The 115,343-nt window shown below is 37.8% G+C and carries 114 protein-coding genes and 1 pseudogene (2 of these 115 running past the window's edge); 94 read left to right on the top strand and 21 right to left on the bottom strand.

Features of this window, described 5'->3' with window-relative positions:
- The 11 genes and pseudogenes from M2919_RS03305 to M2919_RS03255 all read left to right on the top strand — a co-directional run.
- Positions 1-163 carry the end of a sugar ABC transporter substrate-binding protein gene (locus M2919_RS03305; RefSeq protein WP_248849240.1) on the top strand. It extends 1,091 nt beyond the left edge of the window, so 163 of the gene's 1,254 nt are visible here — the last part of the coding sequence; its start codon lies beyond the left edge, outside the window; its stop codon occupies positions 161-163.
- 22 nt (positions 164-185) lie between these two features.
- Positions 186-1,094, top strand: a complete 909-nt coding sequence (locus M2919_RS03300; protein ID WP_248849238.1) for a carbohydrate ABC transporter permease — start codon at positions 186-188, stop codon at positions 1,092-1,094.
- A 50-nt stretch (positions 1,095-1,144) separates the two neighbouring features.
- Positions 1,145-1,972 (top strand): carbohydrate ABC transporter permease, encoded by an 828-nt coding sequence (locus M2919_RS03295; RefSeq protein ID WP_248849236.1) that lies wholly within the window; start codon positions 1,145-1,147, stop codon positions 1,970-1,972.
- 265 nt (positions 1,973-2,237) lie between these two features.
- Positions 2,238-3,098 carry a sugar phosphate isomerase/epimerase family protein gene (locus tag M2919_RS03290; RefSeq protein WP_248849235.1) on the top strand — a complete coding sequence of 287 codons (861 nt, stop codon included), beginning with the start codon at positions 2,238-2,240 and terminating at the stop codon, positions 3,096-3,098.
- Positions 3,099-3,235: 137 nt separating this feature from the next.
- Positions 3,236-3,592 carry a hypothetical protein gene (locus M2919_RS03285; protein WP_248849233.1) on the top strand — a complete coding sequence of 119 codons (357 nt, stop codon included), beginning with the start codon at positions 3,236-3,238 and terminating at the stop codon, positions 3,590-3,592.
- Positions 3,593-3,600: 8 nt separating this feature from the next.
- Positions 3,601-4,179, top strand: a complete 579-nt coding sequence (locus M2919_RS03280) for a pectate lyase-like adhesive domain-containing protein (protein ID WP_248849232.1) — start codon at positions 3,601-3,603, stop codon at positions 4,177-4,179.
- Positions 4,180-4,203: 24 nt separating this feature from the next.
- Positions 4,204-4,446 carry a hypothetical protein gene (locus M2919_RS03275; RefSeq protein WP_248849230.1) on the top strand — a complete coding sequence of 81 codons (243 nt, stop codon included), beginning with the start codon at positions 4,204-4,206 and terminating at the stop codon, positions 4,444-4,446.
- Positions 4,424-5,824 carry a hypothetical protein gene (locus tag M2919_RS03270; RefSeq protein ID WP_248849229.1) on the top strand — a complete coding sequence of 467 codons (1,401 nt, stop codon included), beginning with the start codon at positions 4,424-4,426 and terminating at the stop codon, positions 5,822-5,824. The genes M2919_RS03275 and M2919_RS03270 overlap by 23 nt, the downstream gene beginning before the upstream one ends.
- 13 nt (positions 5,825-5,837) lie before the next feature.
- Positions 5,838-6,590: a C39 family peptidase gene (locus M2919_RS03265; RefSeq protein ID WP_248849228.1), complete on the top strand. Its 753-nt coding sequence runs from the start codon at positions 5,838-5,840 to the stop codon at positions 6,588-6,590.
- A 114-nt stretch (positions 6,591-6,704) separates the two neighbouring features.
- Positions 6,705-7,325: an NADPH-dependent FMN reductase gene (locus M2919_RS03260; protein WP_248849227.1), complete on the top strand. Its 621-nt coding sequence runs from the start codon at positions 6,705-6,707 to the stop codon at positions 7,323-7,325.
- A gap of 1 nt (position 7,326) precedes the next feature.
- A pseudogene (locus tag M2919_RS03255) lies at positions 7,327-7,872 on the top strand (NADPH-dependent FMN reductase); the annotation flags it as partial.
- Positions 7,873-7,940: 68 nt separating this feature from the next.
- Here the strand turns inward: M2919_RS03255 and M2919_RS03250 are convergent.
- Positions 7,941-8,765: a hypothetical protein gene (locus tag M2919_RS03250; RefSeq protein ID WP_248849226.1), complete on the bottom strand. Its 825-nt coding sequence runs from the start codon at positions 8,763-8,765 to the stop codon at positions 7,941-7,943.
- Positions 8,765-9,076, bottom strand: coding sequence for a PadR family transcriptional regulator (locus tag M2919_RS03245; RefSeq protein ID WP_248849225.1), 312 nt, complete (start codon positions 9,074-9,076; stop codon positions 8,765-8,767). Before M2919_RS03245 ends, M2919_RS03250 begins: the two co-directional genes overlap by 1 nt.
- Positions 9,077-9,325: 249 nt before the next feature.
- Here M2919_RS03245 and M2919_RS03240 point away from each other — a divergent pair, with 249 nt between their 5' ends.
- The 5 genes from M2919_RS03240 to M2919_RS03220 all read left to right on the top strand — a co-directional run bounded on the left by M2919_RS03240 (position 9,326) and on the right by M2919_RS03220 (position 15,200).
- Positions 9,326-10,102, top strand: coding sequence for a histidine phosphatase family protein (locus M2919_RS03240; RefSeq protein ID WP_248849224.1), 777 nt, complete (start codon positions 9,326-9,328; stop codon positions 10,100-10,102).
- Between the two features lie 147 nt (positions 10,103-10,249).
- Positions 10,250-11,113, top strand: coding sequence for a PRD domain-containing protein (locus M2919_RS03235; RefSeq protein ID WP_248849223.1), 864 nt, complete (start codon positions 10,250-10,252; stop codon positions 11,111-11,113).
- A gap of 123 nt (positions 11,114-11,236) precedes the next feature.
- Complete coding sequence (locus M2919_RS03230; protein WP_248849222.1) at positions 11,237-13,117, top strand: beta-glucoside-specific PTS transporter subunit IIABC; 1,881 nt, start codon at positions 11,237-11,239, stop codon at positions 13,115-13,117.
- A 16-nt stretch (positions 13,118-13,133) separates the two neighbouring features.
- A complete protein-coding gene (locus M2919_RS03225; RefSeq protein WP_023605466.1) occupies positions 13,134-14,603 on the top strand; it encodes a glycoside hydrolase family 1 protein in 1,470 nt (489 codons plus the stop codon).
- Between the two features lie 117 nt (positions 14,604-14,720).
- The gene (locus tag M2919_RS03220; protein ID WP_248849221.1) at positions 14,721-15,200 is read left to right on the top strand and encodes a hypothetical protein; all 480 of its coding nucleotides are present in this window, start codon (positions 14,721-14,723) and stop codon (positions 15,198-15,200) included.
- Between the two features lie 125 nt (positions 15,201-15,325).
- On the opposite strand, the gene M2919_RS03215 is transcribed toward M2919_RS03220, so the two are convergent.
- From M2919_RS03215 to M2919_RS03200, 4 genes are all read right to left on the bottom strand, one after another.
- Positions 15,326-15,808 carry a DNA-deoxyinosine glycosylase gene (locus M2919_RS03215; protein ID WP_248849219.1) on the bottom strand — a complete coding sequence of 161 codons (483 nt, stop codon included), beginning with the start codon at positions 15,806-15,808 and terminating at the stop codon, positions 15,326-15,328.
- Between the two features lie 35 nt (positions 15,809-15,843).
- On the bottom strand, positions 15,844-16,461 hold the full coding sequence (locus M2919_RS03210; RefSeq protein WP_248849218.1) for an SdpI family protein: 618 nt from the start codon (positions 16,459-16,461) through the stop codon (positions 15,844-15,846).
- 11 nt (positions 16,462-16,472) lie between these two features.
- Entirely contained in the window at positions 16,473-16,733 is a 261-nt protein-coding gene (locus M2919_RS03205; RefSeq protein ID WP_023605462.1) for an autorepressor SdpR family transcription factor, read from the bottom strand.
- Positions 16,734-16,823: 90 nt separating this feature from the next.
- Entirely contained in the window at positions 16,824-17,276 is a 453-nt protein-coding gene (locus tag M2919_RS03200; RefSeq protein WP_023605461.1) for a hypothetical protein, read from the bottom strand.
- Positions 17,277-17,692: 416 nt separating this feature from the next.
- Between M2919_RS03200 and apf the strand changes: the two genes are divergently transcribed.
- From apf to M2919_RS03160, 8 genes are all read left to right on the top strand, one after another.
- Positions 17,693-18,262, top strand: coding sequence for an aggregation-promoting factor (gene apf, locus M2919_RS03195; RefSeq protein ID WP_248849216.1), 570 nt, complete (start codon positions 17,693-17,695; stop codon positions 18,260-18,262).
- A gap of 113 nt (positions 18,263-18,375) precedes the next feature.
- Complete coding sequence (locus M2919_RS03190) at positions 18,376-19,536, top strand: exonuclease SbcCD subunit D (RefSeq protein ID WP_248849215.1); 1,161 nt, start codon at positions 18,376-18,378, stop codon at positions 19,534-19,536.
- Positions 19,533-22,715 (top strand): SbcC/MukB-like Walker B domain-containing protein, encoded by a 3,183-nt coding sequence (locus tag M2919_RS03185; RefSeq protein ID WP_248849213.1) that lies wholly within the window; start codon positions 19,533-19,535, stop codon positions 22,713-22,715. The genes M2919_RS03190 and M2919_RS03185 overlap by 4 nt, the downstream gene beginning before the upstream one ends.
- Positions 22,716-22,729: 14 nt before the next feature.
- A complete protein-coding gene (locus M2919_RS03180) occupies positions 22,730-23,140 on the top strand; it encodes a hypothetical protein (RefSeq protein ID WP_248849212.1) in 411 nt (136 codons plus the stop codon).
- A gap of 90 nt (positions 23,141-23,230) precedes the next feature.
- Entirely contained in the window at positions 23,231-23,653 is a 423-nt protein-coding gene (locus M2919_RS03175; protein ID WP_420857192.1) for a MarR family winged helix-turn-helix transcriptional regulator, read from the top strand.
- A 53-nt stretch (positions 23,654-23,706) separates the two neighbouring features.
- Positions 23,707-24,672 (top strand): ring-cleaving dioxygenase, encoded by a 966-nt coding sequence (locus tag M2919_RS03170; RefSeq protein WP_420857191.1) that lies wholly within the window; start codon positions 23,707-23,709, stop codon positions 24,670-24,672.
- Positions 24,673-24,799: 127 nt separating this feature from the next.
- Positions 24,800-25,396 (top strand): nitroreductase family protein, encoded by a 597-nt coding sequence (locus M2919_RS03165; protein WP_248849211.1) that lies wholly within the window; start codon positions 24,800-24,802, stop codon positions 25,394-25,396.
- A gap of 98 nt (positions 25,397-25,494) precedes the next feature.
- Positions 25,495-26,049, top strand: a complete 555-nt coding sequence (locus M2919_RS03160) for an NADPH-dependent FMN reductase (protein ID WP_248849209.1) — start codon at positions 25,495-25,497, stop codon at positions 26,047-26,049.
- Between the two features lie 51 nt (positions 26,050-26,100).
- Here M2919_RS03160 and M2919_RS03155 read toward each other — a convergent pair whose 3' ends face one another.
- A complete protein-coding gene (locus M2919_RS03155) occupies positions 26,101-26,658 on the bottom strand; it encodes a VanZ family protein (RefSeq protein ID WP_248849208.1) in 558 nt (185 codons plus the stop codon).
- Positions 26,659-26,795: 137 nt separating this feature from the next.
- Between M2919_RS03155 and M2919_RS03150 the strand changes: the two genes are divergently transcribed.
- Positions 26,796-28,208 (top strand): cryptochrome/photolyase family protein, encoded by a 1,413-nt coding sequence (locus tag M2919_RS03150; protein ID WP_248849206.1) that lies wholly within the window; start codon positions 26,796-26,798, stop codon positions 28,206-28,208.
- 36 nt (positions 28,209-28,244) lie between these two features.
- On the opposite strand, the gene M2919_RS03145 is transcribed toward M2919_RS03150, so the two are convergent.
- Positions 28,245-28,868, bottom strand: a complete 624-nt coding sequence (locus tag M2919_RS03145; RefSeq protein WP_248849205.1) for a PepSY domain-containing protein — start codon at positions 28,866-28,868, stop codon at positions 28,245-28,247.
- An 88-nt stretch (positions 28,869-28,956) separates the two neighbouring features.
- Between M2919_RS03145 and M2919_RS03140 the strand changes: the two genes are divergently transcribed.
- From M2919_RS03140 to M2919_RS03095, 10 genes are all read left to right on the top strand, one after another.
- The gene (locus tag M2919_RS03140) at positions 28,957-29,922 is read left to right on the top strand and encodes an alpha/beta hydrolase (protein ID WP_248849203.1); all 966 of its coding nucleotides are present in this window, start codon (positions 28,957-28,959) and stop codon (positions 29,920-29,922) included.
- A 44-nt stretch (positions 29,923-29,966) separates the two neighbouring features.
- Complete coding sequence (gene yihA, locus M2919_RS03135; RefSeq protein WP_023605448.1) at positions 29,967-30,554, top strand: ribosome biogenesis GTP-binding protein YihA/YsxC; 588 nt, start codon at positions 29,967-29,969, stop codon at positions 30,552-30,554.
- Positions 30,555-30,572: 18 nt separating this feature from the next.
- Entirely contained in the window at positions 30,573-30,869 is a 297-nt protein-coding gene (locus M2919_RS03130; RefSeq protein WP_126761894.1) for a nucleoside triphosphate pyrophosphohydrolase family protein, read from the top strand.
- Positions 30,870-30,989: 120 nt separating this feature from the next.
- The gene (locus M2919_RS03125; RefSeq protein ID WP_023605446.1) at positions 30,990-31,517 is read left to right on the top strand and encodes a YqeG family HAD IIIA-type phosphatase; all 528 of its coding nucleotides are present in this window, start codon (positions 30,990-30,992) and stop codon (positions 31,515-31,517) included.
- A complete protein-coding gene (yqeH, locus tag M2919_RS03120; protein WP_248849202.1) occupies positions 31,514-32,623 on the top strand; it encodes a ribosome biogenesis GTPase YqeH in 1,110 nt (369 codons plus the stop codon). Before M2919_RS03125 ends, yqeH begins: the two co-directional genes overlap by 4 nt.
- 14 nt (positions 32,624-32,637) lie before the next feature.
- Positions 32,638-32,952: a ribosome assembly RNA-binding protein YhbY gene (yhbY, locus tag M2919_RS03115; protein WP_023605444.1), complete on the top strand. Its 315-nt coding sequence runs from the start codon at positions 32,638-32,640 to the stop codon at positions 32,950-32,952.
- Positions 32,953-32,994: 42 nt separating this feature from the next.
- Positions 32,995-33,648: a nicotinate-nucleotide adenylyltransferase gene (locus M2919_RS03110; protein WP_235047320.1), complete on the top strand. Its 654-nt coding sequence runs from the start codon at positions 32,995-32,997 to the stop codon at positions 33,646-33,648.
- A complete protein-coding gene (gene yqeK, locus M2919_RS03105) occupies positions 33,611-34,207 on the top strand; it encodes a bis(5'-nucleosyl)-tetraphosphatase (symmetrical) YqeK (RefSeq protein ID WP_248849201.1) in 597 nt (198 codons plus the stop codon). The genes M2919_RS03110 and yqeK overlap by 38 nt, the downstream gene beginning before the upstream one ends.
- Before the next feature lie 15 nt (positions 34,208-34,222).
- Positions 34,223-34,576, top strand: coding sequence for a ribosome silencing factor (gene rsfS / locus M2919_RS03100; RefSeq protein ID WP_126761886.1), 354 nt, complete (start codon positions 34,223-34,225; stop codon positions 34,574-34,576).
- A gap of 1 nt (position 34,577) precedes the next feature.
- Positions 34,578-35,312, top strand: a complete 735-nt coding sequence (locus tag M2919_RS03095) for a class I SAM-dependent DNA methyltransferase (protein WP_023605440.1) — start codon at positions 34,578-34,580, stop codon at positions 35,310-35,312.
- Positions 35,313-35,353: 41 nt separating this feature from the next.
- Here the strand turns inward: M2919_RS03095 and M2919_RS03090 are convergent, their stop codons facing one another.
- Positions 35,354-35,557 carry a hypothetical protein gene (locus tag M2919_RS03090; RefSeq protein ID WP_248849200.1) on the bottom strand — a complete coding sequence of 68 codons (204 nt, stop codon included), beginning with the start codon at positions 35,555-35,557 and terminating at the stop codon, positions 35,354-35,356.
- Positions 35,558-35,833: 276 nt separating this feature from the next.
- Between M2919_RS03090 and guaC the strand changes: the two genes are divergently transcribed.
- A complete protein-coding gene (gene guaC, locus M2919_RS03085) occupies positions 35,834-36,811 on the top strand; it encodes a GMP reductase (protein WP_023605438.1) in 978 nt (325 codons plus the stop codon).
- A gap of 37 nt (positions 36,812-36,848) precedes the next feature.
- On the opposite strand, the gene M2919_RS03080 is transcribed toward guaC, so the two are convergent.
- Positions 36,849-37,403 carry an ECF transporter S component gene (locus M2919_RS03080; RefSeq protein WP_126761879.1) on the bottom strand — a complete coding sequence of 185 codons (555 nt, stop codon included), beginning with the start codon at positions 37,401-37,403 and terminating at the stop codon, positions 36,849-36,851.
- Positions 37,396-38,241, bottom strand: a complete 846-nt coding sequence (thiD, locus tag M2919_RS03075; protein WP_248849469.1) for a bifunctional hydroxymethylpyrimidine kinase/phosphomethylpyrimidine kinase — start codon at positions 38,239-38,241, stop codon at positions 37,396-37,398. Before thiD ends, M2919_RS03080 begins: the two co-directional genes overlap by 8 nt.
- Positions 38,242-38,371: 130 nt before the next feature.
- Between thiD and M2919_RS03070 the strand changes: the two genes are divergently transcribed.
- The 16 genes from M2919_RS03070 to M2919_RS02995 all read left to right on the top strand — a co-directional run bounded on the left by M2919_RS03070 (position 38,372) and on the right by M2919_RS02995 (position 56,044).
- A complete protein-coding gene (locus M2919_RS03070) occupies positions 38,372-39,811 on the top strand; it encodes an aminotransferase-like domain-containing protein (RefSeq protein WP_248849199.1) in 1,440 nt (479 codons plus the stop codon).
- 308 nt (positions 39,812-40,119) lie between these two features.
- Complete coding sequence (locus M2919_RS03065; protein ID WP_248849198.1) at positions 40,120-42,081, top strand: site-specific DNA-methyltransferase; 1,962 nt, start codon at positions 40,120-40,122, stop codon at positions 42,079-42,081.
- 14 nt (positions 42,082-42,095) lie between these two features.
- Complete coding sequence (locus M2919_RS03060; protein ID WP_248849197.1) at positions 42,096-45,065, top strand: type III restriction-modification system endonuclease; 2,970 nt, start codon at positions 42,096-42,098, stop codon at positions 45,063-45,065.
- A gap of 62 nt (positions 45,066-45,127) precedes the next feature.
- Positions 45,128-46,132, top strand: coding sequence for an ATP-binding protein (locus tag M2919_RS03055; RefSeq protein ID WP_248849196.1), 1,005 nt, complete (start codon positions 45,128-45,130; stop codon positions 46,130-46,132).
- Between the two features lie 247 nt (positions 46,133-46,379).
- Positions 46,380-46,820, top strand: a complete 441-nt coding sequence (fabT, locus tag M2919_RS03050; protein WP_023605434.1) for a fatty acid biosynthesis transcriptional regulator FabT — start codon at positions 46,380-46,382, stop codon at positions 46,818-46,820.
- A gap of 18 nt (positions 46,821-46,838) precedes the next feature.
- Positions 46,839-47,813, top strand: a complete 975-nt coding sequence (locus M2919_RS03045; RefSeq protein WP_248849194.1) for a beta-ketoacyl-ACP synthase III — start codon at positions 46,839-46,841, stop codon at positions 47,811-47,813.
- A 50-nt stretch (positions 47,814-47,863) separates the two neighbouring features.
- The gene (locus tag M2919_RS03040; protein ID WP_023605432.1) at positions 47,864-48,097 is read left to right on the top strand and encodes an acyl carrier protein; all 234 of its coding nucleotides are present in this window, start codon (positions 47,864-47,866) and stop codon (positions 48,095-48,097) included.
- An 84-nt stretch (positions 48,098-48,181) separates the two neighbouring features.
- The gene (gene fabK / locus M2919_RS03035; protein WP_248849193.1) at positions 48,182-49,144 is read left to right on the top strand and encodes an enoyl-[acyl-carrier-protein] reductase FabK; all 963 of its coding nucleotides are present in this window, start codon (positions 48,182-48,184) and stop codon (positions 49,142-49,144) included.
- A gap of 14 nt (positions 49,145-49,158) precedes the next feature.
- Complete coding sequence (gene fabD / locus M2919_RS03030; RefSeq protein ID WP_248849192.1) at positions 49,159-50,100, top strand: ACP S-malonyltransferase; 942 nt, start codon at positions 49,159-49,161, stop codon at positions 50,098-50,100.
- Between the two features lies 1 nt (position 50,101).
- Entirely contained in the window at positions 50,102-50,833 is a 732-nt protein-coding gene (gene fabG, locus M2919_RS03025) for a 3-oxoacyl-[acyl-carrier-protein] reductase (RefSeq protein WP_248849190.1), read from the top strand.
- An 11-nt stretch (positions 50,834-50,844) separates the two neighbouring features.
- Positions 50,845-52,083 carry a beta-ketoacyl-ACP synthase II gene (fabF, locus tag M2919_RS03020; RefSeq protein ID WP_248849189.1) on the top strand — a complete coding sequence of 413 codons (1,239 nt, stop codon included), beginning with the start codon at positions 50,845-50,847 and terminating at the stop codon, positions 52,081-52,083.
- A 1-nt stretch (position 52,084) separates the two neighbouring features.
- On the top strand, positions 52,085-52,555 hold the full coding sequence (gene accB / locus M2919_RS03015; protein ID WP_248849188.1) for an acetyl-CoA carboxylase biotin carboxyl carrier protein: 471 nt from the start codon (positions 52,085-52,087) through the stop codon (positions 52,553-52,555).
- Positions 52,556-52,566: 11 nt separating this feature from the next.
- The gene (gene fabZ, locus M2919_RS03010) at positions 52,567-52,998 is read left to right on the top strand and encodes a 3-hydroxyacyl-ACP dehydratase FabZ (protein WP_023605426.1); all 432 of its coding nucleotides are present in this window, start codon (positions 52,567-52,569) and stop codon (positions 52,996-52,998) included.
- 1 nt (position 52,999) lies between these two features.
- Entirely contained in the window at positions 53,000-54,370 is a 1,371-nt protein-coding gene (locus tag M2919_RS03005; RefSeq protein ID WP_248849186.1) for an acetyl-CoA carboxylase biotin carboxylase subunit, read from the top strand.
- Between the two features lie 14 nt (positions 54,371-54,384).
- Positions 54,385-55,260 (top strand): acetyl-CoA carboxylase, carboxyltransferase subunit beta, encoded by an 876-nt coding sequence (gene accD / locus M2919_RS03000; RefSeq protein WP_168414063.1) that lies wholly within the window; start codon positions 54,385-54,387, stop codon positions 55,258-55,260.
- Positions 55,250-56,044 (top strand): acetyl-CoA carboxylase carboxyltransferase subunit alpha, encoded by a 795-nt coding sequence (locus M2919_RS02995; RefSeq protein ID WP_126761856.1) that lies wholly within the window; start codon positions 55,250-55,252, stop codon positions 56,042-56,044. The genes accD and M2919_RS02995 overlap by 11 nt, the downstream gene beginning before the upstream one ends.
- A gap of 65 nt (positions 56,045-56,109) precedes the next feature.
- Here the strand turns inward: M2919_RS02995 and M2919_RS02990 are convergent, their stop codons facing one another.
- Complete coding sequence (locus M2919_RS02990; protein WP_168414065.1) at positions 56,110-57,015, bottom strand: LysR family transcriptional regulator; 906 nt, start codon at positions 57,013-57,015, stop codon at positions 56,110-56,112.
- 264 nt (positions 57,016-57,279) lie between these two features.
- Here M2919_RS02990 and M2919_RS02985 point away from each other — a divergent pair, with 264 nt between their 5' ends.
- The 6 genes from M2919_RS02985 to buk are packed head-to-tail and all read left to right on the top strand — an operon-like array spanning position 57,280 to position 63,719.
- Positions 57,280-58,287 (top strand): PTS sugar transporter subunit IIC, encoded by a 1,008-nt coding sequence (locus tag M2919_RS02985; RefSeq protein WP_126762042.1) that lies wholly within the window; start codon positions 57,280-57,282, stop codon positions 58,285-58,287.
- A 21-nt stretch (positions 58,288-58,308) separates the two neighbouring features.
- The gene (gene pdhA / locus M2919_RS02980; RefSeq protein WP_222317397.1) at positions 58,309-59,415 is read left to right on the top strand and encodes a pyruvate dehydrogenase (acetyl-transferring) E1 component subunit alpha; all 1,107 of its coding nucleotides are present in this window, start codon (positions 58,309-58,311) and stop codon (positions 59,413-59,415) included.
- A 1-nt stretch (position 59,416) separates the two neighbouring features.
- Complete coding sequence (locus tag M2919_RS02975; RefSeq protein ID WP_023605419.1) at positions 59,417-60,394, top strand: alpha-ketoacid dehydrogenase subunit beta; 978 nt, start codon at positions 59,417-59,419, stop codon at positions 60,392-60,394.
- Between the two features lie 24 nt (positions 60,395-60,418).
- The gene (locus M2919_RS02970) at positions 60,419-61,702 is read left to right on the top strand and encodes a dihydrolipoamide acetyltransferase family protein (protein WP_248849185.1); all 1,284 of its coding nucleotides are present in this window, start codon (positions 60,419-60,421) and stop codon (positions 61,700-61,702) included.
- 19 nt (positions 61,703-61,721) lie between these two features.
- Positions 61,722-62,624, top strand: coding sequence for a phosphate acyltransferase (locus M2919_RS02965; RefSeq protein ID WP_202584866.1), 903 nt, complete (start codon positions 61,722-61,724; stop codon positions 62,622-62,624).
- Between the two features lie 15 nt (positions 62,625-62,639).
- Complete coding sequence (buk, locus tag M2919_RS02960) at positions 62,640-63,719, top strand: butyrate kinase (protein WP_248849184.1); 1,080 nt, start codon at positions 62,640-62,642, stop codon at positions 63,717-63,719.
- 86 nt (positions 63,720-63,805) lie between these two features.
- Here buk and M2919_RS02955 read toward each other — a convergent pair whose 3' ends face one another.
- Both M2919_RS02955 and M2919_RS02950 read right to left on the bottom strand, forming a co-directional pair.
- Complete coding sequence (locus M2919_RS02955; RefSeq protein WP_126761843.1) at positions 63,806-64,531, bottom strand: amino acid ABC transporter ATP-binding protein; 726 nt, start codon at positions 64,529-64,531, stop codon at positions 63,806-63,808.
- Complete coding sequence (locus tag M2919_RS02950) at positions 64,524-65,984, bottom strand: ABC transporter substrate-binding protein/permease (protein ID WP_420857190.1); 1,461 nt, start codon at positions 65,982-65,984, stop codon at positions 64,524-64,526. Before M2919_RS02950 ends, M2919_RS02955 begins: the two co-directional genes overlap by 8 nt.
- 191 nt (positions 65,985-66,175) lie before the next feature.
- Between M2919_RS02950 and M2919_RS02945 the strand changes: the two genes are divergently transcribed.
- Positions 66,176-66,934 carry a threonine/serine exporter family protein gene (locus M2919_RS02945; protein WP_126761839.1) on the top strand — a complete coding sequence of 253 codons (759 nt, stop codon included), beginning with the start codon at positions 66,176-66,178 and terminating at the stop codon, positions 66,932-66,934.
- Between the two features lie 10 nt (positions 66,935-66,944).
- Positions 66,945-67,394: a threonine/serine exporter family protein gene (locus M2919_RS02940; protein ID WP_126761836.1), complete on the top strand. Its 450-nt coding sequence runs from the start codon at positions 66,945-66,947 to the stop codon at positions 67,392-67,394.
- 79 nt (positions 67,395-67,473) lie between these two features.
- On the opposite strand, the gene M2919_RS02935 is transcribed toward M2919_RS02940, so the two are convergent.
- Entirely contained in the window at positions 67,474-68,769 is a 1,296-nt protein-coding gene (locus M2919_RS02935) for an ISL3 family transposase (protein WP_248848390.1), read from the bottom strand.
- Positions 68,770-69,051: 282 nt separating this feature from the next.
- Positions 69,052-69,237 carry a hypothetical protein gene (locus M2919_RS02930; protein WP_202584869.1) on the bottom strand — a complete coding sequence of 62 codons (186 nt, stop codon included), beginning with the start codon at positions 69,235-69,237 and terminating at the stop codon, positions 69,052-69,054.
- Between the two features lie 78 nt (positions 69,238-69,315).
- Between M2919_RS02930 and M2919_RS02925 the strand changes: the two genes are divergently transcribed.
- Complete coding sequence (locus tag M2919_RS02925; RefSeq protein WP_248849183.1) at positions 69,316-70,740, top strand: hypothetical protein; 1,425 nt, start codon at positions 69,316-69,318, stop codon at positions 70,738-70,740.
- On the opposite strand, the gene M2919_RS02920 is transcribed toward M2919_RS02925, so the two are convergent.
- Positions 70,741-71,871 (bottom strand): NAD(P)/FAD-dependent oxidoreductase, encoded by a 1,131-nt coding sequence (locus M2919_RS02920; RefSeq protein ID WP_248849181.1) that lies wholly within the window; start codon positions 71,869-71,871, stop codon positions 70,741-70,743.
- Between the two features lie 5 nt (positions 71,872-71,876).
- Positions 71,877-72,770 (bottom strand): cation diffusion facilitator family transporter, encoded by an 894-nt coding sequence (locus M2919_RS02915; RefSeq protein WP_248849180.1) that lies wholly within the window; start codon positions 72,768-72,770, stop codon positions 71,877-71,879.
- Positions 72,771-73,038: 268 nt separating this feature from the next.
- Between M2919_RS02915 and glnA the strand changes: the two genes are divergently transcribed.
- Complete coding sequence (gene glnA, locus M2919_RS02910) at positions 73,039-74,379, top strand: type I glutamate--ammonia ligase (RefSeq protein ID WP_248849179.1); 1,341 nt, start codon at positions 73,039-73,041, stop codon at positions 74,377-74,379.
- 94 nt (positions 74,380-74,473) lie between these two features.
- Here glnA and recQ read toward each other — a convergent pair whose 3' ends face one another.
- Positions 74,474-76,291, bottom strand: a complete 1,818-nt coding sequence (recQ, locus tag M2919_RS02905) for a DNA helicase RecQ (protein WP_248849178.1) — start codon at positions 76,289-76,291, stop codon at positions 74,474-74,476.
- Positions 76,292-76,427: 136 nt separating this feature from the next.
- On the opposite strand from recQ, the gene M2919_RS02900 reads away from it, so the two are divergent.
- The gene (locus M2919_RS02900) at positions 76,428-78,314 is read left to right on the top strand and encodes a heavy metal translocating P-type ATPase (protein WP_248849177.1); all 1,887 of its coding nucleotides are present in this window, start codon (positions 76,428-76,430) and stop codon (positions 78,312-78,314) included.
- A 38-nt stretch (positions 78,315-78,352) separates the two neighbouring features.
- On the opposite strand, the gene M2919_RS02895 is transcribed toward M2919_RS02900, so the two are convergent.
- Complete coding sequence (locus M2919_RS02895; RefSeq protein WP_248849176.1) at positions 78,353-79,111, bottom strand: alpha/beta fold hydrolase; 759 nt, start codon at positions 79,109-79,111, stop codon at positions 78,353-78,355.
- 729 nt (positions 79,112-79,840) lie between these two features.
- Here M2919_RS02895 and M2919_RS02890 point away from each other — a divergent pair.
- From M2919_RS02890 to M2919_RS02805, 18 genes are all read left to right on the top strand, one after another.
- The gene (locus tag M2919_RS02890; protein WP_248849175.1) at positions 79,841-80,893 is read left to right on the top strand and encodes a methionine ABC transporter ATP-binding protein; all 1,053 of its coding nucleotides are present in this window, start codon (positions 79,841-79,843) and stop codon (positions 80,891-80,893) included.
- Entirely contained in the window at positions 80,893-81,576 is a 684-nt protein-coding gene (locus tag M2919_RS02885) for a methionine ABC transporter permease (RefSeq protein ID WP_248849174.1), read from the top strand. The genes M2919_RS02890 and M2919_RS02885 overlap by 1 nt, the downstream gene beginning before the upstream one ends.
- An 11-nt stretch (positions 81,577-81,587) precedes the next feature.
- A complete protein-coding gene (locus tag M2919_RS02880; protein WP_248849173.1) occupies positions 81,588-82,391 on the top strand; it encodes a MetQ/NlpA family ABC transporter substrate-binding protein in 804 nt (267 codons plus the stop codon).
- A 1-nt stretch (position 82,392) separates the two neighbouring features.
- Positions 82,393-83,601, top strand: a complete 1,209-nt coding sequence (locus M2919_RS02875) for an amidohydrolase (protein WP_248849172.1) — start codon at positions 82,393-82,395, stop codon at positions 83,599-83,601.
- Between the two features lie 116 nt (positions 83,602-83,717).
- On the top strand, positions 83,718-84,680 hold the full coding sequence (locus M2919_RS02870; protein WP_126761808.1) for an AEC family transporter: 963 nt from the start codon (positions 83,718-83,720) through the stop codon (positions 84,678-84,680).
- 64 nt (positions 84,681-84,744) lie between these two features.
- Complete coding sequence (locus tag M2919_RS02865; protein WP_023605398.1) at positions 84,745-86,103, top strand: DEAD/DEAH box helicase; 1,359 nt, start codon at positions 84,745-84,747, stop codon at positions 86,101-86,103.
- Positions 86,104-86,165: 62 nt separating this feature from the next.
- A complete protein-coding gene (locus tag M2919_RS02860; protein WP_248849171.1) occupies positions 86,166-87,860 on the top strand; it encodes a LytS/YhcK type 5TM receptor domain-containing protein in 1,695 nt (564 codons plus the stop codon).
- Complete coding sequence (locus tag M2919_RS02855; RefSeq protein WP_222317426.1) at positions 87,860-88,600, top strand: LytTR family transcriptional regulator DNA-binding domain-containing protein; 741 nt, start codon at positions 87,860-87,862, stop codon at positions 88,598-88,600. The genes M2919_RS02860 and M2919_RS02855 overlap by 1 nt, the downstream gene beginning before the upstream one ends.
- Positions 88,601-88,805: 205 nt before the next feature.
- Positions 88,806-90,281, top strand: coding sequence for a carbon starvation CstA family protein (locus M2919_RS02850; protein ID WP_248849170.1), 1,476 nt, complete (start codon positions 88,806-88,808; stop codon positions 90,279-90,281).
- Positions 90,282-90,897: 616 nt separating this feature from the next.
- Entirely contained in the window at positions 90,898-91,224 is a 327-nt protein-coding gene (locus M2919_RS02845) for a hypothetical protein (RefSeq protein WP_126761800.1), read from the top strand.
- Entirely contained in the window at positions 91,211-93,157 is a 1,947-nt protein-coding gene (locus M2919_RS02840; RefSeq protein WP_248849169.1) for a V-type ATP synthase subunit I, read from the top strand. Before M2919_RS02845 ends, M2919_RS02840 begins: the two co-directional genes overlap by 14 nt.
- Before the next feature lie 23 nt (positions 93,158-93,180).
- Positions 93,181-93,645 (top strand): V-type ATP synthase subunit K, encoded by a 465-nt coding sequence (locus M2919_RS02835; protein WP_023605392.1) that lies wholly within the window; start codon positions 93,181-93,183, stop codon positions 93,643-93,645.
- A 29-nt stretch (positions 93,646-93,674) separates the two neighbouring features.
- Positions 93,675-94,262 carry a V-type ATP synthase subunit E gene (locus tag M2919_RS02830; protein WP_023605391.1) on the top strand — a complete coding sequence of 196 codons (588 nt, stop codon included), beginning with the start codon at positions 93,675-93,677 and terminating at the stop codon, positions 94,260-94,262.
- A gap of 11 nt (positions 94,263-94,273) precedes the next feature.
- On the top strand, positions 94,274-95,260 hold the full coding sequence (locus tag M2919_RS02825; protein ID WP_248849168.1) for a V-type ATPase subunit: 987 nt from the start codon (positions 94,274-94,276) through the stop codon (positions 95,258-95,260).
- Positions 95,250-95,567, top strand: a complete 318-nt coding sequence (locus M2919_RS02820; protein WP_023605389.1) for a V-type ATP synthase subunit F — start codon at positions 95,250-95,252, stop codon at positions 95,565-95,567. Before M2919_RS02825 ends, M2919_RS02820 begins: the two co-directional genes overlap by 11 nt.
- A gap of 30 nt (positions 95,568-95,597) precedes the next feature.
- Positions 95,598-97,382, top strand: a complete 1,785-nt coding sequence (locus M2919_RS02815; RefSeq protein ID WP_023605388.1) for a V-type ATP synthase subunit A — start codon at positions 95,598-95,600, stop codon at positions 97,380-97,382.
- Positions 97,375-98,757: a V-type ATP synthase subunit B gene (locus M2919_RS02810; RefSeq protein ID WP_023605387.1), complete on the top strand. Its 1,383-nt coding sequence runs from the start codon at positions 97,375-97,377 to the stop codon at positions 98,755-98,757. Before M2919_RS02815 ends, M2919_RS02810 begins: the two co-directional genes overlap by 8 nt.
- 1 nt (position 98,758) lies before the next feature.
- Positions 98,759-99,397, top strand: coding sequence for a V-type ATP synthase subunit D (locus M2919_RS02805; RefSeq protein WP_023605386.1), 639 nt, complete (start codon positions 98,759-98,761; stop codon positions 99,395-99,397).
- A gap of 75 nt (positions 99,398-99,472) precedes the next feature.
- Here M2919_RS02805 and M2919_RS02800 read toward each other — a convergent pair whose 3' ends face one another.
- Positions 99,473-100,768, bottom strand: a complete 1,296-nt coding sequence (locus M2919_RS02800) for an ISL3 family transposase (RefSeq protein WP_248848390.1) — start codon at positions 100,766-100,768, stop codon at positions 99,473-99,475.
- A 357-nt stretch (positions 100,769-101,125) separates the two neighbouring features.
- Between M2919_RS02800 and yjeM the strand changes: the two genes are divergently transcribed.
- From yjeM to rpoB, 13 genes are all read left to right on the top strand, one after another.
- Positions 101,126-102,628, top strand: coding sequence for a glutamate/gamma-aminobutyrate family transporter YjeM (gene yjeM / locus M2919_RS02795; protein ID WP_126761791.1), 1,503 nt, complete (start codon positions 101,126-101,128; stop codon positions 102,626-102,628).
- Between the two features lie 327 nt (positions 102,629-102,955).
- A complete protein-coding gene (glmS, locus tag M2919_RS02790; RefSeq protein ID WP_248849467.1) occupies positions 102,956-104,779 on the top strand; it encodes a glutamine--fructose-6-phosphate transaminase (isomerizing) in 1,824 nt (607 codons plus the stop codon).
- A gap of 95 nt (positions 104,780-104,874) precedes the next feature.
- Positions 104,875-105,279, top strand: a complete 405-nt coding sequence (locus M2919_RS02785) for a GNAT family N-acetyltransferase (RefSeq protein ID WP_248849466.1) — start codon at positions 104,875-104,877, stop codon at positions 105,277-105,279.
- A gap of 91 nt (positions 105,280-105,370) precedes the next feature.
- Entirely contained in the window at positions 105,371-106,087 is a 717-nt protein-coding gene (locus M2919_RS02780; protein ID WP_126761787.1) for a glucosamine-6-phosphate deaminase, read from the top strand.
- A 131-nt stretch (positions 106,088-106,218) separates the two neighbouring features.
- The gene (locus tag M2919_RS02775) at positions 106,219-107,385 is read left to right on the top strand and encodes a galactokinase (RefSeq protein ID WP_248849167.1); all 1,167 of its coding nucleotides are present in this window, start codon (positions 106,219-106,221) and stop codon (positions 107,383-107,385) included.
- 16 nt (positions 107,386-107,401) lie between these two features.
- A complete protein-coding gene (galE, locus tag M2919_RS02770) occupies positions 107,402-108,391 on the top strand; it encodes a UDP-glucose 4-epimerase GalE (protein WP_248849166.1) in 990 nt (329 codons plus the stop codon).
- Positions 108,392-108,393: 2 nt separating this feature from the next.
- Positions 108,394-109,878 (top strand): UDP-glucose--hexose-1-phosphate uridylyltransferase, encoded by a 1,485-nt coding sequence (gene galT, locus M2919_RS02765; RefSeq protein ID WP_248849164.1) that lies wholly within the window; start codon positions 108,394-108,396, stop codon positions 109,876-109,878.
- 14 nt (positions 109,879-109,892) lie between these two features.
- Positions 109,893-110,891 (top strand): LacI family DNA-binding transcriptional regulator, encoded by a 999-nt coding sequence (locus M2919_RS02760; RefSeq protein WP_248849161.1) that lies wholly within the window; start codon positions 109,893-109,895, stop codon positions 110,889-110,891.
- 152 nt (positions 110,892-111,043) lie between these two features.
- A complete protein-coding gene (tsaB, locus tag M2919_RS02755; RefSeq protein WP_338065017.1) occupies positions 111,044-111,772 on the top strand; it encodes a tRNA (adenosine(37)-N6)-threonylcarbamoyltransferase complex dimerization subunit type 1 TsaB in 729 nt (242 codons plus the stop codon).
- Positions 111,756-112,298, top strand: coding sequence for a ribosomal protein S18-alanine N-acetyltransferase (rimI, locus tag M2919_RS02750; RefSeq protein ID WP_248849159.1), 543 nt, complete (start codon positions 111,756-111,758; stop codon positions 112,296-112,298). The genes tsaB and rimI (M2919_RS02750) overlap by 17 nt, the downstream gene beginning before the upstream one ends.
- A complete protein-coding gene (rimI, locus tag M2919_RS02745) occupies positions 112,298-112,771 on the top strand; it encodes a ribosomal protein S18-alanine N-acetyltransferase (protein ID WP_170167744.1) in 474 nt (157 codons plus the stop codon). Before rimI (M2919_RS02750) ends, rimI (M2919_RS02745) begins: the two co-directional genes overlap by 1 nt.
- Positions 112,768-113,808, top strand: a complete 1,041-nt coding sequence (gene tsaD / locus M2919_RS02740; RefSeq protein WP_023605374.1) for a tRNA (adenosine(37)-N6)-threonylcarbamoyltransferase complex transferase subunit TsaD — start codon at positions 112,768-112,770, stop codon at positions 113,806-113,808. The genes rimI (M2919_RS02745) and tsaD overlap by 4 nt, the downstream gene beginning before the upstream one ends.
- 267 nt (positions 113,809-114,075) lie before the next feature.
- Positions 114,076-115,343: the start of a DNA-directed RNA polymerase subunit beta gene (gene rpoB / locus M2919_RS02735; protein ID WP_168413984.1), read on the top strand. The gene runs 2,278 nt beyond the window's last position; 1,268 of the gene's 3,546 nt are visible here — the first part of the coding sequence; it begins with the start codon at positions 114,076-114,078; its stop codon lies beyond the right edge, outside the window.

The following is a 115,343-nucleotide window of genomic DNA, read 5'->3' as shown; positions in this document are numbered from 1 at the left end:
TGATGCGAAAGAGTATGCAGTTCCTCTTCCAAACTATAAAAATAGTATGTCAGCTATTAGTTTAGAACAAGATATCTTTAATGACGCATGGTCTGGTAAATTGACGATTGAAGAAGCTTGTAAACAAGTAGCTGAGAAAGCGAACGCTCAGCTTTCAAAATAGTAACTAAGGAGGCTCGTGAGTAATGAAAAATGGCGTAACTGTAATCATGAAAAAAAAGTATAAAAATGAAGATTTAATCACAGCACTCCTTTTCATTGCGCCTTTAATGATTGGACTCTTTATCTTTTATCTCTTTCCAATGATTCAAAATGTATACTATTCGTTTACTGAATGGGGGAAATTTGGAGGGTCCGTTTTTATAGGTCTTGAAAATTTTAAGAAGATGGTCTCAGATGTTCAAGTTAGAGAAGCGTTAAAAAATACGGTAACCTATGCAATTTTCACAGTTCCTATAGGTATTGCGATTTCCATTATTATTGCGACACTTTTAAATAATAAAATCAAAGGAGTAGGTTTGTATCGAGTCATCTATTTCCTTCCAGCCGTCACTATGACATCTGCTATTGCTATGATTTGGAAGTGGATGTTTAATAACCAGTACGGTGTTATCAATCAACTCTTATTAAAAATAGGAATTATAGGGCCTAAATGGTTAACTGATGAAAAATGGGCTATGATTTCATTAATAACAGTTGGAGTTTGGAGTTCATTAGGACAATCTATTATTCTATATTTAGCAGGTCTTCAGAGTGTCCCTAGGTCATTGTATGAAGCATCCGAGATTGACGGTGCTGGCACGTTTAGAAAATTCTTTTCTATTACGTTACCTATGATTACGCCTACTATATTTTTTAATATGATTACCTCCTTAATCGGTGCATTACAAGTTTATGATTTAATATTTTTAATGTATAGTGAAACCAATCCAGCATTACAAAGTGTTCAATCTTTGTCATATCTTTTCTATCGTCACGCGTTTGTGTTTAATGATAAAGGATATGCCGCTGCTATATCTGTTGTCCTATTATCGATTACCTTACTAATTACGGTAATACAGTTTATGTTCCAGAAAAAATGGGTTCACTATTAACGATTAATTCCCTCTTGTAAAGTAATTTATGAGGGGAAAGGAGGATTATCATGGAGAAAACACCAATAGGAAAAAAGATTGTTGTCCATGCCATCTTAATACTAGGATCTATCATCATGATATTTCCATTTTTATGGATGATTTTGACAGCATTAAAAACTAAACCAGAAGCAATTGCTGTGCCGCCAACTGTATTGCCAGCAATACCGCAATGGCAAAACTTTGTTGAGATTTTTGAAGTATTAGATTTTGGCAAATTTTATTTTAATACGTTTGTTTCGACTGCTGTCATTACGGTTGGACAAATTTTCTTTTGTTCAATGGCTGCGTATGCATTTGCTAAATTAGATTTTCCATTTAAAAATACTTTATTTATTTTGATATTGTCTGTATTGATGGTGCCGGGACAAGTTTTTTTGATACCACAATATTTGATTATTCAAAAGTTAGGATTGCTAGATAGCATACCTGCGTTATTCTTACCAGGATTATTCTCAGCTTTTGGGACTTTCTTATTACGTCAGTTTTTTATGACAATACCTGATGAATTGGAGGAAGCAGCGATTTTAGATGGGGCTTCGAGAATAAAAATATTTTTCACAGTAATTTTACCACTTTCTAAATCTGCGTTGATATCTCTTTCTATATTTGCAATATTATATGGGTGGAATTCGTTACTATGGCCATTAATTGTTAACACATCAAATGATAAGATGACATTGTCAGCAGGGTTAGCACAACTTAGTGGTCAGCATGCTACTAACTTTCCTTTGATGATGGCCGGATCATTTTTAGCAATCATTCCGCTATTAATGATTTATCTTATTTTCCAAAAACAGTTTATTGAGGGGATTGCCTTGAGTGGATCGAAAGGATAGTTAGTATTCGATTTAAGAATATGGACAATTCATTAATAGAAATAATTATGGAGAATTTATGTAAACTATAAAAAATTAAACAAATGTATTAAACATAAATGGCATCGTCCTACTTGTAGTCAATAGAGGATGATGCCATTTTATAAAAAATAGCTTAAATTTATAAACTATAACTGTTTGATTTCTATTTTGAATTGATAGTATTATGAGATATTAATAAGATTGGCACAACATGTTTTTCAAACTCAAATAAAGGAGCATGGCGATGCAATTAGGAATAAATAACTGGTCACTTCCTAGTGGTCTTTCATTAGAAGAAACATTCCGAATGGTCAAGCAAGCTGGCTTTGATACGATAGAGTTGAATATGTCAGAATTTAATGATAGTGATATTAATAGTTTTGGCATTGCAACAGAAAATAGTCAATTTCTAACAACTCTGACAACTTCAGAAGGATTAATTAAAATTAAAGAAATATCTGAAATGTATGATTTGCCGATTTCAAGTATTAGTACAGATTTACATTGGAAATACCGCTTAAATGATGAAAATCCAACAGTCAGAGAGCAAGGAAAAGAAGTAGCCAAAAGAATGATAGATGCTTGTCATATTCTTGGAGGCGATACAGTGTTAATAGTTCCAGGTGTTATAAAGACAGAGGATTGTTATGAAGAAGCTTATCGATTAGCTCAACAAACACTTAAGGAATTGAGTTTCTATGCGGAAAAGGCAAATATTTATTTAGGAGTCGAAAATGTTTGGAACCGCTTTTTACTAACACCTTTAGAAATGAAACGTTTTATCGATGAAATCAATCATCCTTTCATAAAGGTCTATCTTGACATTGGGAATATATTGCACTTTGGCTATCCACATCAATGGATTGAAACTCTCGGATCACGAATTGTAAAAGTGCACGTTAAAGATTATAAATTGTCTGCAGGCAATGCTACTGGATTTACCAAATTATTAGCGGGAGATGTTAACTGGATAGAAGTGATAGGCGAATTAAAGCGTGTTCATTATACGGGCCCGCTAACTGCGGAACTTACTCCCAACCGTTATTATCCGGAACAACTGGTAAATGATACAGCAAAGGCATTAAAATTGATGCTTGATAAATAAGCTTTTAATGAAAAGAAAATATATAAAAAAAAGAGCTCAAAATGAGCTCTTTTTTTTATATATTTTCTTTGACATTTTCCTTTTTTAAGTTATAATAACTTTCTTAAAATATACATTTTATGAAAAAGGAGAATGATATGGCAAATAGAATGAAAGTAATTTTTTCTCTTTTTTTAATCACTTTATATTTTCAGTTAACCTTAAAAATAGTGGCGATTAATAACGATTTGAAAATAGAAACGACGAAGACATCTGAGTCTAATGTAGTTGAAAGTGATATCGAAGCGGATACTAATGAAGCTCACGAAAATAATAATACTGAAAATGTTCCAACAATACAGAGTGAAAATACTCTAGGTACCGTCGAAAAAATATCGGAAGAGAATGTCTCTCCTGCTTTAACAAATTCCAAAACAAATGCGATTCAAATGGTCGCAACCTGGGGGATTTTGTCAAGGCGGTTAGAAATGAAGAAGTTAGAGTCATTAAATTAACACAAGACGTGATTAATCCACAGATGACAGCACATAGTCTATCATCATATCAACGGAAGACGTCGCTAGAAATCGATGGTGGAGGATATCGTTTAGATTTTCAAACGTCATCAATTTATTTAGGACTTCCGGATAGTGAACGAGAATTTTTCATGCATGATATTACCCTGGCTCAGCGATATGCAGGAGCAGAGAGTGAGGATATTGTAGGTACGCGACTTAACTATGCTGCTAGTAGAAAATGGCGATTTCGCTTTGGAAATGTAACCACGGAACCGTCTGTGCAACGGTTGGCGAGAGCAACACAAGCCTCAGTTAGCGTCTATGGTAATATGCATATTGACACTCGTGCCGAAAACTTTTATTTAGGTGATTTTGAGATGGAAGAGGGGACTCATTATTTTGGTAATGTAAATTACTATGATTTTTCTATATTTTGGTACGATGTCGTACCACCTGCACAATCAACTGGGAATCGGCAAGGTTTTCGAATTGGTAAAAATTGTGAAGTAAATCTAAGTCAAACGCAACGCTTAGGAAGTACTTATCCAGCAATTTATTCCCACTTTAAAGAAATCACAGTTTGAGAAGCGAGCTTTTTAAATATTAGGATGCCTGGAAATGCAGTTCGTTTTAATGACGACGGTTCATCAATGTCAGTGAAAGCAAATGCTTCTGTTATTTTAGCAACAGAAAGTGGCAATAAATCAGTGATAGCATTTAGTGCCAATAAAGCTAAATATCAGTCGGATACTGGAGCCTCATTGACAATTGTGAACAACACGTCTCAGCCGCTAGTAGAGTTACATTCTGATGCTGTTGGTGGAGGACGTGTTACTAGAAAAAAACAATGAATTTATTTTAGACAATCCGCAACACTTTGATCTTCGCAATCTCAATAGTAAAGGAACCGCAATGAATGTTGGGAGCAAGAAAGACAATTGTTTCATTCGGTTAACGGAAACAGATGTTGAATTATGGAATAAAAGACAAGAAATTTTACAGCCTTCGACTATTAACTTTAATGAGGTTGATTATTTTAATGTTTCTGATAATAATACGAGCAATGCAGAAACAAGCGAGGAAGGGTTAAAAAAACTCAATCTTGAGGACTATCAAAGAATTGCCGCGATGAATGAGCCACCTCGATTAGTCAAACAAGTGATAACTGACGCTGATAGTGAATTGGGGATAAAAGTCGAAATAGGTAATGTGGTTGATAATAACGGCTATAATCGTTACGGTCAAGCGCATTTTATACCTGTCTACGCTTCGGAAAATCAAGTTCTTGCACATGTTACGATTAATGAAGCAGACACCAAGACAGTGAAAACTAATCAATATGGGGAAATATTTTTACCTAAACACACAATTTTGTATGAAAAAGATACGATTTATGATATTGTGTTACAGAAAGCTAATCGCTATTCGTCAAGTTATCGTCAAAGCATACTTGATGTTACCCCACCAGAGCCTGTGACAATTGAAGGTGGGGTGAGGCAACCGTTGACACGTGATATTTTAAGTGGGAAAGGGGAACCTTTTACAAAAGTTTTTTTATACCAAAATAAAATTTTACAACCATTTGAAACGACTGTCTCTGCTGAGGGCGCTTGGTCATTAAATATTCAATCTTTAGAACGACATTCTGGAGATTTACTCCAAATAGTACTCGAAGATACAAGTTGTGACGCAGAAGCACTATTAGAAAAACCAAGTACTTATACAGGGAGCGATAATCGAACACCACTAGAAAATGTTGATTTTCATGACGCTACTTTTAAAAAGGCGACGAGAGTACTAGTGACTGGCGAACTTAAACTCTCTCAAGTGCCTAGTCAAATAGACTTTGGGAATGTTTTAATCTCAATTCAGACGCAAAAGTTAGTCCCTAGAGTTGACCGAGATTTGATTGTTGAAGATACTCGAGGTCCTAATAGAGGTGGTTGGTCTTTAAAACTGCGTTTACTGAAACCAATGACCAATGAAAGTGGTCGTTTATTAAATAATGTGATGATATATAAACACGGTGAGAATTACTCAGAAATAAGCGATGAAGCGCAAGTGGTCGAAGTAGTTGATACTTCGTCCGAACAGACGAATGTTTCGGAAAATTGGAATGAAAAAGCTGGGTTACAAATATGGATAACACCAGAAAAACAGCTAGCAGGCCAATACAAGAGTGTGTTATCATGGTCTTTAGAAAATATTCCTGCTAATGAAGTTAAATGATAGGAGAAGAAGTATGAATAACGGAAATAGAAAGCGACGAAAATTAAAATGTTCAGTAAAATTATTTATAGTATCAGTGTTACTCGTTATTAGTGTAGGAATGCTGATAAAAGAACAAAAGCAAAATCAAGCGTTAGCGCAAAAGGTGGGAGCGATAACGGAAGCTAACGCAAAAAAGAAAACTCAGATTGAGTCATTGAAATTTGAACGTGATTTTCCGCAGCAGTCGTATGCTCAAAAAACGAATGAACAATTAGAAAAGGAACAACAATCACCGTATTTAATCCTTCAAACCGACGAACGTTATCGTGATTTACACTATGGAGGAGGTTTGCGTGATACGTTAGATATTAACGGGTGCGCGATTGCGTCTTTAACAATCGTAGATTCCATTTTAAAGGAAGCTTTGACTGAACCAACAGTGGTGTTGGACTGGGCTAAGGATGACTATTTTACTGACGGAGGCACTTCATGGGCCATTTTCCCCGCTTTTGCTAAAGAGTTTGATTATGAATTTGAAGATTTAGGAGACAATATTGAAAATGCTTTGAGATACCTTGATGCAGGTAATCCCGTTGTTGTATCAGCTAAACCTGGATATTTTACGACGGTTGGTCATATCATGGTGTTAACTGATTACACTGATGGAGGGATTCGCCTGTTAGATCCAAATGATAACCCCCGTAAACAACATTCTTTAACTGCTTATCCTGTGGATGAAGTAAAAGGTGAATTTATGCATTATTGGGGCTTTAAAAAATCTTAGTAGTTTGTGAAATATATAGGTCAAAGATACATGGAAACATGTGTCTTTTTTTATAGAATTTTATTTGATTTAATTTTATATAAAGCATACACTAGATGAGAGAGGGGTAGAAAGATGAAACGCTTAGTTGCTATTGTAGGAACGAATTCAGACTTTTCGACAAATCGTCTATTGCTAAAATTTATGCACAAACATTTTGCCGATAAAGCTCAAATTGAAGTGATGGAAATAAAAGATTTACCATTATTTAATAAACCAGCTGACTTTGTATTGCCAGATGTTGTTAAAGAGTTAGCAGAAAAAGTTGAAGAGGCAGATGGAATTATTATCAGTAGTCCAGAATATGACCATTCAGTACCGGCTGCACTTATTAACGCCTTAAACTGGCTTTCATACGGCCTCTATCCATTTGTTGATAAGCCAGTGATGTTAACTGGTGCGTCCTATGGGACATTAGGGTCATCTCGTGCTCAATGGCACTTACGTCAAATATTAGATGCCCCTGAGTTAAAAGCACGTATTATGCCTAGCTCGGAGTTTTTAGTGAGTCATTCGCTTCAAGCGTTTGATGATGAAGGGTGCTTAAAAAATGCTCAACAAATTGAATCATTAGAAGCTATTTTCGATGATTTTTTAGTCTTTATTTCCTTAATAGAGCCATTAAAAAAAGCACGAAAAATGAATCAAGGCCATGCCCAAGCGTTTTCTTGGGAAGAACAGGAGCGAGGTGAGTAAGGTGAAACTAGTTGGGATAGTCGGTTCAAATGCGAGTTTGTCGTATAATCGTCGTTTATTACAATATATTGAGAAAAATTATTCTGATAAATTTGACTTAACGTTGATTGAAATAGATCAAGTACCGCTTTTTAATCAAAGTCATGATCAAACTAACTCTGAGGTGATACAATCAATTCATCGTCAGATCGAACAGGCAGACGGTGTTATTATTGCTACACCTGAGCATAATCATACGATTCCAGCTGCTCTTAAAAGTTTGCTTGAATGGTTATCATTTAAAATTCATCCATTGGAAAATAAGCCAGTGTTGATTGTAGGGGCATCCTACTATGCACAAGGCTCATCGCGAGCGCAGTTACATTTACGCCAAATTTTAAATGCACCGGGTTTACATGCGATGGTAATGCCAGGACATGAATTTTTGTTAGGTAATGTCAAAGAAGCTTTTGATGAAAATGGTCAATTAAAAGATGAGAAAACCAAAACGTTGCTCACACAAACCTTAGAAAAGTTTCAGCGTTTTGTCCGTTTGGTAACGGCGATAGATAAAGTTGAATCGTAATAAAACACAAAAAAAGAGTGAATAAAAAATTCACTCTTTTTTTTATATGTTTAAGAAAAACCAAACCAACCTAACGGGAAGAGTCCGAATTGTGAGACAACTGTAATCTGATGTTCTTTTACTCCTAGCTCCTCCATGATGGTGGCTTTGATATCATCTTCCGAATAGTGACTTTGTAGCTGATAATAAAATGTATTGCCTTTTTTGTTGGCTGTGATAAACCGCCACTTGCCTAGAAAAGAGAAAGCATCGATATTAGGTTGCTGAGAGAGATTACGCAAGATAATAGTCCGAGTAGGTGCCCAATCTTCATTAAAAACACCTGATTGTTTTTCTAAAAAAGCAATTCTTTTCTTCGTTTGATAGCGTGTGATAATAGATAAAATCCAAATGATGAATAACGCGATAAGCGGAAGTTGAATCACGAAAAAAGGCAGACTTATTTTCTTGGTTTCGGACAGTGTAAGTAAGAGCGTCCAGACTAACATGAATGTGATAATCATTATATTTTTAAAGTTAAGCACATCGCTAGCGAATTGCTTTAAAAAGTCTAACTCTGTCTTCGTATGTTCGCTCAGCTCAATCGTATTCGGAGAATGAGTACCATAGAGATAAATCACGGTAGCTTGATAGAATGGTATTTTACGTGCAACAAAATGTTTATATTCGTGACTAAGTGCCTTGTTTTCTTCTGATGACAATGATGTCGAAAGGAAATCAATCGATAGATTATCGGCAGAAGTGGAAGTATCTTGGGATTGAAAATAGTAGCGCAACCCTTTTACACTTGTGAGCATCCAACCTTTCGCATTCATTTTAGCGATATATTTTCGTTCTTTCCAACTACCTGGAATAAAAACTCTTATTCTTTTCATCATGGATTCTCCTTTGTCATGTTATATAGGAGTTCAATAAACTTGTCTTGTTTTTCTAATAATGTTTTGCCACGTTCTGTTAAAACGTATTGTTTACGTGCGCCTTCTTCGGAAACTAATTGGATGTAGTCACGTTCGAGAAAATCGGCAATAGTTCGATACATTGTAGCGGGTCCTACAGTCAACTGACCGGCTGTTGCGCTTTCGATATATTGCATCATCTGATAACCGTGAGCTGGCTTTTGTAAGCTGTGTAGGATTAAATACCCTGAGTAATTAAGTGGAATAGTGAGATCTTTTTTATCTGCCATCATGTCACTTCTTTCATAACTAATTCTAGTATGTATAAACTATTGTATACCCATATTGGTTATATCACAAGTGGATATATTTTAATTTGGTGAGAAAATAGGGGGTTGACACCGTTTTCATACTATTGTATATTGTAGTTGATGATCATCAAAACTAATGTGTAACTATTTAATTAGGCACTACTTAGTAAAGCGAGAAGTCGCTTTATAAAGTAGTGCCTTTTTTTATTATCAGAAAGGATGATTGAAATGAAAAAGTGGAAAACGTTATTAGTCTTAGTAAGTTCTATATTAGTTTTAGGAGGTTGTCAAAAAGCGACACCGAAAGAAGAAGTGAAAGATGACAAAACGGAAGAGACAGTTCTTTATGTAACACGTCATGGGAAAACAATTTTTAATGAGATGAAAAAAGTTCAAGGTTGGAGTGACACGCCACTGACAGAGCCAGGTGTCGAGGTAGCCAAAGAACTTGGTAAAGGGTTGAAAGACGAAGGCTTAACTTTTGATTATGTTTATTCAAGTGATGCTGGTCGTGCAAGGGAAACAGCGCAACTTGTATTAGAAGAATTGGGACAAAAAGATACTGTAATCAATGAATCACGTGACTTAAGAGAAATGTTTTTTGGTAAGTTTGAAGGTGACTTAGATGAGGTCATGTGGGGACAAGCTGCACAAACTCTAGGGTATAAAGATGAAGCAGATGTAAAAGAGAATTTAAAAGTGTTAGGTTTAGAGAAAATTACGGATGCGATGGCCGAAAATGACGAAACAGGTCAATTTGAAACTTATGTTGAATTACGTGAACGTGTTCAAGGTCAATTGACAGACATAGCGAAAGAAGTAGAGGAAAAGGGTGGAGGAAATATTCTAGTTGTGTCTCATGGTATGGCTATTAGTGCGTTTCTATCTGATCTGACAGATGAAGATACAGACCGTCCTTTACCAAATGCAAGTGTTTCTAAAGTCATCTACAAAGACGGCTCATTTGATGTACAATCTATCGGAGACACATCTTATATTGAGTAAAACGAAAGAAGTGTTTGACATCGCTTTCTTTATGTGTTAAGATGAAATCAAATAGAAGGAGTGTAACTGACTCGATCAGGCACCACCAATCCAATTAGTACGTGAGATACTTTGGTTTGGTGTTTTTTTTTGCTAAAATGAGAGGTGATGGCTATTTATACCATTGTAAAATCCCTTAATAATAATTTAGTTTTAGCGACAGATCAACATGATGAAGAATTAGTATTATTTGGAAAAGGGATTGGTTTTAAAAAGAAAAAAGGTGATGAACTTAGTGACGCTAACATCACAAAGATTTTTAGATCTAAAGAATTCAACCATACGACACCGGCTATGATAGCAGACATATCACCAGAAGTTTTGACACTGACAGAAACGATTGTTGATATGGGAGAAGCAGAGTTAAAAAAAGCATTGAATACGACACTTTTGTTTTCATTAGCAGATCACATACAAGCTGCTATTGAGCGACTCAATCAGAATCAGTTGTTAGATGAAAACACGTTACAGTGGGAGATTCCCTTTCTGTATTATCAAGAGTATCAGATGGGGCTTAAGGCTCTAGCAAAGATCAATGAAACGCTAGGTGTTACTTTACCCAAGTGCGAGGCTTCTTTTATCGCGTTGCATTTTGTGAATGCACAAAACGATTTTGATTCGATGAATGAAACAATGATGATTGCTCAGATTACTAAAAGCATCGTGCGTACGATTCAGTCATTATTTGATATTTCATTAAATAAGGAAAGTATCTCATATTCACGTTTTGTCACACATATACGTTACTTTATGAATCGACAATTTCATCAACAACAGTTACCTACTCGTCAAAACGAAACATTATATGAAATTATTCAATCACAATATCCAAAAAGCTATGCCTGTGGTCTTATGATTAGAGAAATGTTGAAAAAAGAGTACCACATTGATGTGAGTGATGATGAAATGATTTATCTCATTATTCATATCGAAAGAGTGGTAGAAGAAACACAACAAATCCCAATTAAATAGTAAAATAAAAATCGCAATAGGCGTGCAACGAAAGGCATTAACCTAGGCGAAAGTTCAAGATGAGTGCATATATCATCAGAGACTTTTGCTTAGGTTATTTTTTTCAGGACAAAGGAGGAAAACATGAATCATCAAGAATTAGCTCAGACGATTATTGAGAAAATGGGTGGAAAAAGCAATATTAGCCAATGTTGGCATTGTATTACAAGACTGCGCTTTAATGTGAAAGATGACAATAAAATAAAATTAGATGAAATTAAGGCGCTAGATGGTGTTATCGGTGCACAATTTCAAAGTGGACAGTTTCAGGTCATTATTGGTAATGAGGTTGCCAATGTCTACGAAGAAATTCATCACATAATAGGAGATGGCCTTGATAATGATAGCCAGTCTTCAGGTAAAAATGGAAATATACTAGACAGAATATTTGATGTGATATCGGGTATTTTTAATCCGATATTAGCTGCCATCACAGGAAGCGGTTTACTAAAAGGGTTAATGACTATTTTAGTTGCGACTAACTTATTATCTGATCAAAGTTCAACATATGCTGTACTAGATGCTATTTCAAATGCTGCGTTTCATTTCTTACCGTTTCTCATAGCATTCTCAGCGGCAAGTAAGTTTCGGGCAAATCAATCTTTAGCTGTTGCATTAGCAGGTATTTTAATGTATCCAACCTTTTTGGAAAATGCAGCGTCTGGTGAGATTGCTAGTCTAAAGTTCATTGGTCTCACAATCCCAATGAATAATTACGCCTCATCAGTTATTCCGATTATTTTAGGCGTTTGGTTATTAAGCTATGTGGAGAAATACATGAAAAAATGGGTGCCAAGCTCACTGTCAATTATTTTTGTTCCGATGTTATCATTACTGATTACTGCGCCGATTTTACTAGCATTTATTGCACCATTAGGCACAACGATTGGCTCTTATTTAGAGCGTTTCTTTACGACACTATTTGATGTTGCTGGACCATTAGCAGGTGCTTTGATGGGTGGCTTAATGCCACTGATTGTTATTACTGGAATGCATTATGCCTTTTTCCCAGGAACATTTGCAAGTTTTGAAAAATTTGGCTATGACATTATGTTACTACCAATGAACTTAGTGGCAAACTTAGCGCAAGCGGGAGCTACTTTAGGCGTGTTTATCAAAACAAAAGATAGCAAGATGAAACAATTAGCCTTTTCATCTTTTATCCCAGCTGTGTTTGGAATTACCGAGCCAGCTATCTATGGAGTAACGATGAAACTGAAAAAACCTTTCTATGCCAGTATGATGGGAGGGGCTGTTGGGGGCGCGATATTTGGAGCCTTCACAGTTAAAGCGATGAGCTTTACCGTCCCTGGAGTGCTAGCAATTCCTACGTACCTGGATAGTCAATCAAACAACTTATTGTTTGCACTAATGGGAGTGGGCGCTAGTTTTGCTATCGGTCTAGTGATGACCCTTGTATTAAAATTTGATACGGGTGCCTCTGACCCCAATGAAAAAGAAAAAGAGACGAAAACTGTCGTTGAAATTCAAGATAAAGAGGGACCTATTTCGATAGTTTCACCATTAAAAGGGGAAGTCGTCTCATTAGAAGAGTGTCCAGATGAAACCTTTGCTTCAGGTATTGTAGGAAAAGGTATCGGTATCTATCCAACAGAAGGCTTAGTAAAAGCTCCATTTAACGGAACGGTTACGATGACAACGCCTACTAATCATGCAATAGGTATCCTATCTGATGAAGGTGTGGAGTTATTGATCCATGTTGGATTGGACACTGTAGATTTGAAAGGTAAGGGCTTTGAACGTCTCGTGGAAGAGGGAGCAGCGATTAAACAAGGCGATTCATTGTTAACCTTTGATATAGCGTTTCTAAAAGCGCAAAATATTAACTTATTTTCACCTGTCGTCGTGACAAACACACCTAATTTTTTAGATGTAGTCCCTACGACAACTAATAAAACAGCGATTAACGCAATCAATCAAGAAATTTTGGTTGCGATTAAATAAATAGGAGGAATATAGAATGAAAGAATTACAAACAGGATTTCCAAAGGACTTTTTATGGGGGGGCGCAACAGCAGCCAATCAGATTGAAGGCGCATATAACTTAGGTGGGAAAGGTATGTCTACTTCTGACTATGCGGCATACAAAGATCCATATGCTTCAGGAAAAGTTGATAATTTTACGTTTAACGTTTCCTCAAAAGAGTTAGAAGAATATAAAGCAAATCCAGATAAATATCTGTTTCCAAAACGTTGGGGAATTGATTTTTACCATCGTTATAAAGAAGACATCGCATTATTTGCAGAGATGGGCTTTAAGACATTCCGACTTTCTATTTCTTGGGCGCGTATTTTCCCAACAGGGTTAGAAGATGAGCCAAATGAAGAAGGGTTAGCATTTTATGACAAAGTTTTTGATGAGTGCGCGAAATATGGTATTGAGCCATTGGTGACTATGTCACATTATGAGATGCCGATTACATTAACAGAAAAATATAACGGATGGGCAAGTCGTGAATTAGTTCCACTTTTTGAAAAATATGCGCGTGTTCTATTCGAACGCTATAAATCAAAAGTAAAATACTGGATCACATTTAATGAGATGAACATGAACTTAAACTCGTTATATACAGGAGCAGGTGTTTTAGAAGACTTGATTAAACCAGAAGATAAGTTGCAAGTTACGTATCAAGCTTCCCATCATCAGTTCTTAGCAAGTGCTTTAGCAGTGAAAGCGGCACGCGAAATTATGCCAGACGCTAAGATTGGATGTATGATTAACCAAATTGAGTCTTATGCTCGTACAACAAAACCAGAAGACCAATTACAAGCGCTAAAATCAAATCAGCTAAACATGTTCTATCCAGATGTTCAAGCGCGTGGTGAATATCCAACCTATATGGTGCGTTATTTCCATGATAATGGGATTAAATTAGAGATGGAACCAGAAGATGCTCAAATCTTAAAAGAAGGAACAATTGATTACGTTGCGATTAGTTACTATATGTCACACGTAACAGAAGCACGTGAAGATGCAGATAAGCTAGCAGGATCATTTGACAGTCCGATTAAAAATGAGCACCTAGAATTATCACAGTGGGATTGGCCAATTGATCCAATCGGTCTACGCATTTCATTAATGAAATTATATGATCGTTATGAGCTACCATTGTTCGTGTGTGAAAATGGATTAGGAGCGAAGGATGAATTAACAGAAGATGGTCGAGTCCATGATGACTATCGAATCGACTATATCAGACAACACGTTGCTCAAATGAAAGAAGCTATAAAAGATGGTGTTGAATTGATGGGGTATACGACATGGGGTTGTATTGATTTAATCAGTTGTGGTACATCTCAAATGTCTAAACGTTATGGTTTTATCTATGTTGATCAAGATGACAAAGGTGAAGGGACATTAGAACGCTATCGTAAAGATTCGTTTTACTGGTATAAAGATGTCATTGCAAGCAACGGAGAAAAGCTGTAAGAATATAGATAAGTTGAAAACACCGAGTTTATCTCGGTGTTTTTTTGTTACCTATAAATAGAAAGTAGTTTAAAATAAATAGTATAGAATATATTAAACAAGTAAAAGTTAAAAGAGATGATAACAAAGGTATCTACAATAGTTATTAAAGGAGATAATGAGATGAATCGGTTGAAAGAACTTAAAGAAGCACGTGAGGCTGCCAAAAAAACAATAAAAACGATTGATAATGCTATAAATACTCTAGCTAATGCTCAATCTTGGGGAGTATGGGATATGTTAGGAGGGGAATTTATAACAAGTTGGGTAAAGAGAAGAAAAATTAAAGAGGCAAATGAAGATATTTTAAAACTTAATAAGTCAATGAAACATCTGAATAAAGAGCTAGAAGATATTAACATGCTGTTACCAAATCGCATAAGTCAAACATTTTCTGATACAGTTTTGGACCTATGGTTAGATAATGTTTTTACGGATATTAGAGTGCAAGGTGAGATAAAGCAAACACTAGAAAAACTGAGACAGTTGAAAAAGACAATTCAAAATTTAATTGCAAATATTGAAGTTGAAATCAAAGAAATAGAAACTCCAAAATAAATATGTTTTTTATAGTCTAGATATGCTTGATTAGTTGAATACAAACTCGTTCTATTTGATTAATTCAAAACAGCAAGCGGAGGAGAAGTACTCAAGACAATGAATATTCCCCTCGACCAAATAAATTAAATGCTCATTGTTAACGCCTGTTGCCATTCGGCCAGGCGTTTTTTGTGTTGGCCATTATTAGCACCGCTGGTCGAGCCACACTTTATTAATGGAAAACTTTTTATCTCAGGTATCGTTAAGGCAGTTTGATAAGCTGTATGGCCATTTGCGATAATTGTGGTGATTGACGGATGTGTGTTTAAAAAAGAAAAGTCATTGAGTTTGGTCGTTTCAAACTGATGATCCATACTTCCTTGTCGTTGAAACTGACCGTACACGTCCCAAAGGCCAATACGGTGTTTTTCCAACAGTGCTAGTCGTTTGGAATAATCGAGCGGATCATTTTCTCCTAAACAAGTAAAGACAATCTTCCAGAATTGATTGCCTTTATTACCATAATAGCGCTGTTGTTTTAAAGACTGAATACTTGGTGCACTTCCTAATATGAGTTTCTCTGTTTTTTCTGAAATAAAGGGTGCCAAGCCTGACTGTAATGACATACGTTTCTTCCTTTCAATATTTAGGTAGAATTAGTTTAATGTGCGATATATAACGAATAGATAATTGGGACAAAAATCATAGAGGCTAGTAAGATAAAGTATAAAGCTAAAAGAGTTGGAAAAAACAGGGAACTAAATATCATTAGTAGGCCTCCGATAACCCATGTTCTGCCAGCTACACGGTGAGTGCGATACCAATTATCTGCGCTAGAAAGGGTTGTAGGGATTTTAATCCCTAAAGTATAGTTTTGGGGTACTTGTGGTAATATATTGCCAATGATAATAAAGAGTAATGGTAGCAAAAATGGTAGTAACTTGATAAAAGTAAATGTATCATTTAAGGCAACTTGTATCGATCCCAGTGTGACAAATAAGGTTAAGACAGGGAGTAACCAATAAAACCAGGTCATGATTGTTTGATTTTGAGGTTCACCTTTTTTATCTTCTATATATAGTAGAAAAAGTTGTAATAAAAATAAGAAGAAGGGAAACATTAAGAATGTTGTTTTTGAAACATAACGGTCTGGCTCAAATTTCCAATCAAAATGAACAGGGATTTTGACTGGTAGATTTGAAAACTGAATGAGGATAATCATAAAAGGGATGATGAAAAATAAAAGGCTAGCTTTATGTTTTTTTACTAATTTTTTCATGTGACACACTCCTACATAAATGATTGAAACCAAATCATAGCTTCTTGAATGACGCTAAGATTTAATTCATAGATAATATAATTCTTGTCTTTTCGTTCGCGTATCATTTTAGCTTCTTTAAGTTGCTTCAAATGATGGCTGATAGTGGCTGGCGATTGAGAGAAATGACTGCTAATATCTCCTGCTGTCATTGGCCCTTTTTTTAGCAATACAATAATGTCATATCGAATGGGGTGTCCGATAGCCTTGAATAGCTCGAGAGATGACGACATAGTAAACCTCCTATTTTGATTTTTTTCTAAATAGAGCATACCATCTAATTTGAATTTTATCAAATTAGATGGTTGTTTTATTATAAAAAATTATTCTGGTTTCTTGTGTTCCCACAAATGAGATTTAAACACAAAAGAAAAAATAGCAAAGAATGAAATCATACTTGTGATAGTTGTAAATGACGCCGCATTTAATGAGCCAGCTAATAGGAGGGTAGGAAATAGTGCTACGATTAATTTTTCGAAAAAGAGAATCATCCGTTCCGTCTCGCTTTTTGGTATTGAAGTAAAGCGAGCGATTAAGTTCATGATAATTACAAAGATGATAAATAAGCCAAATAATAAGACCATTAAGAAAAGGCCAACGGATGCTAATTCACGAAAGTCAATTTGCAAAATTTCTAATAAGACCGATTCATTAGAAATTCTGAAAATAAAGACATCAATGACTTTTTTCAAGATAAATAAAAAAAGGGCAATTAAAACAAGGGTAAAGAGCATATGGACGAGCGAGCGTTTTATCCGACGGCTATTGAGCTTCATTTTTATTATCCCCCCTTTCTTTACTTTTAGTATACGATATCTCGTGTAAAATAGCTTATTTATAGATAAAGACCCTTTTAAAAGACGAAATAATTGAAACAATTTTGTTACAATAGGCTTGAAATAATGAAGAAAAGATAAAAAAAATATTTTTAAATAAAAAAATGAAAAAGAATGAGTGTTCGCATATCAAGGTTAATTAAATTGTGATGGGCGAGATAGTTCCTAATAATAAAGGATTTTTACTGTTTGTTTGCCTATATTAAATAATCAACTGTGACGATTCGTAACAGAGTATAGCAAGTTGTTACGGTTTTTCAATTGTTTTGTAACATAGATATGTTTTAATAGTATCCGTAGCAAAAATAAACCATCTACTCGAAACACATGTAGATGACAAAGGAGAAATTTTCAACATGAAGTTAACAAAGTCGATTTTAGGATTAGGTCTTATGAGTGCAGCACTTTTCACAGCAGGTATGAAAGCAGACGCAGCAGAAGTAAAACATACTGTTCAATCAGGTGATACATTATCAGCAATTTCACTACGTTATTTTGGTGACGCATCTCAATACAAAGTGATTGCAGATAAAAATGAAATCAAAGATGCTAACTTAATTATGCCTGGTCAAGTATTAGTTTTAGACACAGATAAACAAGTTGTTTACACAGAGCCTACTGAGGCAGAAGTTGCAGCAGCTGAAGAAGTTGTAGAAGTAGCGCCAGTTCAAGAAGCAGCTCCTGCACAATCAAGCTATGTAGCAAACAGCTCATCTGCTAAAGAGTGGATTGCAATGAAAGAATCTACGAACAACTACAATGCGACAAATGGTCGTTATATTGGTAAATATCAATTAGATGCTTCTTATTTAAATGGTGACTACTCACCAGAAAACCAAGAACGTGTTGCGGATCAATACGTAGCAGGTCGTTATGGTTCTTGGGAAAATGCCCAAGCATTTTGGTTAGCAAACGGCTGGTACTAAGTCGAATAAATGAAATGAAAACCGTCTTTCTTAGGAAAGGCGGTTTTTTTGTCGTCTAATAGAGGAAATATGCTAAACTTACAAGTAGAGAGTATATGGTAAAGGAGAACGTTATGAAACTTTTGCATACGGCCGATTGGCATATTGGTAAGCAATTAAATGGCTTTGATTTATTAGAAGAACAGTGGCATGCTTTTACACAGATAAGAGAGATTGCGAAAATGGAAAAGGTTGACGGGATTATTATTGCAGGGGATTTATTTGACCGCGCGATACCGTCAGTCAGTGCGGTTAAAGCGCTCAATGAGATGTTTTACTTACTAAATATGGAGGACGGCTTTCCGATTTATGCAGTAAGTGGTAATCATGATAGCGCTCAGCGGTTGCAATTTGGTGGCGAGTGGTTTGAGCGACAACACTTGCATTTGGCGACGACAATAGCGGACGCTTTGAAGCCGATTGAAACGGCCACAACCCAAGTGTTTTTACTCCCATTTTTTGATCCGATAGATGCTCGAATTTATTTTGAAAAAGAACCGGATGAGATTAGAACGATAAACGATGCCATGCCGTTAGTGATAAACGAGATGACGACACAGTTTCATCCAGAAAAGCATCAACTGTTAGTGACCCATTTTCATGTGCAAGGAGAAGGCAATGAAGCTTACGAATTAACAAGCGAAACGACGTCGACGGTTGGCGGATTGAGCGCGGTTGCTGCGAGTCATTTTCAAGCGTTTGATTATGTGGCGCTAGGGCATTTGCATTTATATCAAGCAAGTCCTAATCATAAAATGCGTTACAGTGGGTCGCCAGTTAAATTTAATACAAAGGAAGCGAAGAATCAAAAAGGAGTCTATATTGTTGAATTAGACGGGGAACTTACGACACGTTTTATACCGATTCAGCCGAAAAAAGATTTGATTGTATTAAAAGGCACGTATGAAGAACTATGCTCGTCTGAATTTTACACGCAGCAACCAACTAAAGGAAGTGCCTTTTTTAGTATTAAATTAACCAATCGCCCATTAGATCAAAATCCACGTCAGCGATTGAGTGAGATTTATGGGGATATCGTAGAATTGCATTATTTATTAGAAAAAACAAGTGGCGATATGGAAATTCAACATATGAGAAAGCGCACGGCGTTGAATGAGGAAGAAATGATTGCTACCTTTTATGAAGAGATGACGGGTCAACCGCTGAGTGACAGGCAGCAAGAGTGGACGGAAGAAACGTTGATTTCGCTTAGAAAGGAAGGAGGACAATCATGAAACCATTACGTTTAACGATGAATTATTTTGGGCCACATCGTCAGGCTGATATTGATTTTACAGAGTTTGTGTCGGATGATTCCGCCTTGTTTTTAATTAGTGGTGATACGGGGTCAGGAAAGACGACGATTTTTGATGCGATGACGTATGCTTTATTTGGTGAAGGCACGAGTAGTCGCGAACCTAAAGAAATGCGTAGTGATTTTGCAACTGGTACCGATGAGACGAGTGTGCGTTTTATTTTTGAACATCATGACCGTTACTATCAGGTCGTTCGTTACCCAGAGCAATGGCTAGATGCTAAAAATGAAAAACGACTGGTAAAAAAACCAACGCGCCAAACGTTTGTCGAACTGACAGGCTTTGATGGCGAAGAAATAGGGACGGCCTTTACGAAGAAAAATGAAGTCGATGCACGCGTGAGCGAGTTACTAGGATTGACGGCTGACCAATTTCGTCAGATTATTTTATTACCGCAAAATGATTTTCGTCAGTTCCTATCAGCAAAAAGTGATGAAAAAGGAACGATTTTAAGGCAATTGTTTGGTACGGAAATCTATGACCTTTTTACAGAAAACATGAAAGAAAAACGGGCAACGATAGCTAAAAAGATGAATCATTTAAAAACACAGTGGCAGACACTCTTCGAGCAGATTGAATGGGATGAAGAGGAACAAGCTCTGATTGATATGTGTCGGACGGATGATGAACGATTATTTAGTGTCAAAGAAAAACTGACAACCATGTTAAAACATAATGAACAGTTGGAGCAACAGTATCATAAGGTGAAAGAACAGCAAGATAAACAACGACAAGTCGTGGAAGAAGCTAAGACGCTGTTACAAAAATTTGCCGAGTTAAATAATGATGAAGCACGGTTAGAAGCCTTACTTGCTGAAAAAGCATCAAAAGCGCAGCAAAGACAAGAAGTCGAGCACTTAACGTATTTGGAGCAATATCGCCCGCTCTATCTCGAGCAAACACAAGTGACACGTGATTTAGCAGAGCATCGAAAGATGAAGGAAACGTTAAGCGAAGAGTTAGGGTCACTTGAAAAAGATAGAGAAGAGCTTGAAGTTAACTGGCAGGAACTTGAGAAATGTCAAGAAGAGTGTAGAGAGTGGGAGGAAGAGAAACATACAATCGTGTTACAAAAGTTACCACTGGCTGAAGAACAATTTGAAAAGAAACGTGAACAAAAACTATTAGATAAAAAAATAAACGAAATAACTCAAATCATCGAGGAATACGATGTAAACGAAAGGCGTTTAAAAGAAGAAAAAGAAGTCATTCAAACACAATTAGCTGAGTTAACCCATCTCGAACAGCACGTAGTCATCCTAGAATCATTGGAGTGGCAACTTGATACATTAAAAAAGAGCGAGCAGCATTGGCATGACTTGACACAACAACAAAAAGCACAGAAACACGACTATGACACATTGCTATTACAACAAACAGATTTAATGGAACAATTAGAGGTAGCACGTGAAACGTATGACAGACAGAAAAGTCGACGTCAAGACTTGATGCTTCGCCAACTACGACTGGAATTACAAGATGGTGAAGCCTGTTTAGTATGTGGTAGTAAGGAACATCCTTATCGTGAACATGAGGCAGAAGAGATGTCTGAAGAGGCGTTAAAAGAAGCATTTAAAGAATTAGAAGAGGCAGAAAAAGTATGTCAGTTGTTAGAAAAACGATTATCCTCTTTAGCGGCTAAATGTGAACGTGCTGAAAAAGATGTCGCGCGACTTATAGAAGAGGTGTCAACTAGCGAACAAGCTTATCACACCGCCTATGATGCGCTCGTTTCAAAAGGAAGCGCTGTGTTTGAAGCAGAGTGGTCTGATAAAATACGCAGTACAGAGTATCTAGCGACTGTGTTATCTGATATAGCTAAGAAATTGAGTAAACAAAAAACACAGTATCAGGAGTTAACGGAAAAAGTATCGTCACTAGATGAAGAGTATGATGCTTTATTAGTGAAGAAACAAGAGGCTGAAGCTGTTAAACAAAACGCCTTAGCTGATATGAGTGCTATTCAAACACGTTTGAAAAGTATTGCAGACTCAGAACCTACCTTAGAGTCGTCTGATGTCTTAAAAGAAAAAGTAGCACAATTAACTGAGAAGATTGAGAGCTTTGATCAAACACAATTAAAATTAAAAGAGCAAAAAGAGGTACAGCAAACACGTACGGTTAAAGTTGAAAGTCGCTTAGCTGAAGAAAAGAAATATGTTCGCCAATTATCTGAACAAGCCGATCATCTTGAAGTAAAACTAAATGATGCGTTTAAAGGACAGATGAAGACGAAGGATTGGGATGAGTTTATCGAACAGTTAGCTTCATTCTCTTCAGAAGTCCTTACGAATTTAGTAGCAGAAGTGGCACGTTTTGATACGATGTTAAAGACGACAGAAGAAAAGGTAGCAGTGTTGAAAAAAGAGATTGGGGAGCAATCACGGCCAGATTTAACTCTTTTGGAAGCAAAACTCTCAGATTTAGAAGAAGAAACGATTAAAGCAGACCGATACTGGCAAGCAGGTGTTAAAGACTCTCTTCAACTCACACAAATCAAAGAGCAGCTAGAAGCGTTGCAAGAAAAGCTAGGCAATGATGAAACGATGGCTCGTGAACTTGAGGAATTGGTTCAAGTATTAACCGGTAAGAGCGAGCATCGCTTAACTTTAGAACGGTATGTCTTGCAATCGTATTTAATAGAAGTATTAGAGTATGCCAATGCTCATTATTTTTCTGAATTGACGAATGGACGGTATCAATTTGTATTAAATCAGGATGTTGGCAGTTATGCGACTCAAACTGGGTTAGAAATAGATGTCTTTGACTTTGATACGAATGAACGTCGTTCGACTGAAACGCTATCCGGAGGAGAAAGTTTTATTGCCGCTCTGTCTATTGCGCTATCACTGGCTGAGGTCGTACAAGCTCATTCTGGTGGCGTGCAAATTGAAGCGTTGTTTGTTGATGAAGGATTTGGTTCTTTAGACCAGGAAACGCTTGAAAAATCAATGATGGCATTGGAAAAAATTGGAGAAAGTGGTCGGATGGTAGGTGTTATTTCGCACGTGACGGAGATGAAAGCTAGAATTTCGCCACAATTAGTGATACAAAAACTTGGCAATGGCCGTAGTCGAATTGAAAAGAGATTACTTTAAAAAGGAGCTGTCACATGAGTGAAGAATGGGTCAATATTGGTGGTTGGATGATAGGGTCCAATGAAGCAGCAGAGTATGAGCGTGACCGGGAAGCTTTAGCTAGTCTTTTAATCGAACGCTTGTCAGAACAATGTACAGACGTTTATCGAGGCGGACAAGGCTCAGAAGATGGAGACTATATATCAGCACAGCATCCCAAAGGGTTTAGCGTCTTTGTGCATCTTGATCCTAGTGAGGTTGAGCGGTATCGTTCTTTTGAAGACAAGGAAGCGTATGTGGAGGATTTGCTCTTTGTCAGCGAACAAGAACATCGTTATTATCAACAACCTGGCAAAATAGAAATGTCTTTGGAAGAAGGGGTTCCAGATTGGCAAGCTTTTCTTAAAAAGGCTTATGAAGAAGCGGGAAAGAAGCCTCCTTTATAAAAGGGAGGCTTCTTTTGAGCTTCATGCTAGACATCTTACAAAAGGTAAGATATAATTAGTTCGAAATCGAGATAAATGGAGGTGTTCCAATTGAAAAAACATGAGTTACCTTTAAACTTATTGATTGGTACAATGCGAACGAGTCGGTATTTAGAACAACAAGTTAAACAAGACGTAAAACAATATGGGTTAAATATGACGGAGTTCGCCGTCCTCGAGTTCTTATATCATAAAGGACGTCAACCTATTCAACAGATTTCAGAGAAGATATTAATCGCGAGCAGTAGTACAACCTATGTCATTGACCAATTGGGGAAAAAAGGGCTAGTCAATCGCGCACTCTGTCAAAAAGACAAGCGTGTGACGTATGCCGAGTTAACGAAAAAAGGGACGACTCTTATGGCAACAATTTTTCCTAAACATGCCGAAAAGATTATGGAACTTTTCTCCGTGTTAACGAAATCTGAACAAGAGACACTATTAGAAGCGTTAAAAAAAATAAGTCGTTATTAGATTTATTTTTTTGGGAAAATGCTTCGAAATCGAGATAAAAAGGAGCGAGAATTATGAAAGACATGGAAGATATGACGTTATTAGGATTGCACCATGTGACAGCTATGACTCATGATGTACATCAAAACTATCGTTTTTTTACTGAGGTGCTAGGAATGAGATTGGTTAAAAAAACAGTTAATCAAGATGATATTCATACGTACCATACATTTTATGCAGATGATGTAGGGACTCCAGGGACGGATGTGACGTTTTTTGACTTTCCGCAAAGTGTAGCAGGACGAGCGGGAACCGATAGTTTATATCGGACAAGTTTTCGTGTTCCTAGTAATGCGTCACTTCTTTATTGGCAAGAGCGTTTGACTTCTTTCGGTGTTAAAACGTCGGAGATAGAAACACGTTTTGGTTCGAAGGTGCTTTTATTCGAGGAGGAAGATGGACAGCGTTATCAGCTGATTTCTGACGAAGATAACAAGGGCGTCGCTGGAGGTATCCCGTGGCAAGCAGGACCTGTCCCTAAAGAACATGCCATTTACGGGTTAGGTCCGATTGAAATTCATCTGCGACATAAACAAGTGTTTCAAGAGTGGTTAGAAAAGCTCTTTGGTTTTCGTGTGATTGTTGAAGAAAATGAACGAACGTTATTAGAAGTCGGTGAAGGTGGACATGGTGGTCAAATACATTTGGTTGAAAATCAGACGGACACGACGAGCCGTCAGGGTGATGGAGAGATTCATCACGTCGCCTTTCGTGTGAAAAATCGTGAAGCGCTCAATCAGTGGCAACAACGATTGGAAGCAAGTGGTTTACGTCACTCAGGCTATGTAAATCGCTTTTATTTTGAATCGTTATATGTGCGTGTCGGTCCAATCCTGATCGAACTAGCAACAGATGAGCCAGGATTTATGGGAGATGAGCCTTATGAAACATTAGGTGAGTCGCTATCATTACCACCATTTTTAGAAGCCAAGCGCGACTATATCGAATCAGTTATTAAACCGTTCGATACTCGACGCTAAACTGTGCTAGGAGTGAGAGTCTTTTAGCACATTAATCATAAAGGAGAGATGACCGCAAAATTACCAAAATAGGATTTAATATATAAAGAATAAACTAAAAAAAACTATTAAAAGGGAGCTAATATATATGTCAACATTTATCGAAACATTAAAAAACCGTCGTTCTATCTATCAAATTGGGAAAAACGTGACGTTAACTAATGAGGAAGTAGAAACGTTAATTAAAGAAGCTGTAAAAGAAAGTCCTTCTGCCTTTAACTCACAATCTTCTCGTGCAGTTATTTTGTTTGGCGAATCAAGTCAAAAAGTATGGGATATCGTTTTAGGTGAATTAGAGCCATTAACACCGCCAGATGCCTTTGAAGCAACTAAAGAAAAAATTGCCTCATTTGCAGCCGGTCATGGTACGATTTTGTTTTATGAAGATCAAGCGGTTGTTCAACATTTACAAGAGCAATTTGCTTTATATAAAGATAATTTCCCAATCTGGTCTGAACAGTCAACAGGAATTGCTCAACATTCAGTATGGGTAGCCTTATCAGAAGCTGGGGTGGGGGCAACGATTCAACATTACAATCCCCTAATAGATGAAAAAGTAGCAGAGTTGTTTGAAATTCCTGAAACATGGAAACTTACTGGTCAAATGCCATTTGGTTCAAAAGAAGCGGAAGCAGCGCCGAAAGAATATATGGCTGATACAGATCGTTTTAAAACCTTTGCTTAATCAGTCAAAATTTTAGCATTTTTGATTAAAAAGCGTTATACTATAATTACTTACTAAAGGTAAGATATAAAGAACAGATAGCAGAAAGGAGTGCATCATTGATGAAGAAAATTGGTGTAATCGTAGGAAGTTTAAGAAAAGAGTCGTTTAATCGAAAGGTTGCCAATAATGTATTAGGCATGTTTCCTGAAGGTTATGAGGCAGAGATAATTGAAATCGGAGAGTTAGTTCACTACAATGAAGATTTAGACCAAGAAGGAATGGTTCCGCAAGCTTGGCAAGATTTTAGAGAAAAAATCGCGCCATTAAGTGCTGTTGTTTTTGTTACACCGGAATATAATCGTGGTTTACCTTCCGTGATAAAAAATGCGTTAGATGTTGGGTCACGTCCTTATGGAGCAAGTGTCTGGGACGGTAAGCCTGCGTTAGTTATCAGTGCTTCGACAGGTGGCCCTGGCGGATTTGGAGCCAATCATCAATTGAGACAATCCTTAGTGTTCTTAAATATGACACCTTTACAACAACCAGAAGCTTATTTAGGTAACGTGCAAGATTTTCTTGATGAAGAAGGGTTAATCGTTAATCAAGGAACGTATGACTATATTCAGTCGATTGTTGATGCCTTTGTCAGCTTGATTGAAAAATTAAGTTAATAATGAGTAAAAAAACGCCTTTTCCGTATACGGAAAAGCGTTTTTTGATTTTTAAGAAAAGAAAAAACTTACAGTAAATGCTAAAAAAGCGCATATAAAAGGTTCTAAGATGTGACTTTTTGGTAAAGGGGAGGTCACTGTTTTTTTTCGTTGATAATAGCTAAAAAGTAAAATACCTAGACAGCCACCTAACGTATTAATGACGAGGTCAGTTATATCGGTCACACGGTAAAGAGTAAAAAGTTGTCCGATTTCAATGACGAGTGAAATAAGAAAAACTAGTAACATCTGTCCGAACTTAGAAAAAGAATAATGCCAAAGTATCGCAATGAGAAATCCTATGGGGACAAACATTAATAAGTTAGTAAGTTCACCAAAATGAAGCCCATCAGCGAATAGCTGTAAATTGATATTAGGATGCCAAACGGAGAGATTCAGTCGTTGAATACGATAAACTTCTTTTAAACTGGGGAACCCGACGATAGATTGGCAAATGAAAACCAAATAATTATTAAAAAGTAGCAAAAAAACTAATCCTTTTTTATCGGCTTCCGTATATCGAATAAAAAAATAAAAAGTAGTTATAATAGAAATAACAGCATAACTCATAATAATTCCCCCTGTAAATGAACTACTCTAAGCATAACAAAGATTGTCTATAACGTCATCCGACTTTAGTTGGAAATAAATGGTTCGTCAACGTAGTGAGCATGTTATGATAGAGAGGTTAAGGAGATGATATTAAGATGAAACAGGTTGTTTGGTTGAGGGAAGAATTCCGATTAATGGATAATCAAGCCATATTAGAAGCATTTAAGCATAAAGCAGAAGATGAGAAAATTTTGTTGTTTTTCAATTTAAATCCTGCTCAGTTTTTAGAAGGAACTTATAATCATGATTATTTTTTTCAAGCCTTATTAAAGTTTATTGAATACTTAAAAACAGAAGGAATTCGGATGCATCTGATTGTTGGAACACCGCTAGAAGCGTGGCAGCAACTTATATCAACTTATCCGACGATTGAAACTGTCTTTTTAAATGAAGCGACTGCAGGAAACGGAGTCAAAAGAGATTTAGAAGTCACAGCAATGTTAGAAAAATTTGGAATTAAGGTGAAAGCATGTCAAGACCGACATTTATGTGGTCCTCATGCTGTGTTAAAAAAAGACGGCACCCCTTATCGTGTTTTTACGCCGTATTATCGACAGTGGCAAGCACAGGTTAAGCGTCCTTATACGCAAAATCATTCCGTTAAAGAAGAAAAGCACTGGGAAGATAATCAAACGTTAAGCGAAAAAGGTGATAGGCTTTTAAAACGAATAGTGGATGAGAAAAAATATGATATGTCGCATTTAGTCGGCTATGAGCGCGCTGCTGATTTATTAGAACGTTTTGTTCACAAAGTGATGCCTCAATATCAAGAAACGCGTGATATACCAGCGCTATTTGGTACGAGCAGCCTATCTCCCTATATCAAAACAGGCGAGATTTCCATCCGTCAGATTTGGCAAGTAGCGAATGATGCACCTGACTCGCTCGGGAAAGAGACGTTTCTGAAAGAACTCGCATGGCGAGATTTTTATCATATGATTGACACTTGGTTTCCAAAACAACGACAGGAAGAATTAAAAGAAGAGTATCAAACGCTTGCATGGCGTCACGACGAAAAAGCGTTCAAACAATGGCAAGAGGGTATGACAGGTTATCCAATTATAGATGCTGGCATGCGACAACTAGCAACCACGGGTTGGATGCATAATCGTTTGAGAATGTTGACTGCTTCTTTTTTAACAAAAGATTTATTAATAGACTGGCGATGGGGAGCCCGCCATTTTGAATCGTATTTACTTGATTATGACCCGGCAAGCAATACAGGTGGCTGGCAATGGGCAGCCTCTACTGGGACGGATGCAGTTCCTTATTTTAGAATTTTCAATCCGACGACACAGAGTGAACGTTATGATGCTAAAGGCACGTACATTCGTCGCTATGTTCCTGAGTTGCGTCATGTACCTGACGCATATATTCATGAACCGGCTAAAATGTCACGAGCTGAACAGCAACGTTACCAATGTATCATTGGAGAAGATTACCCCGCTCCCATGGTTGATCATAAAGAAGCACGGGAAAGAGCGCTAGATTTTTTCAAACAGAGCTAGAAAAAGCAGTCACTATGAAAGTGACTGCTTTTTTACTTAATCATCATCTTCTACTTTTAAAATAGATAAATCCTGTGCATTTATTTTTACTTCTTTTTCCTTATGTGCTTGTTTTAAGTTGACTTTCCAATAAGTCACACCAAGTTCTTGTTTTAATTCCCACTCGACAGGAGTATAATCGACCGCTTCTTTTTTAGCTGTTTCGGTCACATCGTTTAATGAAGCTAAGTTTGTTAAGTCTATTGCTTTATTTTTCAGTTTGACGCCATTTCGTTCGTCACGATCAAGGGCTTCATTTTTTTGTTTCTTAATTTCTTTTGTGGTCGCGTCGACTTTCAACTCATATTCTTCTTGTTCATCTACGCCTTCCAGTTTGTAAATATACTGATTTCGTTCTGGCTCAAGCTCAATGGACGTCAAATGAGTATCGGGATAGGTTTCTTGATAGAGTGCGATGACGTCATCAAGTGACACAGTTATTTCTTGTCCCAAATCGAGGTTTTCACTTGTTGTTTCTCGTGAAGTTTCAGTCTCGGATATCTTCGTTTGGTTCGTTACACTTGTTTCAGTACTAGTAGGCGCTTGTTTGGTTTGACAACCTGAAAGGACAGCCACTAGAGTCACAACTAAGCCGCTCGTTAAAATTCGTTTTATTTTCATAAAAAAACCTCCTTATTTATATTATAATAGAATAGATTAAAAAGAAAAAGTAATGTGCAATCAAAATTAATCGATAAGGCGTGATAAGATGTATAAAAAAATAATCATTTTGATGATAGTAGGGGGAGTGATGTGGGCTTTTTTCTCTCCACGTCCCATATCTTGGGTAATCAAACAACTATTTAAAGGAGGAGTTGCTACATCAAGTCCAAATGAAGCACAAGTTTTTGCTAAAGTTCAAACGATTAACAATCAGTCTTATGGAAAAGGTCAGGCAAAACAATACTATGATGTTGTTATGCCTATTAAAACGAGTCAGTCCATGCCTTGTATTGTATGGGTGCATGGTGGTGCTTATGTCGGCGGAGATAAAGAGGATGTGACAGCTTATGCTAAACACCTTGCCTCTTTTGGGTACATAGTTATCTCAATGAATTATAGCTTAGCGCCAAAAGCCCAATACCCGACGCCACTTTTTGAACTGGATGACTTACTGACTGAACTAAAAGAAAATCGACATGATTTACCTATAGATTTTAACCAGCTCATTTTAGCGGGGGATTCAGCAGGGGCTCAGATTGTCAGCGAATATATGCGATATGTTATCTCTGATAATCTTTTCGGACAAACGCCGAGCATTACGAAACAGCAAATAAAGAGTTTGTTGTTATTTTGCGGCCCTTATGACATAGAACCGTTCGTAACGACTTCAACAGGCGTATTTCGGTGGCTCGTTCATCGCCTAATGGCGGCTTATTTTGGTCCTGCTCGCTCTGTTAACGAGACCGTCTATCAGGATGTTTCACTTTTACAACAGGACGTGTCTGAGTTTCCACCTTGTTTTGTCACAGATGGCAATGACCAGTCTTTTGAAGAGCAGGCGAAAAGGTTAGTCACTCGTTTAGAACAAGCGAAAGTCCCTGTGACAGGTGTTTTTTATCCACGTACGACGGCCATTTTACCCCATGAGTATCAATTTATGTTAGATAAGCCAGAAGCACGTCAAACTTTGGAGGAATTGCAGGCTTTTTTAAACGACCATACATTGCGATAAGATTTGTGGTAAAATAAGAAAGAATTCGTAGAGGAGTGAATAAGATGCAAGTCCACCAAGCAGAAATAGTAATCAGTGCGGTTCGTCCAGAACAATATCCAGCCACTCAAATCCCTGAAATAGCACTAGCAGGTCGCTCAAATGTTGGTAAATCTTCATTTATTAATACTTTAATTAATCGCAAAAATTTAGCACGCACGTCAAGTAAACCTGGTAAAACGCAAACGTTAAATTTTTATTTGATTGAACAGGCCTTTCATTTTGTAGATGTACCAGGGTATGGTTATGCCAAAGTTTCAAAGTCTGAAAAAGCTAAATGGGGTCAAATGATTGAAACTTATTTAACAGAGCGCGAACAATTACAAGCTGTTATTAGTGTCGTTGACGCACGTCATGAACCGTCAAAAGATGACATTCAAATGTATCAGTTTTTAAAGTATTACGATATTCCAACTATTGTCGTTGCGACTAAGATTGATAAAATTCCAAGAGGGAAATGGAATAAGCACGAAAGTATGATCAAAAAAGCTTTAGATTTTCAATCAGAGGATGACTTTATTTTATTTTCTGCGGAAACGAAACATGGAAAAGAAGCAGCTTGGGCTGCGATAGAACCGTTTATTATGGAATAACAGAAAAGGATGAATCAAATGAATTTTAATGAATACCAAAAATTAGCCAATCGCTCACTAAATGGAGATGAGCAAGTTTTAACGAATTGCGCTCTAGGTTTAGCCAAGGAAACGGGTGAAATGCTTGAATTAATTCAGGATTATACATTTAAAAATCGTCCAATGCCGTCTGATAAAGTAGCCAAAGAATTGGGCGACGTTTTATGGTATCTGTCGCAAATTGCTGAGTGGTCAGGTATTAGTTTAGAATCTGTCGCTGAAAGTAATATCGAGCACTTAAAAAAGAGATACCCAGATTGCTTTAAAGAAGATTAAAAAACAGCGACCTATAAAGAATTTGGTCGGAAAAGATGAAATGTGTCAACTTTTTTGATATAATGTTATAAATGGAGGGGTACTATTTAAGTACTCCTGTTTTTTATGAAAGGAGCCTTTATGATCGATTCGTATAAACCGACATGGCTTTTGGAAGCAATTTATCATGTCACACCTGAACAGTTAAAAAAACATCACATTAAAGGGATTTTAACCGATTTAGATAATACTTTAATCGCATGGGACAATCCACATGGTACTGAGGAACTTTTAAATTGGTTACTAGCCATGCAGGATGCGGGTATCCCAGTGGTGGTGGTTTCAAATAACAATGAGCAACGTGTGGCAAAAGCACTTGAAAAATTCGATTTAGATTTTGTAGCGCGCGCTTTAAAACCTTTTTCAAAAGGACTAAAAGAAGGTGCAAAAAAATTAAATTTACATCCGAGCGAATTAGTGATGGTTGGCGACCAACTCATGACAGATATTAAAGCAGCCAATGCAGCCGGCATGCGTTCAATACTAGTTAAACCAGTTGTGCCAACAGATTCTTGGAAGACAAAATTTAATCGCTGGGTTGAGAAAAAAGTAATGCGTAAATTAAAAGAAAAATATCCAGATATGAAGTGGAGACGTGAGCTAACATGAACGAAGAATTAAGATGTATTGGTTGTGGTGTTGTCATTCAAACAACTGATAAAGAAGCGATTGGCTATACCCCTCCTTCAGCTTTAGAAAAAGGATTAGAGTCAGGCGAGCTGTATTGTCAACGTTGTTTTAGATTGCGTCATTATAACGATATTCAAGACGTTTCCTTAACGGATGATGATTTTCTAAGACTATTAAATACGATTGGCACAGAAGACGCGTTAATCGTCAACGTCATTGATATTGTTGACTTTAATGGTAGCTTAATTCCTGGTTTACATCGTTTTGTTGGTAATAATCCCGTCTTATTAGTTGGTAATAAAGTAGATATATTACCAAAATCATTAAAACGAGGAAAGCTGACACAGTGGATGCGCGAGCGTGCACATGAAGCAGGATTACGACCGGAAGAGGTAGTACTCGTCAGTGCAAAAAAACAAGCGGACATGTTAGATTTACTTGAAATCATTGAAAAGCATCGTCGCGGTAAAGATGTCTATGTAGTAGGAGTCACGAATGTAGGGAAATCGACGTTAATCAATGGTATCATTAAAGCAACGGCTAACGTACAAGATGTTATCACAACCTCACAATTTCCAGGGACGACACTCGATAAAATTGAAATTCCATTGGAAGACGGTCACTTTTTAATCGATACACCGGGAATTATTCATCATCATCAAATGGCGCATTATTTAGCTAAAGATGAATTAAAGATTATCAGTCCTAAAAAAGAAATGAAACCGAAAACTTATCAATTAAATGCCGGACAGACGTTGTTCTTGGGGGCTTTGGCTCGAGTGGATTATGTAAAAGGGGAACGCAATGCGTTTACGGCCTATGTGTCGAATGAATTGGATATTCATCGCACGAAGTTAGAAAAAGCGGATGAATTTTATTCAAAACATGCTGGGACGTTACTTCAACCGCCGCATGCTTCTCACTTAGAAGATTTTCCAGAACTAGTCGCTCACGAGATTAAAGCCACACCGCAAACCGACTTAGTTATTTCTGGTTTAGGTTGGCTGTCAGTGAAAGAAGCAGGTATTATTGTCGTACATGCACCTAAAGGGGTAGAAGTGATACGACGCAAAAGCTTGATATAAAAGGAGACCATAATATGGCATTAAGAGGAAAGCAAAAACGTTTTTTAAGAAGTGAAGCTCACCATTTAACACCAATTTTTCAAATTGGTAAAGGTGGTTTAAATGAAGCGATGACGATTCAAATCGCCGAAGCTTTAGAAAAAAGAGAGTTGATAAAGGTTTCTTTACTGCAAAATACAGATGAAGAAGCGTCAGATGTCGCAGCTAGATTAGCTGAAGCTATTGATTGCGAAGTGGTACAAATTATTGGACGGGTGATTGTATTATACAAAGCATCGTCACGTGAAAAGTATCAGCAACTATCTCCGCTTGTAAAAAAGATGGGTTAAAGGAGTCAGGTAGGAATGAAACGAATGTCTAAGAGTGTCACGATGGAAACGAGTAAGATTGAAACACAGTTAGAACCGACCGCACCCGTTCACCGTCGACAAGTTGGCATTTTAGGTGGAAGTTTTAATCCCGTCCATGTAGCACATTTGACGATTGCTGATCAAGTTCGACACCAATTAGGTTTGGATGAAGTCAGATTGATGCCGAGCTATCTTTCACCGCATGTCGATGAGAAGAAAACGATTGACAGTTCATGGCGTTTAAAAATGCTAGAATTGGCGATAGTTGATAATCCTGAGTTAACGATTGAGCGATGTGAAATCGAACGCCAAGGAAAAAGTTATACGATTGATACGATGAGAGAGTTAACACGTCGTCATCCAGAGATAGATTTTTATTTTATCATTGGAGGGGACATGGTTGATTATCTATCCACTTGGCAAGAAATCGATGAGTTATTGACACTGGTTAAATTTGTCGGTGTTAAAAGACCAGGATATCCAGAAGAATCAGCTTATCCGATTATTTGGGTGGATGTACCTCAGATGTCAATTAGTTCATCAGAGATTCGTCGTAAAGTTGCTCAAGGTTGCACCATTCGTTATTTAGTGCCAGAATTAGTAAGAGAGTATATCATGAAAGAAGGTTTATACTTAGATGACAACGCATTACCAAGAGGGCGTCGTCCCTTATAGCCGAGAAGAGTTACTAGAACAAGTTGCGAGTCAAATGAGTGAAAAGCGTTTCAATCATGTCAAACGTGTTGAAAAAATGGCAATAAAGTTAGCTGAAATATATGGTGAATCTATTGAAAAAGCCAGTATTGCAGCATTGACACATGATTATGGAAAAGAACGTTCCGATGAAGAATATCGTCGCAAAATCATGACGGAAGGACACGACGCGTCACTTTTAACTTATGGAAATGAAATATGGCATGGGTTACTAGGTGCTGATTTTGTCCGAGATGAGCTAGGAATTAATGACGATGATATTTTAGAAGCCATACGCACACATACTACCGGTGCGGCGGATATGTCACGTTTGGGCAAAATTATTTATGTTGCCGATTATGTAGAAGAAGGGCGAACATTTCCCGGTGTAGAAGATTGTCGGACGTTAGCATTTAAAGATTTAGATCAAGCAGTAGCGTATGAGACGAAGCATACCTTATTATATTTAATAGAAAATGAAAAAATGATTTACCCGAAGACTCTTGAAACGTATAATCGTTGGGTCGTTCAATCATTATAAGAGGAGGAGATTATCATAGATAGTCAGAATTTATTAGAATTAGTCGTTAAAGCAGCTGATGACAAGCGTGCCGAAGATATTGTAGCATTAGACGTTCAAAACGTGTCCTTGTTAGCTGATTACTTTGTTATTTGTCATGGTAATAGTGAAAAACAAGTAGCCGCAATTATTGACGGTATATCAGAAAAAGTCCACGAAGCAGGAGCAGAGGTCGGGCGTATCGAAGGAAAAGATGGTGGTAAATGGGTGCTTGCCGATTTAGGCGATGTGATTGTACACGTCTTTCACCATGAAGAACGCTCATTTTATAATTTAGAAAAATTATGGTCAGACGCGCCTTTAGTGAATTTAAACGAGTGGGTATCTTAATATGTCTTATGAAACATTTGCGTTTGTCTATGATGAAGTCATGGATGCGAGCCTCTATCAAGAATGGCTCGCTTTTTCACGCCGTCATCTACCAGATGAAACTAAGCGAATTTTAGAATTAGCTTGCGGTACGGGCGCCTTGGCGTGTGAATTTGCACGTGAAGGATATGATGTTACCGCGCTTGATTTATCAGAAGAGATGTTAATGATGGCAAGTGAGCGTGCCGAAGAAGAGGATGTCCATATTCAGTTAGTAAAAGGAGATATGCGTGATTTATCAGAAGTAGGCACGTATGAAGCTATTACTTGTTTTTCTGATTCGCTATGTTATATGCCTGACCGCCAAGCCGTTCAACAAGTTTTTGATACAGTTTACAATGCGCTTGAACCTAATGGTTGTTTTATTTTCGATGTTCATTCAACCTTTCAAGTAGCGAGTGTTTTTCCAGAATATAGCTACCATTATCAAACAGAAGAGTTTGCCTTTTTATGGGATAGTTATCCAGGAGAAACGGAATTTTCGATTGAACACTTTCTTACTTTTTTTGTGAAAAAAGAAGGAACTGAAGTATTTGAACGTTATGATGAACTTCATCAAGAACGTACCTATGCTTTGGAGAACTATCATATGATGTTAGAAAATGCGAATTTTTCTAAAATTAAAATTATGGCGGACTTCTCTGACGAAGCCCCTCATGAGATGAGTCGTCGCTGGTTTTTTGTTTGTCAAAAATAAAAAAACTATTCCAATCTTTTTTGGAATAGTTTTTTTTGCATTTAACTTGGATTTACTGAGTAAAAAGGTACCACAAGGCGTCCGTTTAGATCGTCAACTTTTTTTGCATCCGTATCTTCAAATTCATAAACATCCACTAAAACGGAAAGATCATAAATTTTTTCTACTGTTCCTTTAAATGATTTTTTTAGTAAAGGACTTTCGCACGTGTATGTTTGTCCCACTTCGATTTTATCCGCTTCCATACCATCACCTTCGCTTCAACGTAGTAATAAGGAACAAAAATTCTGTTCACTTTTTTAGATAATACCATGTTACTATAGCTTTGTAAAACAATATAAAAAACGACTGAGAAACGTTGTCCGAAAAAAGAAAGTATAAATAACAAAAAAATAAAAAAACGAATCATTTCACTTGATATTCTGAAATAAATAGTGTAAATTAGTCAAGGATGATAACGAACAACTGGATTTAATTACGAATGTTCGTGTTTTCCTACTACTATTAAAGGAGGTATCAAGATGAAGATTTTCGATTATGAAGATATTCAATTGATTCCAAACAAATGTATTGTAAACAGCCGCTCCGAGTGTGATACTAGTGTGACATTAGGTAAACACACATTTAAAATGCCAGTCGTACCAGCAAATATGCAAACAATCGTTGATGAAACGATTGCAGAATGGTTAGCGGAGAATGGTTACTTCTATATTATGCACCGTTTTGAAGAAGAAAAACGCGTTCCATTTATAAAAAGAATGCATGAAAAAGGATTAATTTCATCTATCAGCGTTGGTGTAAAAGCAGATGAGTATGCGTTTGTCGAATCACTACGCGAGCAAGATTTAAAGCCTGACTTTGTAACGATTGATATCGCACATGGACATGCTAACTCTGTGATTAATATGATCCAACACTTAAAGAAACATTTACCAGAAACGTTTGTCATTGCAGGTAACGTGGGAACACCCGAAGCTGTTCGTGAATTAGAAAATGCAGGGGCAGATGCGACAAAAGTTGGGATTGGGCCAGGAAAAGTATGTATTACCAAACTAAAAACAGGTTTTGGGACAGGTGGTTGGCAATTAGCTGCAGTACGTCGTTGTAGTAAAGCAGCACGCAAACCAATTATCGCTGACGGAGGTATCCGTACGCACGGAGATATTGCGAAATCTATCCGTTTCGGTGCGAGCATGGTGATGATTGGATCATTATTTGCTGGACATGAAGAGTCACCGGGAGAAACAAAAGAAGAAAATGGCGTAGTTTACAAAGAGTACTTTGGCAGTGCGTCTGAGTTCCAAAAAGGTGAAAAGAAAAATGTTGAAGGTAAGAAAATCTGGGTAACACATAAAGGTTCACTAGCAGATACGCTAGTTGAAATGCAACAAGATTTACAATCTTCTATTTCTTATGCAGGAGGCAATGATTTAGAAGCCATCCGTAAAGTTGATTACGTGATTGTTAAAAACTCTATTTTTAATGGCGACACAATTTAATCAAAAAAGCAGAACGTTTAAACGTTCTGCTTTTTTTCTATTTGTATAACATTTTCTTCGTCAAGTGTGAGACAGGACGATAGAGAAGCGTCACGATGATAATGGCAGCTAATGCATTGATGACGGTAATATAAAGCGTGCTGAAGCTAGCGACAGCAGCGATAGAAGCAGAACTTCCCAGAGCCAATTGGATGACAAAATTCTTTAAGAACGTCATCATGATTTTAGCCAATGCTGCAATAAACATTACTAACGGAATAAACCATGCCTTTTGTTCATATCGCTTTAGGCGTAAAAAGGCGTAACTTAATACTGCTCCGACAACAAAACTTTCGAGTATAAAATAAGGGGCTTCGACGGCAAAGCCATTTAAGACATCAAAAATAGCAAACCCGATACCTCCTGCTAGTGACCCTTTAAAAAAGCCAAGAGTTAAAACAGCTAATGAAAGTATTGGGAGGCCAAAATGGAAAAAAGGATTACCGACAAGAGCAGGCAATGGGACACGGATACTTGTTCCCACAACGGTTAGCGCTGCAAACAGTCCCATTAAGACCACTTCAGATGTTTTCCAACGATTTGTATTATTCATGGGGCATCTCCTGTTCATTTAAGTGTTCATTTAAGCGTGTGTCTGTTTGAAAATAAGCACCGTGCCAAACATAGCCAGTGAAGTCATTTAAATATAAGCCATGGTCAATCGCTTCTCGCACATAGTTTTTGGCTAAACCGACTGCTTTGTTTAATGGAATATCGCGAGCTAAAGAAGCCGTGATAGCTGCAGCAAAAGAACAACCAGCTCCGTGATTAGTATCAGTCGCAAGTTTTGCTTGTTCATAAAAATGATAGGCAGTCCCGTCATAAAATAAATCAGTCGCTATTTCACCCGGAAAACGAGCGCCTCCTTTGATAACAACCGATTTAGCGCCTAATTGATGAATCTTTTGTGCAGCTTTTTTCATATCTGTTTTCGTTTCGATATGAGAGATTCCAGACAAAATTTGTGCTTCTACTAAATTAGGTGTTATCACATCTGCCAAAGGAATCAACGCGTCAATCATCGCAGATACCAGTTCAGGCTGAAGAACATCATTATTACCCTTAACTGCCATAACAGGGTCTAAAACGACTTTCGTTTGCCTGTTAGTTGTTAAATAAGATTCGATGAGAGTAACCACGTCGCTACTTCCTAACAACCCTATTTTGACTGCGGCTAAAGCACCGCCAGAAAAGGCCGTGGCTAATTGTTTTTTTACTACTTCAAGTGGAATCGGATGAATACTTGGAATAGGTGCTACTGGGTCGACCGTTAAAATACTTGTCAGACTACTTAATCCAAACGTTCCAAACTCTTGAAAGGTTTTTAAATCAGCTTGAATACCAGCACCTCCGCCGGCGTCCGATCCTGCAATCGTTAAAACTTTCTTTATCAAAATAAACGCCTCCTAGTTGATGATGTTAATAAGTGTATCACGTTGTAATTTAATGAGTACTACCAATTCACAAAAATTGGACCCATCCACTTTTTGAATTATGATATACTAGCTAAGAGGTGATTCTATGTTAGAACTTAATAAAAGCAGTAACGTACCATTATATCGTCAAGTCATGCATCAAATGATAGAAAAGATAAATCAAGGAACATATGCTCCAGCCACACGGTTGCCTTCTGAGCGTCAACTCGCACGCGATCTTGGTGTCAATCGGAGTACGGTTGTGCGAGCTTATGATGAATTGTACGCCCTAGCTTTTGTTGAAAGACGAGAAGGTAGTGGGACGTATGTTCGACTGCCCGAAAACTTAAAAAATTTATATGCACAAAGTCAACCTGCTCAACTCTTGTCAACGATAAATCAGCAAAATAGCGACTATACAACATACGATGATATTAAGCTCTATCTACAGTCTCATGATGAAGTGATTGATACGTTTACCGGTGAGTTGCCTTCCACGTTAGTCCCTAATTTGACGCTCCCGCCTTTTCACTGGCAAGATTTTTTACAGCAGCCAGTTGAGTCATTTGGTTCGGAAAGTTTAAGACAAGGCATTTCTTCTTTAATGAAAAAAGCCTATGGTTATCGACCAGATGTTAAGGAGTTACTTTTAACGGCAGGTGGTCAGCAAAGTCTGTATCTTCTGTTACAGACATTATTAAAACCAGGCGATGTTGTTGCGATTGAATCACCATCATTTTTTAGAGGGTTGTCGATTTTAAAGGCGATGTCATTAAAAGTTATTGAAATACCGGTCGACGATGAAGGGATGGTCGTAGAAAAACTAGCAGAAGAGTGGCAGTATCATTCGATTCGTTTAGTGATTACTAATCCTAATTTTCAAAATCCTACGGGAACAACGTTGACTAAAAAAAGACGTCTTGCTTTACTCAAACTGTGTCAAAAATATCGTGTTCCTTTGATTGAAGATGATGTTTTTGGTTTGTTATCATTTGATACCGCTCAGCAGGTGCCACTCTTAAAGCAAATGGCGCCTGAAATGGTCATATATCTAGGCTCACTGTCTAAGATACTGGGACAGCGCGTGCAACTAGGTTGGATAGATGCTCCGGTCGGACTTTTAGAGCAAGTCGTCAGGCTGAGAGACTCTGCCGAAAGTCAGTTGAGTATTTTTCCGCAGGTACTTGCAAGTCACGCCTTAAATCAACCCAGTTTTTATAATCAACTATTAATGACGAAACAGCAATTACAGAAACAATGCGCTCTTTTAGAAGAAGCCTTTGAAGAAATAGGTGAAGAGTGGAAGGTTTTTTGGCCAAGAGGGGGTTACTACGTATGGTTGACATATCAAGGTCGCGTTTTAACTAAAGAAGACTGGGATGTTTTATTGTCATTTGGTGTTGCTGTGTTGCCTAGCTATTTGATTGAGACATCTACCCAAAGTTGTCGCATGAACTTTGCGCGTATTCAAGTAGAGGAATTACCTACACTGATTAAAGCATTTCGGGACACAACACGATTGTGGCGAACAGAAAAAACACGTTAGTAGAGCTTACAAATTTTTGTGAATATTTCCATTTGATTTATGACTAATAAGAAGTTGATTATACATTTTCATAATGTAAATGATAATCGTGCTCTTAAATGATATTATATAAATATAAACTGATTTTTGTGAGAGGTATAAGTTAAATTCTTTTAGGTTGAACTAAAAGATTTTTTGACGTTAGGCTGATTTAATTTAAGAAAAAACATAATCTATAAAACTATGAAAAATTTGTATAAAGTTTTAGATTGTAGATTGGAAGATATTTTAGAATTTATATCTGATAAATAGAAAGGGCGGTTTTAAGAATGATTAAAGATACATGGGAAAAGAATGAAAATGTATCGGCAAATAAAAAGGAAATAACGGTGTTGAAAGAGAATTTTCCAGCTTGTTTTAAAGAAGATGGCTCGTTTGATATTGAAAGGTTCAAAGAATATTTAAGTGAAGATATTAATGTTGTAAATGAAGGTTATGAGCTAAAATTTTTAGGTAAAAACTATGCTAGACTCCTTGTGACTTTAGAAACTGAAACAGTCATTGTACCTAATGAGGAACATAATCAAAAAGAAGAAAATAAAGATAGCGAAAACATTTATATTACCGGAGATAATTTAGACGGGTTAAAACATTTATTAAAATCTTATGCTGGTAAAGTGAAGTGCATATACATAGACCCACCATATAATACAGGGTCAGATGGTTTTGTGTATAATGACAACTTTAATTTTACAGTTGAAGAACTAACAGAGAAATTAAGTATAAGTGAAGTGCAAGCACAAAGAATATTAGATTTAACAAAGCGAGGCTCAGCTTCACACTCTGCTTGGTTAATGTTTATCTATCCAAGATTACAGCTAGCTAGGGATTTGCTGTCTGATGAGGGTGTGATTTTTATGTCGATTGATAAACATGAAATGGTAAACTTAAAACTACTTAGCGATGAAATTTTTGGGGAAGACAATCATATAGGTGAAATCATACGAAATACAAATAGTTCTAAAAACCAAGCTTTATTTTTATCTACAAGCCATGACTATTGTTTAATTTATAGTAAAAATATATCTTCTCTAAGTGAAAAACATAGTTCAAATAAATGGTCTGTTCCTAAAAATAACGTGAAGGAATATATGAGTTATGTTAATCGTCTAAAGAATGAAGGACTATCAGAAGAAGAAATTACAAGTGAATTAAAACAACTAACAAAATATCCAAGGTTTGTTGACTTTGAAAACTATTGGTATTTCGATGAGAGTGGATTGTATCGTAAGGGGGATTTAGGTGGAGTTCAAAATGGTAACATGGAAGCGATATTAAACCCTTTAACGAATGAGTTAGATCCTATACCTCCGGGCGGATACCGATATAACAAAGAAAAATTAGAAGAATTAATAAATGAAGATAAAATTCACTTCCATACTGATGGTAGCTTACCAACCATTAAAAGATATTTATCTGAGAATATGAATCAACGTCCAAAAGCTATCATGTCTGATGACCAAAGACCTGATGACCGATTAATGAAAAAATATGATACTCCATTTGATAATCCAAAGCAATTAGCATTTATGAAAAGGATTTTAAGCATTGTTGATAGTGACTCAATCATTGTTGATTTTTTTTCAGGGTCAGCTACTACTGCGCATGCAACGATGGAATTAAATGATGAAGATGGAGGAGATAGAAAGTTCATTATGGTTCAGATACCTGAGAAAGTAGAAAAAACAAGTGCTGCATACAAAAAAGGTTATAAAACTATTGATGAACTAGGTAGAACTCGAATTAAAAAAGCCGCAGATGATTTAAAAGAAAAAAAACCTGAAACTAGAGTTGACTTAGGTTTTAAACATTTCACTCTAAATGAGCCAACTAGTGAAATGATAAATAAATTAGTGGAATTTACACCAAAGAAAGATGAAATGATTATCAACAATACAATACTTGATGAATTCGGTGTGTATACAGTTATCACCACATGGTTAAACAATGATGGTTATGGACTCACGGCTGAAGCGGAAAAAATTCTTTTTGCAGGCTATGAATCATATTTCAAAGACAAGCATTTATATTTAGTACATCCAGAACTGCCAAATGAGGCAATAGAAGAACTTGTTGTGAAGTATGAAACAGATGGAAACTTTAATCCAGAAAACATTGTGCTATTTGGATACAGCTTTACATGGACAGAACTTGAATCACTAAAAACGAATTTAAAGCGACTACAGGACACAGAGAAAAATTTACGTATTAATTTTGACGTACGTTATTAATTGGAGGGATATCATTGGAACTAATATTACAACGTAGTTTACCTCATCAACAAAAAGCAGTTGATGCTGTAAGTGCTGTTTTTAATGGTGTTCAAATCGAGCCTCCTAAACAGTATTTTGAAAATCCATCCATCGACTTAACTGATGAGATAATCAAGCATAATATCACTAATATTCAATCAGATTTACCAGCAGAATATCGTGGGTTTACACCACCGACTAACCATTTAAGTTTAGACATCAAGATGGAAACAGGAACAGGTAAAACCTATGTTCATACACAAATGATGTATGAACTGCATAAAAGATATGGCATTAACAAATTTATTATTGCTGTACCTTCTTTAGCAATAAAAGCTGGAACTGCTCATTTTCTTCAAGATGAATATGTGAAAAGACACTTTTCTGATGTATGTGGTTATGGAACGGAAATAGAAGTTGGTGTCTTAGAATCGCCAAAAAACCGTAAAAAAGGGAGAACTTATTTTCCGAGTGTTGTCAGTGATTTTGTACGTGGTTCTTCACAAAACACAAAGAAAATTCATGTATTGCTTGTGAATATGCAATTACTAGCAGTTCGCAAAAATGGTCTGCTTAGTCGCGATGATTATGACTATGGCGCAGAGGGATTTTATCGCCCCTTTGATGCTTTAAAAGCGACAAAACCATTTGTGATTATTGATGAACCACATCGTTTTTCACGTGATCAGAAAGCATATCAAGTGATTGAAGAAGAAATACAACCACAGAGTATAATTCGTTTTGGTGCTACCTATCCCGATATGACGAGTGGTCGTGGAAGGAACAGAACAACGAGAAAAGATTATCAAAATTTACTTTATGATCTAAATGCTTGTCAATCTTTTAATTTAGATTTAATTAAAGGTGTGGCAAAGGAGCATTTTGAACCTGTATCAAAACAGGCTGAAAAAGTTAAAATTACAACAATAAAGAGAAATGACTATGTAAATTTTCAATATAAAAAGAAAGATGAAGCGAATAAGACATTCACCCTTAAAAAGGGAGATTCACTCTCCGTTATTCATCAAGCCTTTGAAGGAATTACAATTGATACTATTGGCGGTGCGTTTGTCGTATTCTCTAATGGAATAGAGAAACAAACGGGTGAGGAACTTGATGTAGATATTTATATGACTTCATACCAAGAACAAATGATGCGCTTGGCATTAGAAAGACATTTTGAAACGGAACGTGAAAATTTTACCGAACGTAACTTTAAAATAAAAACACTAGCATTATTTTTCATTGATGATATTGCTTCATACCGAGATAGTGAAGATGGGAAAGTTCCTTATTTGAAAAACACATTTGAGCAATTACTAAAAGAACGAATTGAAAAAGAATTATCCACACTAACAGAATATGAAACGGAATATAAAACCTATCTAGAAGCTAGTTTAGCCGATATAAGTGCCTGTCATGCAGGATATTTTGCGCAAGACAACAGTGATTCAGACGAAGATATTGCAAATGAAGTAGAAACCATTTTGCATGGAAAGAAAGAATTATTATCTTTTAAGAAAAAAGATGGTACACCGAATACCTTACGTTTCTTATTTTCAAAGTGGACTTTAAAAGAAGGATGGGACAACCCTAACGTCTTTACAATCGCCAAATTACGTTCAAGTGGTAGCGAAAACAGTAAGCTTCAAGAGGTAGGACGTGGACTCAGACTTCCAGTAGATGAACATGGAAACCGTATTTCTAATGAGGAATTTCAACTGAATTATATTGTTGACTTTACTGAAGCGGACTTTGCAGAAAGGCTTGTAGAACAAATTAATGGAGAAATTCCACAAGCTGCAATGATTACAGAAGAACAACTTGCTAAAGTAGCTTCAAAGTTAGCGATTACTTCTGATGATTTATTTGATATTTTATATGATAAAAAATATATCGATCGAAAAATGAATCTTAACATAGAAAAACGTGACGAGTTTTTCGCTGAATTCCCAGACTTTGAAATGGGCTTATCATCTGGAAAAGTAAAAGATATAAATAAAAACAAGCCACAACCTGTAAGAATTCGAAAAGGTGCCTATAACGAGATTCGTGAATTATGGGAAAAAATAAATCAACGCTACTTACTCTTTTATGATAAAGATTTAGATGAGGATATGCAGGATGTTGTTTTGTCTATATTGGAAGAACAAGGTGTGTTTACAGACGTTGTGATGACGAGTCAACGTGAAGTAATTCAAAGTGATGGTACATCCATGACAATTGCGGATAAAACAGGTTTGCAATATGTCGTTTCAAGAACGATTCCTTATAATGAATTTTTACTTAGAATTATGAGAAGTACTAATATTCCCATTAAAACAATTCATCAGGCCTTATGTGAATATGCAGAAAAGAACGGTGAACTTGATTCGAAATATATTAATGAAAGTTCTGTCAGTGTTATTATTCAGAAATTTAATGAATGGAAGAACACAAATTTACAAGGACGTTTCCATTATGCGAAAAGTGAAACACCTGTTACATCAACAGCTCTTTCTCATGCCGATGGGACTCCACGAGATACCATTTCGCAAGGTAGAATAGGAACGAAAATTTCACCTGGAACACCTAGTGACAAGTATCTTTATGATGCTTTTGCTTATGATTCACCGCTAGAGCAAAAGAACATCACTACTGATATAGAAGAAGTCATTGTGTATGGAAAGATACCGCGAAACAGTATCGCTATTCCAACAATAACAGGTGGAATGTATAGCCCCGACTTTATGTATGTTGTTAGACGAGCTACAGGTGAAAAAGAATTAAATATTGTTGTTGAAACCAAAGATGTTGAAGATAAAACAAATATACGTGGCACGGAAAATGCAAAAATAGAATGTGCAAAGGTGTTTTTCGATGTTCTTTCTGAAGATGGCTATAGAGTTTACTTTCATGATCAATTAAACAATAAACAAATAACACAAATAATTAGGGAAGTATTGAGAGTCAATAGTGATTAATAAAGTGTGATACTTTAGAACTAAATCTCTCAGTTGAATATCTAATAGACTTAGGAGATAACATGAAAAATATAACTATTGAAATTAAAAATATGAAATATCTAGATATGATTAATATGAATAATAGACTGCATGAACTTATAAAAGAACACAAAGGTAATCTTGCTTTTAGTTTTAATTTTAACAAATTAAAATGGATTGACCCAGCGGGTGCGGTTGTTTTCCTAGAGACAGTAAAAAATTTAGAAGAAGAAAGAATTGAACTAAAATATATTGATTTAGATTATACATCATCAGTTATAGACTATGGTTTGAACATAGGTGTATTTCAAGAATTGGGAATTTCTTCAAATGGTAGTAAAGAAGAAGGATTCACTTATCTATCTCCTAAAAAAGTTTACAGAAACGAAGTTTTTGAATATATAGAACATTATGACTATAGCATTGAAAGATATTTTGATATTGTAACGGAAAAAATAACTAATAAAGTTATTGGGCAATCAAAAATGACAAATGATAATATAACTAACCTTTTCAGTTATGTTATTAGAGAATTAATTAGAAATATATTTGATCATTCAAAAGCTGAGTATTTTTACTATGGCTCACAGTATTTGCCAAACAGAAAAATTGTAGAACTTGTAATATCAGATAGAGGTGTGGGTTTAAAGGAAACAATCCCATTTGATGTGGAAGAAAAATGGCTTGAATTAGATACTGCTAAAAATGCAATACAGAAGGCATTTACACCAGGAATAACAGCCGCAAGTAATCATAGTTATGCACCTGAAGATTATTGGAATTCAGGATTTGGATTGGCAATGGTAAAAAGCCTAATATTAGCAGCAGATGGTAGTTTAAGTTTGGCTACATCGGATAAAGCTATTACTTACAATCAAACTGAAGAATGGTATGATTGTTATATAAAAGGGACAATTTTGAGATTTAGGGTTGACTTGAATAAATTAAATCTAGTGGATTTTGATAAGCAGTTAGATAGTGTCATTCAACAAGCGCAATTGTTAAATGAGAACTTTATACCTTCAAAAAAGTCTCAAACATTATAGAATTATATTTAGTAACCGAGTAATGAACTTGCCTGTTTATTACTCGGTTTTCTATTGCCTTTGCATGTTTTATATCTACTTCTTCTAAAGTAGACGTGTTTTTTTGTTATGTAAATGTTGATATGATCACGTTTTAACGCTTCATCTAAAATAAATGTATAAAAAAACTTGCAAAATAAAAACAAACCCTATATACTTTGACTATCAAATGATTTGATTATCAAAGTAAATGAAGTGAGGTTAATCCATGGATGCCAATTTAGAAAAAGTCAATAAATATTTAGTGACCGTTTTTAATGATATTTTGACCATTGAGGAATCAGAATTACAGAAAAGTCAATTTGATGACCTTTCGATTAAAGAAATGCATACAATCGAAGCGATTGGTTTACACAACGAACGAACATCGAGTGAAGTCGCCAAACGCTTGTCCATCACAGTAGGCACGTTGACTGTTGCGATTAATAATTTAGAAAAAAAAGGCTATGTTGAACGGGTGCGTAGTGAAAAAGACCGACGTATCGTACGTTTAAAATTAACAAATCGTGGTCGTCTATTTTACCGTGTGCACCAACATTTTCATAAAAAAATGGTCGAAGCAGCCTTGAAAGATATGGATGAGAGCGAGCAACAAGCACTGATTAAAGGCTTAGCAAACTTACATCAGTTTTTAAAAGGTCATTATTAAAAGAAAGCAGGGAAGAACATGTATGCGAAAATTACGCAAACAGCACAGTCATTACCTGCCCATTACTTGAGTAATGACGATTTATCGAAAATAATGCCGACAAACGATGAGTGGATTACCACTCGGACGGGGATAAAACAACGTCGTGTGGTGACTGAGCAATCGACAACCGATTTATGTGTAGACGTGGCGTTAAAGCTTATTCAGAAACGTTCTTTTGCTGCGGAGACACTTGATTTTATCATCGTGGCAACGATGACCCCTGATTTTCAAACCCCGTCTGTTGCATCATGTGTGCAAGGGGCAATTGGAGCGACGAACGCGTTGGCGTTTGATTTAAATGCTGCGTGTAGCGGTTTTGTCTACGCATTAAGTATGGCAGAGAAATTAATTCGGACTGGTTCTAAGTGTGGGTTAGTCATTGGTGGTGAAACCATGTCTAAATTAGTCGATTGGCAAGATCGTCGAACTGCCGTCTTATTTGGAGACGGTGCAGCCGGAGTTTTAATTGAAAATACTGCCACCGAGCCACTTTTTATCAAAGAAATACTAGCGTCTGATGGGACGAAAAGTACAGCTTTGCAAGCGCCAAGTCTGGCAAATAACAGTCCATTTTTCAAGAGAGCAAATTCTACTCGTCCTTTTATCGAAATGGATGGTCGGGCAATTTTTGATTTTGCTACTCGCAATGTATCAAAAACAATGCTGGAACTGCTTGAGGTGACACAGACGGATGTAGAGGCAATTAATTGGGTAATTGCTCATCAAGCAAATGCACGTTTATTAAGTGCTATGGCGAAGAAAACTGGTATTCGCGAAGAAAAGTTTTTGAGTAATATAGCCAACGTCGGTAACACATCAAGTGCTTCGATACCGCTAGTATTAGATGACTATGTATCGAACGGGACGATTCCATTGGATGGCACTCACTTAACACTATTAACTGGTTTTGGCGGCGGTTTGACGTGGGGAAGTATGCTCGTCCGACTCTAAGACAAAACAAGCTAATATAAAAAATAAAATACTATTTGGAGGAACAACACATGGCAACTTTTAATAAAATTCAAGAAATTATCGTAGATCAATTAGGGAAAGAAGAAGAGGAAGTATTATTAACAACAAACTTTAGAGAAGAACTTGAAGCAGACAGCCTAGATTTATTCCAAATTATCAATGATATTGAAGACGAATTTGACATCAAAATCGAAACAGACGAAGGTTTAAACACCGTTGAGGATTTAGTTAAATTTGTAGATAACGAATTAGCTAAGAAATAACACCAACCGTTAAGTAGTTTAGAAGGGACTGCCTTCTAAGCTATTTTTTATATGAAAATTATGAAGAAAAGAGAAGGTGACATCATGAAAGCATCACCCATTTGTCAAATGTTAGATATTGACTACCCGATATTTCAAGGCGCTATGGCTTGGGTAGCTGAAGCAACTTTAGCGAGTGCCGTTTCCAATGCTGGCGGTTTAGGAATTATCGCATCCGGTCATGCCCCACGAGAAGTGGTTAAGGAACAAATCGACCGCGCAAAATCTTTAACGGATAAACCATTCGGAGTGAACATCATGTTGATGTCACCGCATGTAGAAGCGATTGTTGATTTAGTTTGCGAAGAAAAAATTAAAGTGATTACTACCGGAGCCGGCTCTCCTGGTAAATATATGAAAAAGTTTAAAGAAGCAGGAATTATCGTTATACCGGTTGTTGCATCTGTAGGCTTAGCACGTCGCATGGAGAGTGAAGGAGCCGACGCAGTTGTAGTAGAAGGGATGGAAGGCGGCGGACATATTGGTAAAAGTACGACGATGGCGCTCGTCCCACAGGTAGTCGATGCTGTATCGATTCCCGTGATTGCAGCGGGTGGAATTGGAGACGGTCGTGGTATGGCAGCCGCCTTGATGCTCGGAGCAGATGCTGTTCAGTTAGGGACGCGCTTTTTAGTTTCTAAAGAATCGACAATTCATCCGAATTTTAAACAAGCAGTTATTAAAGCCAATGATTTAAGTACGGCAGTCACAGGATTGACGACCGGTCATCCGGTTCGCGGTCTACGTAATAAATTAACACGCGAGTATGAGAAACTCGAGCGGATTGAAGCAGGTAAAGCAGAACCAAACTGGGATTTGCTAGAAGATTTAGGAAAAGGTGCGTTAAAGCGCGCTGTTGTCGATGGCGATACAAAAACGGGTTCGATGATGTCTGGACAAATAGCTGGGTTAGTTAAGTCAGAAGGGGATCCTTGCGAAAAAATAGTCCATGATTTAATGGAAGACTGTGTGTCAGTCATGAGACAACGTTATGAGCGTTGGACGTAAAAGGAGTGAGTCAAGTGAAATATGCGTTTTTATTTAGTGGACAAGGGGCACAATATCCTGGCATGGGTCAGGAGTTATATGCTTCAAAACCTTTATACCGTGCAACGGTCGACGAAGCGTCAAATATTTTAGGTTATGACATGTCTGAAATCATGTTTTCAGATGATGGTCGTTTAAACCAAACCGCTTATACGCAGCCAGCTATGTTAACGATGAGTTGGGGGTTAACACGGTTAATGCAAGAAGAAGGATTTAATAATCCAGCAGCAGTAGCAGGTCTTAGCTTGGGTGAATATACAGCGTTATTAGCTAGTGAGACTCTTTCATTTTCGGAAGTTTTACCTTTAATTGAAAAACGTGGTCAGTTCATGTCAGAAGCGGTACCTGATGGAAAGGGTGCAATGGCAGCGGTTATGAATATAGCAGTGTCTAAGATTGAAGAAGTTTGTCAGTATTTACAGAAAGACAGGCAAGAGGTCTTCATTGCTAATTATAATATGCCGTTACAAACTGTGATTACTGGCGAATATCATGCTGTTGTTAAAGCGAAAGAGCTTTTAGAAAAAGAACCACGTAGTAAAGTCGTCATGCTTAATGTGAGTGGTCCCTTTCATTCCCCTTTCATGCAACCTGCTTCTCAAAAACTAGAAAGAACACTTGCAACGCTCGTCTTTGCACCGATGACGTGTCCAATTTATAGCAATGTGACGGGGCGACCAATGACTGAAAGCGAGTTGAAAGCATTATTAGTTAAGCAAGTTATGTCCCCCGTACATTGGCAACAAACGATTGAAAACATGATAGCAGATGATATTAATGTTTTCATCGAGCTAGGTCCTGGAAAAACATTGACAAGGTTTGTAAAAAAAATTAATCGTCACGTTCAAGTAATGCATGTAGAAGATGAGCAGACATTAGAAGAAACATGTCTGAAGCTACGAGATTTAGGAGGATAAGATGAGAGAGAAAGTCGTAATTGTAACGGGTAGTACAAGAGGAATAGGCTATGAAATAGGCTTGAGCTTCTTAAAGCAAGGAGCATTTGTTGTTTTTAATGGTCGTAAACCTCTAAATGATGAACGGTATGCAACGTTAGCACCGTATCACACGCAGATGATGTACGTGGAAGGTGCTGTTCAAGAAGCTGAAGATGCGAAACGAATAGTTGAAGAAACAATTGCGACATACGGCCGTGTCGATATTTTAATTAATAATGCGGGAATCACACGCGATGGCTTACTTATGCGCATGGATTCGACAGATTTTACCGAAGTAATTAACGTCAATTTAGTCGGAACCTTTCAAATGACTCAAGCCGTTACTAAGACGATGTTAAAACAACGGTCTGGTGCGATTATTAATATTGCGAGTGTAGTTGGTTTAATTGGGAATGCTGGGCAAACGAATTATGCAGCGAGTAAAGCAGGAGTAGTCGGTTTTACTAAGTCGGTAGCACGAGAATTAGCAAGTCGTGGTATTACCTGCAATGCGATTGCCCCAGGCTTTATTGAATCAGATATGACAGCGATTTTATCAGAAAAAGTTAAGGAACAAGCAATGAAACAAATTCCACTTGGATGTTTTGGACAAGCTGAAGACGTCGCACGAGCTGCTTTGTTTATAGCTAAACAGTCTTATATGACAGGTCAAGTCTTGAACGTTGACGGTGGAATGGTCATGAATGGATAGGAGGAATGGATATGAAACGAGTTGTCATTACCGGACAAGGTGCGATTAGTCCTTTAGGAAATACCGCCGACGCTTTATGGGAGGGCTTAAAAGCAGGAAAAAATGGTATCGATGTTATCACAAAATTTGATGCTAGTGAAACAGGAATTCATGTTGCAGCCGAAGTTAAAGATTTTGATCCGACCGACTATATGGAGAAAAAAGCAACAAAACGCATGGATAATTTTTCTATTTATGGTGTGGCGGCAGCAAAACAAGCACTTACAAGTAGCGGCATAGATATGACGGACATCAACCCTTATCGAATGGGAGTGATGGTGAGTTCTGGAATTGGTGGTATGACAACCATTCAAGAACAAGTCATTAAAATGCACGACAGAGGACCTAAACGTGTTGCTCCCTTCTTTGTTCCGATGGCTATTGGCAACATGGCGGCTGGTAATATTGCTATCGCAATCGGCGCAAAAGGAATATGTAGTTCAGTTGTCACAGCATGTGCGTCGGCAACGAATGCTATAGGGGATGCTTTTCGTCATATTAAACACGGTTATGCCGATATAATGTTGGCGGGGGGAGCAGAGGCGACGATTTGTGAAATTGGTATTTCTGGTTTCGCTGCGCTAACGGCTTTGACGCCTGCAGAAAATCCTGAGCAAGCCTCCATTCCGTTTGACAAAAAAAGAAGTGGCTTTGTTATGGGAGAAGGTAGTGGCGTGTTAGTGTTGGAAGAACTTGAACATGCTCAAAAAAGAGGCGCAACGATTTTAGCTGAAGTAGTCGGATATGGTGCAACTTGTGACGCCTATCATATGACGAGTCCTAATCCAGACGGTTCAGGAGCAGGAGAATGTATGATACAAGCCATGACAGAAGCCGGTATAACACCTGAGCAAGTTGATTATATCAATGCGCATGGAACCAGTACGCCTACTAATGATGGGGCTGAAACAACGGCAATTAAATATGCAATGAAAGAAGCAGCACATACCGTGGCAATTTCAAGTACGAAAAGTATGACGGGACATTTATTAGGTGCCGCAGGAGCTATTGAAGCGATGGCGTGTATTGGTGCTTTAAATGATAGTATCATTCCTCCCACAATCGGCTTAACTGAACCAGATGAGCTTTGTGATTTGAATTATACGGCGCAAAAGCCTGTGTCACGTGCTGTTCAATACGCTTTAAGTAATTCACTCGGCTTTGGTGGACATAATGCCGTCCTTTGTTTTAAAAAATGGGGAGGTGCATAATTTGGAATTTTCAGATTTAAAAGAGTTGTTAACTTTTTTCCAAGAGTCTGACATTCGCGTGTTGGAATTAAAAAATACAGAGTTAAGTTTGTATTTAAATAAGGATCAGGACACACGAGGATTATCATCTCATGATAATCAAACGGTCGCTCCTGTAATACCAAGCCAAGAGAAACCTATTTCTACCAATGAAATATCACCTTCATCAGCAGAAGTCGAACCAGCAGCCGAAGTGAAAGGGCATATGATTACTTCACCACTAGTAGGATTGGCTTATTTACAGGCTTCTCCAGATGCGCCACCTTTTAAAAAAGTGGGCGATGCGGTAGCAGAAGGTGAAGTAGTTTGTATTATTGAAGCGATGAAAATAATGAATGAAATTACAAGCGACCGTTCAGGAACGGTGAAAGCAATCCATGTAGAAAATGAAGAAGTCGTGGAATTTGGACAACCGTTAATAGAAATCATTTAGGAGGAAATAAGATGAAATTAAATGCACAAGAAATTATGGAGATTATTCCCAATCGTTATCCGATTATGATGGTCGACCGTGTTTTAGAATTGGAGCCCGGGAAACGTGTAGTGGCTATTAAAAATGTGACGTACAACGAGCCGTTTTTCCCAGGACATTTTCCGGGGGAACCCGTTATGCCTGGTGTTTTAATCTTAGAAGCTCTGGCTCAAACTGGCTCGATTCCCTTATTAAAAAGTCCAGAATTTGAAGGGATGACAGGTTATTTAGGTGGGATTGATAAAGTGAAATTCCGCCAAAAAGTTGTACCGGGTGATGTGTTACGTATGGAAATGGACATTATTAAGCGAAAAGGAAATATCGGAGTAGGGAAGGCAGCAGCTTACGTGGAAGATAAAAAAGTGTGTTCGGCTCTTATGACCTTTATCATTGGAGCAGAGTAACATGTTTACGAAAGTTTTAGTTGCCAATCGTGGAGAAATTGCGGTTAGAATTATTCGCGCTTGTCGTGAGTTAGGGATACAAACGGTTGCCGTATATTCTGAAGCCGATCGTTATGCCATGCATACTGAGATGGCGGATGAAGCGATTTGTATCGGACCGGCACGAGCAAGTGACTCCTATTTAAATATGGAACAGATTTTAAGTGCGGCTATTTTAACAGGCGCTCAAGCTATTCATCCAGGCTTTGGTTTTTTAGCTGAGAATAGTTTGTTTGCGGAAATGTGTCGCGATTGTCAAATTAAGTTTATTGGTCCATCTGCCGATTTAATTGACGCAATGGGAAATAAGATTAATGCAAGAGCTTTAATGATTGCTGCTGACGTGCCCGTTATTCCCGGTAGTCAAGGAGTAGTTGCTACAGTCGAAGAGGCCGAAAAAATTGCAAGCGAAATCGGTTTTCCTATTATGTTAAAAGCGGCTGCAGGTGGTGGCGGTAAAGGAATTCGTAAAGTCATGGCGCCATCAGAACTTTCAAGTCAATTTCACAATGCACAGTCTGAAGCTCGTGCTGCATTTGGTAATGATGCGATGTATATCGAAAAAATCATCTATCCCGCGCGGCATATCGAAGTTCAAATTTTAGGTGATCAGTATGGTCATGTGATTCATCTTGGAGAACGAGATTGTTCATTACAACGAAATAATCAAAAAGTCTTAGAAGAAGCGCCGTCATTTGCCTTGTCAGATGCGTTGCGTTCTAAAATGGGCGAAGCTGCTTTAAAAGCAGCGCGTTCGATTGACTATGAGGGAGCGGGAACGATTGAGTTCTTAGTTGATGAACAGGATGATTTTTACTTTATGGAGATGAATACCCGTATTCAAGTGGAGCATCCTGTGACAGAAATGATAACAGGTGTAGATATTGTGAAAGAACAATTGCGAATAGCAGCTGGCGAGGCTTTAACTTTAAAACAAGAAGAAGTCGTTTTTGCAGGTCATGCGATTGAATGTCGTATTAATGCAGAAAGTCCCGCGCGTGATTTTGCTCCTTCGCCTGGGACGATTAATCATTTAATCTTACCTGCAGGGGGGTTAGGATTACGAGTCGATAGCGCCATGTATAATGGTTACCAAATTCCACCTTTTTATGATTCGATGATAGCGAAAGTGATTGTTCATGGTCATACACGTGAAGAAGCTATTCAAAAAATGCAACGCGCACTTTTAGAGCTTGTCACAGACGGTGTGGAAACCAATCAGGAATTTCAGCTTGATTTACTCGCTGATGAAGGTGTTCTGACAGGAAATTATTCTACTGCCTATTTACAAGAAGAATTTTTACCAAAGTGGTTAGGAACGAGTGGTAACTAGAGAGGAGTGACGTTGTGGGACTTTTTAAAAAACGTGCTTATATACCTTTGCGTCCGCAGCGCGATAGACAGACGCCCCAAAAACCGAAAGTACCAGACAACACATGGGTGAAGTGTCCGAGTTGTCAAAAAACGCTGTATCATCAAACGATAGGCGAATTAAAAGTATGTCCGCACTGTCAATATGGTTTTCGTTTAACAACACAGGAGAGAATGTCCCTTATTTTAGACGCGAATAGTTTTCACGAGTGGGAAATCCCAGACTGTGAAGAAAATCCCCTTGCTTTTCCAGGCTACGAAGATAAATTAACACAAGCTCGCAGTAGAACAGGTTTAAGTGAAGCGGTCATGATAGGATGTGGACGAATTCAAGACCATGACGTTGCTTTTGGTGTTATGGATAGTCATTTTATGATGGGAAGTATGGGGACTGAAGTGGGGGAACGGTTAACAGTGTTATTTGAACGCGCACGTACAGAACGTTTGCCCGTTGTTCTTTTTACAGCATCAGGAGGTGCGCGAATGCAAGAGGGCATATTATCTCTTATGCAAATGGCCAAAATATCTGCAGCTGTTAAACGTCACTCAAAAGCAGGCTTATTGTATATTCCTGTTTTAACTGATCCGACAACAGGTGGTGTGACAGCGAGTTTTGCGATGCAAGGAGATATCATTCTCGCTGAACCCGGTATTACGATAGGGTTTGCCGGTAGACGTGTGATTGAACAAACGATTCGTCAAACATTACCCGAAACATTTCAGACGTCCGAATTTTTATTGGAAAAGGGATTTTTAGATAAAATAGTTAAACGTAACGAGTTAGTTAAAGTATTAGCCTATCTATTAAAAGTGCATCAAGTGAAGGATGTGAAAAATTTCTATGAAAGCTAAAACAGCTAGTGAAATTGTAGCGTTAGCCCGTCATCCTCAACGTGTTACACCATTAGATTATATTCATCGACTATTTGATGAGTTTATTGAATTGCATGGTGATCGCCACTATGCTGACGATAAAGCGATTGTAGGTGGAATCGCGACATTAAACGGGCTTGCATGTACGGTAGTCGCGATTCAAAAAGGACGTGACTTAGCAGAAAATGTAGCGCGTCACTTTGGTTCTCCACATCCCGAAGGGTATCGTAAAGCCTTGCGACTGATGAAACAAGCAGAAAAGTTTGGTCGTCCTATCATTACGTTTATAAATACTCCCGGTGCTTTTTGTGGTATCGAAGCAGAAGAACGTGGTGAAGGAGAGGCTATCGCGCGTAATCTCTATGAAATGAGTGATTTAGCTGTACCTATCATCGCGATTTTTACTGGCGAAGGCGGGAGTGGTGGTGCGATAGCTTTAGGAGTCGCCGACCATATCATGATGTTAGAACATAGTATTTATTCGATATTATCGCCAGAAGGATTTGCGTCTATTTTATGGAAAGATGCTAAACGGGCAGAAGAGGCGGCTGAATTAATGAAGCTCACAGCCTATGACTTAAAAGAGCTAGGTGTGATTGATGAGATTGTGTTAGAAACACAGGGAGCAAGTGGACTTCCTTTAGAACAAGCGTTAATCGAGCGCGACTTAAAACAGAAAATCATCGCTCAATTGACAAACTTACAAGCCATAGAAATAAACGAATTATTAGAAAGACGTTATGATAGATTTCGTCAATTTTAAAAACACTCGAACATTAATTAACAGTTCCCCTTAGTCTTAAGGGAACTGTTAACATGAGTCGAGTGTTATTTTTTTATTTTATGACTGGTTACAAATTCTAAAAACTGGGCGGCAATAGGTGAAAGTGTGCGATTTTTTTCATGAATCACAACGATATCGAACTTCTTAACCTTATTATCTAGTTTAACCCAAGTTAAGTTTTCATTGCGATACTCGTCTTGCAATTGAATCGGCATAAGGGCAACGGTCTGATCTGCTTGACTATTGAGTATCGTTTGTAAGACGACTTCATGGTTGTTACTGATGAAACGAACATTAGGACGAAAACCAGATTCTTCAGCTAAGTCTTGCAGCACATGATAGAGAACAAAGTCTTTCGACATGGAAACAAAGGCTTGTTCTTTGAGTTCGCTAAATTTCAATGATTTTTCTTTAGCTAAAGAGTGGTCGCTACGCATGACCACATAGGCGTCATAATGGAATGAATGGAACATGTTTTTTTCAACACTTAAATTAGGAAAATTAATCGGGTATGACACAATACCAATTTCAAGGTCTCCTTCTGAGACCTTTTTTTGTGTTTTAATTGAGCCTTCTTCGACAATATGTAAGGAAATATGCGGGTATTCAGTCATAAATTGCTCGATAAGAGGCATGAAAAAGGGTGAAATAACAGCATTAGAACCAATGACTAACTCTTCATCTTCTCGATAAGCTTGATTTAACAGAGTGGCTTCCAGTTGATCAAAGTCTTGCACAATCGAAGAGCCTTTTTCATATAATAATTCGCCTGCCGAAGTAGGAAGTACTTTATTTCCAACTTGATATAACAGTTTGGTACCCAAGTCATTTTGAAGTTTCGTCATATTCCATGATAACGTCGGTTGCGTGACAAACAGATTTTTAGCGGCAAGGGAATAACTCTGTGAATTAATGATTTCAATAAAGTATTTTACTTGTCTAATATCCATAGTAAGTCCTTTCCAGATAAGGGTTTTATTGTCTTTATAGAGTGTATCTATAGGGGTATAAAAAGAATTGAATTCACAAATTTTTTGTACATGCTACACTATAGATAACAAAAGGAAACGTTTTCTTGTAACACCTTCAAGTTTGATTTTACTTGAAGCCGCTAGTTTTAGCAATCATAAAATAGGTTTTTAGAGTTACAAAAAATAAAGATTATCAAAGGAGGAAAAGATGTGAATATTGGAGTAAAACCTAAGGATTTTGCGATGAACGTACTGAATGGGGTTGCCATCGGGGTTGTCGTATCCTTAATACCAGGTGCTTTACTGAGTGAACTTTCAAAAGCAATTGGTTGGCAGTTTGGATTAACCGCAACGGGAATCGCCCAAACGTTAATGCCGATTGTTGTGGGGGTGGCAGTAGCACTTAATTTTAAATTCACACCTATTCAAATCGGAGCTTTAGGAATGGCAAGTGTCGTTGGATCGGGTGTTGCAACATTAAATCCTGAAGGTGGATTTATTTTCCAAGGGACAGGAGATGTTATTAACACAGGTTTAACAGCTGCAATCGGAGCACTTATTATCTTATTAATTGGTGAAAAGATGAAAGCCTTTACGATTTTAGTTATTCCAACGATTTTAGTTATTGTAGGAGGTGGTATCGGACAACTGCTACTACCATTCGTTAAACAAATTACGATGATGTTAGGTAACTTCGTTAATATGTTAACCGAATTACAACCTGTGCCAATGGCAATCGCTTTAGCTGTTATCTTCTCAATGATGATTGTTTCGCCGATTGCGACAGTTGGAATTGCTACAGCTATTTCATTAGGCGGTGTCGGTTCAGCAGCTGCTAACATTGGAATCTGTGCAGCAGGTTTTGGTTTATGTGTAGCTGGTTGGAAAGCAAACAGTGTGCCAACATCACTTGCTCACTTTATTGGTTCACCAAAAATGCAAATGGCAAACGTTATTAAAAAGCCAAAAATCATTTTACCAGTTATTTGTAACGCAGCAATCTCAGGTGCTTTTGCAGCATTTATGGGATTAGAAGGCACACCATTTAGTGCTGGATTTGGATTCAGTGGTTTAATTGGTCCAATTAATGCGATGACATTAGCACCAGGTGGTTGGACAGTAGGGAATATGATTAAAGTCACACTAGCATTCTTAGTTATCCCTCTAACATTAGGTTTTGTGTTCAACTACTTATTTAGTAAAGTCTGGTCTATTACAAAACCAGAAGATTACCAATTAGATTTCAACTAATAAAAAAACATTTTTGAAAGGATGAACAAAATGGCAAAAACAATTAATTTTGATCAGATCGTTAAAGAGAATGCTGAAAACGTAAAATTCGTTCAGATTCTTAATGAAAAAGGAGAGCTAGTCAACAACGGCTTGAAATCTTCACTTAAAGATGAAGAGATGGTGGCATTGATGAAAGACCTAGTTTGGGGACGTACAGTCAACAAACGTTTAGTATTAGCAGGTCGTCAAGGTCGTATTGGGAACCTACCTCCATCAGAAGGTATGGAAGCATCTCAATTAGCAACATTGTTTGCAATTGATAAACAAGACTTCTTACTACCAACTTACCGTGACGTTATTCCTTTGGTTAAACACGGTATGCCTTTATCAAACGCAGTTCTTTGGTACCGTGGACACGTAGCAGGTAACCATTTCCCAGAAGATTTACAAGGTTTACCAGCACAAACAATCATTGGTTCTCAAATGTTACAAGCTGCAGGTATTGGAATGGCTTATAACTTAGATGGCGAGAAAAAAGTAGCGATGACATACATCGGAGACGGTGGTACATCTCAAGGTGACTTCTACGAAGGAATTAACTTTGCTGGGGCATTTGATTCACCAGTTGTCTTCATTGTACAAAATAACCAATACGGTATTTCAGTTCCTCGTGATAAACAAACAAAAGCTAAAACACTTGCTCAAAAAGCAGTTGCAGCTGGAATTCCAGGAATCCAAGTAGACGGAATGGATGCACTTGCTCTATACGAAGCAACGAAAATGGCAAAAGACTACGCATTAGCTGGAAACGGCCCTGTGTTAATCGAAACATTAACTTACCGTTACGGACCACATACATTATCAGATGATCCAACACGTTACCGTCCAGAAGGCGAAGTTGAAGAATGGCAAGCAAAAGATTGCTTAATCCGTATGCGTAAATATTTAGGCGACAAAGGTTTATGGAATGAAGAAATGGAACAAGAAGTTATCGATGCGACAACTCAAGAAGTTAACGAAGCATTAGATACTGCTGATAAAGCACCTAAGATGAAAGTTTCTGAAATGTTAGAAAGTGTCTACGAAGTACCGACACCACGTATTGCAAAAGAAATTGCGTTCTATAAAGAGAAGGAGGCTAACTAACATGGCACAAAAAAATATGGTTCAAGCGGTAAATGAAGCTTTAGATCAAATTATGGAATCAGATGAAAAAACACTTTTATTCGGTGAAGACGTTGGGATTAACGGAGGGGTTTTCCGTGCGACTGACGGATTACACGCAAAATATGGCGACAAACGTATCTTTGATACACCATTAGCAGAATCAGGTATTTTAGGGATTTCTTTAGGATTAGCAATCGGTGGCTACCGTCCAATCCCAGAATTACAATTCTCTGGTTTTACAATGGAAGCGATTGACGGATTAGCAGGACAAATGGCGCGTCACCGTTACCGTATGGGCGGAAAAGCATCAGCACCTATCACCATTCGTTCAACATTTGGTGGTGGCGTTGGAACACCAGAATTACACTCAGATAACTTAGAAGGTTTATTTGCTCAAACACCTGGATTACGTATTGTTATTCCAAGCGGCCCATATGATGCAAAAGGCTTGTTAATTTCATCAGTGAAAAATAATGACCCAGTCTTTTTCTTAGAACACTTGAAATTATACCGTTCTATTAAAGAAGAGGTTCCTGAGGAAATGTATGAAATTCCTTTAGATAAAGCGAATGTGGTTCGCGAAGGAACAGACGTTACAATCGTAACTTATGGTTCAATGGTTCATGAATCAACGAAAGCAGCAAAAGAGTTAGAAAAAGAAGGTATTTCAGTTGAAGTTATCGACTTACGTACAGTAGCACCATTTGACATCGATACTATTTTAGAATCTGTTAAGAAAACTGGCTATGCAGTTGTGGTTCAAGAAGCACAACGTTTAACAGGATTGGCAAACCACATTATGGCAGAAATTGCTGAAAATGCGATGTACGATTTAGAAGCACCTATCGGCCGTGTTGCAGCGCCAGACAGTCACTTCCCATTCGGTTCAGCTGAGTCAGTTTGGTTACCAAATGCGAAAGATATTGAAGCTGAAGTTAAACGCGTTATCAACGGATAAGATTACTGGAAAGGAAGAGATATTATGGCATATAAATTTAAATTACCAGACGTAGGTGAAGGTCTGGTTGAAGCAGAAATTTTAAGTTGGTTAGTAAAAGAAGGACAAGAAGTTAAAGTAGATGATCCTTTAGTAGAAATTCAAAACGATAAGTCAACTATGGAAATTACAACACCTGTATCAGGAACAGTTGAAAAAATCTTAGTTCCTGAAGGGATGGCACAAGTTGATGAAGTCATCTTAACAATTTTAACAGAAGATGATTCAGCTCCTTCAGAAGAAGGCGGTGCTTCAACTGAAGCAGCACCTAAAGCAACAGAAGAAAAAGTAGCAGAAGAACCAGCAGCACCACCAGCAGCTAAAAAAGGCCTAGTGCGTGCAGTTCCTTCAGTTAGAAAATATGCACGTGAAAAAGGTGTGGATATCAACGAAGTAACACCAGCAGACGGTAATCGTCTAACGCGTACAGATATCGATAACTTCTTAAGTGGTGGGGGAGCAGCAGAAGTTGCACCAGCAGCTTCTACAACACCGGAAGTAGCTTCAACACCGGCTGCTTCAACACCAAAACCAGCTCCAGTTCCACAACCTCAAGGTGAAGACTGGCGCGAACCAATGACACCTGTGCGTAAAGCAATCGCAAACGGTATGGTTCAAAGTCGTACACAAATTCCACACGTTACTGTTTTTGACAAAGTGGACGCAACAAAACTTATCGCACATCGTAACGAATATAAAGGTGTAGCGAAAGAAGAAGGTATCGGCTTAACATTCTTACCGTATGTTGTAAAAGCAATGGTAGCAATGTTGAAAGCACATCCTTCAATGAATGCGTACGTTGACATGGAAAAATCAGAAATTGTCCACCGTGGCAATATCAATATCGGAATTGCAACAAACACTGATCACGGTTTATACGTGCCAGTTATTAAAAATGCAGATAAGAAGAGCATTTTTGAAATCGCCCAAGAAATTTCAGACTTAGGTGAAAAAGCATTAGCTGGTAAGTTAACACGTGACGACATGACAGGTAGTTCTGTGACCATCACAAACATTGGTGGTGTTCCAGATACAGAAGGTATTTGGTCAACGCCAATCATTAACTACCCTGAGTCATGTATTATGGGAATCGCACGTATCGGTGATGAAGTCGTACCAAACGAAGACCGTGAAATCGTTGTGAAACCTATCTTACGCACATCATTTGCATTTGACCACCGTCTAGTTGATGGTGTTGAAGCACAGAAAGCATTTAACGTCTTTAAGAATGCTTTACGTGACCCAGCATTGATGTTACTAAGAGCTTAATAAAAAGGAGTGCTTACACGTGGCAATCAAATCATTTGATGATTTAAAGTCACGATTGAAAGCGGATAGTCATGAACAGCGTACAGTAGCCGTTGCGAACGCAGCTGATGAGCATACGTTACAAGCGGTACTGTCGTTGTATCATGAAGACTATATCCGTCCCTTACTTGTAGGGGATAAAGACGCGATTAGTCAGTTGTTAGCTGACTTAAATGAAGATGTTTCATTGTTTGATATTTACCATGAAACGACCCCAGAAAGCATTGCAGCTAAAGCAGTTTCTTTAGTTAAAGAAGGTGCTGCGCAAGTCTTGCTAAAAGGTGGTATTCAAACGCGTGATTTATTGAAAGCAGTCGTGAATAAAGAAACGGGTATTCGTAAACCAGGTGTTTTATCACACGTGGCGATTAACGAAGTCCCAACGTATCATAAATTATTATTAGTTTCTGATGGCGGAATGGTATTAACACCTGACGTTAAGATGAAACAAGCGATTCTTGACAATGCCCTATCTGTCTATCGCGGTCTTGGTTATGACCAAATAAACGTAGGGATTTTAGACGCAAGTGAGAACGTTAATCCGAAATTACAAGCGTCACAAGATGCAGTGGAACTTAAGGAGTTAGCAGGAACAACTGGTTATGAAGATGTCAAAATCGAAGGACCGATTTCACTTGACCTTTCAATTAGCAAAGAAATTGCTGAGGCTAAAGGCTATGATAGTGAAATTGCCGGCGATATGGACGTTTTACTAGTTCCTGATATTGTCACAGGTAATGTATTAGGAAAGTCATTGACAACCTTAGCAGGCGGTAAAATGGCTGGTTTAATTATTGGCGCAGAGGCACCGATTGTCTTAACCTCTCGTGGCTCTTCAATGGAAGAAAAATTAAACTCATTACTTTTAGCAATTTCATTATAGAGAGGAATTATTAGCATGGAACAATATCGTATTGTGGTAATCAACCCAGGATCAACATCAACAAAAGTATCTTATTATGAAAATGATAAGGAAGTAGTTAATGAAAATCTATTTCATCCTACTGAATCTTTAGAAAAATATGCCCGAGTGAGTGATCAGTATGATTACCGTTTGGCTATTATTTTAGACTTTTTAAAAGCACATGACATAGATGTGACAAAATTAGATGCAGTGGTCGGACGTGGTGGTATGTTACCTCCCGTTGATGCAGGAGCTTACTTTGTAAATGATGAAATGATCGAGTGGCTGACAAACCGCGCTGATATTGATCATGCGTCTAATTTGGGAGCAGTACTGGCGAATGGTATTCGTAATCAAGCTAAAGCAGATTGCATTGCGATGATTTATGACCCGATTACTGTCGACCAATTTTGGGATTTATCCCGCGTATCCGGACTGAAAGGCGTTAAACGTCGTAGTATTGGACACATGTTAAACATGCGTTCTGTGGCGTTACAAACGGCTGAACAAATGAACAAACCATATGAAGATTTAAACTTGATTGTTGTACATCTTGGAAGTGGCTCTTCTATCAGTGCACATTATCAAGGACGTATGGTGGATTTAATTTTAGATGATGAAGGACCTTTCTCAGTTGAGAGAAGTGGTGGTTTATCACTCAAAGAATTAATTCCAATGTGTTATGAAATGTCTGAAGAAGATATTACAGTATTAACACGTAAAAAAGGCGGTATGATTTCTTACTTAAACACTAATAGTGGGATTGAAGTAGAAGAACGTATCGAAAATGGAGACGAAGAAGCAGCTTATATTCTGGAAGCAATGGCCTACCAAGTAGCGAAAGGAATAGGGTCTGCGGCTACGGTTCTAAGTGGTAAAGTAGATGGAATTGTGATAACTGGAGGATTGGCTTACTCCGAGCGATTAACTGACTGGGTTAAAGAACGTGTTTCATTCATCGGCAATGTCATTGTTTCCCCAGGTGAAAATGAAATGTACGCTTTAGCAATGGGAGCAAATCGTATCTTAACAGGAGATGAAGTCGGTCACACATTTTCTCTACCAGAAGCATAACAACAACGTGATTTGGCTGTCGCGTTGATTGTCAAGAAATAGAAAGAGTGAGGAAACCTATTCAGGTTGGTTTCCTCACTCTTTTTTTAAGATAAAACTTTACTTAGAAAGCTCTGCGTACGGCTATTCTGCGGTGTTTCAAAAATAGCTTGTGGGGTTCCTTGTTCTTGGATCACACCTTCATCCATAAAGATGACTCGGTCAGCTACTTCTTTAGCGAAGCCCATTTCGTGGGTAACAATCGCCATCGTCATTCCTGATTTAGCTAAGCTTTTCATCACGTTTAGAACTTCTCCAACCATCTCTGGATCCAAGGCAGATGTTGGTTCATCAAATAGCATGACTTCTGGTTCCATAGCTAAAGCTCGTGCAATTGCCACCCGTTGTTTTTGTCCACCAGAAAGACTATTGGGATAGCTGTCTGCTTTATCAGCCAATCCAACAAGCGTCAATAATTCTAAGGCTTGTTGTTTAGCCACTTCTGGTTCAACCTGTTTGACTTCTATCGGACTTAACGTGATGTTTTCCATGACAGTCTTATGTGGGAATAGATTAAAGTTTTGAAAAACCATTCCGATTTTTTGTCGTACTTGGTTGATATCTGTTTGTTTATCCGTTAAATCTTGATTTTTAAATAAAATTTGACCTTTTGTTGGGGTTTCTAACAGATTTAAACAACGTAGAAAGGTGCTTTTACCGCTACCAGACGGCCCTATGATAACGACAACTTCTCCAGACTCTATTGTCGCATCTATACCTTTTAGTACCTCGTTATCCCCAAAATACTTATGCAGATTTTTAATATTAATCACTAGTACTCATTCTCCTTTCAGCTACACCTATTACGCGAGAAAGTGTAAATGTTAAAATAAAGTAAACGATTGACACTAAGACAATCGGTAAAAATGGTTTAAAACTTGCGCCTTGAACGACACCGGCTTGGAACATTAACTCAGAAACACCGATGACTGAAACGACGGAAGATTCCTTAATGACGGTTACAAATTCATTCCCAAGTGCCGGTAAAATATTTTTAATTGCTTGTGGCAAAATGATTTTTTTCATGCTTTGTTGCTGAGTCATTCCTAATGAACGTGCAGCTTCTAACTGTCCTTTATCAACTGCTTGAATACCCGCACGGATGATTTCAGCGACATAAGCACCACTATTTAAGAATAACGCAATACAGCCGGCTGTTAAAGCGTTTAGCTCAAGATTTAAAGCGGCACTACCAAAGTATACTAGAAAGATTTGAACTAGGAGAGGCGTACCACGAACATATTCAATATAAATAGCAGCGATCCAGCGAAAAACTTTTGTTTCGGATAATTTCATTAAGGCCAACAATGTACCAAGCAAGGCTCCAAAAAGAACCCCAACAAAAGCTAAGAAAATCGTATAGCCAGCACCTTTTACGTAATTCATACCATATTTTTCAAGGAAGCTACTGTCATCATGGAACATATACTGAGCTGCTTCTTGTTTGTAGGTTTCCATTAAGTTTTGGTCGTTGATTTCTTTAACAGTTTCATTGACTTTAGCTAGTAAGGCAGGAGCATCTTTGGAAACAGCAATTGCCATATCTGATTCTCCGTCTGCAAAGGTAACATCAGATACCATAAGCTGTGGGTTTTGAAGTGCGTACGCTTCAGCAACGGGTCCTTCAATAACAGCGCCGTCTACTTTGTTGTTTTGTAGGTTTAAGACGACATCGGTTACTTTTTGCAGAGAAACAACCGTTGAACCAACGAGTTCATTTTGAGCTAATGCTTCTTGTGTTGTTTGCTTCTGAGCGGCCACTTTTTTGCCATTAAAATCGGTTACGTTTTTAAATTTCTCTGAATCTGCTTTTCGTATCAAAATTTTTTGTTGAATACGAATATAGGGGTCAGTAAAATTTACTTCTTTTTGTCTTTCAGGTGTAGGGGACATACCAGAGATGATGAGGTCGACTTTACCTGTTTTCATTGAACCAAGTAACGCGTCAAACCCTAGTTCTTCCACGACGAGCTCTACGCCTAAGTCTTTGGCTATTTTTTCTCCCATTGAAACATCGGCTCCGACGACTTTGTCTTTTCCGTCGACAGTCGCGTGAAACTCGTAAGGAGGGTAGTCAGCGGACAAGCCAATTGTCAATTTCCCCTTTTTTTGAATATTTTCTAAAACAGCGTCGGTTTCTGCCGCTTTAGTTTGCGTAAAAAATGGTGTCATAAATGAGATGCCTACTAGAATGGCAACGACTTTTTTTAGTGTTTTATTTTTCATATAATAGCGCTCCTTCTTTGATGATAAATTGTATTATACACACAAAAGAATAATTATGCAAGTTTATTTTTATAAATGAATAAAAATACAATTCCGATGGAAAATTCATGCCGATTCTAATTATTTTATGAGAAAGTTTGAAACTATTGATAAAAAAACATACAATAGGGAAAGTGAAGGAGGGCGTTCGGATGGATTTACATGAAAAAGGGTTGTTACTGGAAACATGTGTGTTAGCCGGGAAAATTATGATTGAAAATGGTGCAGAAATGGCCCGTGTTGAAGATACAATGAACCGTCTAGCAGGGGCGCACCATCATGAAAGAGGGATTAGTTTTGTTACATCTGGTATCGTCCTTATGGGGCTTGAGAGTACAAAATCTGTTCAGATGATGGATGTTACGAAACGAACCACTAATTTAGAAAAAGTAGCGAAAGTAAATGAATATTCTCGTTATTTTGTAGAAGATAGAATAACGCTTATACAGTTAAATAAAATGTTACAAATATTGGATTACAAAAAAAATGACCGTCCGATGTCTTTAAAAGTGTTAAGTGCTGGGATTTTAAGTGCGTGTTTAATGATGATTGTTGGACAAGGGTCTTGGTGGGATTTTGTCCCAACTTTTTTGGTTGGGGCGATAAGCTACACGGTTTATTTAATCAGTCAAAAGTATTTGAAAACGAAGTATCTGGATGAATTCGTAGCGTCGTTTATGATTGGTTTACTTGCTTTGACATTTGAAAAATGGGGCTTTGGTCTGTCCGCAGATAATATGATTATTGGTAGTATTATGCCACTCGTGCCAGGAATTGCAATTACTAACGCGATTCGCGACATTCAGCAAGATGATATTTTATCAGGCATGTCTCGTGCTGTGGAATCATTGATGATTGCTGTTTTAATCGGGGCGGGTATTGCGGCTGCGTTTTCCTTTTTAAAAATGTAGAGGTGAAAAGATGATAGTAGAATTATTTAAACAAGCTCTTTTAAGTTTTATTAGTACAGTAGGCTTTGCTTATATTTTGCTCGTACCTAAAAGCAAGCTACTTTATAGTGGGTTAAGTGGCATGGCGGGATGGTCTGTTTATTGGATAGCGGTCACATTAGGCTTTAGTACGGTAACGGGTAGTTTCTTCGGTGCCTTAATGTTGGCAGCCTTGAGTTATCGTTTTGCCGTTAAGTTAAAAACACCTGCGACGCTTTATAACATTCCTGGTATCGTTGCACTTGTACCTGGAGCAGTCTCATATCAAATGACGTATGCCTTTATTCGTGGAGAGTACGATCAAGCTATCTTTTATGGGATTAAAGTCTCCGCTTTGGCGGGTGCCATAGCAGCAGGTCTAATCGGTTTTGATTTAATCAGAAAAATAATACTAAGAATAAAAGCAACCTATAAGAAGTAAATTCTGGCTCTTTGTCAAATAGGACTGATGAATCAAAATGAAGTCGAAAGATGAGTGGAACTTGTTCCATTCATCTTTTTTATTTTACTTCAATGAGGCGATTCATCATGAATATTCTTAATTTCATGTTCTCAAATGATTTAAATCCATAGGATACCCGTTTTAAAGTTTTAATATGTGTGTTTTTAGCTTCAATCTTACCGTTTGAATAAGGATATAGAAGAGAGTTACGAATCCCTTCTTCATAGTTTAAAAGGTTGTGAAGTTTCTTACGAAATTCTGAATCCAATGTTTCAGGTAGTCCTTTTAGTTGTTGGATAAATGACACGTGATTTTTACTTCTGAAAGCATCCATCATATCATGAAAACAGTGATAGGCTTCTTTTAATGGTTCAGAATAAGACAAAAGACGGTCAATCATCATGGCTTCTGTTTGATAAGGATAATGGGGTGCACGGAAACTGCGCCATGTTTTATATTCTGAATGATTGATAGACATTCGGTCCTTCGTTAAGCGACGCCAGTTGGCTTTTAATTTTAGGTAACCTAAGTGGTTATGCTGTTGTTTCAATCGCTTCATTTCCTTAATACGAAAGTCCTGAAAGGCTTTATTACAATGTTTAACCACGTGAAATCGATCAATAATAATCTTGGCTGACGTAAAAACACTCTTCGTCAATTGAAAGTAAGCGGCATTCATATCTGTGACTAATAATTTGACGTCGTTAGGATTCGGATACTTTTTGAAATGAGCAGTCAAATGCGTTAACTTCCGTGAAGGAAGTATATTAATAAGTTTTCCTGTTATACCATCTGCACAAATAAAACTCATGGTGTCTTCTGAAGAACAATGGGAACGAAATTCATCTACCATTAAGACCTCCGGCAAGTACGTTTGATAGGGAGTTGGTAAATAACTTTTTATTGAGCGTAATACCCTAATGACGGTAGTAATAGAAACATGGCATAACTTCGCAATTAAAGTGAATGAGATTTTTTCTTTTAATAAATCTATTATTTTAAGTATCACATGTCTTGAAATAGAGTGTCCTTTCTCGACAAAATAAGGGGTAGCGGTCCAATGATGAGCACAATTTTTACAGGTATAGCGTTGTTTTGCGACGTTCATAATTAAAGGTAAATGATTAAATTGATCAAAACGCACGACCGCTTTTTTCTTACCATTTCTTACGACTACTTGCTTTCCACTTTCGTTATACACCGTTGAACCACAATGATGACAAGGCATTAGTGGGGGTGAAAAAGTAGCGTTGACCACACATGTTTGTTGTCCTTTTACCATTTCGTAAGAAATGTCAGATGTGATTAAATTTGGCTCTATGATTCGAAGTAATTTTTTGATATCATTAGACATGAGCATATCGCCTCCCGTTTGTTTTTTTGTGGTAAATTAATCATATAGGAGAACGGTATGCTTTTTAATACCTAAAATCAAGAAAATTAAAAAAGGGCTGATGAATCACTTTCTGATTCATCAGTCCTTTAAATTATAGAGCCTAAATTCTTAAGGTTGCTTTTTTACATCGAATTGAGTTATGAGTGTGGAGTAATGTTCTAGCTCATTCCTTTTGTTTTTAAAGTGAGTCAAAGGTGACTCGATCTCGAAATCAACATAGAAAAGTATGTTTAATACAACTTAATTCGTTTGTTCATTTTTTTCTTTTTTACTTATCTGTTCTTGCTCTAATGTGATAAATCGTTCGGCTTCTTTCTCAGCAATGTCAGTGCGACGTTTAATTTCATCTTCATCAAGTCCGACATCGTCAATGTATTGAGAAAGTAATTTGTCAAGTTCATCAGTTTTTGTGTATTTTATTCCCATCGTTATCCTTCTTTCTAATTATGTTTGATTATACTATATCATTTTGATAAGGTATAATGAAAGTAGGAGGCTATCAAAATGAAAACGACGCAACCCCTTTTTTTAATCCAACTACAACATCGATTATCTTCTGAAAAAGCAGCATTGACGGAACAACTCGCTCAATGGCTCGTTTTAGGAAAAATCATAGATTCTAATGGCCGCCTCGAAAAAGTCGAGGGGGAGCGTATGGAACAAGTAGATTTAGAAACATTTAAAGATGAGTTAAACCAAACAAACTGGCAAGAGGCTTTGCCGGTGACATATTTTTATCATGCGGAAAAAGTCGAAGCGAGCTTGACATGTGTGGACAATCGTTTTACACAACGATTTTTATTAAAGAAAGTAGACTTTTATAAAGAGGCTTTTTTAATTGAAGATTATCTTCAAAAGCAGTTAGCTAATAATGGGATTCAAGCTTTTATTCGTCCCTATGAAGAATATCTGTCGTCCAATATTGCGGATTTATCATTACGAGACTCTTTTGATTTGAGTCACCAATCATTAAGGCTGATGAGAAATGACGAGCAAGAAAAAATCGTGGACTGTAGTTTACTACCTGGCTATGACGTTGTAACACCTCAGCGTCTCTATACGTCATGTTGGAAAATGTGGTATACCATTGAATACTTTCAAGACATTCCAAAACAAGCTTTTCTAGATGTCCAAGCTGTTCATAATGTAACGGTTTGTGACGATGGCACGTTAATAATCACGCTCTACAAAGATCCATTGAGTTGGTCACATCCTTATAATATCAAAAGCCAACAGTTATTTCGTTTCCAACTTGGATTTGATCAATTTATGAATAATAACGGAGTAGGTTTGCTACGCGATCCGTACACTGAATTTATGCAGTTTAAAAATCAGCGTCAGATGTTACAATATCAAAATAGATATTTGCAGCCCTGTCCCAAAAAGGATGCTAAACATTTTACCTTACGAATATTTGATTCGGCGCGTGGTATTTATCAAGAGGCGCGTCATTTTGGTCAATTAAATGTCTATGCTTTTTTCCCTTTTTTAGAAGCAAAACAAGAACGAGCGGTAGCGTATCATCAAATTGTACCTGACTTTACCTTAGACGAAGCATTGTCGGTTTATAACTATTACATCCAATACTATTTAGAAGTTTATGATATTCTTGAAACAAAACCGACGCAAGAATTAGTGGTGATTTTTTATATTCCTGAAGCTAATCAGCTCACTTTGCCGATTGAAGCTTTGCAGCGACAGTTAGCTAAAAAAGGTTTACGCTGGGTGCGTGAATTAGCACCATATGAATATACTGTCATAAGCCATCAGAAACAGTTGAAAGTTCATTTTCGACCGAGCCATCAATTTGAAACGGATCAATTATTATGGACATTACCGACTGAAAAAACCTCTAAAGAACCAGAAATAAAGAAAAATTGGCTGGAACGACTATCAGAAGCCTTCAATAATAACAAAAAAAGAAGCTGATTAATCAGCTTCTTTTTTGATATAAGGAACAGGTGAGTAATGGCTAGGGTCAATATCCGTTGGAATATTTAAGAGCATTTGAGCTAATGTTTTTCCAATAATAGGGCCTGTCGTCAAACCAGATGAACCGAGACCGCTTGCGACAAAAAGATTGTCTTGTCCAGGCACGCATCCAAAGAAAGGAAGAAAGTCAGACGTATAAGCACGTGTGCCAATACGAACTGTTTTAATCGGTGTTCCTTTAAGTTGAGGAACGAGTCGTATGAGATTATCAATAAGAGGTTGGGTTGTCTCGGTATCGACGGTTAAATCAAATCCGCCTTCATTCTCATGAGTAGCGCCAATGAGAATTTCACCATGACGCAATGGAATAATATCGCCTTCTCCCTGAGGCATGATAACCGGCCAGTCTTTAGAAGGAAAATCTGTATCTAAAACAAGCAATTGCCCTTTTTGAGGACGTACGTCGACCTCATATCCTAAAGGTGTTAATAAATGGGGCAACCACGCGCCAGTAGCCAATACGACTTGTTCAAATGTTTTCTGGCGGTTTTCAAGGTGAACAGTCCACTGTTTCTTATCACTGTATGATAAGTTTAAAACAGCTGTGTCTTCAAATGTTACCGTCTGTTTCGTTAGTTCTCGTCGTATTGCCGTCATTAAACGTTGACCGTCCAGTCTAGCGCCACCTGAGATAAAAAGAGCCGATTGAGACGTTTCGATTAAAGGTATTTTTTCTTTGATTTCTTCCGGTGTGAGACGAGCTATATCGCCGATTTCTGGCGCTTCTTTTCTTCTTTCTAGCGCAAGATGATAGAGTTTGTCTAACAATGCTTCATTTTTTTTAAAGAGTAGTGTACCAACTTGTTGATAAATTGTTTTGTCGTCGCTAAGGTTCATTTCTGCTAGCCATTCTGGGTAGAGCCTAGCGCCTTCTTTAGCCAAGGCATACCAGTCTTTATTACGACGTTGGGATAGCCAAGGGGAAATAATACCCGCTGACGCTTTAGTCGCTTGCCCTTTTCCATCATCAAAAATAGTAATCTCTATTGGTTCAGGCGATAACGATTGTAAGAAGTGAGCACAACTCATTCCTACAATCCCTCCCCCTATAATAGCAACCTGCTTCATATGATTTAGACGTCCTTTCGTGTGTGTGATGTAAATGGTTCGACATGAACATCCGTATCAAACACATTAAATTTTTCATAGAGTAACGTTTCGATTGCTTCAGTAATATCATGACTTTCCGCCACTGTCAAATTAGGGTCCATATAGACGACAATATCAATGAAAATATTCGCACCGTATGTTCGTCCTCGAATATCTTTAATCGATTTCACGCCAGGTATCATTAAAACATTGGCAGCGTATTGCTGTAACTTGGTTTCGGAAAAACCGTCTGATAAAGAAAACGCACTTTCGCTAAAAATATCCCAAGCTGTTTTTAAAATGATGATACCAATAATCACTGCCGTCGCACGGTCTAACCATATCAAGTGAAAGGAGGAGGCGAAAATCGCAATCGCTGTTCCTAAACTGGTTAAAGCATCTGATAAATTATCTTTAGCCGCAGCATCGAGTGCATGACTGCTGACTTTTTTTGCCAGGCGATGATTATAACTATACACCCCAAACATAATAATTGCCGAAGCGATGCCCGTATACGCTGCGATTGGATTTGGGGCAGGAAGTTTGTCATTAAATAAATTTTTAATTGCTGAAACGAGAACTTCTATCCCAATAAAAAACATTAAAAAAGAAGTAATTAAACTAGCGACTGTTTCCACTTTCCAATGGCCATAGCGATGATCATCATCCGCTGGTTGACGAGCTAAGCGTAAGCCAATAAAAACGGCCATCGAAGCGATGACGTCGGATAAGTTATTAAAACCGTCTGCTTGAAGCGCAGCGGAATGGTAGAGTTTTGCCATGATTATTTTAGCAGCTGCTAGTAAGATATAGCTGACAATACTAATAAGCGCGCCTCTTTCAGCGAGCTTGAGTTGTTCATATCGTTTTTGTTGCACCAAAAAACTTCCTTTCTACACTGTTTATTAGGTACTGAATGAAATTATAACAGACAGCTAGAGACGTGACTAGTGTTAAGGGAGACCAAAAAAGAGACTTAGGAACATGAAAAATAAATGCAAGGGTTTTCATATGATTGACAACCTTTTTTTACAATGGTATTCTTTTAATAATCATACAACTATGATGTCGTGACCGTTTATATTATAAATGGTATAGGTGTTATTTTTTTAAAAGTATGAAATAAAAAGCAAAGAGGGAGTCTGTGTGAAAGATAGAAAAACGCAAATCGCTACCATAAAAAAACAAGTCGAAGAAGAAAATGTACATTTTTTAAGACTGATGTTTACAGATGTTTTGGGAACTATTAAGAACGTTGAGGTTCCAATTAGTCAATTGGATAAGGTGCTAGATAATAAGATGATGTTTGACGGTTCTTCTATTGAAGGGTTTGTTAGAATAGAAGAAAGTGATATGTATTTATACCCTGATCTAGACACTTGGTTGATTTTTCCTTGGGAAGCAACAGGCGGTAAAGTCGCTCGTTTGATTTGTGACATCTACACACATACTGGCGAACCGTTTACCGGTGACCCTCGTGGCAATTTAAAACGTGTAGTGAAAGATATGCAAGATTTAGGATTTACGTCTTTTAATTTAGGGCCAGAACCAGAGTTTTTCCTTTTTAAACTAGATGAATTTGGACGTCCTACACTTGATTTAAATGATAGCGGTGGTTATTTCGATTTATCTCCTACTGATTTAGGGGAAAACTGTCGTCGTGATATTGTATTAGAGTTAGAAAATTTAGGGTTTGAAGTAGAAGCTTCTCATCACGAATGTGCACCTGGTCAACATGAAGTAGATTTTAAATATGAAGAAGTAGTCAAAGCGTGTGACAATATTCAAACCTTTAAGCTTGTTGTACGAACCATTGCACGTAAACATGGTTTACATGCGACATTCATGCCAAAACCTCTACACGGGATTGCCGGATCAGGGATGCATTGCAATATGTCCTTATTTAAAGGAGATGAAAATGCTTTTTACGACGAGAAGGGCGAGCGTGAGTTAAGTGAAACAGCTTATCAGTTTATGGCAGGTTTAATCGAACATGCTCGTGGTTATACAGCAGTATGCAATCCGATTGTCAATTCGTATAAACGTTTAGTGCCAGGTTTTGAAGCACCCGTCTATGTCGCTTGGAGTGGACGTAACCGTTCGCCGTTAATCCGTGTACCTGAGTCACGAGGTCTTTCAACACGTGTAGAATTACGTTCGGTCGACCCTGCTGCCAATCCTTATTTAACTATGGCAGTATTGCTAGCGTCAGGATTAGATGGAGTCCGTCGAGAATTGACGCCACCAGCTGAAGTGAATCAAAACATTTATGATATGACTGAGGCAGAGCGCGAAGCAGCACAAATTTCAGACCTTCCGTCTACGCTTCATAATGCAGTCAAAGCTCTTCGGAAAGATAGTGTCGTCCAAGAAGCTCTGGGTGAACATATATTTGGAAACTTTGTCGAAGCTAAACAACAAGAATGGTCGGCATATCGTCAACATGTTTCGGAATGGGAACGTGATATGTATATTGAACGCTATTAATCGTCATAAAAATAGCAAGCTAGTAGCTGTATTTTAATAACCAAAAAAGAAGCGAAAAAACATGATATCTGTTTCATGTTTTTTGCTTCTTTTTTTATGCATCTAAATAAGTTTGAATTGTTTCTAAAAACTGAGAGCCATATTTGGCTAATTTTACTTCGCCAATACCCGTTATTTTAAGTAAGTCTGCGTCTGTTTCAGGAAGAGACTGACACATTTCTTTTAATGTGACATCATTAAAAATCACATACGCAGGAACTCTTTGTTCATCAGCTAATTCTCTTCTTAACATTTGTAATCGAGCGTAAAGTGCTGGATTTGGTACGTCTTGTTCTGAAGCATGTTCTTTTTTGATAACTGGTTTTGTTTCTTTAAAGGCAATCATTTGGATAGGTTCCTTTCCAAACAGGCCTTCTGAAGCACGCTCACCAAGTGTCAGAACAGGGTAGTCATCATTTGATTGGGCTAAATATCCTTCCGCTAACATAAAATCAATTAAATGACGAAGTTGTTTTTCAGACGTATCACTCATAATACCGTAAGTAGATAAATGATCTAAACGTAATTGTTTAAGTCGCTGCTTGGTACTTCCTCTTAAAACATCTACTACCATGGTAATCCCATAATTTTCTCGTAGACGCTTGACGCAAGAAAGAACTTTTTTTATCGAAGTACTGACATCGATTTTTTCCGATTGATTTAAACAGTTAGAGCAATTTCCACAATAATAAGGCGCTTTTTCACCAAAATAATGCAACATATATTGCCTTAAACAGTTTTGCGTGAAACAATAATAAGACATTTTCTTCAATCGTTTTTGTTCTAGATTTTTAAACCATTCGGCTTCTTCTGTTGGTAACAGACTATTCTCCGCTTGTTTTTGGATAAAAAACTGATTAGTCACGACATCTTTCCCGCTGTAAAGTAGGAGACAGTCGGCAGCTTCGCCATCTCGTCCCGCTCGACCGGCTTCTTGATAATAGTTTTCCATATTTTTAGGCATATTGTAATGAACGACAAAGCGTACGTCAGCTTTATCAATTCCCATGCCAAAAGCATTCGTCGCTACCATGATTTGGACTACATCTCTAACAAATGATTCTTGATTTCGATTGCGCTCTTCATGTGAAAGACCGGCATGATAGTAAGTAGCCTCATAGTCGTGTTCAATCAGTAAATCTTTGATTTCTTCTACTAATTGTCGCGTTTGACAGTAGATGATACCTGACTGTTGAGAATGTTCAGCAATAAATTGGAGTAAACTGTCCTTTTTATGCTTGCCTTTTTTTACAGCAAAAGACAGATTAGGTCGGTCAAAGCCAGTGGTCACTTGGAATGGATTTTCTAACGCTAAAATTTTAATAATATCCTCTTTTACCAAAGGCGTAGCAGTGGCTGTGAAAGCACTCATAACTGGACGCTTGGGCAGTGTGGTCACAAATTTCATAATATCAAGGTAATGAGGGCGAAAGTCTTGACCCCATTGAGAAACGCAATGCGCTTCGTCAATACTTACCATGTCAATTTGAACGGTTGAACTAAACGCTAAAAAACGTTCAGTCAAAAGTTGTTCAGGGGCAACATATAGTAGTTTTATTTGGCGTTCCTGACAGGCACGTAAGACAGCATATTGTTCCTGATAGGTCTGTGAGCTATTTAGATAACCAGCAGGTAATCCATTTTGTTGTAGAGCCATGACTTGATCTTTCATCAATGAGATGAGTGGCGAAATGACTAATGTCAGATTGGGCATGATGAGTGCGGGAATCTGATAACAAATTGACTTTCCAGCACCAGTCGGCATAATGCTCATCACATCTTGCTTCGCTAAAATAGCGTCAATAATAGCTAATTGTCCTTCTCTAAATGTATCGTATCCATAGTAATGCCGTAAAATATCATGTGGTGACATAACTCAAAGACTCCTCTCTAAACATTCCCTTATTATAGCATATTTGATTAAAGCGTTTATACTTGCGAAAAAATGAACAATATTCTATAATATAATATATGAATGGTTATTCATTTGAATGAAAGAAGGGATTTATATGACAGAAAAACACCACCATGACCACGATCATGGAAAACTACCAGTGATATTGTATATCGTGGGCCTTATTGTGTTTATTGTAGCGTTGTTTTTACCAGAAAAAAGCTTGCAACAAAATGTGACCTTTGTTATCGCCATGTTGTTGACGGGTTATCATGTGATTGAAGAGGGGATTTTAGATACCATTCATTCAACGGTTGACGCAAAAAAATTCACCCCAAACATTCATATTTTAATGACAATTGCCGCAGTTGGCGCTTCATTTATTGGAGATTTTTTAGAGGGGTCTCTTTTAATTTTAATTTTTGCTACAGCGCATTTTCTTGAAGATTATGCAGAAGGAAAGAGTAAACGTGAAATTACGAACTTGATGAAGATGAATCCCACAGAAGCTCGGCTTATCCAACCAGACGGTAGCACGAAAATCGTCAGTGTTAAGGAGCTTAAAGTTGGGGACCAATTACATGTTTTAAATGGTGACCAAGTACCAACGGATGGGGTCATTATCTCTGGTGCAACGAGTATTGACGAATCCGCGATTAATGGTGAAAGTATTCCTCAAGAAAAACAAGTAGGGGATACTGTATTTGGGAGTACGATTAATGGAAATCATACATTTACTATGGAAGTAACCAAAAATGCGGATGAAACGTTATTTGCCAAAATTTTACAGTTAGTTAATGAATCGCAAGCAAGTATGCCTAAAGCAGCGACGAAGATACAAAAAATAGAACCTATCTATGTTAAAGCAGTCTTAGCGATAGTCCCCATTTTTATCTTAATCGGGCCATTTGTATTCGGCTGGTCTTGGTATGAGAGTTTTTACCGCGGCATGGTGTTTCTAACTGTCGCCTCTCCTTGTGCTTTAGCGGCAAGTGCTGTCCCAGCTACATTATCTGCTATTTCTAACTTAGCGAAAAGGGGCGTTCTTTTTAAAGGTGGCGCTTATCTTGCTAATATCGCTCAACTGAAAGCTGTTGCCTTTGATAAAACGGGCACGTTGACTAAGGGTGAACCGTCAGTTACAGATTATTATTTTATTGATAATCAAGACCAAGCACATATTGATGTGATTGTCGCTATGGAAAAACAAGCGAATCATCCGTTAGCTGAAGCAATTACGCGTTACTTTGAAATAGAAGAAACGATTGAGTTAGAGATGGAAAATGAAATCGGCCGTGGATTGGTCGCGCATCACGAAGGCGATGAATACCGTATTGGCAAACCGAGTTTGTTTGAGAAAGTACCCGCTCAAATTAAAGAACATGAGATTCAATATGCGAATGAAGGAAAGACAGTCGTGTATTATGCGATTAATCAAGAAGTTAAAGGGTTAATTGCTATGATGGATTTACCGAATGAAGAAGCAAAAGAAGTTATCTCTTACTTAAATAAAGAAGGAATACATACGGTGATGATTACGGGAGATGCTACTTTGACTGGTGAAGCTGTCGCACGACAAATTGGTATGGACGAAGTGGTCGGCAATGTACTGCCTGAAAATAAATCCGAAATTATCAAACAAAAACAAGCAGAGTACGGCTCAGTTGCGATGTTGGGTGATGGTGTAAACGATGCACCGGCTTTAGTGCAAGCAAATATCGGTATTGCCATGGGGGATGGAACTGACGTTGCCATGGAAGTGGCAGATGCTGTGTTGATGAAAAATGACCTATCTAATTTAAGCTATGCGCATCGCGTATCTAAAAAACTAGATAAAATCATTTGGCAAAATATTTATTTCTCATTAGCTGTGATTATTTTATTAGTCATCTTAAATATATTAGGGAAAATGAACTTGTCAATTGGTGTAATTACACATGAAGGAAGTACTTTAGTCGTGATATTTAATGGTTTGAGAATGTTATTACCGCCTAAAAAATAAAAATGACTCGTCTACATTATGATGTAGACGAGTTTTTTTTATAAGTGTTTGACAAAGAATGTGGTAATCTCATCCATAAGTGGAATGGTCACTAAGTGTCCTTCATTTTTACCTGTTAAAAAGACCGTTTGTTCACCGTAAGACTTTGTTTTAATGGTTTCATAAAAATCAAAAGCTTGTTCATACGGAATACGGTCATCATCCGTTCCATGCCAGATTAAAAGCGGTCGATTCGCCAGTTTTTCAGGCTGTAAACTCAAATCGTAATGTGGAATCCATGAAAGCAGGTGGTCCATTTCCGGTGGATAGCCGTATGGTACGCGTGCGTTGATGTGATCTTTCATATAACGATAATAACGATAAGGTTGTGGTGTCCCCATGATACTAGTGCCGACTTTTATAGAAGCATGTTGACTCATTAAAGCGGCCGTGGTAATTCCTCCCATAGAGTAGCCTCCTACACCAATTCGCTCATCTAAAATCAATTCGCGTTCTTCATAATAGCGAACTAGCACATGATACTCAGCTAAGTTATATTGGATACTTGACCAAAAAGTAAAGGTCGGGATGGATGAAATCTCTGTTACACGTCGCTCACCATGGTGCATGGCGTCTGGTAAAACAACGCGGAAGCCTTCACGAGCTAAACGGCGTGCTTGAGTTAATACTAACTCTTTATTATTGCGCCAACCGTGATAGTAAAGAATTAGAGGTAAGGGCTCATTTAAAAGAGTTTCGGCAACGACCTCTAAAATGGGAATTTCAGCAATATGACGTTCTTTTATACTTAGTTTCATTAGAAAACTCCTTTGTTTTCAATCATTTGTTAATCTTAGTATAAGAGTGTTTTAATAAAAACTCAAAAATAATGTTTGATTTACTCTTGACATTTTTAAAAGAACTCAGTATAGTTAATTTTAATCAATATAGACTCAAGTGAAGAGAAAAGTAAATGGTCGCTTAAAGCCAAGAGAGATTCTGGTAGGTGTGAAGAATCGTGCGAGTGATGATTGAAAATGGTCTCGGATGAGTTGAAAGGTGAGCGCGGATGCGTAAGCCATTCACGGATAGGACACACGATATCGTGTCGCAGTTTACCTAATAGGTGTACTGGTCGAGGTTTATTTTGAGAAAAATAAACAAATCAAGGTGGTAACACGAATCTACATTCGTCCTTGCAACTTCTATTTGAAGTGCGAGGACGAATTTTTTTATTTTTAATAATAAGATGCAAGGAAGAGATAAGTAAAAGATGTCGCAGCGTAACAGAGAGTCTGGTAAGGTGAGAGCAGACACGATAGACGGTCTTTGAAAATGGTCTTGGAGTATCACATACCGAGTGACAGACGTCGTAAGGCTATGTTGGGTGCACCCATTATCGTGCTAGAGTATAACTTTTTAAGCGTACTCGAAGAGTATTTATCAGTGATGATAAGTAAAATAAAGGTGGTAACACGCAAGCGCGTCCTTTCTAAACAGTTAGTCTGTTTAGAGGGGCGCTTTTTTTATTATAAGGAGGAAATGAAATGATTGAATTAAAAAATATCGATGTCACTTTTGAATCCAATCAAAAAACGATTCACGCGGTTCAAAATGTGTCGCTTGCTATTAATAAAGGAGAGGTATACGGCATTGTCGGATATAGTGGGGCTGGTAAAAGCACATTGGTAAGAGTGATGAATCTATTGCAACGCCCAACGTCGGGGGAAGTGTGGGTCAATCAACAAGCCTTAACAGAACTTTCTGATAAAGGGTTGAGACAGGCTCGTAAGAAAATTGGTATGATTTTCCAGCATTTTAATTTATTACCATCACGAACGGTCTTAGAAAATGTTTTGTATCCTTTAAAAAATAGTTCGCTTTCGCGTAGTGAAAAGATAACAAAGGCTCAAGAGTTACTGACATTGGTTGGGTTACAAGATCATTTGACACAATATCCGAGCCAGCTTTCTGGCGGACAGAAGCAACGGGTGGCAATCGCACGTGCCTTGGCTAATGATCCGGATGTGTTGTTATGTGATGAGGCGACGAGTGCTTTAGACCCGAAAACAACGCAAGATATATTAGCTTTGCTGAAAAAATTAAATGAAGAACTAGAGTTAACAATCGTTTTAATCACCCACGAAATGCAAGTAGTAAAAGATATTTGTGATCGGGTAGCTGTCATGCAAGATGGACGTGTGATTGAACAAGGGCCTATCTTACAAATCTTTACCCAACCTCAAGAAGCACTAACGGTTGATTTTGTCCAAACGGCGAATCACTTTGCAAAGCAGATTGAAACCATTGATGAACATCCAAGTATGGTAAACGTCCAATCTCCTGACCAGCTTGTTCATTTGTCTTATGTTGGCAGTCAAACCAATCAGCCTTTAATTGCGAGTCTTTATGAAAGGTTTCATGTTAAAGCGAATATTTTATACGGCGATATCGATGTGATTCAAAAAACACTGGTCGGGAATTTATTAGTCGTCTTAACAGGAGAACCGGATGCGATTGAAAAGAGTAAGACTTATTTAATTGAAGAGGGTGTATTTGTGAGACGTATTGACTATCAAACAAAGGGAGGTAAAAAATAATGGAAGCAAAATTAGCAGCGTGGTTACCGAATGTGGTGACTTTAAAAAACGAGTTTATTCAAAGCACACTTGAAACACTTTACATGGTAGGCATGACGGCTTTGATTGCCGGAATATTAGGTATTATTTTAGGGGTCTTACTTTTAGTCACGGCACCTCAAGGAATTTTAGCAAAGCCGGCTGTTTATCATCTCTTAGATAAGGGCGTGAATATTTGTCGGTCAATTCCGTTTGTTATTATGATAGCAATTATTGCCCCTGTTACAAAGTGGATTGTTGGGACGCGAATTGGGACGACAGCTTCAATTGTTCCTTTAGTCATTGGTACTGTTCCTTTTTTCTCACGTCAAATTCAAAATGCTCTTTTGGAAGTAGATGACGGTTTAGTTGAAGCGGCGGAATCAATGGGGATGAGTCCAGTTGAGATTATTTTTACAGTTTATTTGAAAGAAGGATTGCCAGCAATTATTCGCTCATCCGCTTTGACCATTATCAATCTGATTGGGCTGACGGCGATGGCGGGAGCTATTGGTGGCGGTGGATTAGGAAATTTAGCGATTGCTCGAGGCTATAATCGTTTTCAAAATGATGTGACGTGGGTTGCTACGTTAATTTTATTAATTTTAGTGTTTATTAGCCAATTAGTTGGTAATTATTTTATAAAGAAAACAACACATGAATAGGAGAATGGAAGATGAAGAAAATTTTAGGTAGTATTATCACGGTTGTTTTAGCAGTAGTTTTGGTAGGATGTGCAGGCGAAAAAAATAAGCAAGATGCTATTAAAATAGGAGTGGTTGGCGAAAATAATGAAGTATGGGAGCACGTTCAAAAAGAACTGGAGAAGCAAGATATTACACTCGATATTGTTAGTTTTTCTGATTACAATCAACCAAATGCGGCTTTAGCTGATGGAGAGTTAGATTTAAACTCGTTTCAACATCAAATCTTTTTAGATAATTATAATGCTGAGCATCAAACGGACTTAGTGAGTATCGGCAAAACAGTCATCGCACCTTTAGGCATTTACTCCACTCAGTTAACATCACTAGATGAATTAAAAGAAGGAGATGAGGTCACGATTCCTAATGATGTCACTAATGGTGGCAGGGCATTAATTTTATTACAAACAGCAGGTTTAATAAAACTATCTAAAGATAGCACTCAGACTCCTACGGTGAAAGATATTACTGAAAATCGCTTGAATTTAAAAATAACTGAATTAGACGCTGCACAGGTAGCTCGAACACTGGAAGATGCTAAAATCGCCATTATTAATAGTGGATTAGCGGTAGATGCAGGCTTTATACCGACAGAAGATGCTGTTTTCTTGGAGCCAGTAGACGATAAATCTGATCCTTATATTAATATTATTGTAGCTCGTAAAGAAGACAAAGAGAATGAAACATATCAAAAAATAGTGAAAGCTTATCAACAAGAAAGTACAAAAAAAGTAATTGCTAAAACATCAAAAGGAAGTTCAATTCCAGCTTGGTAAAATGAAAGGGGAAACTATTATGACTATCCAACATACAACATTAATGACAGCACTTGAAGAATTAGAGCCACAAATCATTGAATGGCGTCGCTACTTACACCAGCATCCAGAGCCAAGTTTAAAAGAGTACCAAACGAAAGAGTGGATTCAACAAAAACTCACGCAACAAGACATTCCATTTATTTCAGTGGGAGAAACGGGGACGTTAGCGACGATTAAAGGTGCCCAAGATAATGGCAAGACGATTTTATTACGTGCGGATATAGATGCATTAGAGTTGCCGGATGAAACAGGAACGTCGTATGCTTCGCAACATGAAGGGTTAAATCATGCGTGTGGACACGACGGTCATACGGCGTCACTTTTAGCAACGGCATTTGTTTTAAATGACTATCGTGAGGCTTTTTCTGGGACGGTATTAATCGCGTTTCAACAAGCTGAGGAAATTGGAGCAGGAGCGCGTCAATTTGTCAAAAGTGGCTTATTAGGAGAGGTGGATGAGGTTTTTGGGATTCACTTGGACTCTAGCGTACCTGTTGGTAAACTTTTAGCCGTGCCAGGCCCTACCAATGCTTCATGCGATATTTTCAAGATTAAAGTGAAAGGTGTTTCAGGCCATGCTGCACGTCCTGATTTAGGACGCGACGCATTACTTTCAGCAGCAAGTATCGTTGTAGAGTTACAAAAAATCGTTGCTCGTGAAATTAATCCATTAGAATCAGTCGTAGTCGCTGTAGGTGTGTTGGATGCCGGTACGCGTTATAATATCGTTGCTAATACCGCGGTGATAGAGGGGACTGTGAGAGCCTTTAGTCACGAAAACCGCCAGCATGCAGTTGAAGCAGTCGAACGGATTGCACGTCAAGTAGCGTCAGCTCATCGAACAGAAATTGAATTTGAAGTTTACGATGCCGCAGCACCACTTATTAATGATGCAGTCTCTGCAGAAAGAGCAGCGAAGGTAGCAAGTGACATTGTGGGAGCGGAAAATGTGATAACCAATCAGTTGCCGAGTTTAGGAGCGGATGACTTTGCTGATTTTCTCGCGGTTGCTCCTGGAGTATATGGACGTGTGGGGACACGTCATGCCGAAAATGAAAAGACGCACTATGCTCATCATCATGAAAAATTTGATATTGATGAACGTAGCTTGCTTTTAGCAAGTCAGTATCACTTACATTATGCTTTAACTTATTTGAAAGAAGGGTAACAATCGCATACTTTATAGTAGAAACAAAGGAATCTGATTAGAATTCCTTTGTTTTTTTTGTCTATTTTTTTTGACGTGCTACAATAGGAGAGAAAGAAAGAGAAAAGAGGGCAAGTATGTTAGCTTCATATTTTAATATATTAGTTGTGTTTGCTTTAGTGTTAGTCGGATATCGGTTAAGTCGGAAGGGATGGTTTGATGAAACGACGACGGGGTTGTTTTCCAAGTTAGTGCTAAATATTGCATTACCTTTCAGTATGTTTCTCAATATTACCAAGCAGTTTACTCGCGACCAGTTTATGTCGCTTGTATCAGGTATGTTAGTGCCGATATTATCAATCGCCATTACCTTCATCATAAGTACGATATGGGTAAAAGTGGCACGTGTACCGGCTACGCGACAAGGTGTGTTTCGCACGATGTTTACTGCGTCTAACACCATTTTTATGGGGCTTCCCATTAATCTTGCGATTTTTGGTGAAAAAGCAGTTCCTTATGTGTTACTCTACTATATCTGTAATACAACATTTTTTTGGACGTTAGGAATTTATTTAATTGCCCAAGATAATCTTGAACAACAAGGTCGTGTGCAATTAAACTTTGCTGGGGTGACGAAAATGCTAATGTCACCAGCTATGTTAGGGTTTATTTTAGGACTTGTTTGGATGATGTTAGCATTACCAACACCTGCTACGTCAGATAGTATGTTTATTACCGCTTTTTATCAATTTTCTCAGTATTTAGCTCAGTTGACGACCCCATTATCCATGTTTGTCATAGGCATGATTATTTATCGAACGGGGTTTAAGTCATTGCAGATGAATCGCGAAACATTTGGTGTCTTAGTTGGTCGGTATCTTGTGTCACCAATTGTTGTTTGGTTGCTTGCTTTAGCTATCCCAATTCCGTCCTTAATGTTAAAGGTGTTTATTGTTCAGTCAGCGATGCCTGCTCAAAATTCTATGCCAATTTTAGCTCAACAGTATGGTGCTGATGTCAAATTCACGACGACGACGCAAGCATACACATTCTTAATCTACTTAGTTGTGATTCCTATTTTAATCTTTTTAGTGAAATAAGTTAGTAAAAATCATTTTTTGTGCTATAATGCTACGAGAATAACGTTACAAGAAAGAGGTGGAAATGTTGTCCACATTTACCGATTATCAATTAGCGCCATTTCTAATGGCAGCTATCGAGAAGAAACAATTTAAACAACCGACAGAAGTACAACAACGCTTAATTCCTTTAATTCAAAAAGGGCGCAGTGTGGTGGGACAGTCACAGACTGGTTCAGGAAAAACGCATACCTTCTTATTACCGCTAGTGAATAAAATAGATGCTACTCGTGATGAGGTTCAATTAGTCGTCACAGCACCGAGTCGGGAACTAGCCAATCAGATTTATCAAGAAGCAATCGAGTTAGTGGCAGATGCACCAGAAACGATACGTGTTAGTTTGTATGTTGGTGGAACAGATAAACAGCGTCAGTTAGCTAAACTTGAAAATCAACAGCCACATATCGTTATCGGAACGCCAGGACGTATTCTAGATATGATGAATGAGCAAGCGTTAAAAGTCCACACGGCTGAGAGTTTTGTCGTGGATGAAGCGGATATGACACTAGACATGGGATTTCTAGCAGACGTCGATCAAATTGCTGGTCGCTTGCCTGAAAAATTGCAAATGCTTGTCTTTTCTGCCACGATACCTGAGAGTCTTAAACCATTCTTGAAAAAATACATGGAAAATCCTCATATCGAAGTGGTGGAATCGAAAACAGTTATTTCGGATACGATTGATAACTGGTTGATTTCAACCAAAGGGAAAGATGCTAACTGGCTGATTTATGATGTCCTAAAGCAAGGTCATCCTTACTTAGCGATTGTCTTTGCTAACACTAAAACTCGGGTTGATGAGATTACTGAGTTTTTAAGAGAACAAGGATTAAAAGTAGCGAAAATTCATGGAGACATTACTCCTCGTGAACGAAAGCGAGTGATGCGTCAAGTTCAAAACTTGGACTATCAATATGTGGTGGCGACAGACTTAGCGGCACGTGGGATTGATATTGAAGGGGTTTCACATGTTATTAATGCAGAAGTACCAAAAGAACTAGACTTCTTCATTCATCGTGTGGGTCGAACAGGCCGTAATGGTTTGGAAGGAACGGCTGTCACGCTTTATGAGCCGGGCGATGAACGCGCGATTATTGAATTAGAAAAACTTGGGATTAAGTTTCAACCAAAAGAAATCAAACGCGGTGAAATCGTCGATACTTATGATCGTAATCGTCGTAAGAAGCGCGAGAAACAAGCGAAAGAGCTTGATCCGCAAATTATGGGACTGGTGAAGAAAAAGAAGAAAAAAATTAAACCGGGCTATAAGAAAAAAATTCAGCGTGCTATTTCTGAAAAAGAAAAACAAGAGCGTCGTGTAGCTCAACGTCAACAGACTCGAGCGAAAAAGAAAGCGACGAAAGAACGCTATCAGTCTAAATAACGTTGGAAAATGCTCATGACGCGTCATGAGCATTTTTTTCAGTGAAGTTAGGAGAAAACAAGATGCTAAATTTAGCGGTATTAATGCTAGAACGTGGTGGCTTAATTATTATTCTAGCTTATTTACTCATGAATATTTCGTATTTTAGAGAACAAATGAAACAACGACAACGTTGGCAAACGCAAGTGATGTTGATGATTGTATTTGGTATTTTTGCTGTGATTAGTAATTATCGCGGTATTGAAATCATGAATAATGTGCCAGTCTTTAGCAATCCAAGTCTCACGCTTTCCTCCAAATCTGCTTTAGCAAACACGCGTGTTTTGACGATTAGCATTGCAGGGTTAGTAGGTGGTCCCATTGTTAGCATGGTAGTCGCCATTATTGCAGCGATTGTGCGTTACTTTCAAGGGGGAAATCAAGCATTTATCTACGTACTTTCTTCCTTACTAATTGGTGCGAGTGCTGGTTGGTTTGGGAAGCCGTCTTTAAAAGAGAATGAGTTTCCGAAAGTAACGTATGCGATGCTAGTAGGTATGTTAATGGAATGTGTTCAAATGGCTTGCATTTTAACCTTTAGCCGTCCATTTGAACATGGTATTGATTTAGTAAAGTTCATTAGTATTCCAATGATTTTAGTCAATACAGTTGGAACAGGCATATTTTTGTCTATTATTCGTTCATCGTTACAACTAGAAGAACAGGCTAAGGCAGTTCAAACAAGTGATGTTTTAGGTTTGGCAAATGCGACCCTTCCTTATTTTAGGAGTGGGTTTAATCGTGATTCTTGTGAGTCAGTTGCCAAAGTTTTTATTGAAAAAATGGACGTGGCTGGTGTGCAGCTTGATAATGGCGAGTGTGTGTTGGCGTTCGAAGGAAACGAACATATCCTTGCACGTTACGCCGAGTCATCTAAAGATTGTACGCGAATCGTGGACGATGCTTGGCAAGCTGAGGAAGCATTGTTGCAAGTCGTTTTAAAATCTGAAGAGCAATCGATTGGGCATCTCACATTGTTTTTTGAACAGGCATCGGACATTACTTCCGCAGATAAACGTTTGATAGAAGGTTTAGGCACGATTTTTTCAACGCAAATAACGTTAGGGCAACTGGAAGCTCAACATAAGTTGTTACAAGATGCGGAGATTAAATCCTTACAAGCACAAGTCAATCCTCATTTCTTCTTCAATGCTTTAAATACGGTTTCAGCTTTAATACGTGTTGACAGTGAAGAAGCGCGACGATTACTATTAGAATTGAGTCATTTTTTTCGCTCAAATTTGCAAGGAACGCGCGATGTCTTAATACCGTTGAAACAAGAGTTGCGACAAGTACAAGCCTATATCAATTTAGAACAAGCGCGATTTCCTAATCGTTATGTCGTTGACTTTCAAATAGAGGATGGGTTAGCCGAAACGCTACTACCACCTTTTGTTATTCAAATTTTGGTTGAGAATGCCTTCAAACATGCTTTTGGTACGCGTAAAGAAAACAATCGTATTGAAGTGAGTTTATCGCATGATACACAGCATTTATTATTATCGGTTTCCGATAACGGATTAGGTATCGAAGACACGCGTCTAAAAACACTTGGAAGACAACCGGTCAGCTCAGATTTAGGAACAGGCTCGGCTTTAGAAAACTTAAACCGGCGATTAGTTGGACTATTTGGTGAAGTTGCTCAATTAAACTTTGAGACATCCTCACTCGGCACGACAGTATCTTGCCGAATACCGATTCAGAAGGGAGATATGTGATGAATATTTTATTAGTCGATGATGAACCGTTAGCACGAAATGAACTGAGTTATTTACTTTCAAATATTGTGAGTGTTGACCATATTACTGAAGCTGATAGTATCGTAGAAGCGATGAATGTGCTAAAACAATCAGACTTTGACGTGGCATTTTTAGATATTCAATTGACCCAAGAAAGTGGTCTAACTTTAGCAAGACAAGTAAAGGAACTTGCCGACCCACCCTTGATTGTTTTTGCCACAGCACATGATGAATATGCGGTAAAAGCGTTTGAATTAGAAGCATTTGATTATATTTTGAAACCCTTTGAACAAAGTCGTGTCTTAGAAGTTATGACACGAATTGAACGACATTTTCATGACCAACGTCGAAATGTTGTGGAAAATATTGAAGAGCGAGAAAAGCCCTCAGCAAAATTGCCCATTAAGGTGGATGAATCTATTTACTTGTTAGCCAAAGATGACATTATCATGATTACTGTCGTAAATGGTCAAACAATCATTGCCACAGCCCAGAAAGAATATCCTGTAAGTAAAACATTAAAAGGATTGATGAAAAAGTTGGAAACTCCTCCTTTTTTACAAGTGCATCGTGCATTTGTGATTAATTTGGAAGAAGTATATGAAATTCAACCTTGGTTTAATCAGACCTATCAAGTGACGATGAGTAACGGTCAAAAAGTACCAGTAAGTCGCTCTTATTTAAAAACATTTAGAGAGATATTAGGCCTAGATGTCTAATTAAAACAGTACTTAAAAAAGAAAATTTTTTAAGTACTGTTTTTATTGTGATTTTATGAACATTGATATGTAACTCATCCGTGCTAAAAAGTAACTCAACGACAATTAATGTTATTTCATCTTAAAAACCGTCTATTTACCAGTTATTTTAGTACACTTATTATATAAGTAAACGTTTACAAAAGAAAAACAAGGAGGAAATATCATGTTAACTTTACTAGGGGGAATTGCGTTACTAATAACGGGTTATCTGATTTATGGACGTTACATTGAAAAAAACTTTCAAATTGATCCTAATCGTGTCACACCAGCAGAAGCCTTACGTGACGGTTTTGACTTTGTCCCAATGTCAAAAGGAAAAAATGCTATTATTCAATTATTAAATATTGCTGGGACAGGTCCTATTTTTGGGCCTATTATGGGGGCACTTTATGGTCCAGTAGCTTACATTTGGATTGTCATTGGGTGTATATTCGCTGGGGCTGTCCATGATTATATGTTAGGGATGATTTCTCTTCGAAACAACGGAGCGCATTTACCAGAATTAGCAAGTAAGTATTTAGGAAAACCTGTCAAACATGTGGTAAATATCTTTGCTATGTTGTTACTCATCTTGGTCGCGACAGTGTTTGTTACGTCACCTGCCAACTTAATCGATAACTTAACACCTGATTGGTTAGTTTTAAATGTTATTATTGGGTTGATTTTTGTTTACTATCTCATTTCAACTATTCTACCTATCGATAAAGCATTAGGGAAAGTTTATCCATGGTTTGGCGCTATTTTAATCATTAGTACGATTGCGATTGGGATTAGTTTATTAGTAGGACATGGTGGTTCGATTCCGAACTTGACTCCTTCTGCTTTATCTAATTGGCATCCAAAAGGCACGCCAATCTTCCCAATTTTATTCTTCACTATTTCTTGTGGTGCACTTTCTGGTTTCCATGCGACACAATCACCGATGGTTTCACGTACCGTTACAAACGAAAGAGAAGGGCGCTTTACTTTTTACGGCATGATGATTGCCGAAGGGGTTATCGCAATGATTTGGGCAGCAGCTTCTATGACATTATTTGATGGTCAAACATTAAGCAGTATGATTGATGCTGGTACACCATCTATGGTCGTGAATAAAGTATCTTATATGTTACTAGGTAGTTTCTTTGGTACATTAGCGATTGTCGGAGTCATTGTGTTGCCATTATCTTCAGGATTGTCAGCATTTAGAAGTTTAAGAACGATTGTAGCAGACTACTTAAATATTAAACAAGATACACTGAAAAAAATCTTAATGGTAACAATTCCTTTATACTTAATCTCTATTGCTTTAACACAAGTTGATTTCAACTTATTATGGCGTTACTTTAACTGGGCGAACCAAGTAACAGCAGTCATTGCGTTGTTAGTTTCTACTCGCTATCTGTTCTTAAAGGGCCGAAATTACTTTGTGACATTTATTCCAGGTATTTTCATGTTGTACGCCTGTGTCGTGTATATTTTGGCTGAACCGATTGGCTTCCGCTTAGGTTTAGGAACATTGACCTATGTACTAGCAACAGTCTTAACTGCTGCGATGGTTGTTTTATTCTGGAAAACAGGGAAAACACAAAAAGCAAACTTAACACCAGATAGTCCTTTATTAAATGATCATTTACCCATTGTAGTAGAAGGTAAATAGTTTTAGATACAGTCAGTTAGAGGCGACTCTTTCTGACTGTCTTATTTTGAGAGGTTAACTTCGTAAAACCTAACCAAATTATTCAATCGTATTCTCATTTATTTTTAATTTTTTGAAAGAGGGTTGCTTAAAAAAAACCCTGTTTCTTCCTATATATAAGAGAATGAAAAAGTAAAAAAAACTCTTGATTTATTAAATGAGACGTGCTCGATAAGGCACGCCATTATTGCCAATATGTTTGTAATTAGTGAAATTATATGTTAATTTTAAAAGAGTAATATAAGAAAAAGATGAAGTGAAATTAGATGCGACTGCGACTTATTTTCTAAAATATTTCTGAAATAATGAGTCGTTTTCTGCTTTATAAGTGAGATGCCTCTCACTGAAAAAACCTAAAGTTACCAACAACATACACTTCATATGTGGTATTTACTTTAAGAGTTAACCAAGATATAATCAAAGTATCACATAGAAAAAGGAGTGTTATGAAACGGTAAGGTGCAGTGAGTGATAAGATGAAGATTGAACTCATCTTAGGGAATAGGCGATTCACTTAAGCAGATAGATGGAACTTGTCTGTCTTGTATCTGAATCGGATGTAAAAGGAGGGAGTCATTTGGCTAAGGAAGTGTTTGATAAAGTTTATCAAGCGGAAGCAGAAGCAAAACGCATAATAGTAGATGCGAAAGAAGAAGCAGATTTTATTCAACAGCGTGTTAAAGAACAGCTCAAAAATATTAAAGAAAATTATCAACAACAATTGACAGATTACGAAGAAACATTGCAACGTGATTTGCGCTCAGATATTGCTGAGAAAGAAGAAGCAGTTATTGGGCATATAGAAACAGAGAAAGTTCATTTAAAAGAAGCGTTTGAAAAAAATCGCGAAGAAATGACAGATTACATTGTACAGGTGGTGTTAGCACGATATGGCCGTAGCTAAAATGAAGCAAGTGTCGTTAGTCGTGTTGAAACAAGATCGTGCTGAGATGATGGCAGCTATTCAAGCGTTTCAGGGCGTCGAGTTACGTCCGCTTGAAGAAAATGCGACTTTATTTGAAACAGATCGTACTCAACTAGCAGAAACGACACGAAAACTACAACAATTACATAGTGCACAGATGGTCATAAAACCTTTTAAACCAAAGAAGACGATGAGTGAAACGCGTCAAGGTCGTTCCGAATTTACAATGGAAGAACTGACTGCGTTAACACGTGAGAACAAGTTCGAGCAAGTGACTGACGATATTTTGGCACTCGACCAAAAGCGTAGTCAGCTGCAAGGGTTGCGTAAGAAAAATCAAGAAAAACAAACCGAATTGCAACCGTGGTTAAAACTTGACGTGCCGCTCGATGAAATTCCACAACTTAAGCAAACGCAAGCTGAAATTGGGACGGTTTCGAGTGTTATCAAATCAGATTTTATGCAAGCGGTGGAAAAAGAGAAGCGACCTATTTATATAGAAGAGTTATCTGATATAGAAGGAGTTACCTCTTACTTCTTGTTGTATCACCAACAAGATGCGGAAACAGTGGATGGATTGAAGTATCAGTATGCTTTTCAAACAGAGGCATTACCTAAAGGTGGTTTACCTTATGAAACGTTGCAAGATTTAAAAAAAGAAGAACGTGAATTGGTTGAACGTGAAAAGGAAACCATGTCACGATTAAAAGAATTAGCGAAAGAGTATCAGATTCTTGATCTAGCGGAAGAGTATTTTGAAACGCTTCAAATTCGTCATCAAGAAAGTGAGAAATTAAGTCAGACGGAGGCGACAGTAGTTTTAACAGGATGGTTAATTGCGGATGAAGAAGAAGCATTTAAATCCTTTTTAAGTCGTAAGTTTCCGTCAGGACATTACTATTTGACGATTGAAAACATTACAGAAGAAGTAGCAGAAGAAGAGATTCCAGTTGCTTTAACTAATAATAAACTGGTCGAACCATTCGAGATGTTTACTGAGATGTATAGTTATCCAAAATATCGTCAGATAGATCCAACGCCATTTTTAACACCGTTTCAACTTGTCTTTTTTGGCATGATGTTAGCGGATGTGGGATATGGTGCTTTACTGTGGATAGGAACATTTATCTTAAACCGATTCTTTAATCTCGACCGTGGTTTAGCTCGTAGTATTCGTTTCTTCCACTTATTATCTTATGCAACCATTGTTTGGGGAATTATCTATGGGTCAGCATTTGGTGTAGAGTTACCGTTTCATGTCTTATCACCAACCGAAGATGTTATCCAAATACTGATACTTTCTGTTGTGTTTGGTATCATTCAAATTTTAACAGGGTTAGCAATTGGTGCATATGGTTCGTTAAGACAAAATGATATGAGTGGGGCATTGTCGGGTAGTATTTCTTGGTTCTTAGCTTTAACAGGTGTGTCATTATTAGCACTTGGGAAGTTTGCCTTTGAAATGCCAGCTTTAGTCACAGTAGGATTGGCGTTAATTGTGATAGGAGTCTTTTTAATAGTTTTCATGCCCGTATTTACAACAAAGAAATCACGTATTGGTGGATTTTTTGCAGGGTTATGGGAATTATATGGCGCAACCAGTTATATCGGAGACATTGTCAGTTATACACGTTTAATGGCATTGGGATTAGCAGGTGGTAGTATCGCCTCTGCGTTTAATACCATTTTAGCGTTCTTGCCGACTTGGGCTCAGTTTACAATTGGGATCTTTTTAGCATTAGCAATGCACGCGCTTAACTTTTTCTTATCAACTTTAAGTGCGTATGTTCACTCAATGCGTTTACAGTACGTTGAGTTTTTCGGCAAGTTTTATGAAGGTGGCGGTCGAAAATTCGCGCCTTTTAAAGCAGCAGAGAAACACATTTATTTAAAACAAGAAAAAACGAAATAATTTAAAATTCGGAGGAATGAACAATGAGTCTTTTACAAGAAAACATGGGATACTTTTTTACAATGATTGCGATTGGATTAGCAGTAGGATTACCAGGAGTTGGATCAGCTTATGGTGTCGGAACAGCTGGGGAAGCGGCAGCCGCTTTAATCTCAGAACAACCTGAAAAATTTGCTCAGTCACTTATCTTACAATTACTACCAGGTACACAAGGATTGTATGGCTTTATTATTGGATTCTTTATTTTCAACCAAATTGGCGAACCAACTGATATCGTACATGGTTTACATTTAATGGGTGCGGCTTTACCAGTTGCTATCACAGGATTATGGTCAGGTATGCGTCAAGGTCGCGTTTCAGCTGCAGGTATGCAAATTTTAGCTAAAAAACCTGAAGAAACAACGAAAGGTATCCTTTACTCAGCGATGGTTGAGACCTATGCTATTTTAGGATTTGTTATTTCTATTTTCTTAGTATTAGGAGCTTAATCAATAATAGAAGTTGGGAGTAAATAAATATGGAAAACATCGAAACAATTACAGGTTTGATTTTACAAGAAGCAAAATCAAAATCTGCAACCATTTTAGATGAAGCAAAATCAAAAGCAGAAACGTTTTTAAATGAGCAGTCTGCTATTTTAGAACAAGACTTCCAAAAAAGTAAAGAAACAATCAAAAGTAATCTGAATCACCAACATGAAAATGCGATGAATCATGAAGATATGAAAGAGCGAAAACAGTTAGCAAGTTTTCGTCAAGAGTTATTTATTTCTTTGTTTGACGAAGCAGAGCAGCGGATGAATGATTTTACAAAAGAAGAATTGTTTCAGTTTTTTGAAGCCGCAGTAAAAAAATCACTATTGACTGGAGATTGTGAAGTCGTCTTAGGCGAACGTAATAATGCGAAACTAACACAGGCTGATTTAGATCAAGTCGCGAGTAAATACGAAGATTTACACTTAACATTGTCGGAAGAAACGATTCCTTATCAAGGTGGTTTTGTTTTAGTTCAAGATATTATTGAATATGACTTTTTATATCGCTCATTGTTAAATGAAATTAACAAAGATATTGGTGGCGAAATTTTAGCGAAGTTATTTGAATAGGAGGGGTTGAGATGGCAAAGGACACACTAATTCAAACGAATGTCCAAGTATCAGTGCGCGAGTCTCAACTTTTATCTGAAGAGACAGTGGAACGTTTGATTCAAGCAAATAGTTATGAAGAAGCAATCCAAGTCATGTTAGACTCTTCTTATGCACGATATTTTCGTGATAATCAAGCAGCGTCGCTTTCAGATATCTTTGCTCGTATTAGAGTGGATTTGTTAGATTGGGCATATGAAATTAATCAACATCAACTTTATTTAGCGGATATCTTCGCGGCGAGCGAGTTGTTTCATAACGTAAAATGTGTGTTGAAAGAAAAAATTACAGGTCAATCATTGCGTGAGTTGCGTTTAAAGGGGTCACGATATACGATTCAAGAAATAGAATCACTCGTTCAAACCTCTAAGCAAGGACGTCTACCAGACGAAGTTAGAGAGGCTGTTTATCAAGCGATATCATCGTTTGGTGAGTGGCGTTCGCTTCAACGCGTCGAATTGATTGTCGACCAATTTTACTTTGAGTATATTCGGCGTTTAACTAATCAAGCAAATAGTACAGAAGTTACTAGTTTTGTGCAAACATGGATTGATTTACATAACATCGCAGTGTTATTGCAACTTCCTAGAGAACAACAAGATATTGCGCAATTAGCCTTTATAGAAGGTGGCAGTATTAGCGAGTCTAGTTGGATGATGTTATATCAAGAGCCAGTTGAAGCAGCCGGTCAATTTTTTGCTACGACGGATTATCATGGACTTTGGCAACAGGCAGTTGAGCCGGGTGGATTAGATCAATTTGATAAAGCGGTTGATAATTGGTTAATGAAACGCTTGTCGGGTGCGATGATTTCACCATTTGGCGTGGAAAAGTACTTAGGATATATGGTAGCGAAGCAAATGGAAATAAAAAATTTGAGATTGATATTATTTGCTAAACGTTCAGGATTAGCAGAGGATCAGATAGAAAAGAGGGTGAGACGTCGATATGAATTATAAGATTGGAGTAGTGGGTAGTGAGGATGCTGTTTTCCCATTTTCAACACTGGGGTTTGCTACTTTTTCTCCTAAGGAAACATCAGAAATTCGTCGTCAAATTCAACTATTAGCTAAAGAAGGTTACGGTATTATCTATATATCAGAAGATTATTTAGCCAAAGTACCCGAGGTTCTTTCACAATATGACCAAGATATTGTGCCGGTCATCTTACCTATTCCCGCCGTTGCGGATACAGGTCGCCAAAGTTTTGGCAAAGAACGTATTCAAAAAATGGTCGAGCAAGCAGTCGGTACAAATATTTTATAGACACGAATGAATGATAGAGAAGGTGTAGAAATGAAAGCAGGTACAATTATTAAAGTTTCTGGTCCTTTAGTTATGGCTAAAGGAATGGAAGAAGCAAAGATTCAAGACGTATGTTTAGTTGGTGAAAATCAACTGATTGGTGAGTTAATTGAAATGCGTGGCGATATTGCCTCTGTTCAAGTATACGAGGAAACATCTGGAATTGGGCCGGGTGAACCGGTTGTCAGTTTAGGTGAAGGACTATCGATTGAGTTAGCACCTGGTATTTTAACGCAAATGTTTGATGGTATTCAACGTCCACTTGATAAATTTATGGAAGTGACAAATAGTGACTACATGGTGCGTGGGACACAGGTTAAATCACTTGATCATGACAAGAAATGGGCATTTGAAGCTAAAGCGCAGGTTGGCGATAAAGTCGCAACAGGTGACATTTTAGGAACGGTTCAAGAGACTCCAGTCATCGAGCATCGTGTTATGGTGCCGCACGGGATCGAAGGAGAAATTGTTTCAATTTCTTCTGGTGAGTTTACTATTGTCGAGCCTGTCTGTGTGATTAAGACAGCAAATGGAGAAAAAGAAGTGCCAATGCTACAAAAATGGGAAGTTCGTCGAGGACGCCCGGTAGCAGAAAAGAAAGTCCCTAAAGAGCCGATGATTACTGGACAACGTGTCATTGATACATTATTCCCAGTGTTAAAAGGTGGGGTAGCGGCTGTACCTGGACCATTTGGAGCAGGGAAAACAGTCGTTCAGCACCAAATCGCGAAATGGTCAGACGTTGACATCGTAGTCTATGTTGGTTGTGGTGAGCGTGGAAATGAAATGACGGATGTTATCAATGAGTTCCCAGAATTGATTGACCCGAATACGGGCGGCTCGATTATGGAGCGAACAGTCTTGATTGCGAATACGTCGAACATGCCAGTAGCAGCTCGTGAAGCATCTATCTATACAGGAATTACAATTGCCGAGTATTTCCGTGATATGGGTTATGACGTGGCAATCATGGCGGATTCAACGTCACGTTGGGCGGAAGCATTGCGTGAGATGTCAGGACGTCTTGAAGAAATGCCTGGTGATGAAGGATATCCAGCTTACTTAGGTAGTCGTATTGCTGATTACTATGAACGAGCAGGTAAAGCGACTGTCTTAGGTTCTGATGAGCGTGAAGGTAGTATTACAGCGATTGGTGCAGTTTCTCCTCCAGGTGGAGATATTGCAGAACCGGTTACACAAAATACCTTGCGTGTTGTAAAAGTTTTCTGGAGTTTAGACGCTACATTAGCACGCAGCCGTCACTTCCCAGCGATTGATTGGTTGACGTCTTATTCGTTATATTCAAACCCAGGTAGATTATACATTGATCAGCATGTTGCGGATGACTGGAGTCAAATGGTTCAATGGGCAACAGAAGTTTTAAGTGAAGAAAATCGTTTAGAAGAAATCGTTCAGTTAATCGGGATTGATTCATTATCAGGTCAAGACCGTCTAACATTAGAATATGCGAAATCATTGCGTGAAGACTATCTACAACAAAACGCATTTGATGATACGGATACTTATACATCCTTACATAAACAACATACGATGTTAAAAATGATTTACACATTGGCTCAAAAAGCAAATGAAACTCTAGAAAACGGCTTCTACTTTGATGAAATTATGGAACAAACAGCCAAAGTAAGAGAAAAGATTGCACGTAGCAAATACTTGCCAGAAGAAGATGAGGCAGCCTACAAACAAATCTTCGTTGACTTAGAGGACGTGTTTGAAGCAATCAATAAGAAACAGGCAGGTGACTTAGATGATTAAATCATATCGTAGTATCGGTGAAGTAGTCGGTCCGTTAATGGCAGTTGAAAATGTTTCAGGTGTTAAATATGATGAATTAGTTGAAATTGAAATGCAAGATGGCACGATTCGTCGTGGACAAGTTTTAGAAGTCAGTGATGATCGAGCACTTGTCCAAGTTTTTGAAGGGGCAGCTGGGGTTAACTTAGAAGGGTCGAAAGCTCGTTTTATGGGACATCCTTTTATGCTCTCTGTTTCAGAAGATATGATTGGACGTGTGTTTGATGGGTTGGGTGAGCCTAAAGATGGTGGCGAACCGTTAATTCCTGAAAAACGTTTAGATATTAACGGAGAACCTATCAATCCGATGGCACGTGACTATCCTGATGAGTTTATTCAAACAGGTGTGTCAGCCATTGACCACTTGAACACACTCGTTCGTGGACAAAAGCTTCCTATTTTCTCAGCAGCTGGTTTACCTCACCAAGAGTTAGCGGCACAGATTGCACGTCAAGCGAAAGTGTTGAACAGTGATGAGAACTTTGCGGTTGTGTTTGCGGCCATTGGAATTACCTTTGAAGAAGCCAATTTCTTTATCGATGACTTTAGAGAAACTGGGGCGTTAGAACACTCAGTTATGTTCTTAAACTTAGCGAGTGACCCTGCGATGGAACGTATCTCCACACCGAAAATGGCATTGACTGCAGCAGAATATTTAGCCTTTGAAAAAGGGATGCACGTATTGGTTATTATGACTGACTTGACAAACTATTGTGAAGCGTTACGTGAAATTTCTGCAGCACGTCGTGAAGTGCCTGGACGTCGTGGTTATCCAGGATATATGTATACCAACTTAGCTACTCTTTATGAGCGTGCAGGTCGTATTCGTGGAAAGAAAGGGTCTGTAACTCAGATTCCAATTTTAACGATGCCAGAAGGGGATATTACGCATCCAATTCCGGATTTAACTGGTTATATTACAGAAGGACAAATTATTTTAGACCGTTCTCTGCAAGAAGCGGGGGTTAACCCACCGATTGATGCTTTAACGTCATTATCTCGTTTGAAAGATAAAGGGACAGGTGAAGGGAAAACGCGTGATGACCACGCAGCAACGATGAACCAATTATATGCAGCGTACTCACGTGGAAAAGAAGCGAAAGAGTTAGCGGCAATTCTTGGGGAAACAGCCCTTTCAAAAGCAGATCAAATTCACGCTCGTTTTGCGGAACGCTTTGAAAAAGAATACATTAACCAAGGCTTTACAACCAATCGTACGATTGAAGAAACGTTAGACTTAGGTTGGGAATTGTTGTCGATGATTCCACGCGATGAGCTAAAACGAATTAAAGATGACATGTTAGATAAGCATTTAACAAAAGAGGGGCTGATTTAAGGTGAAACGCCTAAATGTACAGCCGACACGGATGGCGTTGACGAAGTTAAAAGAGCGTTTAAAAGCGTCACAACGTGGGCATAAGCTTTTAAAAGACAAACAAGATGAATTGATGCGCCGTTTTATTTCGATGGTACGGGAAGCCAATGAATTGCGTGATGACGTTGAAAAACGTTTGCGTTCTGTTTATGATAATACAACTTTTGCCAAATCAGTGTTTCCTGAAGAAATGATGCGCAATACCTTTTTTCTAGAAAAACCGTTAGCATCCGTTGACATTGAAGAGCAAAATTTGATGGGGCTTTCTGTTCCGAATATGACCTTTAAAAAAGAAGAAGCAGAAGGGACGGCTTTTCTCGTCAATAACCTTGCGTTGAAACAAGCGTCTGAAGAAATGGCTGACTTGTTGCCAGATCTTTTACGTTTGACTGAATTAGAACAGCGATGTGTGTTACTAGCTGATGAGATTCAAAAGGTAAGACGTCGTGTTAACGCGTTAGAGCATTTGACGATACCGCGTCTACAAGTTACGATTCGTTATATTCAGATGAAATTAGAAGAAGGCGAACGTGATAATGTCACACGACTAATTAAAATTAAAGAGCTTGAAGGGCAAAAAATTGCGCCAATCAAGAAATAAAGGCTCTTTGTCAAATAGGACTGATGAATCAAAATGAAGTCGAAAGATGAGTGGAACTTGTTCCATTCATCTTTTTTATTTTACTTCAATGAGGCGATTCATCATGAATATTCTTAATTTCATGTTCTCAAATGATTTAAATCCATAGGATACCCGTTTTAAAGTTTTAATATGTGTGTTTTTAGCTTCAATCTTACCGTTTGAATAAGGATATAGAAGAGAGTTACGAATCCCTTCTTCATAGTTTAAAAGGTTGTGAAGTTTCTTACGAAATTCTGAATCCAATGTTTCAGGTAGTCCTTTTAGTTGTTGGATAAATGACACGTGATTTTTACTTCTGAAAGCATCCATCATATCATGAAAACAGTGATAGGCTTCTTTTAATGGTTCAGAATAAGACAAAAGACGGTCAATCATCATGGCTTCTGTTTGATAAGGATAATGGGGTGCACGGAAACTGCGCCATGTTTTATATTCTGAATGATTGATAGACATTCGGTCCTTCGTTAAGCGACGCCAGTTGGCTTTTAATTTTAGGTAACCTAAGTGGTTATGCTGTTGTTTCAATCGCTTCATTTCCTTAATACGAAAGTCCTGAAAGGCTTTATTACAATGTTTAACCACGTGAAATCGATCAATAATAATCTTGGCTGACGTAAAAACACTCTTCGTCAATTGAAAGTAAGCGGCATTCATATCTGTGACTAATAATTTGACGTCGTTAGGATTCGGATACTTTTTGAAATGAGCAGTCAAATGCGTTAACTTCCGTGAAGGAAGTATATTAATAAGTTTTCCTGTTATACCATCTGCACAAATAAAACTCATGGTGTCTTCTGAAGAACAATGGGAACGAAATTCATCTACCATTAAGACCTCCGGCAAGTACGTTTGATAGGGAGTTGGTAAATAACTTTTTATTGAGCGTAATACCCTAATGACGGTAGTAATAGAAACATGGCATAACTTCGCAATTAAAGTGAATGAGATTTTTTCTTTTAATAAATCTATTATTTTAAGTATCACATGTCTTGAAATAGAGTGTCCTTTCTCGACAAAATAAGGGGTAGCGGTCCAATGATGAGCACAATTTTTACAGGTATAGCGTTGTTTTGCGACGTTCATAATTAAAGGTAAATGATTAAATTGATCAAAACGCACGACCGCTTTTTTCTTACCATTTCTTACGACTACTTGCTTTCCACTTTCGTTATACACCGTTGAACCACAATGATGACAAGGCATTAGTGGGGGTGAAAAAGTAGCGTTGACCACACATGTTTGTTGTCCTTTTACCATTTCGTAAGAAATGTCAGATGTGATTAAATTTGGCTCTATGATTCGAAGTAATTTTTTGATATCATTAGACATGAGCATATCGCCTCCCGTTTGTTTTTTTGTGGTAAATTAATCATATAGGAGAACGGTATGCTTTTTAATACCTAAAATCAAGAAAATTAAAAAAGGGCTGATGAATCACTTTCTGATTCATCAGTCCTTTAAATTATAGAGCCGAAATAAAAAGATACTCTCATTTTTGAGAGTATCTTTTTTTATGTGATATATCTGATGAAGTCGTTAAGTCTCAATGAAAGATTGTTCATTTTAGATAGGGTACTATGAGACTTTGTTCATAACACGAGTAAAGATTTGAAAACGTTATTTTTAAAGGTTAGGCTATTAATGGATATGTCTAACAAAAAATAACTAAAAAGAAAGGTGTTAAGAATGAGTAATACAAAAAAACTGACATTAATCGGACTTATTTTGATGATTTTTACATCCGTATTTGGTTTTGCCAATGCGCCCATCGCTTTTTATCGTATGGGTTATGCTGCGATTCCCTGGTATATATTCGCAGCGATTGTCTTTTTTATTCCGTTTGCGTTGATGATGGCGGAATACGGTGCTTCATTTAAAAATGAGGCGGGAGGTATTTATAGTTGGATGGAGAAGTCGGTGAACCCTTTATATGCCTTTATTGGCACGTTCATGTGGTTTACTTCATACATTATTTGGATGGTTGGTATTTCATCCAAAGTCTGGATTCCATTTACGACGTTGATTTTTGGGGCAGATAAGACACAAGATTTTGCTTTCTTTGGTTTAAATGCTACACAAAGTTTAGGATTACTTGCGATTTTTTGGATGTTACTTGTAACATTTTTTGCGTCAAAAGGGTTAAATAAAATAACTAAAATTACTTCTTTAGGTGGTATTGCTGTAACACTATTAAATGTCGTTTTATTAGTGGTAAGTGTTATTATTTTAATTTTAAACGGCGGACAATTTGCTCAACCGATAGAAGGAGTGCAGAGCTTTATACAATCGCCCAACGCGGATTTTAGTAATGCTTTTTCTATTCTAGGGTTTGTTATCTTTGCTATCTTTGCTTACGGTGGACTAGAAGCAGTAGGAAGTCTTGTTGACCAAACGGAGAAAGCAGAAAAGAACTTTCCTAAAGGAGTCATGATTAGTGCTTTAATTATTGCAGTAGGTTATGCAGTGAGTTTACTAATGTGGGGTGTGAGCACGAACTGGGATATGGTCCTATCAGGTGACCGAGTTAACATGGGGAATATCACATATATATTAATGCATAATCTTGGAGCAGAGCTAGGTCATGCTTTAGGGACAACTGCTGAGACAGCTGCAAATATTGGGCGTCTATTTGCTCGCGTAACCGGTCTATCTATGTTTTTAGCTTATACAGGTGGTTTCTTTACTTTAATTTATTCACCATTAAAAACGTTAATTCAAGGGACGCCAAAAGAAATCTGGCCGGAAAAATTAACGAGAGTTAATGAAAATGGCATGCCTGCATATGCGATGTGGGTACAAGCGGCTTTAGTAATCTTTATTATTGGCTTAATCTCATTTGGGGGAAAAGGTGCACAAGAATTTTATAATGTCCTAACATTAATGACTAACGTTGCTATGACGTTACCTTATCTTTTCTTAGCTGGAGCTTTTCCATATTTTAAAAAGCGAACGGAACTAGACCATTCTTTTGCGATTTTTAAAACAGAACGGACAACAAAATTTGTGACGTGGGTGGTCATGATTACAGTTGGTTTTGCAAATATTTTTACGATTATTGAGCCAATGTTGCGAACACCTCATGCTGCGCCAATGGAAACAGTGTGGATGATTAGTGGTCCTATCATCTTTGCTAGCTTTGCTTTTTGGTTGTATCGTCGTTATGAGAAAAAAATGCAGAAACATCAATAGAAATCTTCACAAAGTCTATCTGAACATTCAGATAGACTTTTTTTACATAGGTTCTTAACTATACCATTTCAAAATAATGCTTGACTTATATTCCGTAAAGCGTTAATATTCAATATGTTTCCAAAAGGATTTACGTTGTATTGGTGTATACCAATTAAGCGCCAGCTCTGTGCAAACAGAAGACGAGGAGAGAGTTAATCGATATGTCGGCGGGTGGCTCTCAGGGTACGCGCTCTTTAGTATTTTAAGAAACCTGATCGTGAGATGAGACTAAACTTAAAGTACATGCGTTTGGAAACACATTAAATAAAGAAAGTTGGAATGTTAATGTGTGGAATTGTTGGAGTAGTAAGTCAGAAAAATGTGAAGGCTATGATTCTTCGAGGGTTAGAAAATTTAGAGTATCGCGGCTATGATTCCGCGGGCATCTATCTGAACAATCATAAAGAACAAGCAGATGTCCTTGTCAAACGTACAGGCCGTGTTGAAAATTTAAAAGAGGCGGTTGAGCAACAATCTATACAATCAGGTGAAAGTGGAATCGGTCATACACGGTGGGCGACTCATGGCAAACCAGAGGAAGTCAACGCTCATCCGCATACATCTCATGATGGTCGTTTTGTGTTAGTTCATAACGGTGTGATTGAAAATTATTTGGCAATCAAAGAAAAGTATGTCGATGATATTCCGTTAAAAGGCGAAACCGATACTGAAATCATGGTAAATTGGTTAGCGAAATTAGTTGCACTAGACTGTCTAAGTCCAAAACAAGCATTAGCTAAAATGATGGCTAATATTGAAGGGTCATATGCATTCGCCATAATCGACCGAGAAAATCCAAGTGAATTGCTTGTTGCGAAACATAAGAGCCCGTTGTTAGTGGCGGTGGGTAAAAGTTTTAATGGTGTCAGTAGCGATGCACTGGCTTTGCTAGATTATACAACAGACTTTTATGAAATCATGGATGAAGAGATTGTGACTGTGACAAAAGATGCAGTTGTGATTGAAAATCTAGAAGGAACAAAAATGATACGCGAGATGATTCATTATGAGCCGTCAGAAGTGACACATGACTTAGGGACGTATTCTTACTACATGCAAAAAGAAATAGAAGAACAACCACTTGTTATGCGTCAATTGATAGCTCATTATCGTGATGAAAATGGACAGATAGCAATTGATCAAGCGATAGTTGAACAATTATCAAACGCTGATCGGATTTTTATTGTCGCGTGTGGGACGAGCTATCACGCTGGATTGGTTGGAAAAGTATTAATCGAAAAACTTGCAAAAGTTCCGGTCGAAGTTCACGTGGCAAGTGAATTTGGCTATCATACACCACTGCTTCCAAAACGTCCTGCGTTTATCTTTTTGAGTCAGAGTGGTGAAACGGCAGATAGCCGTCAAGTGTTAGTAAAAGCGATGAACGAAGGGCATTACTGTTTGACGATTACTAACGTCAAAGGTTCAACATTGTCGCGTGAAGCGAGTCACACGTTGTTACTTCATGCAGGACCTGAAATTGCTGTGGCATCAACGAAAGCCTATACAGCCCAAGTCGCGTTGTTAGCTATTTTAGGTGAAGCAATGGGTAAACAAGCGGCGTACGAACAAGCGTTAATGTTTGACGTCTTTCACGAATTGTCTATTGTGGCACAGGCTATGGAGAGTTTTCTAGAAAGTCAAGACGTCATTGCTGAATTAGTAGACGAGATGTTGACAGATAAGGCTCATGCTTTTTATATAGGTCGTGGCACTGACTATGGGGTGGCGTTAGAAGCCGCGCTGAAATTAAAAGAAATCTCATACATCCACTGTGAAGGTTTTGCTTCAGGGGAATTAAAACATGGTACGATTGCGTTAATTGAAGAAGGGACACCTGTAATAGCGATTATTTCAGAAAAAGTCACAGAAAAACAAGTGAGAAGTAATCTTAAAGAGGTAGAAAGCCGTGGTGCCCGTACTGCCACTATAGTAATGGATGAATTAGCTCAATCTAACGATGACATTGTATTGCCAACTGTTCATCCGTTATTAACGCCACTCATCAGTGTTTTACCAACGCAACTTATTGCATATTATGCTACTTTAGCAAGAGGGTTTGATGTTGATAAACCAAGAAATCTAGCAAAAAGTGTCACAGTTGAATAAGAAAAAATGGAACTTCGCATAGTCGAGGTTCCTTTTTTTAGAGTTGTACGGCTGAGATAGTGTTAAAATAGAGAAAAAGTGTGGAGGAAAAAATGATGCTTAAAGTTACGAAGGTGCTTGAAGAAAAAGAGTTACAGGAATTATATGAAGCGGTGGGTTGGTCGGCTTATACAAGAGATATGCCAACTTTGCAACGGGCAATAAGTCATTCGTTACACGTTGTGACGGCCTGGCAAGATGACCGTCTAGTAGGATTAATACGTGTCGTAGGAGATGGGTTAACGATCGTGTATATCCAAGATTTATTAGTGCACCCAGATTTTCAAAAGCAAGGGATTGGCAGGGAATTAATGAAAGCTATTTTATCGCGTTATTCTGATGTGCGTCAATTAGTTTTGTTAACAGAGGAAGCCCCTGATGTCAGGAATTTCTATGAGGCATGTGGGTTTACTTCGTGCGATCAAGGTCAAACGGTTGCGTTTGGTTTGTTTAGAAGTTAATTTCTTTTGATAAAAAATCAGAGATATCTTGTCAAATGTTTAAAAGTAATTTATAATTGGACTATACCAAAAAAGACAGGAGATAAGCTAAATGAAATTAATTCATGTAGAAAATCAAGTTGAAGGTGGTAAAAAAGCGTTTGAATTAATCCGAGAGGGTATGGAAGAACGTGACGTTAAAGTTTTAGGGTTAGCAACAGGTAGTACACCTATTACGATGTATGAAGCAATGGTGAACAGTGATGTTGACTTTTCTGATATGATTGGTGTTAACTTAGATGAATACGTAGGGTTAGATGGAGAAGATGAGCAAAGCTATCGTTATTTTATGAATGAACATTTATATAACGCTAAGCCATTTAAAGAAACGTATGTGCCTAACGGTGTAGCAGAAGACGCCGACGCTGAATGTGCACGTTACAATCAAATTTTAGCGGACAATCCAATCGACATCCAAGTCTTAGGGATTGGTACAAATGGTCATATTGGCTTTAACGAACCAGGAACGCCTTTTGATAGTGAAACACGTAAGGTCGACTTAGTGGAGTCTACAATTGAGTCGAACAAACGCTTCTTTGCTTCAGCAGAAGATGTGCCAACTCAAGCCTACTCTATGGGGATTGGTTCTATTTTAAAAGCGAAAGAAATTATTTTAATTGCCTATGGTGAAGCGAAAGCAGACGCTATTAAAGGAATGATTGAAGGCGAAATAACAGAAGACTGCCCAGCAAGTGCCTTACAAAAACATGATAACGTGACAGTTATCCTAGATGATGCAGCAGCTGAGAAGTTATCTGAAATTGAATAAGCACGTCATTTAGAAGGAGCATGGCTCCTTCTTTTTTTTATTGTTTATGAAATCGTTTTATAAATACTTGATATCAAAGTAATAATCTATTATAATAAATTTACTAAATATTTACTAGGAGGTTTACTAAAATGGAAAATCACATCAAGCAACAGTTTCAAAAAGTTTTTCAACAAGAACCTGAAGGCGTCTTTTTTTCACCTGGTCGGATTAATTTAATTGGTGAACACACGGATTATAATGGCGGGAATGTTTTTCCTGCTTCTTTGACTATGGGAACTTATGGCGTGGCGCGTCGACGAGACGACCAAGAAATTCATGTATATTCTGAGAATATACCAGAAACCGGTGTGTTAACTTTTTCTTTAGATGATTTAGATTATAAAGCCGATGATAATTGGGCCAATTATCCAAAGGGAATGATTCGTTATATTATAGAAAAAAATTATCGCATACCTGTAGGAATGGACATCTATTTTTACGGGAATATCCCTAATGGCGCTGGGTTAAGTTCGTCGGCATCTATTGAATTGCTGACAGGTGTTATCGTCCGCGATTTGTTTAACTTATCTATTGAGATGTTAGACCTCGTTTTACTTGGTAAAAAAGTGGAGAACGAGTTTATCGGTGTTAACTCTGGTATCATGGATCAATTTGCGATTGGTATGGGGGAGAAAGATCATGCCTTATTACTTGATTGCCAAACACTAGAGTATGAAAAAGTACCTGTTCATCTAGATGGCTATGTTATCGCGATTATGAATACTAATAAACGTCGTGAATTAGCGGATTCAAAATATAATGAGCGTCGCGGTGAGTGTGAAGCGGCACTTGCTATTTTACAAAAGGAAAAAGCTGTTGACAGTTTAGGCGCATTGGATAATGAAGCGTTTCATCAATTAACTCCTCTGTTACAAGAACAGCCTAACTTACTTAAACGAGCTCGTCACGCTGTTAGTGAAAATCAACGTACCTTAGAGGCGACGGCAGCTCTCAAAGAAAACGATCTATTAACATTTGGACGATTACTGAATGATTCTCATCGTTCTTTAAAAGAGGATTATGAAGTAACCGGAAAAGAGCTAGACACGATAGTCGCTGCAGCTCAAGCGCAACCAGGGGTAATCGGTGCAAGGATGACGGGAGCAGGATTTGGTGGCTGTGCCATTGCGATTGTGCCAGAAAACACTTATAATCAGTTTGTAGAAAACGTTGGTCGTCAGTATCAAAAAGAGATAGGCTATGAAGCAAGTTTTTATCAAGCTAAAATTGGTGACGGAGCGAAACGACTAAGTTAAAAATGGAGGAAAGACAATGACTATTTTAGTACTAGGAGGAGCCGGTTATATCGGATCCCACGCTGTCGATTTATTGATTGGACAAGGATACGACGTGGCTGTTGTTGACAATTTGTTAACAGGTCATCGCCAAGCTGTTCATCCACAAGCAAGATTTTATCAAGGAGATATTCGTGATAAGGTATTTTTAACTTCTGTATTTGAAAAGGAAAGTATTAGAGGTGTGATTCACTTTGCAGCAAGTTCAATTGTACCAGAATCAATGAAAGACCCACTAATGTATTTTAATAATAATGTTCAAGGTACACAGGTTTTATTAGAAGTGATGAATGAGTTTGATGTTAAAAATATCGTCTTTTCATCAACAGCTGCGACCTATGGAAAAACTAAAGAATCTCCTATCAAAGAAACAACACCAACCAACCCAGAAAGTCCATATGGTGAGAGTAAGTTGATGATGGAGAAGATGTTGAAGTGGTGTGATGAGGCGTATGGAATTAAATATGTCGCTTTGCGTTATTTCAATGTTGCCGGAGCAAAACTAGATGGCACTATTGGTGAAGATCACACACCTGAAACGCATTTAGTTCCGATTATTTTACAAACCGCTCTTGGTCAACGCGAAAAATTAATGATATATGGGGATGACTATGACACGCCTGATGGTACTAATATTAGAGATTACGTTCACGTTGTCGATTTATGTCAGGCTCACATTTTAGCTATTAATTATTTATTTGACGGAGGTCAAAGTGATGTCTTTAATCTAGGGAGCAGTCAAGGGTTTTCGGTTAAAGAAATGGTGGAAGCAGCACGTGCAATTACGGGTGAAGTTATTCCAGCTGAAGTCGGTCCAAGACGTGCAGGCGACCCAGATAGTTTGATTGCATCACCGGAAAAAGCACAAAAAATATTAGGATGGGAAGCGCCGCATACAAATGTTGAAACGATTTTTTCATCTGCTTGGCAATGGCATCAAGGGCATCCTAAAGGGTATGAGGCATAAGTATGAAAACCAGTCAATTAATCTATGAATTTGTATCTTATGCGATTAAGTATGGTGGTTGGATGGAAATGGACCGTGTTTATTTAACTAACCGTACTATGGCGCTTGTTGGAGTGAAAGAGCTGGAAAAAAATAGCGGTGAGACGACTGTCAATGCGGATATCGATACGCTCGTTTCTCAATTAGTTGAAGTAGCGTTAGAACAGCAAACAATTAATGATATCGCGTATGAACGGGAAATGTTGGAGGGGCGATTAGGTGATTTATTAACACCACCGCCTTCTGTACTAAACGCCTTGTTTGCACAGCAGTATAATGATGATCCTAAAGTGGCAACTGATTATTTTTATGAGCTGAGTCAGGTAAATCAATATATTAAAACTAAAGCCATTCAAAAAAACATTGTTTTTGATTATCCTAGCCGCTATGGGACTTTAGAAATTACGATTAATCTGTCTAAACCTGAAAAAAATGCGAAGTCGATTGTCGCGGAACAACGTCAAGCGAAACGCGCCTACCCGACGTGTATGTTGTGTATGGAAAATGAAGGGTACGAAGGAGATGTTGATTATCCGGCACGTACAAATCATCGTATTTTACGTTTGAATTTAGACGGTGAGAGTTGGGGAATGCAGTATTCTCCTTATGCTTATTATAATGAACATTGCATTTTCTTGTCAGAAGAACACCGTCCGATGACGATTTCAGAGAAAACGGTGGCACGACTATTGAAAATTGTCGAGGTTTTCCCTCATTATTTTGTCGGCTCAAATGCTGACTTGCCTATTGTAGGTGGCTCGATTTTGGCGCACGATCATTACCAAGGCGGACGTCATACATTTCCAATGGCTAAAGCTGAAAATGCTTGGACGTTCCCATTAATCCTATTCCCTAAAGTGAGCGCTGCAGTAGTGAATTGGCCGATGTCTGTTATTCGCTTACAAAGTGCAAGTCAAACAGATTTGGTTAAAGCAGCTACCTACATTATGAAGCAATGGGAAAATCATGATGATTTAGATTTAGGAATTCGTGCTTTTTCAGAAGACGGTACGCGTCATCATACGGTCACCCCGATTGCAAGAATGCGTGATAATCAGTATGAACTTGATTTAGTTTTACGTGACAACAATACGTCGGAAGAGCATCCAGAAGGGATTTTTCATCCACACCGTGATGTACAACATATTAAGCAAGAGAATATAGGGCTGATTGAAGTTATGGGCTTAGCTATCTTACCTCCGCGTTTAAAACAAGAATTAAGTGAGGTAGAGGCATATCTACTTGGCGAAACAACTGACGTTGCAGAGATTCATCGAGATTGGGCGCGTGAAATGAAAGGAACTTATAACGTAACGAAAGAAAACGTTACGGAAATTATCCAAAAAGAAGTAGGCAAAAAGTTTGAACGCGTTCTTGAAGATGCTGGTGTCTATAAACAAACAGCAGAAGGACAAGCTGGATTCAAGCGATTTATTGATAAATTGTAGAAAGTGGTGGGAAGATGGCGACTATTAAAGATATAGCAAAGCAAGCGCAAGTCTCGCCAGCTACAGTTTCACGTGTGTTAAATTATGATAAGACGCTATCAGTCAGTGATGAAACGAAGCAACGTATTTTTGAAGTGGCAGAGGAACTCAATTACACTAAACATCAAAAAAAGACGCTTAAAAAAATGCCCGAAATTTTATTAATACAGTGGTACAATCAGCAAGAAGAGCTGGAAGATCTCTACTATCTCTCGATTCGAATGGGGATTGAAAGAAAAGCGAAAATGCTTGGGGTTCAATTGTCCGTGTGTCAACTATCGGATTTTCCTATTGAGAATATGACGGCTGACGGTATAATCGCTCTAGGCAAGTTTTCAAAACGAGAGATGGCGATTATCCAACGCATCGCCTTACCAAAACTTTTTGTTGATTTTGATAGCATGTCCTATCAAGAACATTCGTTGGTCGTTGATTTTGAATTCGGGGTAATACAAGCACTTGATTATTTAGTTGCGAATGGGCATTACTCAATTGGGATTTTATCTGGTCAGGAAAAAACGAAAGATAATCAAGAAATCATCGCGGATAGCCGGTTGCAAGCTTTTCATCGTTGGCAAAGTCAACAAGAACACGCGATTGATGTGGTTGAGTTAGTCGCAGATTTTACGGTTGATGGTGGCTATCAAGTCATCAAAGAATGGTTAAAACAAACAGCTAGCAAACCAAGTGCACTATTTATAACAAGCGATGCTATGGCGATAGGGACGTTAAAAGCACTCGAAGAAGCTAATATTTCGGTACCGATGGATATGAGCATCATAGGGTTTAATGATATTAGTGTGGCTAAGTATCTTTCGCCTGCTTTAACTACCATTCAAGTACCGACAGAATGGATGGGGGAACAAAGTGTGGAAGAGTTACTCGCACTGATGACTCAAGAAAAAACTATTACCAAAAAAACAATGTTTGCTCCAAAACTTATGATACGTGAATCAGTGAGTACCTTACTTTAAAAATTGAAATCTTTGTAAAAAGAGAGTGGCTTGCATGCAGTGACACCTAAAAAGTCAGACTTTTAGGTAGCATGGCATAAGGCCCCTCTCTTTTTAGTTTCATTAAAGTATGCTACAATATAGCAGAATTATGCACGGAGAATGGGGAGTAAATGATGAAAATTTTAGCAATTGACACTGCCAATCAATCTTTTTCAGTAGCAATTCTAGAAGAGGTTAAACTGTTAGCTGAATATCGTTCCACTATTAAGAAAACACATAGCGCACGTTTAATGCCTGCTGTGGAATGGTTGATGAAAGAAATAGGCATGAAACCTCATGAAATTGAGCGGATTGTAGTGTCTAAAGGGCCAGGTTCCTATACAGGTTTAAGAATAGGAGTGACGACGGCTAAAACATTAGCGTGGACACTAAACTGTGAGCTAGTTGCGGTATCAAGTTTAAAAGCGATAGCAGCTAATACCATGCCTAAGTCTGATAGTTTAATCGTTCCATTAATCAACGCGCGACGTGAAAACGTTTATAGTGGTGCGTACCGTTGGGTTGATGGTGAGTTAACAACGGTTTTAGAAGATAGACATGTTGGGCTGTCGAGCTGGTTGAAAGAACTAATAGCGTGTGAGACACCGATTATCTTTATAGGCGAGGACGTTAGCTTATTTGCCGATACCATTAGAAACGCTTATCAAAATGACGACGTTACATATGAGTTTTCTGATAATGTTCTTTCAGCTGCGAGTATGGCGCGAGTCGCTATCAATGAGTCTAAAGTTAAGGATGTTCATCAGTTTGTACCGACCTATTTAAAGCGTGTTGAAGCAGAAGAAAAATGGCTAGAAACACATGAGGAACAGATTGATAATTATGTTAAGAAAATTTAAACAAATGATACGTATATTGGCAAAGAAGGATTATCAAATAGCAGCACAACAGTTACAGTTTAATCAACTCAAAGGACTGGAAATAAAAGACGTAACCTATACCGATATAAAGCATTTGATAAAGATTCAAAAAGCGGTATATGAAGGTGTAGCTCCATGGGGTAGAACAGTATTTTTATCGGAGTTAAATGGAATTCATCCGACTTACTATCAATTATTCCGTTTTCAAGAGACACCTATTGGTTTTTTTGGCGTTCGTTTTGAAGAGAAAAATGGGCATATTACGAATGTTGCGATTTTGCCTGATTTTCAAAATATTGGAATCGGCTCGCTCATGCTATCCATGATAATAAAAAAGGCGGTAGAGTATCAGTGTGACACACTTACTTTAGAAGTGCGTAAAAGCAACCTTAACGCTAAACGACTGTACCGTCGCTTTGGTTTTGAATCCCGTTCCATTAAAAATCGTTATTATGTAGACGGTGAAGACGCGGTATTTATGGAAAAAAGATTGGAAGAATTATGATGATGTACCAAAAAATAGATTTAAAAGTTACTTCGCATCCATTATTAAGTGAAAAACTCTTAGAACTGAGTGAGCAAGCATATCCGCATGGCTCGCCTTGGAATGTTTCCCAGTTTGAACAAGAATGGTCGCTCCCATACAGTCATTTATGGCTTGCTTACGATCAACAACAAGTAATAGGTTTTTTGAATATACACGTGCTAGCGGATGAAGCAGAAGTAATGAACATTGCGGTTCTTCCTAGTTATCGGGGGCAGAAAGTGGCACAAACTTTATTTAAATATAGCTTGGACTTTTGTCAAAGTGTTGAGGTCAGTCGCATGTTTTTAGAGGTACGTGTTACGAACTGGTCAGCTAAACACCTGTATCAAAAAGTTGGTTTTAATGTTATTGGTACACGAAAACAATACTATGCTCATCCGACTGAAGATGGTGAGATAATGGAAATTAAATTGAATAAGGTGAAAACATGAAACAAGAATCAAAAGAAGAAGTGAATCCGCGCACGTTGATATTATCAGTAGAAAGTAGCTGTGATGAAACAAGTGTCGCTGTGATTGCTAATGGGAATGAAATTTTATCCAACATTGTGGCATCACAAGTGTTAAGCCATCAGCGCTTTGGTGGTGTCGTTCCTGAAGTCGCTAGCCGTCATCACGTGGAACAAATTACATTATGTTTAGAAGAAGCTCTTGAAACAGCACAGGTTACACCAGAAGACTTAACAGCGGTGGCGGTAACAGAAGGTCCGGGATTAGTTGGAGCATTGTTAATCGGTGTGAGTGCAGCGAAAGCCTTTGCGTTCGCCCATGAGTTACCGCTCATACCTGTCAATCATATGGCTGGGCACATCTATGCGGCTCGCTTTGTCCAACCGCTTGAGTTTCCACTTGTTGCGTTATTAGTTAGTGGTGGACATACTGAACTCGTGCTCATGCCTGAAGATGGTGTGTTTGAGTTGATAGGAGAAACACGGGATGATGCCGCGGGCGAAGCTTATGATAAGGTAGGACGTGTGATGGGCTTAAACTATCCAAGTGGAAAAGAAATAGATGATTTAGCGCAAGAAGGGGAAGATGTTTTTAACTTTCCGCGTGCTATGATACATGAAGAACACTATGATTTTAGTTTTAGTGGATTAAAGAGTTCATTTATCAATCTCTATCACAACGCTCAGCAGCGTGAAGAAGTATTGAATCATGCTGACTTAGCTGCAAGTTTTCAGCAAAGTGTGATCGATGTTTTAGTCGATAAAACCGTTCGGGCATGTGGTGATTATCAAGCCAAACAATTAATTGTAGCTGGAGGCGTTGCAGCCAATCGAGGATTGCGAGCTGCTATGACCGAAAAAATGGCTCAGGAATATCCAGAAGTCCCGGTTATTTTTCCGCCATTAAGATTATGTGGCGATAATGCTGCGATGATTGGTGCAGCAGGATATATTGCATGGAAAAAGCAACAATTGGGCACGCTAGACTTAAATGCTAAACCTGGTTTGTCATTATCTTAAAAAAGGCTTGACATTCGTATAAAAAAAGATTAGAATTAATAGTTGCAAAACCGAGCTTATAAACAGATAAAACCTGAGTGAAATATTGTCCATTCGGCGTTTTTAAATAGAAAGCAAAAATAGAAACTCAAAATTTAAGAGAAAATTCTATTTTTGTCTTTTTTTTGCCTTAAAAACTAGGCACTGTGCAAATGTTAACTGAACTTAACATTTGTAACATAAACGTAATATAAAGCACGGGTAGAAAATTTTAGAGGAGTGAAGAGCTTGGCTGGACATATTGTCAAATACGGAAAACATCGCGAAAGAAGAAGTTTCGCACGTATCAGTGAAGTGTTAGAGTTACCGAACTTAATTGAAATTCAAACAAACTCTTATAAGTGGTTCTTAGAAGAGGGATTAAGAGAGATGTTTGAAGACATTTTACCTATTAAAGATTTTAACGATAAACTGTCGTTAGAATTTGTAGGGTACGAATTGAAAGAACCAAAGTATACTGTGGAAGAAGCACGTGCACATGATGCAAACTACTCAGCTCCTATACATGTCACTCTAAGATTAGATAATAAAGTTACAGGTGAGATTAAATCACAAGATGTTTTCTTCGGTGATTTTCCCCTAATGACAGAAATGGGAACGTTCATTATCAACGGAGCGGAACGTGTTATCGTTTCTCAGTTGGTTCGTTCACCAGGTGTTTATTACAATAGTAAGATTGATAAAAATGGTCGTGAGAGTTTTGGAACAACCGTCATTCCTAACAGAGGTGCTTGGTTAGAATTAGAAACAGACGCAAAAGATATTTCTTACGTGCGTATCGACCGTACGAGAAAAATTCCATTCACTGTTTTAGTGCGTGCGTTAGGCTTTGGCTCAGATGACACGATTATAGAAATGTTAGGTGAAAATGAAAGTTTACGTCTAACATTAGAAAAAGATATTCATAAAAATGCTTCTGACTCTCGAACAGAAGAAGGCTTGAAGGATATTTATGAACGTCTACGTCCAGGAGAACCTAAAACTGCAGACAGTTCAAGAAGCTTGTTATACACACGTTTCTTCGATCCAAAACGTTATGATTTAGCGGCAGTTGGTCGTTATAAAGTAAACAAAAAATTACATTTAAAAACACGCTTGTTAAATCAAATTTTAGGTGAGACATTAGTAGATCCTGAAACAGGTGAAATTTTAGTCGAAAAGGGAACTGAAATGACACATGATGTGCTAAATGAGTTAATGCCTCATTTAGAAAATGGTTTAAACAACGTGACTTACTATCCATCAGAAGATGGTGCTATTACAGATCCAATGACGATTCAAGTCATTAAAGTTGTATCACCTAAAGATCCGGATCGGATCGTCAATGTTATCGGAAATGGACAAATTACAGATGATGTAAAAACTATTACACCAGCTGATATTATTTCTTCCATTAGTTACTTCTTAAACTTACAAGAAGGGATTGGCTATACAGATGATATCGACCACTTAGGAAACCGTCGTATTCGTTCTGTAGGTGAATTATTACAAAATCA

This window comes from Vagococcus lutrae (assembly GCF_023299185.1).
Taxonomy (GTDB): domain Bacteria; phylum Bacillota; class Bacilli; order Lactobacillales; family Vagococcaceae; genus Vagococcus_A; species Vagococcus_A lutrae.
The sequence above is the reverse complement of the archived record's forward strand: the minus strand, read 5'-3'. Positions and strand labels throughout refer to the sequence as shown.

Coding starts and splice junctions, on each gene's coding strand:
- M2919_RS03300 (WP_248849238.1), top strand. CDS start 186: ATGAAAAATGGCGTAACTGTAATCATGAAAAAAAAGTATAAAAATGAA.
- M2919_RS03295 (WP_248849236.1), top strand. CDS start 1,145: ATGGAGAAAACACCAATAGGAAAAAAGATTGTTGTCCATGCCATCTTA.
- M2919_RS03290 (WP_248849235.1), top strand. CDS start 2,238: ATGCAATTAGGAATAAATAACTGGTCACTTCCTAGTGGTCTTTCATTA.
- M2919_RS03285 (WP_248849233.1), top strand. CDS start 3,236: ATGGCAAATAGAATGAAAGTAATTTTTTCTCTTTTTTTAATCACTTTA.
- M2919_RS03275 (WP_248849230.1), top strand. CDS start 4,204: ATGCCTGGAAATGCAGTTCGTTTTAATGACGACGGTTCATCAATGTCA.
- M2919_RS03265 (WP_248849228.1), top strand. CDS start 5,838: ATGAATAACGGAAATAGAAAGCGACGAAAATTAAAATGTTCAGTAAAA.
- M2919_RS03260 (WP_248849227.1), top strand. CDS start 6,705: ATGAAACGCTTAGTTGCTATTGTAGGAACGAATTCAGACTTTTCGACA.
- M2919_RS03250 (WP_248849226.1), bottom strand. CDS start 8,765: ATGAAAAGAATAAGAGTTTTTATTCCAGGTAGTTGGAAAGAACGAAAA.
- M2919_RS03245 (WP_248849225.1), bottom strand. CDS start 9,076: ATGGCAGATAAAAAAGATCTCACTATTCCACTTAATTACTCAGGGTAT.
- M2919_RS03240 (WP_248849224.1), top strand. CDS start 9,326: ATGAAAAAGTGGAAAACGTTATTAGTCTTAGTAAGTTCTATATTAGTT.
- M2919_RS03235 (WP_248849223.1), top strand. CDS start 10,250: ATGGCTATTTATACCATTGTAAAATCCCTTAATAATAATTTAGTTTTA.
- M2919_RS03230 (WP_248849222.1), top strand. CDS start 11,237: ATGAATCATCAAGAATTAGCTCAGACGATTATTGAGAAAATGGGTGGA.
- M2919_RS03225 (WP_023605466.1), top strand. CDS start 13,134: ATGAAAGAATTACAAACAGGATTTCCAAAGGACTTTTTATGGGGGGGC.
- M2919_RS03220 (WP_248849221.1), top strand. CDS start 14,721: ATGATAACAAAGGTATCTACAATAGTTATTAAAGGAGATAATGAGATG.
- M2919_RS03215 (WP_248849219.1), bottom strand. CDS start 15,808: ATGTCATTACAGTCAGGCTTGGCACCCTTTATTTCAGAAAAAACAGAG.
- M2919_RS03210 (WP_248849218.1), bottom strand. CDS start 16,461: ATGAAAAAATTAGTAAAAAAACATAAAGCTAGCCTTTTATTTTTCATC.
- M2919_RS03205 (WP_023605462.1), bottom strand. CDS start 16,733: ATGTCGTCATCTCTCGAGCTATTCAAGGCTATCGGACACCCCATTCGA.
- M2919_RS03200 (WP_023605461.1), bottom strand. CDS start 17,276: ATGAAGCTCAATAGCCGTCGGATAAAACGCTCGCTCGTCCATATGCTC.
- apf (WP_248849216.1), top strand. CDS start 17,693: ATGAAGTTAACAAAGTCGATTTTAGGATTAGGTCTTATGAGTGCAGCA.
- M2919_RS03190 (WP_248849215.1), top strand. CDS start 18,376: ATGAAACTTTTGCATACGGCCGATTGGCATATTGGTAAGCAATTAAAT.
- M2919_RS03185 (WP_248849213.1), top strand. CDS start 19,533: ATGAAACCATTACGTTTAACGATGAATTATTTTGGGCCACATCGTCAG.
- M2919_RS03180 (WP_248849212.1), top strand. CDS start 22,730: ATGAGTGAAGAATGGGTCAATATTGGTGGTTGGATGATAGGGTCCAAT.
- M2919_RS03170 (WP_420857191.1), top strand. CDS start 23,707: ATGAAAGACATGGAAGATATGACGTTATTAGGATTGCACCATGTGACA.
- M2919_RS03165 (WP_248849211.1), top strand. CDS start 24,800: ATGTCAACATTTATCGAAACATTAAAAAACCGTCGTTCTATCTATCAA.
- M2919_RS03155 (WP_248849208.1), bottom strand. CDS start 26,658: ATGAGTTATGCTGTTATTTCTATTATAACTACTTTTTATTTTTTTATT.
- M2919_RS03150 (WP_248849206.1), top strand. CDS start 26,796: ATGAAACAGGTTGTTTGGTTGAGGGAAGAATTCCGATTAATGGATAAT.
- M2919_RS03145 (WP_248849205.1), bottom strand. CDS start 28,868: ATGAAAATAAAACGAATTTTAACGAGCGGCTTAGTTGTGACTCTAGTG.
- M2919_RS03140 (WP_248849203.1), top strand. CDS start 28,957: ATGTATAAAAAAATAATCATTTTGATGATAGTAGGGGGAGTGATGTGG.
- yihA (WP_023605448.1), top strand. CDS start 29,967: ATGCAAGTCCACCAAGCAGAAATAGTAATCAGTGCGGTTCGTCCAGAA.
- M2919_RS03130 (WP_126761894.1), top strand. CDS start 30,573: ATGAATTTTAATGAATACCAAAAATTAGCCAATCGCTCACTAAATGGA.
- M2919_RS03125 (WP_023605446.1), top strand. CDS start 30,990: ATGATCGATTCGTATAAACCGACATGGCTTTTGGAAGCAATTTATCAT.
- yqeH (WP_248849202.1), top strand. CDS start 31,514: ATGAACGAAGAATTAAGATGTATTGGTTGTGGTGTTGTCATTCAAACA.
- yhbY (WP_023605444.1), top strand. CDS start 32,638: ATGGCATTAAGAGGAAAGCAAAAACGTTTTTTAAGAAGTGAAGCTCAC.
- M2919_RS03110 (WP_235047320.1), top strand. CDS start 32,995: ATGGAAACGAGTAAGATTGAAACACAGTTAGAACCGACCGCACCCGTT.
- yqeK (WP_248849201.1), top strand. CDS start 33,611: ATGACAACGCATTACCAAGAGGGCGTCGTCCCTTATAGCCGAGAAGAG.
- M2919_RS03095 (WP_023605440.1), top strand. CDS start 34,578: ATGTCTTATGAAACATTTGCGTTTGTCTATGATGAAGTCATGGATGCG.
- M2919_RS03090 (WP_248849200.1), bottom strand. CDS start 35,557: ATGGAAGCGGATAAAATCGAAGTGGGACAAACATACACGTGCGAAAGT.
- guaC (WP_023605438.1), top strand. CDS start 35,834: ATGAAGATTTTCGATTATGAAGATATTCAATTGATTCCAAACAAATGT.
- M2919_RS03080 (WP_126761879.1), bottom strand. CDS start 37,403: ATGAATAATACAAATCGTTGGAAAACATCTGAAGTGGTCTTAATGGGA.
- M2919_RS03070 (WP_248849199.1), top strand. CDS start 38,372: ATGTTAGAACTTAATAAAAGCAGTAACGTACCATTATATCGTCAAGTC.
- M2919_RS03065 (WP_248849198.1), top strand. CDS start 40,120: ATGATTAAAGATACATGGGAAAAGAATGAAAATGTATCGGCAAATAAA.
- M2919_RS03055 (WP_248849196.1), top strand. CDS start 45,128: ATGAAAAATATAACTATTGAAATTAAAAATATGAAATATCTAGATATG.
- fabT (WP_023605434.1), top strand. CDS start 46,380: ATGGATGCCAATTTAGAAAAAGTCAATAAATATTTAGTGACCGTTTTT.
- M2919_RS03045 (WP_248849194.1), top strand. CDS start 46,839: ATGTATGCGAAAATTACGCAAACAGCACAGTCATTACCTGCCCATTAC.
- M2919_RS03040 (WP_023605432.1), top strand. CDS start 47,864: ATGGCAACTTTTAATAAAATTCAAGAAATTATCGTAGATCAATTAGGG.
- fabK (WP_248849193.1), top strand. CDS start 48,182: ATGAAAGCATCACCCATTTGTCAAATGTTAGATATTGACTACCCGATA.
- fabG (WP_248849190.1), top strand. CDS start 50,102: ATGAGAGAGAAAGTCGTAATTGTAACGGGTAGTACAAGAGGAATAGGC.
- fabF (WP_248849189.1), top strand. CDS start 50,845: ATGAAACGAGTTGTCATTACCGGACAAGGTGCGATTAGTCCTTTAGGA.
- fabZ (WP_023605426.1), top strand. CDS start 52,567: ATGAAATTAAATGCACAAGAAATTATGGAGATTATTCCCAATCGTTAT.
- M2919_RS03005 (WP_248849186.1), top strand. CDS start 53,000: ATGTTTACGAAAGTTTTAGTTGCCAATCGTGGAGAAATTGCGGTTAGA.
- M2919_RS02995 (WP_126761856.1), top strand. CDS start 55,250: ATGAAAGCTAAAACAGCTAGTGAAATTGTAGCGTTAGCCCGTCATCCT.
- M2919_RS02990 (WP_168414065.1), bottom strand. CDS start 57,015: ATGGATATTAGACAAGTAAAATACTTTATTGAAATCATTAATTCACAG.
- M2919_RS02985 (WP_126762042.1), top strand. CDS start 57,280: ATGAACGTACTGAATGGGGTTGCCATCGGGGTTGTCGTATCCTTAATA.
- pdhA (WP_222317397.1), top strand. CDS start 58,309: ATGAACAAAATGGCAAAAACAATTAATTTTGATCAGATCGTTAAAGAG.
- M2919_RS02975 (WP_023605419.1), top strand. CDS start 59,417: ATGGCACAAAAAAATATGGTTCAAGCGGTAAATGAAGCTTTAGATCAA.
- M2919_RS02970 (WP_248849185.1), top strand. CDS start 60,419: ATGGCATATAAATTTAAATTACCAGACGTAGGTGAAGGTCTGGTTGAA.
- buk (WP_248849184.1), top strand. CDS start 62,640: ATGGAACAATATCGTATTGTGGTAATCAACCCAGGATCAACATCAACA.
- M2919_RS02950 (WP_420857190.1), bottom strand. CDS start 65,984: ATGAAAAATAAAACACTAAAAAAAGTCGTTGCCATTCTAGTAGGCATC.
- M2919_RS02945 (WP_126761839.1), top strand. CDS start 66,176: ATGGATTTACATGAAAAAGGGTTGTTACTGGAAACATGTGTGTTAGCC.
- M2919_RS02940 (WP_126761836.1), top strand. CDS start 66,945: ATGATAGTAGAATTATTTAAACAAGCTCTTTTAAGTTTTATTAGTACA.
- M2919_RS02935 (WP_248848390.1), bottom strand. CDS start 68,769: ATGTCTAATGATATCAAAAAATTACTTCGAATCATAGAGCCAAATTTA.
- M2919_RS02930 (WP_202584869.1), bottom strand. CDS start 69,237: ATGGGAATAAAATACACAAAAACTGATGAACTTGACAAATTACTTTCT.
- M2919_RS02925 (WP_248849183.1), top strand. CDS start 69,316: ATGAAAACGACGCAACCCCTTTTTTTAATCCAACTACAACATCGATTA.
- M2919_RS02920 (WP_248849181.1), bottom strand. CDS start 71,871: ATGAAGCAGGTTGCTATTATAGGGGGAGGGATTGTAGGAATGAGTTGT.
- recQ (WP_248849178.1), bottom strand. CDS start 76,291: ATGTCACCACATGATATTTTACGGCATTACTATGGATACGATACATTT.
- M2919_RS02900 (WP_248849177.1), top strand. CDS start 76,428: ATGACAGAAAAACACCACCATGACCACGATCATGGAAAACTACCAGTG.
- M2919_RS02895 (WP_248849176.1), bottom strand. CDS start 79,111: ATGAAACTAAGTATAAAAGAACGTCATATTGCTGAAATTCCCATTTTA.
- M2919_RS02890 (WP_248849175.1), top strand. CDS start 79,841: ATGATTGAATTAAAAAATATCGATGTCACTTTTGAATCCAATCAAAAA.
- M2919_RS02885 (WP_248849174.1), top strand. CDS start 80,893: ATGGAAGCAAAATTAGCAGCGTGGTTACCGAATGTGGTGACTTTAAAA.
- M2919_RS02880 (WP_248849173.1), top strand. CDS start 81,588: ATGAAGAAAATTTTAGGTAGTATTATCACGGTTGTTTTAGCAGTAGTT.
- M2919_RS02875 (WP_248849172.1), top strand. CDS start 82,393: ATGAAAGGGGAAACTATTATGACTATCCAACATACAACATTAATGACA.
- M2919_RS02870 (WP_126761808.1), top strand. CDS start 83,718: ATGTTAGCTTCATATTTTAATATATTAGTTGTGTTTGCTTTAGTGTTA.
- M2919_RS02865 (WP_023605398.1), top strand. CDS start 84,745: ATGTTGTCCACATTTACCGATTATCAATTAGCGCCATTTCTAATGGCA.
- M2919_RS02860 (WP_248849171.1), top strand. CDS start 86,166: ATGCTAAATTTAGCGGTATTAATGCTAGAACGTGGTGGCTTAATTATT.
- M2919_RS02855 (WP_222317426.1), top strand. CDS start 87,860: ATGAATATTTTATTAGTCGATGATGAACCGTTAGCACGAAATGAACTG.
- M2919_RS02850 (WP_248849170.1), top strand. CDS start 88,806: ATGTTAACTTTACTAGGGGGAATTGCGTTACTAATAACGGGTTATCTG.
- M2919_RS02840 (WP_248849169.1), top strand. CDS start 91,211: ATGGCCGTAGCTAAAATGAAGCAAGTGTCGTTAGTCGTGTTGAAACAA.
- M2919_RS02835 (WP_023605392.1), top strand. CDS start 93,181: ATGAGTCTTTTACAAGAAAACATGGGATACTTTTTTACAATGATTGCG.
- M2919_RS02830 (WP_023605391.1), top strand. CDS start 93,675: ATGGAAAACATCGAAACAATTACAGGTTTGATTTTACAAGAAGCAAAA.
- M2919_RS02825 (WP_248849168.1), top strand. CDS start 94,274: ATGGCAAAGGACACACTAATTCAAACGAATGTCCAAGTATCAGTGCGC.
- M2919_RS02820 (WP_023605389.1), top strand. CDS start 95,250: ATGAATTATAAGATTGGAGTAGTGGGTAGTGAGGATGCTGTTTTCCCA.
- M2919_RS02815 (WP_023605388.1), top strand. CDS start 95,598: ATGAAAGCAGGTACAATTATTAAAGTTTCTGGTCCTTTAGTTATGGCT.
- M2919_RS02810 (WP_023605387.1), top strand. CDS start 97,375: ATGATTAAATCATATCGTAGTATCGGTGAAGTAGTCGGTCCGTTAATG.
- M2919_RS02800 (WP_248848390.1), bottom strand. CDS start 100,768: ATGTCTAATGATATCAAAAAATTACTTCGAATCATAGAGCCAAATTTA.
- yjeM (WP_126761791.1), top strand. CDS start 101,126: ATGAGTAATACAAAAAAACTGACATTAATCGGACTTATTTTGATGATT.
- glmS (WP_248849467.1), top strand. CDS start 102,956: ATGTGTGGAATTGTTGGAGTAGTAAGTCAGAAAAATGTGAAGGCTATG.
- M2919_RS02785 (WP_248849466.1), top strand. CDS start 104,875: ATGCTTAAAGTTACGAAGGTGCTTGAAGAAAAAGAGTTACAGGAATTA.
- M2919_RS02780 (WP_126761787.1), top strand. CDS start 105,371: ATGAAATTAATTCATGTAGAAAATCAAGTTGAAGGTGGTAAAAAAGCG.
- M2919_RS02775 (WP_248849167.1), top strand. CDS start 106,219: ATGGAAAATCACATCAAGCAACAGTTTCAAAAAGTTTTTCAACAAGAA.
- galE (WP_248849166.1), top strand. CDS start 107,402: ATGACTATTTTAGTACTAGGAGGAGCCGGTTATATCGGATCCCACGCT.
- galT (WP_248849164.1), top strand. CDS start 108,394: ATGAAAACCAGTCAATTAATCTATGAATTTGTATCTTATGCGATTAAG.
- M2919_RS02760 (WP_248849161.1), top strand. CDS start 109,893: ATGGCGACTATTAAAGATATAGCAAAGCAAGCGCAAGTCTCGCCAGCT.
- tsaB (WP_338065017.1), top strand. CDS start 111,044: ATGATGAAAATTTTAGCAATTGACACTGCCAATCAATCTTTTTCAGTA.
- rimI (WP_248849159.1), top strand. CDS start 111,756: ATGTTAAGAAAATTTAAACAAATGATACGTATATTGGCAAAGAAGGAT.
- rimI (WP_170167744.1), top strand. CDS start 112,298: ATGATGTACCAAAAAATAGATTTAAAAGTTACTTCGCATCCATTATTA.
- tsaD (WP_023605374.1), top strand. CDS start 112,768: ATGAAACAAGAATCAAAAGAAGAAGTGAATCCGCGCACGTTGATATTA.